The organism is Nostocoides sp., from assembly GCF_037045025.1.
In the GTDB taxonomy this organism is placed as follows: Bacteria; Actinomycetota; Actinomycetes; order Actinomycetales; family Dermatophilaceae; genus Nostocoides_A.
Genome location: NZ_JBAOHM010000018.1, coordinates 169878 through 284335, shown reverse-complemented (window position 1 = coordinate 284335; position 114458 = coordinate 169878). Strand labels below are relative to the sequence as shown.

Here is a 114458-nt window from a genome sequence, read left to right as displayed (position 1 = left end):
CGGCGTGTCACCACGCGCGAAATCTCACCCGCGTGCGCGGCCGCCCAGCCCGCGAGCCGCAGCATGCGCCAACGCCAGGCCGAGCACAGCGAACTTCGCCACGGCCGCGCGCTTGGCGATCCACAGCGCCGGGGCGACCGCCGCATCGGGAACGGCCCGCACGCCCAACCCCCGGTCCATGACCCGAAGCAGCGCGACCCCTTCGACGGCGTCGCACACCGCGGCCACGCCCGGCAGGGCCAGCGCCGCCCGGGCCGGCGGATCGGAGGAACCCGAGCGGCGGTTGACCCAGGCGATGAGCAGCGTGCCGAAAGCGGCATACGAGATCTGGTAGCCGAAGTCGAGCAACAGCGAGCGCCGGGCGGCCGAGCGCCCGGATGGTCCCCACGCCGCCAACAAAGCGGCGCCACGCTCCGGGGTGCCGGCCAGCTCGAGCGCGACGATGCCCTTGCCCCCTGCGGCGCGCAGTTGCCGTTCGCACCGCGCCACCGGCCCGGTCACCGCGGCAAAGGCCGCCACCGAGCCCAGGAGCGCAAGATCGAGGCGATCGCACGGCATACCGAAACGCTACCCGACGCCGCGCGTGGCCAGCCGTTGACACCAATCGCCACCAGGTAGCCTTGACCCCCGGCCCCGCCCCGGGCAGGCAGCCCACAACCCTCACGAGCGCCGGTGACTCAGCAGACCCTCCCCACATCGACCCCGCACACTCCGACATCGGCCCGAAGCTTCCGGCCCGACGTCGAGGGCATGCGCGCAATCGCGGTCGGCACCGTGCTCTGGTATCACGCGGGACTGCCCGTGCTCAGCGGCGGCTTCGCCGGGGTCGACATCTTCTTCGTCATCTCCGGCTTCCTCATCACCGGGCAGCTGGTCCGCGAGGTCGAACGGAGCGGACGGCATCTCACTGCCGCGCTTTTATGCCCGCCGGGCCAAGCGGCTCTTCCCTGCCGCCGCCACCGCGCTCGTCGCGACCGCACTCTTGACCCGGCTAACGCTCTCCCGGATCGACTGGCTCAACTTCGGCGGCGACATCATGGCCGCCGCGGCCTACTTCGTGAACTGGCGCTTCGCCGCCAGGGCGGTCGACTATCTCGCCGAGGACGTCACGCCCTCGCCGGTCCAGCACTTCTGGTCCTTGGCGGTCGAGGAGCAGTACTACATCGTCTGGCCCGTCCTGCTCCTGCTGCTCGCCGTCATCATCCGTCGCCGCCGCCTGCCGGTGCGCCCGACGATGGCCCTCGGGCTGGCCCTGATCGTCCTCCCGTCGCTCGCCTGGTCGGTGCACCTGACCCAGGCCGACCCAGCCCGCGCCTATTTCGTGACCACCACCCGGCTGTGGGAACTCGGCGTCGGCGCGCTCATCGCCGTGGGCGCGACGGCGTGGAGTCGGCTCCGCCCCGTCACGGGGGCCGCGATCGCCTGGGCCGGTATGGCGCTGATCGTCGCGGGCTTGCTGCTGCAGACCACCAAGACGCCCTGGCCCGGGACCGCGGCCCTGGTCCCCGTTCTGGGGGCTGCCGCGGTCATTCTCGGCGGGTTCTCGGCCGGCGGCGCCGGCCCGGTCCGCCTGCTCGGCCTGCGTCCCATGGTGTGGGTCGGGGGGCTGTCCTACTCGCTCTATCTGTGGCATTGGCCGCTCGTTGTCGCAGCGGCCGGCCGCTGGGGCGAGCTGAGCGCGTGGCACGGCGCGGCGGTGGTGACCGCGAGCGTCATACCGGCGTATCTGACCCATCGGTTCGTCGAGAACCCGCTGCGCTATCACCCGACCGTCTCGCGGAGCACCCGGGTCGCCCTGGCTCTCGGTGCGGCCTGCTCGCTGATCGGGGTCGGTGCCGGCGCCGCGCTCGCCGCCTCCGGAGCCAACAGCGGCTTCACCAGCCCGAGCCCTCGAGGCAGCGTTGGCGGCGCCGGCCTCGGCGGTGGCGAGGAGCCCAATCCGACGCCGAGCATCGACATGCACCCCCGCGACGATGACACCGGATCCGCTCAAGGCGACCGCCGACGTCCCGCAGTTGTATGCCGATGGCTGCCAGGTCGAGGCCACCTCCGCCGAGGTCATCAGCTGCGACTACGGCGACAAGAACAGCGCCACGATCGTCGCGATGGTCGGCGATTCCAAGATGGGCCAATGGCTGCCGGCCGTCGATGCGATGGGCAAGGCCAACGGCTGGCGGATCCGGACCTACACCAAGTCCGCCTGCCCGTGGAACGCCACCACCGTCGAGCAGTCCGAGCAGCCCTACACCACCTGCCTCACCTGGGGCCAGGAGGTGCTGCGGCGCCTGACTGGCCCGGAGAAGCCGCACGCCGTGCTGACCAGCGCCGTGCGCTCGACGGCCTACCCCGGGCGCGGTTCCACTCCGGACCGGGCGGCGATGATCGCCGGGTATGAGCAGTATTGGTCCGCCCTCGGCAAGGCCGGCATTCCGGTGATCGCGATCGCCGACACCCCCCAACCGGGCAAGGTCGTCTATGAGTGCGTCCTCGACCACCCCGATGACCTGATGACCGCCTGCAAGGGCGACTGGAACCGCGGCGCCGGGACCTCCGCCCTGGAACCGGCCGCGAAGGCGGTCGCCACCGCCCGCTTCGTCGACCTCAACCCGTGGATCTGCCCGCGCGAGCAGTGCTGGCCGGTCATCGGTGGCGTCCTGGTCTATCGGCAGGGATCGCACATCACGGCCACGTATGCCGCCTCGCTCAGCGAGCCGTTCGCCCGGCTCGTGGTGCCGCTGATCAAGGAACTCGCCCGTTCGTGAGGCGGGCCGGGCCGTAGGGTGCCAGCGTGAGCATCGAAACGGTGCCGGACGCGCACACCGCCGACCAGGCCGTCCGGGCGCGCCGGCTGCGGCGTATCGGGTTGGCGCTCTTCGCGGTTCCGGTCATCGCCGCCGCATTCGGCCTCTTCGGCCCGCGGACCGACCGGGTCCAGGACAGTGTCGGCGGATATGTCCTGGCGCTCGACTACCCGCGCGCGAGCCGCTCCAGCATCGTCACCCCTTTCGTGCTGACCGTGACCAAGAGCGGTGGTTTCGGGGATGATCCGGTCGTCGTCCGGATCGACCGCGCGTTCTTGGATCACCTCGACTTCCAGAACTGGTATCCAAACCCCTCGGCGGAATCCAGCGATGGCGAGCAGACCGTCTACGAGTTCGACCCGCCGGCCGGAGATACTCTCCGGGTCAGCCTCGATGCCCGCACGGGACCCAACCAGGGCTTCTCGTCGCGGACGTATGCCGTGGCCCTGCGAGGCGACGACACTCCGGTCGCCGAGGTGACCTTCCGCACCACCTTCTGGCCGTGAGGAGTCGCGATGGAGCTGATCGTGCGCACCGTGGTGATCTTTGTCGCCCTCTGGTTGGTCATGCGAGTCGCCGGCAAACGCGAAGTCGCTCAGATGGACGCCTTCGACTTGGTCACGATCATCGTCCTGGGCGGACTGGTGACCCAGGGAATTCTGCAGGAGGACTACAGCGCCGTGAGCGCCCTCGTCTCCTTGGGCCTGGTGACGCTGTTGTCGGTTGGCCTGTCCTGGCTGGGCTGGCGTTCGCCCCGGATCGGCGCGCTGATCGAGGGGACACCGACGATCCTGCTGCGCGACGGGCAGCCCGATATCGAGGCGATGAAGGCGGAGCGCGTGTCCATGGCCAACCTTCTCGCCGCCGCGCGAGAGCACGGCGTGCGCAGCCTGGACGAGATCGACTTGGTCGTTCTTGAGGCCGACGGCGCGTTCAGCTTTTTCACCCGGGACGACGACGCGGACGACGACGAGCCTGACCCGCCCAAGGCGCAGGCGGTCTGACCACCGCGTGCCGGCCGGACCGAACCCACGGATGAGGGGTGTGCGCCCGCGGGAGGGTGCACTGCAACAAGTGAGAGATACGGCACCTTCTGCAGGACAGCGACCCGCGCCAGCGGGAGGGTGCCCTGCAACAAGTGAGGTATACGGCACCTTCTGCAGGACAGCGACCCGCGCCAGCGGGAGGGTGCCCTGCAACAAGTGAGGTATACGGCACCTTCTGCAGGACAGCGACCCGCGCCAGCGGGAGGGTGCCCTGCACCAGGGGAAGTATGCGGCACCTGCTGCAGGACGGCGATGCGCGGGGGTTGTCGGCGGCCCGTGGCACGCTGGTCTCGATCATGACAACGGACGTGCTGGACACCTTCTCCCCGGCCACGGCAGCCTGGTTCCGGGGCAGCTTCGCCGCGCCCACGCCGGCCCAAGCCGGGGCGTGGACGGCGATTGGGGCCGGTCGCGACGCCCTCGTGGTCGCGCCCACAGGATCGGGCAAGACGTTGGCGGCCTTCTTGTGGTCGATCGACCGGTTGCTCACCGAGGCGCCGCCCGCCGATCCGCTGCAGCGCTGTCGCGTCCTGTATGTCTCGCCGCTCAAGGCGCTCGCGGTCGATGTCGAGCGCAACCTGCGGGCCCCCCTCGTCGGCATCGGCCACGCCGCCGCGCGCCTCGGACTTGCCCAGCCCGAGATCAACGTCTCGGTGCGCTCGGGCGACACGGCTGCGGCGGAGCGGCGCGGCTTCGCCAAACGGCCGAGCGACATCTTGATCACCACCCCCGAGTCCCTGTTTCTGTTGCTCACCTCGGCGGCACGGGCGGCCCTCACCGGGGTCGAAACGGTGATTCTCGACGAGGTGCACGCGATCGCGGGAACCAAACGCGGCGCGCACCTGGCGGTCAGCCTGGCCCGGCTCGACGCGCTGCTGCCTCGGCCGGCGAGGCGAGTCGGGCTCTCGGCGACGGTCCGCCCGCTGGAGGAAGTGGCCCGCTTCTTGGGCGGCGGGCGCCCGGTGGAGATCGTCGCGCCGCCGGCCGCCAAGGAGTGGGATCTCGAGGTCGTCGTGCCGATCCCCGACATGAGCGGCCTGGGCGAGATCAGTGGCGACCTGACTGGCGCGGCGGCCGCACCGGAGCGGCGCGCCTCGATCTGGCCGCACGTCGAGGAGCGGATCGTCGATCTGGCCGCCCAACAACGCTCGACGCTCATCTTTGCCAACTCCCGCCGCCTCGCCGAGCGCCTCACCGCACGCCTGAACGAGATCTGGGATGAACGTCAGCTGCAGGTGGCGAGCGCCGACACGCTGGTCGACGCCAAGGCGTTGGTTGACAGCGAGACGCTGGTCGACGGCAAGGCGCTGGTCAACGGCGAGGCGCTGGTCGACGGCGAGTCGGTGGTCGACGCCGAGGCGATGGTCGGCGGCGCCGGGCCGGCCACCTCGCCGGTGCTACCCGCGCGGACTCCGGCGCAGGTCATGGCTCAAGCCGGTGGTTCTGCCGGGGCGCCGGCGGTCTTTGCCCGGGCACACCACGGCTCGGTGAGCAAGGAGGCGCGCGCCGAGATTGAGGAGGCGCTCAAGGCCGGAAGGCTGCCCGCGGTGGTCGCCACGAGCAGCCTCGAGCTCGGCATCGACATGGGCGCGGTGGACCTCGTCATCCAGGTCGAGTCGCCGCCCTCGGTGGCCAGTGGGCTGCAACGGGTGGGCCGGGCCGGCCACCAGGTCGGTGCCCGCTCCCGCGGGGTCTTCTTCCCCAAATACCGCGGCGATCTCGTCCAGACCGCCGTCGTCGTCCAGCGGATGGCAGCCGGCGGGATCGAGGCGCTGCGGGTGCCGGCCGCACCCTTGGACGTGCTCGCCCAGCAGGTCGTCGCCATGGCCAGCCTCGATACCGTGGACGTGCCCGAGCTGCTCGCGCTGCTGCAGCGCACGGCTCCGTATGCCGCGCTCAGCCGCACGGTGCTGGACGCCGTCCTCGACATGCTCGCCGGCCGCTATCCCAGCGAGGAGTTTGCCGAGTTGCGGCCGCGCATCGTGTGGGACCGACTGACCGACACGATCACTTCCCGGCGGGGCGCCCAGCACTTGGCGGTCACCAGCGGTGGGACGATCCCCGACCGTGGCCTCTTCGGCGTCTTTCTCGCCGGCGACGGGCCCGGTCGCCGGGTCGGCGAGCTGGACGAGGAGATGGTCTACGAATCGCGCGTCGGCGATGTGTTCACGCTCGGGACCTCCAGCTGGCGAATCGAGCAAATCACCCACGACCAGGTCCTCGTCACCCCGGCACCGGGTGAGCCGGGCAAGCTGCCCTTCTGGAAGGGCGAGACCCCGGGCCGGCCCGCCGAGCTGGGCCGCGCCCTCGGCGCCTATATGCGTGAGCTGGCGGCCGCACCCGCAGCCGAGGCCACTGCGGCGGCGCTGGCCGGCGGCCTCGATCCCTGGGCCGCCGACAACCTGGTCACCTATCTGCGCGAGCAGCAAGAGGCGACCGGACAGGTCCCCTGCGACCGGACGCTGGTGATCGAGCGGTTCCGCGACGAGATCGGCGACTGGCGCGTCGCCGTTCATTCGCCGTTCGGTATGCCCGTGCATGCTCCCTGGGCATTGTGCGTGAGCGCCCGCATGCAGGAGCGGTTCGGGGTCGACGTGCAGGCGATGGCGGCCGACGACGGCATCGTTTTCCGGTTGCCGGATGTCGACTATGACGAAGCCGACACCGGCGCGCTCCTGAGCGGCTTGCTGGTGCTCGATCCCGACGACGTGGAGGACCTCGTCACCGCCCAGCTGCCCGGCTCGGCGCTGTTCGCGGCCCGGTTCCGGGAGTGCGCGGCCCGGGCCTTGCTGCTGCCACGGCGCCGCCCGGGCAAGCGGCAACCGCTGTGGCAGCAGCGACAGCGGGCAGCGCAGCTACTCCAGGTGGCCAGCAACTATCCCGACTTCCCGATCGTGCTCGAAGCGGTCCGCGAGTGCGTCCAGGACGTCTACGACGTCCCCGGGCTGGTGACCCTGATGCGCGAGATCGCGGCGCGGCAGGTCACGGTGGTCGACATCCGCAGCGAGCAGCCGTCCCCCTTCGCCAAGTCGCTGTTGTTCGGCTACGTCGGGCAGTTCCTCTATGAGGGCGATTCCCCTCTGGCCGAACGTCGAGCCGCCGCGCTGGCCCTCGATCCGGCGCTGCTCGCCGAGGTGCTCGGTCGCGGCGAGGGCCTGGCCCTGCGCGACCTGCTCGACCCGGGGGCCATCGCCCGCACGGTGTCCGACCTCCAACGCCTGGCGCCCGAGCGCGCCGCGCGTGACGCCGACGAAATCACCGACCTGCTTCGGGTGTTGGGCCCGCTGACAGCCGAGCAGGTCCGGGAGCGGGTCGTCCCCGAGATCGCCGATCAGCTCGAGACCCTGATCGCCCTGCTTGCCGCCGACCGGCGCGTGATCCTGGTGCGGATTGGCGGCATCGAGCACGCCGCCCTCGCCGAAGACGCCGCCCGGCTGCGGGATGCCCTCGGCGTCGCGCTGCCGCTCGGGCTGCCCGCGGTCTTCCTCGAGCCGGTCGCCGACCCGCTGGCCGACCTGCTTGCCCGGTTCGCGCGCACCCGCGGTCCCTTTGTCGTCGCCGACGCCGCCCGCCACTTCGGGATCGGGCCCGCGGTCGCCGCCGACGGTTTGCGCCGCCTCGTGGCTGTGGGCCGGATCGTTGAGGGGGAGTTCCTTCCCGCCGGCGCGGCGCGGGAGTTCTGCGACGCCGAGGTGCTGCGGCTGCTGCGCCGCCGATCGCTCGCGGCGCTGCGTGCCGAGGTCGATCCGGTCGCCACAGCGGACTACGCCCGCTTCTTGCCGGGATGGCAGGGGGTGGGCGGACGTCAGCGTGGCCCGGAGGGCGTGCTCCGAGTTGTCGAGCAGCTCAGCGGCCTGCTGCTGCCGGCCAGCGCCGTGGAGTCGCTCGTGCTGCCGACCCGGGTGATCAACTATGCCCCGGCGATGCTCGATGAGGTGGCAGCCGCGGGTGACGTCGTCTGGCAGGGTCACGGCGGCTTGCCCGGCGGCGACGGCTGGGTCTCGGTGCACCTGCGCGAGAGTGCCTCGCTCACCCTGCATCCCGCGGGCGCCCTGCCCGAGGGAGAGGTGGCTCAGGCCATCGTGACGATCCTGGATCAGGGCGGGGCGTACTTTGCCCAGGCGCTGGCCGAGCGGATTCCTGCGGCGACGGCGGAGCAGCTGAGCCAGGCGTTGTGGAGCCTGGTGTGGGCGGGGCGGGTCACCGGTGACACATTCGCGCCTGTGCGCGGGCTGCTGCGCTCCGGTGCCGGCGGCGCCCACAAGGCCCGATCCCGTCCAGCCCGGGGTGCCCGTTACGGCCGCCGCGGTTCCCTTGGCGCGTTGAGTCGGGCCTCGCTTGGCCGACCAGCTGGCGGTGCGGCCGGTGGGCTCGGTGCTGCCGGCTCCGGCGGTCTCGATCCGGTCCTCTCGCCCGCCACCGCTGGGCGCTGGTCGGTGCTGCCATCCCTCGATCTCGACCCGACGGCGCGGGCGCTGATGACCGCCGAAGTGTTGCTCGACCGCTATGGCGTCGTCACCCGTGGAGTTGCCGACGCCGAGGACACCCCCGGCGGCTTCCATGCGCTCTACCGGGTCCTCGCTGCAGCGGAGGAGTCCGGGCGGGTGCGGCGAGGCTACTTCGTCGAATCCCTGGGCGCCGCGCAGTTCGCCACCAACGGGGCAATCGACCGGTTGCGCACCGAGGCCGCGGCCCGGCCGGTGATCACCCCCGAAGAGCCGGCCACGACGGGATCGGGCGCGCTCGCGCCCGGCCGGACCACAGCCACCCGGCTCGGGCCGACCCCAGCGTCCGCCGAGCCACGGGCGTCCCCGGCGCGGACCCTGGTCCTCGCCGCCTGCGACCCCGCCAACCCCTATGGAGGCGCAATCCCGTGGCCGAGTCGCCCCGAGCGGGAGGAGGACACCGGCCACCTGCCCGGGCGCAAGGCCGGCGCCCTGGTGGTTCTCGTCGACGGCGAACTCACCTTCTATGTCGAGCGCGGCGGCAAGACGCTGCTGTCGTGGGATCGGGCTCCCGGGGCCCTGCGCGCCGCCGCCGATGCGCTCGCCCTCGCAGTCCGCGACGGTGCGCTCGGCCGACTAACAGTCGAGCGCGCCGACGGGGCCGCGGTTCTCGGCTCCGCGCATCCGGTCGCCGCGGCGCTCGCCGACGCCGGCTTCCGGATGACGCCCCGCGGCTTGCGCCTGCGAGGCTGAATGCGTGCCTCACATGCTGGCCTGCGCGGGCGAGGGCGTGCCTCACATTCTGGCCTGCGCGGGCGAAGGCGTGCCTCACATGCTGGCGGCCAGGCTTGGAGGAGGACGTGGTGCCCGAGGGTGACACCGTATGGCGCACGGCCCACCGCCTCGATCAGGCCCTGGGCGGCAAGCCACTGCTGACGTTGGAATTGCGGTGGGGCGAGTTGGGTGGCCGCGAGCTATTACCGGCCGCAACGCTCTCGGTCGCCAGCCGCGGCAAGCACCTGCTGCACCGGCTCGACACCGGCCTGACCGTGCACAGCCACCTAAAGTTGGAAGGCAGCTGGCGGATCGAGCGAACGGCGACGCTTCCACCGGCACTGCTGCACCATCCCGACCTTCGAGCCCTCGCCCGCTGCGCGACATGGAGCGCGCTGGGGTTACGCCTGGGCCTGCTCGAGATCTGGCCGACCCGCCAGGAGGAGGCTCGCCTCGGCTACCTCGGCCCCGACCTGCTCGGCGAGGACTGGTCCACCGAGCGTGCGGTCTCCCGCCTGCAGGCTGACCGACCCCGCCCGATCGGCGCCGCGCTGCTCGACCAACGCAACCTGGCCGGCATCGGCACATTTTGGGCCAGCGAGGGGCTGCACCTTGCCCGTCTGTCACCGTGGGCCCCAGTCGCGGAGTTCGACCGGGCGACGCTGGAGCACCTGCTGACCTCGATCCGACAGGTGATGCAACAGGCCGCCCAGACGGGCATCCAGAACTCCACCGGTTTCACCGCCCGGGGACGCACGAGCTATGTGCACGGCCGCTCGGGGCGCCCGTGCCGGCGCTGCGGCCAGCCGGTGCGGGTCGCCGCGATCGGGGAGGGGACCCGGCGCCGCACGATGTTCTATTGCCCGGCGTGTCAGGGTGGTCGAGCGCCCACTGACGACGGCCGCCCGCAGCAACCGCTCGGCGCCGCGCGGCCCTCGGCTACGCGGCGGCGGCGTTGACCGCGGCGACGGGCATCTCCAGCGCCTCGGCGAGTGCCACCCGAGTCGAGACGTCGTCAAGCAGCTCGGACAGCGGCATCTCCAGCGCCTGGCACACCGAAGCAAGCAACTCGGAGGAGGCTTCCTTTTCGCCGCGCTCGATCTCGCTGAGATAGCCGAGTGAAACCGAGGCCACGGCGGACACCTGTCGCAGAGTGCGCCCTTGAGACCGGCGCCGCTCGCGCAGTGCCTCGCCCAACTCCCTACGGAGCAAGATCATCGAACGCCTCCTGTCTCAAGACGGTGTCTTCCCAGTTCACGGCTAACGCTACCCCGCCCGGCCGACAACCGACACCGGGGTGTCATCCGGCGTCTATGGTTGCGCTCAACAGCGGCCACGCAGAGATGATTCCCCGGCCCGCCCGATCCGGGCATCGCGCCCGCGATTACCGCGCCAGCGCGTCCCGGAGTATCTCCAGGGCCGCCAGCGTCGCGGCGACTCGGACCTGCGCCCGATCTCCGAGAACGTTCAGCTCACGCACAGCAGGTGCCAGATCACGCACGGTGCCAGCGCGATTCACCGCGACATAGACCAGCCCAACCGGCTTGCCATCGGCCGGCTCGGGGCCGGCGACACCGGTCGTCGCCACGGTGAGCTGCGCGCCGAGCACCCGCGCCGCACCGCCCGCCATCGCCGCAGCCACGTCGGGATCGACCGCACCTCGCTCGGCGAGCAGACCGGCCGGCACCCCGAGCACTGCCGCCTTGACCGCGCTGGCATAGCTGACCACCCCTCCCCGGAAAACGACAGACGCCCCCGGCACGTCGGTGAGCGCCGCTGCCACCAGTCCGCCGGTCAACGACTCCGCGCACCCGAGCGTGATCTCCGCCGCCCGTGCCGCCGCGATCACCGCCGTTGCCAGGTCGTATGCCGCTCGCGCCTCCCCGCTCATCGCTCGCGCCTCCCCGCCACCGCCCGCGCCGCCCCGCTCATCGCTCGCGCCTCCCCGCCACCGCCCGCGCCTCCCCGCTCATCGCTCGCGCTCCCCGCCACCGCCCCGCGGCAACCCCGGCGGGCTCACTCACGTCGTGTCTTCCCGCCGGGTGGCATCACGCGCTCGCTGGGCGGCCTCGCGGGCGCGCCGGGCGGCCTCGGTCGCTCGCCGGGTGCGTTTCAGCTCGGCGCGCGGGCTGGTCTGGCGCAGGGTCAGCGCCTTGATGACGTAGTCGATCCCCGTCACTACGGTGACCAGGACCGCCACCCACAGCACGGCCCACGCCGCGAACCGCCACGCGGACTCGAACGGCATCGTCCACAACGGGGCGGAGAACATGCCCAGCGCGAGCGCCTGCAGGGTCGTCTTGAGCTTGCCGCCGCGCCCGGCTGGCATCACCCCGTGCCTAATCACCACGAAGCGCAGCACGGTGATCCCCCACTCCCGCACCAGGATCAGCGTGGTGATCCACCATGGCATCTCGCCGATCAGCGACAGCCCGACGAGCGCCATACCGGTCAATGCCTTGTCGGCGATGGGATCGGCGACCTTGCCGAAGTTGGTGATCTGGCCATAACGGCGGGCCAGGTCGCCGTCGATCCGGTCGGTCAGGATCGCCGCGACAAAGACTGCCGTTGCCCACCAGCGCTGGGCGGGCACCTGACCGTCGTGCCGCACCAACAGCCATCCGAAAACGGGCACGGCGAGGATTCGAGCGACTGTCAGGGCATTCGGCAGGTTCCAGTTGGACACCGGCCGCAGGGGCGCGGCCGTCATCCGACAACGGCCTCCAAATCCACGCCCGCCGTGCCGATCACGCGGCAGGGAATGATGTCCCCGGGCCCGATCGCCCGACCGGCACCATGTCCGCCGCCCTCGATCCGAGTGATCCCGTCGATCTCAGGCCCCTGGATCGCGGCCCGGCCGAGGATTCCCTCCTCGTCGTCGATCTCTTCGACGAGCACCTCCACCGACTCCCCCGCTCTGCGCGCGGCCCGGGCCGCGGTGAGGTGCTCGGCCAGCTCACCGAACCGCGCGACCCGGTCGGCGATGTCGGCCTCGTCGATCTTCCCGTCCAGTCCGGCACCCTCTGTCCCGTCCTCGTCGCTGTATCCGAAGACCCCGACGACATCCAGCTCCGCGGCGACGAGGAAGTCCTCGAGCGCGTCCAGGTCGGCGGCGCTTTCCCCCGGAAACCCGACGATGACATTGGAGCGGATCGCCGCTTGTGGCGCCAATGCCCGGATGCGCTCGATCAGCGCCTCAAAGTCGTCGCCGCCGCCAAAGCGCCGCATCCGGCGCAGCAGTGGCGCGCTGGCGTGCTGGAAGGAAATGTCGAACCACGGCACGACCTTGGGCGTCGCGAGCATCGCCTCGATCAGGCCGGGGCGGATCTCGGCCGGCTGCAGATAGGAGACCCGGATCCAGTCCAGTTCGTCGATCTGCGCCAACTGGGGCAGCAATCTCTCCAACGCCGTGAGGTCGCCGAGGTCCTTGCCATAGGACGTCGAGTTCTCGCTGACGAGAAACGCCTCACGCACCCCCTGTTCGGCCAGCCACCGCGTCTCGGTGACGATGGCGTCCGCCGGCCGGGAAACAAAGGCCCCCCGGAACATCGGGATCGCGCAGAAGGCGCACCGCCGGTCGCAGCCGCTGGCGATCTTCACCGGCGCCCACGGACGATCATCGAGCCGGGCGCGCACCACCGGCGGCCCGCTCGCCGGCCCCACGCCGCCAACCCCACGTCCGTCCACGCCGCCACCCCCCGCCACCCCGTGCCCGGGCAGCGCCACCGCACCCGCGTGCGCGGGCCTGGCCAGCGGAGCGAGCGGCAGCAGCCGGCGCCGGTCGTTCGGGGTGTGGCTGGCGGGCCGGGCACCGGCGAGGATGGCCTGCAGGTGGCCGGAGAGATCGGCATACGAGTCAAAGCCGAGGACGGCGTCGGCCTCGGGCAGGGCGTTGGCAAGCTCTTGCCCATAGCGCTCGGCGAGGCAGCCGACGGCCACCACGGCCCGGGTGCGGCCGGCGCCCTTGAGTTCGCTCGCCTCGAGAATGGTGTCGATCGAGTCCTTCTTGGCCGACTCGATGAAGCCGCAGGTGTTGACCAGCGCCACGTCGGCCCGTGCCGGATCGGCCACCAACTCCCAGCCTTGCGCCGCCAACCGACCGGCGAGTTCCTCGGAGTCGACCTCGTTGCGAGTGCACCCCAACGTCACCAGAGCGACGCGGCGGGAGGGACTCGCTGCCATGCCGCCACAATAGTTGGGTGCGACTGCCCTAACCTCACCGACATGACGACGCCCACCCGGCCGACCCATCCGGTGATCGACGGGCACAACGACCTGCCCTGGGAACTGCGCGAGATCGCCGGCGGTGACCTCGCGGCATACGACATCGGGCGACCTCAGCAGCGCACGCACACCGACCTCCCGCGGCTGCGCGCGGGCGGGGTCGGCGGACAGTTCTGGTCGGTCTTTGTGCCAGCGGCCCTGCCTGGGGCCGAGGCCGCCCGGGCAACCCTCGAGCAGATCGATTGCGTGCACCGCATGATCACCACGTATGCCGATCGGCTCGCCCTGGCGACCACCGCCGCCGAGGTGCGGTCCGCCTGGGACAGCGGCCGGATCGCGTCGCTGCTCGGCGCCGAGGGCGGGCACAGCATCGACTCCTCGCTGGGTGTGCTGCGCTGTTTCCACCGGCTCGGGGTCCGCTACCTCACGCTGACCCACAACGCCAACGTCGGCTGGGCCGACTCGGCCACCGACGAGCCGGGCGCCGGCGGCCTCAGCGCCTTCGGGAGGGAGGTGGTCGCCGAGATGAACCGGCTCGGGATGCTCGTCGACCTCAGCCATGTCGCGACGAGCACGATGCACGCCGCCCTGGACGTCTCCCGCGCGCCGGTGATCTTCTCCCACTCCAGCGCCCGCGCGGTCACCGACCATCCGCGCAATGTCCCGGACGACGTGCTGGCCCGCCTGGCCAACCAGGGCGGGGTCTGCATGGTCACCTTCGTGCCTGCCTTCGTCTCCCCCGCCGTCGCCGCCTGGGACGCCGTGGCCCGGACGGCCGCGTCGGCCGCCGGGATCGCCCCAGGCGACTACCCGGCGCTGACCCGCTTCGGCCAAGCGTATGCCGAGGAGCACCCGCCGCCGCGGGCCACCCTCGATGACGTGGTTGCCCACATCGAGCACATCCGCACGGTGGCCGGGGTCGGGCACGTCGGCCTGGGCGGCGACTACGACGGAGTGGCCGGGCTCCCGGACGGCCTGGAGGATGTCGCCGGCTACCCGCGCCTGCTCGACGCCCTGGGCGAGCGCGGGTGGTCGGGCGCGGAGCTCGACGCCCTGACCCACGGCAACATCCTGCGAGTCCTCGACGCGGCCGAGCAGTGCGCCGTCGAGCGGTGAGCGTTCCGGCCCTGCTTACCAGCAACGGGTCACAACCGCCGCATCGCGGTCAGCGCCACCAGCCGCGAGATGACCATCGCCACATAGAGGACGCCGCCGAGCTGCTCGACCATGACGACGGATCGGGCGTGCGGCAGCACCGGGGCGACATCGGAGAGCCCGACGCTGGTGAAGCAGGCGACAGACATATAGAGCAGTTCGTGGAAGGTGAGGATCTCATCGGGGCTTTGACTCTGGAAGGAGCCGGGCCAGACCTGCTGGACGAGCAGGTACACATAGGCGAACGCCCACGCGAAGACGGTGAAAGCCGCCCCCACGGCGAACAACTCGTCCTTGGTCACCCAATGGTCGGCAAAGACGTAGGCGATCAGCGCATACCCGACGTAGAAGTAAAAGCCGGCAAGCAGGCCGTCGGCAGAGATGCGCGCCGCCTCGGCGCTGCTGTCGAGCAGCCCCCACACCTCCAGGCACAGCGCCGGCAGCGCGATCAGCCCCGAGATCCACGGCAGTCCAGGGGTGTTGCGGACGGTGGCGATGGCCAGCACAAGCAGGATCAACCCCATCACGGAGAACACCGGGCGGCGCTCGGAGCCGAAGAACGGGATGAGGATCATGGCGAGCACCTGGCCGCCGAGCAAGAACGCGCTGGGGCGGTTGCGCCATACCCGAAGCCAAGTGGGAACGTGGGGCTTATGAGGCGTGATTCCCGGCCACAAGATCGACATGGCGACCAAGAGTAGGCCGCGGCGCGGTTGCCCCGGCGAAGGATTCTTATAATCCTGCGGTGCCCAGCGCTCCCTTCGTCCTGCCCGCGATCATCCTCGCGGGAGTGCTGATCCTCAGCGGGATCGCCAAGCTACGGGCGCCCCGCGAAAGCGCCGACGCCTTCGTGGCCCTGCGCCTGCCACCGGCGCTCGCTCGCCTCGGTGCGCCCCGCCTGCTTCCGTATGCCGAACTCGTGCTCGCCGCGGCCCTCCTCCTCGCGCCGGGCTCGGCATACCTGCCAGCGGCGGTGCTCGCGCTCGCGCTTTTCCTCGCCTATCTGGCAATCATCGCCCGAGCGGTGCGCTTCCCCGAACCGGTGACGTGTGCGTGCTTCGGGCGGCTTGGTCTCGGCACCGTCTCCGGGGTGACGGTGGTGCGCAATGCCGTGTTGGTGGCGGTCGCGGTCCTCGCGCTGGTCGATGCCGCCGTTCACGACCACGGCGTCGGCCAGCGGCTCGCGGAATTCACCGGTGCCCAGTGGACCTGGGTTGCGCTGGCTGGGCTGGCCGCGCTCGTGGCGGGCCTGATCGTGCACCGCCCGGGCACCAAGACCGGATCCGCAGGCCGGGAGGCGCTCGACGGTGATGAGTTGGAATATTTGCGCCAGCCGATCCCCTATGGCCTCGTGGAGCGGCCGGACAAGTCCTCCGTGGCGCTGCGCGCACTGGCCGCCGACCGGGCGCGGTTGCTCGTCTTCCTCAGCCTCGGCTGTGGACCGTGCCTGCGTGTGATCGAGTTCCTGCCCGACTTCGTCGCGGCCAACCCCGAGGTTGGCGTGCATGCGGTGCTGCATTCCGCCACCGCCGTCGAGTCGATACCCGAGTGGATGGACTATCTGCTCGATCCCGACGGCACGCTCGCCGCCACCTTCGCGGTCCCCACCCCGGCAGCCGTACTGCTCGGCGCCGACGGCCTCCTGGCCGGCGGCCCGGTCATCGGCGAGCCCGCGGTGCGCGAGTTCCTGGACGACATCGCCGCCGAACTCAGCGGTGCCCGCGAGGCGACCCCGGAGCTGCTCAGCGGCCGGTGAGTTGCCAGGCGTCCTCGGATTCGTCGCCGTCCGCGTCGCCTTGGCCGAAGCTGTCGTAGTCATCGCCGGCAGTGCTCGCGCCAGACGATGGCGGCGGCTCCTCCCCGCGCATCACCGCCAAGGTGGCGGCGAGGTCATCGGGGCGGATGAGGACCTCCCGAGCCTTGGAGCCCTCGGAGGGGCCGACGATCGCCGCGGGATTCGAGCAGGTCCATCAGCCGGCCGGCCTTGGCGAAGCCGACCCGCAGCTTGCGCTGCAGCATCGACGTCGACCCGAACTGGGTGGTCACGACCAGCTCGGCGGCCTGCAAGCAGCAGGTCGAGGTCGTCGCCGATGTCGTCGTCGACCTGCCGCTTGGCAGTCTCGACGGCGACGTCCTCGCGGTAGCTCGACCGCGCAGCTGGGTTTTGACGTGCGCGACGACCGTGTGGATCTCGGTCTCGGTGACCCAGGCGCCCTGGACACGCATCGGTTTGCTGGCGCCCATCGGCAGGAACAGCGCGTCGCCCTGACCGAGCAGCTTCTCCGCGCCCGGCTGGTCGAGCACGACCCGGCTGTCGGCGAGCGAGGAGGTGGCGAACGCCATCCGGGAGGGGACGTTGGCCTTGATCAGGCCGGTGACGACGTCGACCGAGGGCCGCTGGGTCGCTAGGACGAGGTGGATGCCGGCGGCCCGCGCGAGCTGGGTGATCCGCACGATCGAGTCCTCGACGTCGCGCGGGGCGACCATCATCAGGTCGGCGAGCTCGTCGACGATCACGAGCAGATACGGGATACGGCTCCAGCGTGCGTTCCGAGCCGGTCAGCGCCGTCGTGGCGCCGGAGCGGACCGCCTTGTTGAAGTCGTCGACATGCTTAAACCCAAAGGCCGCCAGGTCGTCATAGCGGGCGTCCATCTCCTTGACCACCCACTGGAGGGCCTCGGCGGCCTTCTTGGGGTTGGTGATGATCGGAGTGATCAGGTGTGGGATCCCGTCGTAGGCCGTCAGCTCCACCCGCTTGGGATCAACGAGCACCATCCGCACCTCGTCGGGCGTGGCCCGCATGAGGATCGAGACGATCATCGAGTTGACGAAGCTCGACTTGCCCGCCCCGGTCGCGCCGGCGACGAGCAGGTGCGGCATCTTGGCGAGGTTCGCCACGACATAGCCGCCCTCGACGTCCTTGCCGACGCCCATCGTCATCGGGTGGGCGGTATTGCGGGCGGCGTTGCTGCGCAGCACGTCTCCCAGAGAGACGATCTCCTTGTCGGCGTTGGGGATTTCGATCCCGATCGCGGATTTACCCGGGATCGGGCTGAGGATACGCACGTCGGCGGAAGCGACGGCATACGCGATGTTCTTGGACATCGAGGTGACTCGCTCGACCTTGACGCCCGGTCCGAGTTCGACCTCGTAACGGGTCACCGTAGGGCCGCGCGTGAAGCCGGTCACCTGCGCATCGATCCCGAACTCGTCCAGGACCATCGTCAGCCGGGCAACCACCTGGTCGTTGGCGGCCGAGCGTGCCTTGGGCCGGGTGCCCTCCTTCAAGACCGCGGGCGTCGGCAGCGTGTAGGCGACGTCACCGGCCAGCGCGAGTTGCTCGGAGCGGCCGATGATCGGTGTCGGCAGCGGGGCCGGAAGGTCGCGATGGCCCGGTTCGACCGGCTCGCCGCGGTGGCCGGCCAGGGCAGGTGCCTGAGGCGTCTCGGCGGGAAGGACCCGCGTGCCGGGGCCGGTTGTGGCATCCGGGGTCGGCGCCGGTTCGGGGACGGCGCTCGCCCCGCGCCGCCGGCGGCGGCCGGCCGGCTCGACAAGCGCCGCTTGGTCGTACGCCGAGTCGCCGCCCAGTTCACCGGGCTCAGGCCGGCCGGCGCGGGGCCCGCCACGGGCGCTCGCAGTGCCCGCGTCCGCGGCGGTCGCCCGGCTTGCGCCGGCCCCGGCGGCACCCGACGGGCCCTGGGTGGCGGCTGGGCCACGGCGGGTGATCCAGTCCTGGACCTGTGCGATGCGTTCGGGGATCTTGTGGATCGGAGTGGCGGACAGCACCAGTAGCGCGAAGAAGCCGGCCAGCAGGAGCACGGCGACCGCGCCGTAGACCCCGATGCCCGCGGTCAACGGGCTGGCGGCCAGGAAGCCGATGATGCCGCCCGAGCCCCGCATTCCCTCGGCCCCTTGCTGCGGCTCGGGGATGCCCTTGGAGATGTGCACCAACCCGCAACTGGCGACGCCCAGGAAGCTGAGGCCGACGGCGAGCCGGGTGGACCCGGCCGGCGTGCCCTGAGCACGCAACAGCCGGATGCCGAGCCCGAGCAGCACGAGCGGAACCGCGAGCCCGGCGAGCCCGACGGTGCCGGCGACGGCCGCGTGGACCACGTTGCCGAGCATTCCGCGCAGTCCCCACCACTCGCGAGCGGCCACGACGACCGCGAGCGCGATGAGCAGCAGGCCGACACCGTCGCGGCGGTGCTCTGGCTCGAGGTCGACACCGCTGACCTTGCGCACGCCCCGCCCTACGATCCGCGCCAGCCCGCTCGCGCCATGGCCGGCCGCGGCCCAGAATCGCGCCAGCGCGGACGTGCTGCGCTGCCGGGGGGGCTTCTTGCGGCCCGCAGCTCTTGCGGGCCGGGCACCGGCACCGGAACTGCCGGTTCCGCTGCGAGTTGTCGCAGGGGGTCGAGTCGCCATACCCACGACTCTAGTTGTCGAGGCCGACCGCCCCACGGACAACACGCGCGGACGAGCGAGGGGGCCGAGCGGGAGTTCTCCTTTCGAGTTCAGCACACCCTGGTAGACGGCTGCCGCGCTTGCTACTGTCGGTAACGCAACGGTAGTCCGTGGGGGCTACCGGTAGGTGGTGGAAGGCAGGACCCGGGAGATGGCAAGAACATGGTCGACCGTGCTGGCGGCTGCGGCGAGCGTCGGCGTGTTGGGTGTGATGGCGCCGGCCGCGTGCGCGGAGGATTCCGTAACCACGGTCACCGTCATCCCGGCACTGGGCGAGTCGCACTTCTGCAAAAGCGTCGACATGACGGCGCTGTCCGGGGAATACACGCTCACCAAAACCGTGACGCCGCTGCCCACGGGCGGCTACCGAGTCACCGGGACGATCACCGTGTCCACGCCGATCCAACTGCTCGGTGCCGACGGCGTGACCTACGTGATGAGCGATCAGGGTCGGGGCAGTTGGTTCGACCTGATCGCGACGAACGGACACCCGACCGGTACGTTCGCGAACAGCCAGCGCTACGAGGCGCCGAACCGGGCGGGCTTCGACAAGGGCGTCCTGAAGACCACGACGACTCTGCGGGCCGACGGCAGCCAAACCAACAGCTACGGCGGGAACTGCGGCCAAGAGCCCACCCTCAACGTCACACGCCTGGCCAAACGCATCGCCCGCTAGCTGCTTGAGCGGGCTCGCTAGGCTGCGGACCCATGACTGAACCGGGTTGGGTCGTGCTGCCGCTCACCTGGGCTGTGGTGCTGACGCTGAGTGCGGCCGCGAAGTTGCGGGCCGTGGGCACGACACAAGAGGCCTTGCGAGCCCTTCCGCTGCCGATGTGGTTGCAGTCGCGGCGCGCTGTGATCGGCCTGCCCCTTGCTGAACTTGCCCTCGTCTTGGCCGTGCTCGTGAGCCGGGGCGCCGGATTCGTGACCGCATCGGTCGTGCTCCTCGCCGTGGCGCTCGCGTATCTCGCCGTGGTCGCGGTCGTCCTGCGCCGGGGTGAGGCGACGTCGTGCGCCTGCTTCGGGGCCCTCAGTGGCGGTGAGGTCACCGGATCGACGCTTGCCCGAAATGTCGTCCTCCTCGTCGGCGCTGCTCTCACGCTCGCCTGGGCCGCGGCAGGGCAATCCGTTGGCGCGACGTTACTGCGCCTGGACGTCGGTGGCTGGATCTGGGTCGCGGCTACCGCTTGGGTGGCGGCTCTCGCCGCGCTGCTCGGACTGCGTCACGTTGTCGAGGGTAGCTATCTTCGGACTCCGATTCCCGACGCAGCCCTCGTCGGGCCGGACGGCCGCGTCAGTTTGCGCCAGTTGGCATCTACCCAAGCTCGCCTGCTGGTCTTCCTCTCGCCCAATTGTGGGCCGTGCATCGAGATCGCTGGCCACCTGCCGCAGTGGACGCAGCAGTTGTGGCCGCTCTCCGTGCACGCCGTGGTATCGAACCCGGCGCTCGCGCCGGAATTCACCTATCTCGAGCCGATCCTGCTGTGGGCTGACGAGAGCGACTCGGCCGCACGGGCGTTCGGGATCACCGGGACGCCGGCAGCCGTCGTGCTCGGGTCTGACGGCTTGGTGGCCGGCGGACCGGTCACCGGGTCAACCGAGGTGGCCGACCTGGTCACGACGATGACCAATCAGGTGCAGGCGTAAACCCATGAGGCCCAGGCGTCGAGGAGGCTGACGGAGCGGGGTTCGCTCGGGGCCTGACGGGGCGGGGTTCGCTCGGGCCGGGGTGTCAACAGAGCTGCGGCTGGGTGTACTGCCCGCCCTGGACGCCGCCTTCGCGAGGCGCGCACAATCCGGTGGTCCCGACGCAGCCGAGGCCGTCCCAGTTGCACGGGTTGGCCACCGTGGTTCCCGAGGGATAACACGTCACGTTGTCGTAGCCGGTGTTGCTGAGCAATACGCTGTACTGGACTGCCGGATAACAGTTCTGGGTCCCACTGCGGGTGAGGTAGTAGTGCGGTGTCCGGCCGGAGGAGTTGATCGACGTCGGGTGTCGCCTGGCCGCGGTGTACGTGAGGGTGCCACTGCCACCACTGGTCACCGGACCGGTGGGCGCGTTCGACGTGGCCGAGACGCTGGCCCCCGGGCGTATCGAGTAGATGTCGGTCCACAGCAGCGCGGCCGCACACCACGTGCCGCCCGGCCCGGCCCCGGTGGTGTAGTTCTGATTGAAGGTGATTGTCGCCGTGAAGCACCCGCCGGTGATGGCGTTTCCCGACGTCTGCGACAGGCTCAGTGTCCACGCCGCGGTGGCCGAGTAGTTCGTCGTGGGCACCTCGTTGGTTCCGCCGGTCCCGGACCCGCCTCCGGACACGCAGATATTCCACGAGAGAACCGTCCCCGCCGGGATGATCCCGGTCGAGCTCTTGACGCCGAGGTACATCGAGTGGGTCTGGTAGTTGATCGTCCCGCCGCCGTAGAACAGCTGACAGATCGACCCCGAGACGACCGGCGGTTGGGAAGCGGCGAACGCCGGCGCCGTCGCGGCAACAGCCACAACCGGGGCCGCCCAGGCGGCCCCCTTGGCGAGTGTCCTGCGCGAAGGCAAGCTTAAGGACTCGGGTGACATCGGCGTTGAACCACAGCTCTCTCCGGCCCGGCGACCGGTTCACAGGATCAGATCCAGGACCGGCACCCGGCCGACCCGCCTCTCCTACTGCCCAGTAGGGTACCGCAGTCCTGCCGTCCATCGGCACGCCGGACCGAACAGGCCGTCAGGCCTCGATCACCGTGGGGATGATCATCGGGCGGCGGCGGATCTTGCCGCCTACCCAGCGCCCGACGGTCCGGCGAATCAGCTGCTGCAGCTCATAGCTATCGCGAGCACCCGATGCGGTGGCCTCGTCGAGGGCCTGCTCGAGTTTCGGGCGGATGTCCTCGAAGATCTCCTCGCCCTCGACAAACCCGCGTGCGGTGATGTCCGGCCCCGCGACGACCTTGCCGCTGACCGAGTCGATCACCACCACGATCGAGATGAAGCCTTCGTCGCGCAGGATCCGCCGGTCACGCAGCAACTCCTCGTCGGCCCCGCCGATCGAGCTGCCGTCCACATAGATGTAGCCGCACGGGACGGCCCCGGAAACCGAGACCCGCCCCTTGACCAGATCGACGGCGACACCGTCCTCGACGACCACGACGTGGGAGCGGGGCACGCCGGTGGCGATCGCCAGCTCGCCATTGGCCACCAGGTGGCGCCACTCCCCGTGCACCGGCATCACATTGCGCGGCCGCACGATGTTGTAGGTGTAGAGCAATTCGCCCGCGGCCGCGTGGCCGGAGACGTGCACCTTGGCGTTGCCCTTGTGGACCACGTTCGCGCCCAGCCGCATCAACCCGTTGATCACCCGGTAGACAGCGTTCTCGTTGCCCGGGATCAACGAGGAGGCGAGCAGGACCGTGTCGCCGGCGCCGACGTCGATCTGGTGGTCGCGGTTGGCCATCCGCGACAGCGCAGCCATCGGCTCGCCCTGCGAGCCGGTGCAGATCAGCACGACCTTGTCGTCGGCGAGGTCGCCGAGCCTCTTGGCGTCGACCAGCACGCCGTCGGGGACGTGCAGATAGCCCAGGTCGGCGGCGATCCCCATGTTGCGCACCATCGAGCGGCCGACCATGGCCACCTTGCGGCCGGCCTTCTCGGCGGCGTCGAAGCACCTGCTGGACGCGGTGGACATGGCGAGGCGAAGCAGGCGACGATGATCCGCCGCTCGGCGTGCCGGAACACCTTGTCGATCGCCGAGGAGATCTCCCGCTCCGGGGTGACGAAGCCGGGCACCTCGGCGTTGGTCGAGTCGCTGAGCAGCAGGTCGACGCCCTCCTCGCCGAGCCGGGCGAACGCGCGCAGGTCGGTCAGCCGCCCGTCGAGCGGCAGCTGGTCCATCTTGAAGTCGCCGGTATGCAGCACGGTCCCGCCGGGCGTGCGGATCGCCACCGCGAGCGCGTCGGGGATCGAGTGGTTGACCGCGACGAACTCGCAGTCGAACGACGCCGAGCCGCTCGCGCTGCCCTCTCGGACCGCCAAGCTGTATGGCGTGATCCGGTGTTCCTTGAGCTTGGCCTCGACGAGGGCGAGCGTCAGCTGGCGAGCCGATCACCGGGATGTCGGGCTTGAGCCGCAGCAGGTAGGGCACGCCGCCGATGTGATCCTCGTGGCCGTGGGTCAGCACGATCGCCTGGATGTCGTCCAGCCGGTCCGGTGATCGACGTCGAAGTCCGGCAGGATCAGGTCGATGCCGGGGTGGTGCTCGTCGGGGAAGAGCACGCCGCAGTCGACGACGAGCAGCTGGCCGCCGTGCTCGATGACCGTCATGTTGCGGCCGATCTCGCCCAGCCCACCGAGGGGCAGGACGCGCACGGCACCGTCGGCGCAGCGGAGCGGGCAGGGGCAGGTCGGGGTGTGGATGGATCATGAGATATCGGTTGCCGCCAGCGCGGCGCGCAGCTTCTCCAGGTGCTCGGGTGCGGACTCGACATACGGCAGCCGCACGGTTGACGTGCGCGATGATCCCCAGCTCGCGCATCGCGGCCTTGGCCATGATCGCGCCCTGGCTGGTGTTCATGATCGCCTCGACGAGCTGGATCAGGTCCCGGTGGACCCCGCGAGCGGCGGCGAGGTCGCCGGCATCGACGGCCTGGACCATCGCGGCATACCGCTTGCCGGCGACGTGCCCGACGACGCTGACGACGCCGGTGGCGCCGAGGGCCAGCAGCGGCAGGTTCATCTCGTCGGCCCCGGAGAACCACAGCAGGTCGGTGGCCGCCATGACCTGGGTGGCCGCCCAGAGGTCGCCCTTGGCGTCCTTGACCGCGACGATGTTGGGATGCTCGGCCAAGCGCGATGAGCGTCTCGGTCGGCGAACGGGATGCCGGTCCGGCCCGGGATGTCATAGAGCATGACCGGCAGGTCGGTGCTGTCGGCGACCGCCCGGCAGTGCGCGATCAGGCCGGGCTGGGTGGGCTTGTTGTAGTAGGGCGAAACGAGCAGCAGCCCGCTCGCGCCGGCGCTCCTTGGCCGCGCGCGGTCATCTCCACGACTATGGGCGGTGGAGTTGGACCCGACGCCCGGCGACGACGGCGACCTGGTCGCCGACGGCCGCGGCGACCGTGGCGACCAGGTCGATCGACTCGTCGGCGCTCAGCGTCGGGGACTCGCCCGTGGTGCCGTTGACGACGATGCCGTCGTGGCCGCCGCCGGCCAGGTGCTTGGCCAGCGCGATGGCGCTCTCCTTGTCGAGGGAGCCGTCGGGCAGCATCGGCGAGACCATCGCCGTCAGGACGCGTCCGAAGGGTGAGCTGTGCGGCATGCGTTTCAGGGTAGCCCGCGCGAGCGATTCCACTCGGCAGCGTCCACGGCTCCGGGCGCGCCGCCGGACGTTGCGGGTGCTGGCTGCTACCTTCGCGGCATGCGCCAGTACCTCGACCTGATGACCCGGGTTCTCGCCGAGGGCGAGCGGCGCGAGGACCGCACCGGCACCGGCACGCTCGGGGTCTTCGGCCACCAGATGCGCTTCGACCTGAGCCGCCGGGCTTCCCGGCGTTGACGACCAAGAAGCTGCACCTGCGCTCGATCATCGGCGAGCTGTTGTGGTTCCTGCGCGGTGACACCAACATCGCGCTGGCTGCACGAGCGCGGCATCACGATCTGGGACGAGTGGGCCGACGCCGACGGCGACCTCGGCCCGGTCTATGGCCACCAGTGGCGCAGCTGGCCCACACCCGACGGGCGCAGCGTCGACCAGATCGCCCACGTCATCGACGCGATCCGCCGCGATCCCTATCAGCCGGCGGCACATCGTCTCGGCGTGGAATGTCGCCGACGTCGAGCAGATGGCGCTGCCGCCGTGCCACACGATGTTCCAGTTCCACGTCGCCGGCAGGCGCCTCTCGTGCCAGCTCTATCAGCGCAGCGCCGACGTCTTCCTCGGCGTCCCGTTCAACATCGCCTCGTATGCGCTGCTCACCCACCTCGATCGCGCAGCAGACCGACCTGGAGGTGGGCGACTTCGTTCACGCCCTCGGCGATGCGCACCTCTATCTCAACCATCTCGCCGCAGGCCCGCGAGCAGCTCACCCGCGAACCCATGCCGCTGCCCACCCTGCGGCTGCGCGCCGCGCGAGTCGATCGATGCCTACGAGTTGGACGACATCGCGCTGGTCGGACTACGTGGCGCACCCGAGCATCAAGGCCCCGATCGCCGTATGACCGTGATCAGCCTGATTGCCGCGGTCGCGCGCAACGGCGTCATCGGTCGCGCCGGAAGCATCCCGTGGCGGCTCCCGGGCGAGCAAGCCGACTTCAAGGCCACGACGACTGGGCCACACCCTGGTGATGGGCCGGGCCACCTACGACTCGATCGGGCGGCCGCTTCCCGGCCGTCGCACGATCGTCGTCACCCGCGACCGGGAATGGCGGCGACCCGGCGTGGAGGTCGCGCACAGCCTGCCCGAGGCACTCGCCCTCGCCGGCCCCGCCGACATGGTGTTCATCGCCGGTGGCGCCCAGCTTTACGCCGAGGCACTTCCGTTCGCGCAGCGGATGATCCTCACCGAGGTCGACGCCGAACCGGACGGCGACACCTGGTTCCCGGAGTTCGCCGACACCGACTGGCAGCAGGTCGCCCGCGAGGAGCGGGCGGCATACGAGATCGTCACCTACGAGCGGCGCGGTTAGCCGGCTTTCGACGCCGGGTCTGAGCGCGGCGAGGGCGCAGGTAGTGTGACCGGGTGCCGATCACCAGCGAGTTGGCCGACTCCGTCGCCACTATCACCATCGACCGCACCGAGCGCCGCAACGCGCTCAACCACGCCACCCTCGACCAGCTGGACGCCGCGGTTCGCCGCGGGGTCGGGGACGGCGCCCGGGCGATCATCCTGACCGGCGCGGGCGGGCACTTTTGCGCCGGCGCCGACCTGACCGAGCTGGAGGACATCGCCTTCACGCGGCACCTGGCCGCGGTGCTCGGCCACCTGGCGGCCGCGCCGATCACGGCGGTCGCGGCGATCGAGGGCTCGTGCATGGGGCTGGGTATGCAACTCGCCCTGGCCTGCGACGTCCGCGTCGTCGCCGACTCGGCCCGGTTCGCCGTGCCGGTGGCCAAGCTCGGGCTGATGGTCGATCACTGGACGGTCCGGCGACTGGTCCGGTTCTGGGGTGAGGGCGCCGCGCGCCAGATGATCCTGACCGCCGCCGTCCTGGACGCCGACGACGCCTGGCGGCTCGGGTTCGCCCAGGCCAGGGGGCACCTGGCCACCGCGCGCGAAATCGCGAACTCGGCCGTGCCGCTGGCACCGATCACCCAGGCCGCCGCCAAGGTCGGTTTCGAAGCCGAGGGCAAGGACCAGTTGGCCAGCTTCGACGACCTCTTCCGGGCCGCGTGGGCGAGTGAGGATCTGCGCGAGGGCCGGGCCGCCTTCCGCGCTCGCCGCACCCCGCAGTTCCACGGCCGCTGAGCCGGTGACGAACCCCGAGCACGCCCCCACCAGACGGCCGGCGGACGTCAGCGTTCGCCCGGGCCGTCCGAGCGATGCCCCAGCGATCGGCCAGGTCCAGGCCCAGGTCTTCATCGACACGTATGCCGATCTTCTGCCCCCCGAGGTCGCCGCCGCCTTCGAGCCCGGCCCAGTTCGCCCGCTCCTGGCGGGCCTCGCTGGAGAATCCGCCCGAGGGCGTGCACCGGGCGCTGGTCGCGCTGGCCGGGGCGCAGGTGCTCGGCATTGCGGCATACGGGCCCTCGCAGGATCCCGACACCGGCCAGGCAACCGGTGAGCTGACCTTGCTCGCAGTGCACCCGCTCGCCCGGCGGCAGGGGCACGGCTCGAGGCTGCTCAACGCGGTCGTCGACCAGCTGGGCGAGCTGGGCGCCGAGGAGGTGACCGCGTGGCTCCCGGCTGCCGCGGAGTCGACCCGCGCCTTCCTGCTGGGCGCCGGGTTGGTCCCCGACGGCGCCTACCGCGACCGCGTCGTCTCGCCCGACGGCGCGACGCTGCGCGAAGTGCGCGTGCGTGCCACCCTCGGGGACGACACGGACGGGGACGACACGGACGGGAACGACCCCGACGGGAACGATCCCGACCAGAACGACCCGCAGACTGGCCTCGCGGGGATCGGCGACGCGCAGGCAAACGATCAGGAGAGCACCGGTTGAGCGAGGCGACGGCGCCGCTGAACGCGCAACGCCGCGCCGAGGTCATCCGCCAAGGCGTGTCCGTCGGCGTCGCGACCGGGCTGTATGGCGTCAGCTTCGGCGCGTTGTCGGTCGCCTCGGGGCTGTCCATCCTGCAGACCCAGGCGCTCTCGCTGCTGCTGTTCTCGGGCGGCTCCCAGTTCGCCGTTGTCGGGATCCTCGGCGCGGGCGGATCCGGGATCTCCGCGATCGCTACCTCCACGCTGCTCGGCATTCGCAACGGGCTCTATGGCCTTCAGGTGGCCCGCTTCATCCAGGCGCGAGGATGGCGCCGGCTGCTCGCCGCACACGTGACGATCGACGAGTCCACCGCGGTCGGCATCGCCCAGGAGGAGCCGCCGGCCAGCCGGCTCGGCTTCTGGGTAACTGGGCTGGCCGTGCTCGTCGGCTGGAACCTGATGACGCTCGTCGGCGCGCTTGTGGGCAACGCGCTGGGCAAGCCGCAAACCTGGGGCCTCGACGCGGCGGCAGCGGCGGCCTTTTGCGCACTGCTGTGGCCGCGGCTGAAGGCGCGCGACGGCCGGGCGACGGCGGTGCTCGCCGCGTTTATCGCGCTGATCACCATTCCGCTCGTCCCGACGGGCGTTCCGGTCATCCTGGCGGCGAGCGCCGCGGTGATCGTCGGCTGGGTGTCCCCGGGCCGGCACGAAACCCCCCAGGCCGACGCCTCCCTCCCCGGTGCGGACCCGACGCCGTGAACCCCACCTACCCCAATCCGCACCAGGAACACGGCGTCATCGAGGGCACGCCATGAACACCTGGGTCACCGTCCTCGCGGCCTGCCTGCTGGCCTATCTGCTGAAGCTGTCCGGTTTTGTCGTCCCGGAGAGCTGGATGCAGGGGCCGCGCCGCTCCCGGATCACGACCTTGTTGCCCGCGGCCCTGCTCTCCGGGCTGATCGTCACCCAGACGTTCGCCGGCAGCGCGGGCGCGATTGCGCTCGACGCCCGTCTGGTGGCGGTGCTCGTCGCCGGGGTGTTGCTGTGGTTCCGGGCCAACTTCCTCGTCGTCGTCTTTGGCGCGGCCGCCGTCGCCGCCCTGTTGCGTGCCGCCGGCTGGTCCTAACCTAACCAAGCCGCGGAAGCCGCACGGACATGCGGGCGGGTGGGCCTGGCGCAGCGGACGCAAAAGACACGCGGACGTTGACCTGCGCGTGGCTAGCCAAGCGCGGTGATCGCCTCGAAGAGTGCCGGCAGTGCCCGGGCGGCGCTCTCGCGCCAATTCACATGCACCACATCGGAGTGCCCGGTCTCGCGCGGGTTGATCTCGGCGACGACCGCGCCGCAGGATCGGGCCAGCGCGGGGAGGCCGGCGGCGGGATAGACGATCCCCGAGGTGCCGACGCTCAACACCAGGTCGGCCTCCTCGCAGGCGATGACCGCCGCCTCCCACGGGTCGACCGGCAGCGGCTCGCCAAAGAAGACCACCCCCGGACGGACCAGGCCGAAGCAGGCGGCGCAGGTCGGCGGGGACAACCGCTCGACCGGCTCTTCGGGAAGTTGGAGCGGATCGGTGAACGGGAAACCGCACTCCCCGCACCGGAAGGCGCCGATCGAGCCGTGCAGGTGGTGGATGGTGCTGCTGCCCGCGCGCTCGTGCAGGTCGTCGACGTTCTGCGTGACGATCGTGACCGTGGCCAGGTCGAGGTGCTCCCAGTCGGCCAATGCGACGTGACCGGCGTTGGGCGAGACGGTGTGCACCCGCTCGAACCGCCAGGTATACCAACCCCACACCAGGGCGGGGTCGGCGCGCCAGGCCGCCTCGGTGGCCAGGTCTTCGGGCCGGAAGCGCTCCCACAGCCCGGTATGCGGATCGCGGAAGGTCGACAGCCCGCTCTCGGCCGACATGCCGGCGCCGGTCAGGACGACGACGCGCGCCGCCTCGGCCGCGACCTCGACGAGCGTCTCCGGGACGACGACGCCGCTCACGATCGCTCCAATTCGAGGTAGTGCTCCAGGCCGACGGTCAACCCCGGATGCGCTGTTACCGAACGGATCCCGGTCAACACCCCGGCCATGAACGAGACCCGATCGAGGGAGTCGTGCCGGATGGTCAGCAGCTCCCCTTCGGCGCCAAAGAGCACCTCCTGATGCGCGACCAGCCCGCGCAGCCGCACCGAATGCACCGGTATGCCGCCCTGCCGCGCCCCTCGCGCCCCGCCGGGATCGTGCGTGGTCGCGTCGGGCACCGGGCCGAGACCCGCCGCCTCCCGTGCCGCACCGACCAGGTCGGCCGTGCGCGCAGCCGTTCCCGACGGCGCGTCCACCTTGCCCGGATGATGCAACTCGACGATCTCGACCGACTCATAGAAGCGGGCGGCCTGCTGCGCGAACTGCATCATCAAGATGGCGCCGATCGCGAAGTTCGGGGCGATCAGCACCCCAACCCCGGGATGCTCCTGCAAAGTGGCGCGCAGCGCTGCCAGCTTCCGCTCGTTCCAGCCGGTCGTGCCGACGACCGCGTGCACACCCTGCTCGACGCAGTGGGTCACATTGTCCAGCGAAACATCGGGCACGGCGAACTCGACCGCCACCTGCGTTCCGGCGAGGTCCCCGAGGTCGTCCCCGAGATCGAAGCCGCCGACCAGCTCCAGGTCGGCGGCCGCCTCGACCGCGTCACGCACGGTGCGGCCCATCCGGCCGGCGGCGCCGATGACGGCAACCCGCACCGGGTCGGTCGTGTTCTGCGATCTCGCGGTCATGGGCTGCAGGATACGGGCGCGTGGGGGCAGGCGCTCTTCGCCAACCCCGTCGTGTCTCCCGGGGCCGAAGGTGCGCGCGCGTTAGCGTGAACGCGACCGACTGCCCAGGAGACCACTATGAGCACGCAGCCGCCGTCGGGGCCCCACGCGGACCCGCCACCTTATCCGGAGCCACCGACTACTCAGCCCGGCCCCATCTCGCCACCGGCGGGCTACGGCGCCTCGGGCGCGCCACCCCCAAGCACCGCTGCGGCCCCGCCCTCGGGTGCCGGCCCGCGCGCGGGCAGCATCGGCTCCCCGGCGGGCTTCTTCGCGGCGCTCTTCGACTTCTCGTTCTCGCGGTTCATCACGCCGATGATCATCCGGTTCGTCTATGTGCTGGCTACTGCCCTGATCGGGCTCATCTGGTTCGTGTTGCTGATCAGAGGGTTTGCCAATGGGGCGGCTGAGGGGTTAGTGGTCTTGCTGCTCGGTCCGGTCTTCGCGATTATCTATCTCGCGTTCATCCGGATGACACTGGAGATCTACCTCGCCGTTGTAAGGATGAGCGAGGACATTCACCAGCGCCTCCCGCATTCCTGATCCTCCTCGGAGGTGCGTTCCAACGAGGAGATCGCCGTGACCAGCCGCCCCGCCACCCTGCCCCGACGACTGTCTGCCCTGCCAATCGTCTCGGTTGGCCTGGCTCTCCTCCTGGGGCTGCTGGCGACCGGACCCGCGAGTGCCCGCATCGGCGCCCCCGGGGTGACAGCCACAACAGTGACACAACCGGTGACCCCTAACTCGCTGGGCCGGGTCCTCGATGACACCTTCCGCATCCGGCTCACCGCGCTCACGCTGCGCCTCGACTACCACCCGGACGCGAGGCGGGTCAGCGGCGTCGCCGAGCTGCGCTTCCGGATGCGGCTGGGCCAAGACCGTGCGCTCTTCCACTTCAACCCGTTGCGGCAGGTCGCTCCGGGCACCGAGCAACGAATGATTTCCTCGGTGCGTCTCGATGGACGCGCCGTCGATCCGCGCGCCCTGCGCCTGATCCGGCCGCATCCCACGGCCGAGGTCGCCTTCGACGTCCCGCAAAAGCTTTCTGCGGGAAGCGAACACGCAATGCGCATCGGCTGGGACTGCCCGATCCCGGCCGCTCCCCGCGGTTGGCTGTATCCCGACTTCGACGACACCGAGGGCCCGAACAACGAGACCGAGACGCTGTGGCCGACGGTGAGTTCGCCCGAGGAACTCGTCCGGCACCGGATCGACTTACGCGTCCACACGCGCGAGCGCTACCACGTCATCGGCTCGGGGATCGTGACCCGGCGGGCGCACGCGGCATACCAAAGGTGGACGGTCGACACCGGCAAAGCGATCTCCTCCAGCAATGTCTTCTTCGCCGCCGTCCCGGCGCGCTCGGCTCGCACGTCCACCTTCCGGGCATCCGGGGTGCCGGTGACGATCCTGACCGATCGCTCGGCGCACGTGGTCGCCACGGCGCGCGCCATCACGACCCGAACGGTCCGGCAGTTGATCGACGAGCTCGGCCCGTCCCCGATGCCGCGCATGCAGATCCTGCTGCCCGGGTGGAACTCGGGGATGGAGTATTACGGCGCCACCCGCACCGGGGTCGGCTCGCTGCGGCACGAACTCGCGCACATGTACTTCGCGACCACGGCCGTGGGCCGCACCTGGCGCGACACCTGGATCGATGAGGCCGTGACGACCTGGTGGGCCGAGGGCCGGCGGGCAAAGCCGGTCCCGTTGGACTTCCGATCTCATCTGGCCAACGACCGGTCGGTCGTCGCCCCTGGGTTCAACGAAGCGGCCTACGGCACGGGCGTGCGGGTGATGTCCCGAGTGGCGCGCGCCCTCGGTGGTGAGCAGCGCATGCTGGCCTTCCTGAGCGACGTCTACCAGCGGCGTGCCTACCACCCGTTCACCACCGACCAGTTCGTCGGTGACATCGTGGCTGCCCAAGACACGATCCCGCGGGCCACCCTCCGGCGCTGGCTGTATGGCTGATCGCGGCGCCCCGGTCAAGGTCCTGCCACCCCTGCTGTATGCCGTTCCCTTCGCCCTCGCGTGGCTCGCCGAGTGGCGCTGGCCGACATCCCTGGGTCTCGGCGCTTCCGGGCGCGTGGCCGGCGGCTTGCTCGTCCTCAGTGGAATGGCGTTGATGCTGTGGGCGTTCTGGGAGTTCCGCAGGCGGGGTACAACGATCCTGCCCTGGGGTGCGGCGACCTCGCTGGCGACGACTGGGCCCTACCGGCTGACCCGCAATCCGATCTACCTCGGCGACGCGCTCGCCTACCTCGGCGCCAGCCTGCTGCTCGACAGCATCTGGCCGCTACCGCTGTTGCCACTGATCATGGTCGCCAACTATCGGTGGGTCATCCGCCACGAGGAGGCCTATCTCGCCACCCGCTTCGGCCGCGCGTATGCCGAGTACCGCCTCCGCGTGCGCCGCTGGCTCTAGGGAAGCTGCCCCACCCAGAGGGGCCGGTGCTGGCCAGCGGCCGGGCGGTCGCGAGGTCGGCGAACCACACCCGTAGAGCCGCCGGGTCACGCGGGGCCGGCTCGCTCCTCCCCCGGCCGTGACCGCCGACTATCGCGGTGAGGCGATGTCGGCCGCTGCGCTGCGCATCTCGGCCGCGAAATTGAGCGTCATGGACCCAAAGCGTAGGCAGCCGGCCGAAAACGGGTCGAACCGAGTCGCGCCGGCCCTACCGTTCTGGGATGAACTCGCTCCAGCTGACGACCGACCCGGTCGAGTTCCGCCGCCTGGCCGCGGACTTCCTCGCGGCGAATCCGCTGGAGGCCACGATCATTGCCGTCGCCCTCGACCGGCTGGCCGCCGGAGAGCAGCTAGACCATGCTCCCGGAGTGCCGATGGCCTGGTTCGCCGCGGCCCGCGACGGCGATCGCGTCACCGGCCTTGCGATGCGCACCGGGCGCTTCCCCGCCTACCTTCTCGGGTTGAGCCCTGCGCAGGGCCGCGACCTGGCGAAATCAGTCCTCGCGAGCGGCGAGATCCCCAGCGGGGCCAACGGGGATCTCGATCCGACCGGGGCCTTCTGCGAGGCAGTCATCCTGCCCACGGCGGCGCCCTGGTCAGCAAACGCGCGACCCGACTGCACCGGCTCGGGAGGCTTGATCCGCCGACAGGCGTCGCCGGAACACCACGGGCCGCAAGGGAATCCGACGTCGACGTGCTCGCCGGCGGGCGCAGATCGTCTGCCTGTTCACCGACCTGGCTAACCCGACAAGCAACGGGATCTATCGACGGATCGGCTACGAGCCGGTCAAGGACACCATCGAGCGCCAGATCGTGGCCGCCTGCTGAGCGACGTCGCCTGCTGGGAGCACGCCGGTCGCGTAGGTTCGTCACTGGTAAAGCACTCCCGGGAGGCAATGTGACCAAGGGCGAGCAGGATTTCGAGGACGACGGCCAGGCCGGCGACGGGGCTTCGGACCGGGCGGCGTGGCGTCACCGCAGCTACCAGCACCCGGCGGCCGGCTGGGGAGCGGCGCGCTCGGTGGGGGAAGTCCTGTGGAAGGACCGGGAGTGGGTCGTGGGGCCCGGCGCCATGCTGAAAATGAACCACCAGGACGGCGGCTTCGACTGCCCCGGATGCGCTTGGCCCGACGACACCCGTGGCCTCGCCCTCGACATTTGCGAGAACGGCATCAAGCACGTCACCTGGGAGATGACCCATCACCGCGTCGATCGCGAGTTCTTCGCCGCGCACACCGTCACCGAACTCGAGTCCTGGAGCGACAACCAGTTGGAAAGCCGCGGGCGGCTGACCGAGCCGATGCGGTATGACGCCGCGACCGATCGCTACGTCCCGGTCACCTGGGACGACGCGTTCGCGCTGGTCGGGTCCGCGCTCCGGTCGCTGGAGAGCGCCGACCAGGCCGCCTTCTATACCTCCGGCCGGCTCGGCAACGAGGCGACCTTCCTTTACCAGCTGTGGGCGCGTGAGTTCGGCACCAACAACCTGCCCGACTGCTCCAATATGTGTCACGAAGCCTCGGGGAGAGCCCTGCAGGCCGCGTTGGGGACCGGCAAGGGCACCGCGGACCTGATCGACTGGGAGAGGACCGACGCGCTCTTCCTGCTCGGAGTCAACGCCGCCTCGAATGCGCCCCGGATGCTGACCGCATTGAGCGCGGCCTATCGCCGTGGTGCCCAGATCGTGCACATCAATCCGCTTATCGAGGCCGGCGCCACGCGCACCATCGTCCCGCACGACTTCCTCGACATGGCGCGGCTGAAGTCGACGCGCACGAGCACGCTCAACCTGCAGGTCCGACCCGGCGGTGACATGGCGTTGCTGCGCGGCATCGCCAAGTGTGTGTTGGAGCGTGCCCCGGCAGATCCGCGCGTCCTCGACCCCGAGTTCATCGAGCGCTTCACCGCCGGATTCGAGGAGTATCGCGCGCTGGTTCTCGCCACGCCCTGGCAGACGATCGAGGACCAGTCGGGGCTAACGTTCGACCAGGTGCGGGCGGCCGCGGACGTCTACATGCGCGCCGACCGCACGCTCGTGAGCTGGTGCCTGGGTGTCACCCAGCACGAGCACGGCGTCGACACGGTCCGCGAGATCGTCAACCTGCTGCTGCTGCGCGGCAATCTGGGGCGTGAGGGTGCCGGGCCGTCGCCAGTGCGCGGGCATAGCAACGTCCAAGGCAACCGCACCTGCGGAATCGACCACCGCCCGCCCGCGGACTTCCTCGACCGTCTCGCCGCCGTATGCCGAATCGACCCCCCGCGCCGGCGCGGCCTGGACACGGTCGGGACTCTGCAAGCGATGCACGAGGGAGCCGTGAAGGTCTTCGTGGGGATGGGCGGCAACTTCGCGCTGGCGGCGCCGGACACGGCATACACCTGGGCGGGGTTGCGGTCTTGTGACCTGACCGTCCACGTGAGCACCAAACTCAATCGCAGCCACCTCGTCCACGGCGCGCAGGCGCTGATCCTGCCGTGCCTGGGGCGCACCGAGAAGGACCACCAGGCGGGCGGCCTGCAGGTCATCTCGGTGGAGGATTCGATGAGTATGGTGCACCGTTCGGTCGGGATGAAGCGGCCGGCCTCGCCGCAGCTGCGCTCCGAGCCGGCAATCATCGCCGGCCTGGCGAAGGCGACGCTGCCCGACAGCGCCACGCCGTGGGACTGGTATGTCGAGGACTACGACCGGATCCGCGACACCATGGCCAAGGTGCTGCTGGGCTGCGAAGACTTCAACCGTCGGGTCCGGCTGCCGGCGGGGTTCCGGATCAAGCAGCCGGCGCGCGAACTCGTCTTCGACACCCCGTCGGGGCGCGCTGAGTTCTCCAGCGCACCCCTGCCCGACGTCATCCCGGGCGACAGCGATGTCCTGGTGTTGCAGACGATGCGCTCCCACGATCAATGGAACACCACGATCTACTCCGACAACGACCGCTATCGCGGCGTGCGAAACCTGCGCACGCTGGTGCTGATGAATGCCGAAGACCTGGCCGAACGGGGCCTCGCCGAGGGCGATCTGGTCGACATTCTCGCCACCTCAACGGACGGCTCGCGACGGCGGCTGAATGGCTATCGCGCGTTGAGCTATGACCTCCCGCGCGGTAGTTGCGCCGGCTATATGCCCGAGATGAATGTCCTGATCGGCCACGCCGACTACAGCAGCCAGAGCGACCAGCCGTTGATGAAGAACATCCGTGTCCGCATCTCCCGGCACGGATCGGGCGCGCCGCCGGAGTGACCACGACCAATTCCCTTGCCGTGCCCGAATGCAGGTGCCGGCAAGGGAATTGCGTCAACTCAGGCGAGCCAACGGCTCACTCCTGATCGCGGCGGTCCTCGTCGTCGTCGTCATCCGTCGCGGCGCTGCCGGCGGTGTTCTTGCTGTTCGGCCAGCAGCGCCCGCAGCGTGGGCAACACGCGTTGGTCCTTGGGGCGGTTGGCTGCCTGTTTGCTGCGGACGACATCCGCCACGGAAGCAATCGGAATGGCCACCCCGAAGGCGTCGACGCTCTCCGCGTCGCGCACCAAGTCCGGATAGCCCTGCGTGCCAGCGGGTTGCATGCAGATGTCCAGGTCTCCATGACGTCGGGAAGGGCGAACCGTGCGCGAGCGCGGCAAAGCCGCCGATGACGACGAACCGGACGCGATGCGCGAGAAGTTCGGCGATGATGGCGCCCGGATCGAACTCAGCGGGCACGGCTGCGCCCCTGGACGTCCGTCATCGTCCGCGCGGTGCGCACGGCTCGTTCGAGCCGCTCTCCTGGCGTGAGGGCCAGGAGCCGGCGATCTTGCGCCAAGTCGCTCTCGTCCCGAGTTGAGTCCGTAACGTTGGTGTACGAGGCCGGTGGTTGTTCGTGTCCTTCCCGGGAGACACGACGGCCACCGGGCATCCTTCGAGTGAACCCATCACAGCACTCTCGAAAGGATGGTCCCGATGACCGTCGCATTGCCCAGTATCGACCCTGCCCGTTTCTTGGACGAACAGCTCGCGCAGGCGAGCCCGGACTTGATGCGGGAGATGTTGTCCTCGTTCATTCACTCGATCTTGTCCGCGCAGGCCGACGCGGTGTGCGGTGCGGAGTACCGCTCCCGGGTCCCGGAACGGTCGAATCGTCGTAACGGCTACCGCCACCGTGATCTCGACACCCGGGTCGGCACCATCGATGTGGCGATCCCGAAACTGCGGGAAGGCACCTTCTTCCCGGACTGGTTGTTGACCCGGCATTCGCGGGCGGAGAAGGCGCTGACCAGCGTGGTCGCGACCTGCTACCTGCTGGGGGTCTCGACCCGGCGGATGGACCGGCTGGTCCAAGCGCTCGGGATCACCGGCCTGAGCAAGTCCACGGTCAGTGAGATGGCCAAAGACCTCGACGGTCAGGTCGAGGCGTTCCGGACCCGCCCGTTGGACGCTGGCCCGTACACCTTTGTCGCCGCGGACGCGTTGACGATCAAGGTGCGTGAGGGCGGGCGGGTGGTCAAGATCGCGACCATGCTCGCCACCGGCGTCAACGCCGAGGGGTACCGGGAGATCCTTGGTGTCCAGGCGTCCACGGCCGAGACCGGTGGCGGCTGGCTCACCTTCTTCCGGGATCTGGTCGCCCGCGGCCTGACCAGCGCTGGCCCGGTCGGTCTGGTGACCTCCGATGCCCACGCCGGGCTGGTCGAGGCCATCGGCGCGACGCTGCCCGGGACGGCGTGGCAGCGTTGTCGTACTCACTACGCGGCGAACTTGATGGCGGTGACTCCGAAGAACAGTTGGCCGTGGGTGAAAGCGTTGCTGCACAGCGTGTATGACCAGCCCGACGCTGCAAGCGTGCACGCCCAGTTCGACCGGATCGTCGAGACCTTGACCGAGAAACTGCCCGCGGTCGCCGCGCACCTCGACGACGCCCGCGCCGACATCCTGGCCTTCACCGTCTTCCCCAAAGGCGCCTGGAAGCAGATCTGGTCGAACAACCCCCAGGAGCGGCTTAACCGGGAAATCCGCAGGAGGACCGATGTGGTCGGGATCTTCCCCAACCGCGACGCCCTGATCCGGCTGGTCGGCGCGGTCCTAGCCGAACAACACGACGAGTGGACCGAACAACGCCGCTACCTCGGCCTCGAACTCCTCGCCCAATGCCGCAAAGCCCTCACCCCCAAGGAGGAAACCCCCGCCCAGAACCCACTCACCGCGATCACCGCGTAACCCCGACACGCCCGAAGGATGAAAAACCTTCAAACACCACGCATCAGGACTTGACCCTCGTCCCGATCGTGCAACGCCACCTCGAGGTCGAAACCACACAGGCGCGCCAACCTCGCGACCGTATCCAGGTCAGGCGAGGACCGCCGCCCTCCCACCGCGCGATCGAGCTTTGCGTCGTCGAGGCCGGCTCGGCGAGCTGGGACTGGTCAACCCTGCTCGGCGGCGCGCCTCGCGAATGAGTTGCGCGCCCAGCATCGGTTGAGTAAGGGCCTGTGAGGAATTAAGCTAGTTTGGGTCGGGCGTGTCGGGGTAGAGGGTGTAGTTCCATTCCCCGTGGAAGGTGTGGCGGTGGAGTATTCCGCGGCGTTCGAGGTCGGGGATGACGGTGTCGGCGATTCTGATGCCGGCGGGGTAGGGGTTGGTGTCGAGGTCGGCGGCGACGTGCAGGCCGGTGGTCGTGGTGGTCGCGGCGATGGTGTTGACGACGACTTCGTGGCTGGTCAGTGGGCGGCTGCGCCAGTTCATGGAGATGTGCGCGAAGAGGCGGTGTTCGATTTTGTTCCATTTGCTGGTGCCGGGGGGTAGGTGGGTGACGGTGATGGTCAGCCCAGTCCGGGTGGCGAGGTCGGCGAGTTCCTTCTTCCACAGCCGGTTTTGGTAGCCGTTGGAGCCGCCGCCGTCGGGCACAGATCAGCAGCCGGGTGGCCCCGGGATGGGCCGCGGATCCCACCCGCTGCCACCAGGTCTCGATGGTGTGCACGGCGAACGCGGCGGTGTCGTGGTCGACCCCGACCGATACCCAGCCGGCGTCGTGGGCGACGTCGTAGACGCCGTAGGGGTTGACCTTGCCGAGGTCTTTGTCGGCGAAGTCGTGGACGTTGACCCGTTCCGGCTGGCCGGCCCGGTGCCATTCCCGACCGGGGTTCTTGAACGGTCCGATGAGTTCTTTCTTCTTCGTGTCGACGCTCATCACCGGGTCCCCGCTGACCTGATGGGCCGCTGCCGCGTCGGCCAGGTAGTGGAACTGGGCATCCCGGTCCGGGTGCTGGCTCCCGTCGAGGACCTTGGCGTTGGCCTGTAGCGAGTAGCCGCCCTCGGCCAGCAACCTGCGGGTCACATGATCACTGACCCGGTGACCCTTCGCGCGTAACTCCCGGGTCAAGGTCCGGATCGACTTACTCGTCCACCGCAACGTCGACATCGGATCCCCCAGCGTGGCCGGTTCGATCAACGCATCGAAATCCGTTGCCAGCGAAGGATCATGGGCCTCAACCCGCTTGCGCCCACCGCCCGGGCGGCGCGAGCGGCCGGGCGCCAATTCCACCCCACCACTGGCCTCGGCCCGACCCCGGCGCACCGTGTCCGCCGCCACTCCGGTCGCCGCGGCGACCACCGCCACGCCCTCGGCGCCGAACTCGGCCGCCTCCGCCCCAAGCCACAACCGACGCTGGAACTCCGACAAATGCGGCGCCACCACCGCATACCGGCGCGCCAACGACTCCGACACCGACACCGCGGACGTGGACATACCACAACCGTAGCCGTCCCAACCCCCTAAAACGAAGTTATTTCGTCACAAGCCCTAAGCGGATCCGCGATATGGCTACCGGACGGCCGTGCAGACGGAAACGACTGGGCACCCTCGGATGGGGTGCCCAGTCGTCGACTGCTCAGCTTGGCCGCCTGCGGGTCACGCCTCCTCGGAGCCGCCCCGCTCGCCGCCGTTGCGGTCGCCGTGATGGGTGCGGCGACGGCGGCCACGGCCACCCTCGCGACGCTCGCGGGGACGGTCCTCGCCGCTGGCCTCACGCCCGCCGCCACTCTCGGCCCCGCTGCCATCGGACTCACGAGACCGGTCGGACGTCACCGCCGCCGCCTCGCCCGACTCGCCGCCACCGGCGGGGGCGCCGGCGCCCTCCGGGAGCACCGCGGCGAGGGAGAGCTTGCCGCGCGGGTCGATCTCCTTCAACTCGACCTGAACCTTCTGGCCGATCGAAAGCACGTCCTCGACGGCGTCGATCCGCTTTCCGCCGACCAGCTTACGAACTTCGGAGATGTGCAGCAGGCCGTCCTTGCCGGGCAGCAACGAAACGAAGGCCCCGAAGGTCGTCGTCTTGACGACGGTGCCCAGGAAGCGCTCGCCGACCTCGGGCATCTGCGGGTTGGCGATCGCGTTGATCGCGGCCCGCGCCGCCTCGGCCGAGGGGCCGTCGGTAGCGCCGATGTAGACGGTGCCGTCGTCCTCGATGGAGATGTCGGCGCCGGTGTCCTCCTGGATCTGGTTGATCATCTTGCCCTTCGGGCCGATGACCTCGCCGATCTTGTCGACCGGGACCTTGACCGAGATGACGCGCGGCGCGAACTCGGACATCTCGTCCGGTCCGTCGATGGCCTCGTTCATCACATCGAGGATGTAGAGGCGGGCGTCGCGGGCCTGGGTCAGCGCGCCGGCAAGCACGTCGGCGGGGATGCCATCGAGCTTGGTGTCGAGCTGAATGGCCGTGACGAACTCGCGGGTGCCGGCGACCTTGAAGTCCATGTCACCGAAGGCGTCCTCGGCACCGAGGATGTCGGTCAGAGCGGCATACGACACCTGCCCGTCGAGCTCCGCCGACACCAGGCCCATCGCGATGCCGGCGACCGGGGCGCGCAGTGGCACACCGGCGTTGAGCAGCGACAGGGTCGAGGCGCAGACCGAGCCCATCGACGTGGAACCGTTGGAGCCCAACGCTTCCGAGACCTGACGGATCGCGTAGGGGAACTCCTCGCGCGTCGGCAGCACCGGCATCAGGGCGCGCTCGGCGAGCGCGCCGTGGCCGATCTCGCGGCGCTTCGGGCTAGCCGACGCGGCCGGTCTCACCGGTCGAGTAGGGCGGGAAGTTGTAGTTGTGCATGTAGCGCTTGCGGGTCACCGGCGAGAGGGTGTCGAGCTGCTGCTCCATCCGGAGCATGTTCAGCGTCGTCACGCCCATGATCTGGGTCTCGCCACGCTCGAAGAGCGCGGAACCGTGCACCCGCGGCAGCACCTCGACCTCGGCCGAGAGGGCGCGGATGTCGGCCAGGCCGCGGCCGTCGATGCGGACCTTGTCGCGCAGGATGCGCTCGCGCACGAGCTTCTTCTGCACCGAACGGTATGCCGCGCTGATCTCCTTCTGCCGGCCGGTGAACGGCCCGGCCTCGCCCTCACCCGTGAAGACGTCGGCGGTGCCGACGAGCTGCAGGTGCAGCGCGGACTTCAGCTCATCGAGCGCGTCCTCGCGCTCCTGCTTGCCGGCGATCGTCAGGATCTGGGCGAGCTTGCCGTCGCGGGAGACGAACTCCTCAGTCGGCGGCATACGCATCGTCTTCGTAGTCGAGGAAGCGCGGGAACTCCTCCACCGGCTTCGCCGCGGCGGCGGCGAGCTGGCTCTGCGCCTCGCACAGGACCTTGATGAAGCCCTTGGCGGCCTCGAGACCCTGGGCGACGACCTCTTCGGTCGGCGCCTGCTTGCCCTCGTTCTTGACGAGGTTCCAGGTGGCGTCGGTGGCCTCGGCCTCGACCATCATGATCGCGACATCGCTGTCACCATTGTCCTTGGCGACGATCCGGCCGGCGACGACCATGTCGAAGGTCGAACGCTCGGCGTCGGAGAAGTTCGGGAAGGCGACCCACTGGCCCTCGATGAGCGCGACGCGCACGCCACCAATGGGACCGGAGAACGGCAGCCCGGAAATCTGCGTGGACGCGGACGCCGCGTTGATGGCCAGCACGTCGTACTGGTGGTCGGGGTTGAGCGCCAGGACCGTCTCGACGATCTGAACCTCGTTGCGCAGACCCTTGGCGAAGGACGGGCGCAGCGGCCGGTCGATCAGGCGGCAGGTCAGGATCGCCTCGGTGCTGGGGCGGCCTTCGCGGCGGAAGAAGCTGCCGGGGATCTTGCCGAGGGCGTACATGCGCTCCTCCACATCGACGGTCAGCGGGAAGAAGTCGAACTGGTCTTTCGGGGTTTTGCCGGCCGTCGTGGTCGACAAGACGGTGGTCTCGCCGTCGAGGTAGGCGGTCACCGACCCGCCCGCCTGGCGGGCGAGGCGTCCGGTCTCGAACCGGACGGTGCGGGTGCCGAAGCTGCCGTTGTCGATGACGGCTTCGGCGAAGGTGATTTCTGGACCCTCCATGGGCCCTCCATTTCTGCGGTGTTCACTCCGGGCGCATCGTCGTTGTGGCCCGGGCGGTTGTTCGTTATTCAGTTGTCGGACATGCGAAGAAGCGGCCCTGACGATCAGGACCGCTTCGTGTCACCGGGTCAACGGCGCAGACCGAGCCGCTTGATCAGGGAACGGTAGCGCTCGATGTCGATGGTCTCCAGGTAGCGCAGCAGGCGCCGGCGCCGGCCGACGAGCAGCAGCAGGCCACGACGGCTGTGGTGGTCGTGCTTGTGCTCGCGGGCGTGCTCGGTCAGATCCTTGATTCGCTGGGTGAGCAGCGCGATCTGCACCTCGGGGGAACCGGTGTCGCCCTCGGTCGTGGCGTACTCGGCGATGATGGTCTTCTTGGTCTCGACGTCCAATGGCATGGGCGGGCCGGGTCCTTTCCTTTGGTGTGCGCGGCGCTCCCGGGCAGGTCCACCGGGGCTCTCTGAATCCGCGGCCGGTTCAACGGCAACCGCTCAAGGCTACCAGCGCCCGTATGCCGCACCTAATCGAGAGCAGCGACAACCGGCGGCACCCCGGCTCGGCCCTGGGGCGAGGCGCGCCGAGGGTCTACGGTCATTGATCGCCTTGCTGGCGTAGCCAGCGGCCCATGCCAGGGGTGATGAAGTGGAGGGTGCCGTCGGCCGCGGCGTAGATGGTGCCCTTCTTGATCAACCGGTCACGTAGGTAGGCCACCTGCGGCGTCGACCTCGACATGCGTTCGGCGACATCACGCCCCGTGGGTGGCTTCTCCTGCTCGGCTGCCGCCATGGCGAGTAGGTATTCCCGTTCCTGGAGGCTGGCTCCGTCCCACCGGCCACGAAAGAGGTGCTCCAGGTCCTCGGTGATCCGCGGTTCTGCCCGGTGGGCAGCTTCGAGGGTGATCTGGGTGGCGCCGGCCGAGGCGCGCCACGCGAAATGGCCAGCGACCTGAATCGCGTACGGGTAGCCGCCCGTCAGGGCGATCAGGGCTTCGGCGGCCGCAGTGGTCATCGGCCGCCCGGCCCCTGCCGCCGGTTCAGTGAGGGCGGTGCGGGTCTCGCCGGGCGTCAATGGTCCCAGCTCGTGCCATTCGGCCCGCTCAAGATAGGTGGGCAACGCCCGCTTTCCGCGGGTGGCGCGTAGGGACGGGAGTGCCGCGATGGCCACCACCAGGGGCCAGTTATCGGGGACATGTTCTTGCAGGACAGCGGCCACGACGCGTAACTCATCGGGGTCGGCGCTATGTATTTCGTCGAGGGTCACCACCAGTCCCGCGCCGCGGTCGATCGCCGCGGTCGCGCATCGACAAAGGATGTCGTGGAAGTGGTCAGCAGGGGATCTCGCGCCGTCGGGATCGGTAACGATCTCGACGCCGGCGCCGAGCCCGAACACGTTAGCGCTGACCTTTTGGCTAAGCCACCCGCGCCTGGGTTCGCCCGCTCTGCGGTGTGTTGCCGGTGAGCAGGTCGGTAGCCGAGCGGAGACGGGCTGCCAACTCGCCCAGAAGGCCTGCCGGTTTAGCTTCCAGATGCACCGTCGGCCATGACAAGCGGCGGCCGGCCGTCGCAGCGAACTCGCCCAGGGTCCCACTCTTGCCCACCCCACGCGGTCCCACCAGTACTTTAGCGCAATTGAGCAATTGTGGTTTGCCCGGGCAGGCCCGCCCGCAGCGACCATGCCGATGACCGGCCTCAGCGAATCCGCACGCCCTGACGGGTCAGTTCGGCCTGGACGGCGACGATGTCGATGTCGTCGAGGTCGCGCCCGGCGCGGACCGAGAGCGCCGCGGCGACGCCGGCGCCTTGGCCGAGGACGGCGCAGCAAGACATATTGCGCGTGGCCGCGTGCGCGATCCGGTCACCGCCGGTGGATCGGCCGGCGACGAGCAGCCCGCGGCTGCCGCCGCGCGGTAGCAGGTTGCGATAGGGCAGCTGGAAGTAGCGGCCGGTCAGCGGGAGGACGAGGACACCATAGCCGTCGATGAACTGCGGATAGATCCCGATCGTGTCCTCGAAACGCGCCTGCCCGCGGACATCCTGCTCGGTCAGGTCATAGCGGCAGGCAACTTTGCGCGTGTCGCGGATGCCGATCGTCATCCCGAAGTTGCGCAGCCGGGCCCGCTCGCAGCCGGGGGTGAAGCGGCGCAGCGCCTCGATGGCGTGCAGCGCCTGGCGCCGCCCGGCGATCTCGCCGCGGGTCAGCGAGTCCGGATCGGTCCCGTCGATGTGCTCCAGGTGGATGAGGTTGAGGTAGGTCAGCTCGCCGGTGTCGTGGATCGCGCCCCACGTGCCGCCGATCGTCGTCAGGTCGGCCGGGATCACCCCGGCCTCGATCGCGCGCGCGAACGGCTTGCCCAAGAACGGCGAGAACAGGCCGTCCTCGGCACCCGTCGTCTCGATCTGCCAGCCCGACTCCTGTCCCGCCCAGTCGGCATACGTCTGCGGGTCTGCTTGTATGCCGTCGAGAAAGGCCCGTTTGGCCACCCCGGACAGGTGGAACATCACCGAGGCGGCGAGCATCTCCTCGGGCGGGGTGAGCCGGGTCGGGACGCCCGCGCGGTGGGCAATGTCGGCATCGCCGCTGGCGTCGATGATCCGCCTGGCGAGGATCGCCTCCCGGCCGGCCTTGGACTCGGTGATCACGCCGGTGAGCGCGTCGCCGTCCAGGACCGGCGCGACGACCAGCCGGTGCAACATCGGGTGAACCCCGGCCTCCTCGACCAGCACGTCGGCGACGACCTTGAACCCCTCGGAATCGATCTCCTGGGACAGTGACTGCGACTCCGGGACGGCGGCCCCCATCGCGGCCGCCCGGTCCTCGAACTCGCGGGCGATCCCGCCGGCATCGACGGTCTGCTCCCGCCGATACCAGGCCATCCCCTCGACCCCGACTGCCGTGAGGTTTCCTCCGAGGCAGCCGAACCGCTCGACCAAGGTCACCTCGACCCCGGCCCTCGCCGCCGCCAGCGCCGCGGCGAGACCCGCCGGTCCGGAGCCGACGACGAGGACGTCGGTGCGCCGAATGACGTCGACGCTGCGGGCGGGCTCGCGGATCTGGCCGAGCGGCGCGGACGGCATCTCAGGCTCCAGGGTCAGGGCGCAACCGCGAGCGCGGCATCACCGCGCGGGATCAGCCGCACGCGCTCGCCGGGGGCATATTCGGTGACCTCGGCGTTGCCGACCTGGACGACCGCCTTTTCCCCGGCGTCGGTCTCGGTGACGACGCGGCCGTGGCCCCCGAGAAAGCTGGCGCTGACCACGGTGGCGTTGGCGCCTTCGGCGCCGCCGGCCATGTCCGCTGCACCGCTGGCGGCCCGCTCGATGCGGATCCCCTCGGGCCGGATGAGCACCACGGCCGGCCCGGTCGCCGATCCGGGCAGCAGCGGGACGCGCACGCCCAGCACGTCGGCAGCCTCGCCATCGCTCGTGGCGCGCACCCGGTTGGCGAGCCCGACGAAGTCGGCGACGAAGGGGGTGGCCGGCCGGGAATACAACTCTGCGGGAGGGGCGATCTGCTCCAACCGGCCGACGCTCATCACCCCGACTCGGTCGGCAACGGCGAGGGCCTCCTCCTGGTCGTGGGTGACGAACAGGGTGGTCGTCCCGACGCTTTGCTGGATCCGTCGGATCTCGTCGCGCAGTTGGGTGCGCACCTTAGCATCGAGCGCCGAGAGCGGCTCGTCGAGCAGCAGCACCTGCGGCTCGATCGCCAACGCCCGGGCGAGCGCGACCCGCTGCTGCTGCCCGCCGGACATCTGATGAGCGAACTTGTCGGCATGCTGCTCCAGTCCGACCAGCTCGAGCATCTCCCCGGCCCGGGCGCGCCGGCGACTCTTGTCCTGGCCGCGCAGCTCGAGCCCGAACTCGACGTTTTGCCGGGCGGTCATGTGCGGGAAGAGACTATAGGCCTGGAACACCATGCCCATGTCGCGCTTGTTGGTCGGTATGCCGGTCACATCGCGCCCGGCGACCGTGATCGTGCCGCTGTCGGGATCCTCCAGCCCCGCCAGGCAGCGCAAGGCGGTTGTCTTGCCGCAGCCCGACGGGCCGAGCAGGGCGACAAACTCGCCGGGCTCGATGTGCAGGGTCAGGTTGTCGAGGGCGTTCACGCCGGCATAGGTGCGGCGTAGCTCGGTGAGTTGGACGGCGACGCCGGCGTTGGCTGGGGCGAGCGTGGTCACGGGGTGGTCTCCTTGCGAGGGCGGCGCAGGCGGGCGAAGGGCGAGGTGCCGGCGCGGCCGCTGCCGACGAAGGACATGGCAAAGAGCACCGCGAATGCGAAAACCAGCGCGGCGAGCCCGACGGCCACGCTGATCTGGGCGTCGGACTTGCCGAGTTCGAACATCGCGACCTGGAGGTTCTTGCGGTTGAACAGATTCGCGATCGTGAACTCCCCCAACACCAAAGCGACCGACAAGAAGGACGCCGAGAGGACGGCGCTGCGCAGGTTGGGCAGCACGATCCGCCACATCACGGTCGGCCAGCCCGCGCCCAGTGACCGCGCGGCCTCGGAGAGCGTCCGCACGTCGATCGCGCGCAATCCCGCGTCAAGGGCCCGGTAGGCATAGGGCAGGACGAGCACGACATAAGCCAGCGCCAGCCAGAGGGTGGACTCCCCGAGCAGGTAGGACACCCACGCATAGACCGGCGTCAACCCGACGACCAGGACGATCGCCGGAACGGTCAGCGGCAGCAGGCAGATGAACTCGACGGTCCGGGTCAGCCCGGGCAGCCGCAGCCGCACCCAGGTCATCGTCGGGACGAGCAACGCGAGCATGACGACCACCGTGACGATCGCCAGCCCGATCGAGGCGACAAAACCCTCCTTCAGCGCGGGGTACTCCTGGGAAATCGTCTCGAAGTCGACGAGCGTGCGCCACGTCGCGGCGGTGCGTTCACCGGTCGCGAGGTCGCGGGTGGTGAACTCGAGCATCCCCAGCAGCGGAGTGAGGAAGAAGACCAGCACGACGCTCAGCACGGCCCGCCGCAACCACGCCTGCTTGCGCCGCACAGCCGCGCGCCGGCCCGTCATGGCCGCCACCTCATCATCCCACCGCCTGGCCATCCCCACGCCTGGTCATCGCTGCAACCACCGGCTGGCGCGTTTGTCGATCCACGCGTATGCCGCCATCACCAGCGCGACGACGACCACCATTTCCAGGGCCATCGCCTTGCCGATGTTCTCCTGTCCGAGAACGGTTTCGGAGGTGAATGTCCCGCCGATCTGCAGCGGCAGCAGCGGCGAGCCCTGCGAGATCAAGGCGGCGGCGGTGGCATAGGCGGAGAAGGCGTTCGTGAACAGCAGCAGCGTCGCGCCGACAAAGGACGGCAACAGAATCGGCCCGGCCACGCGACGCCAGTAGGTCCACGTGGTCCCCCCGAGCGTCTCGGCGGCCTCGCGCCACTGCGGGCGCAGACCATCCACGGCGGGCAGGAAGACGATGAGCATCAGCGGGATCTGGAAATAGAGATAGACGGCGAGCAGGCCCCGGTCCCAGGCATAAAGCCACAGGCCACTGCTCTCGACCCCGCGGGCGGCCAGGGCCTTGGTCAAGAACCCGGTCAAGCCAAAGGTGGCGAGGAACGCGAACGCGAGCGCCACTCCACCGAACTGCGCGAGGACCCCGCACAACGAGGTGACGAAACGGCGGAGCACCCCGGCCGGCGCGGCGGTGCTCACGGCATACGCGAGGATGCCGCCGACGACCGCGCCGATCAGCGCGGTCACGACCGACAGCACCACGGACTGGACCAACGCCCGCACGACGTCGGGCGAGGTCAGCCCGTGCAGGTTGCCGACGGTCGGGCGGTTGTCGCCGTCGAGGAAAGCGCCGATGACGACGACCAGGGTCGGGATCAGCAGGAAGATCGCCGTGTAGGCGAAGAACGGGAGAACCCCGAGCAGGGCTCCGCCCGGCATACGGCCGCGCGAAGCCCTGCGAACGGCGTTGTCAGCCAACGGCCTTGGCCCAATTGGCGGTGAGGTAGGCCTTGGCCTTGTCGGTCTGCTCGGTGGTCGAGACCATCGGCTCGCCAACCGCCTTGGGCAGCTTGTCGGCTGCCGAGGTGTCGATCGTGCCGGCCTTGGTCATCGCGTCCATCAGGACCGGCCGGGCGCCGCCGTTGAGCCAAAGGTTCTGCCCCTCGTCGGAATAGAGGAACTCCTGCCACAGGCGCGCTGCCGCCGGGTGCGGGGCGTCCTTGTTGATCGCCTGGAAGTAGTAGCCGGCGACGATGGCGTTGTCGGGAACCCAGACCTTCCACGACGGGACCTTGGCGGTGTGGGCGGCGTTGAGGTAGTCCCAGTTGATGACGACCGGGGTAGCACCGGATTCGACGGTCGCGGACGTGGGGTCGACCGGGATCAGGTTGCCGGCCTTCTTCAGCTCGCCGAAGAAATCGACAGCCTTGGTGATGTCGTCGAGCGTGCCGCCCTTGGCGAGCGAGACCATCTGCACCCCGGCGAAGCCGGCCGCGGCTTTGAGCGGGTCGCCGTTCAGCGCGACCTTGCCCTTGAACTCGGGCTTCAACAGATCGTCCACGCTGGTGATCGCGGGGACCTTTGCCGAGTCGTAGCCGATCGCCATGTAGCCGCCATAGTCGTTGACCCACAACCCGTTCGGGTCCTTGTATTGCGCGGGGATCTCGTCGAAGCGCTCGACCTGGTAGGCCGCGTATTTGTCGGTGTTGGCGAGGGCGACGACCCCGCCGAGGTCAAAGACATCGGGCGCCTTGGACTGGCCCTTGAGCCGCTCGGCGGTCGCGATCTCGGTGGCGCTGTCGGCGTCGGGCTGGTCGGAGACGACCTTCACGCCATACTTCGCCTCGAATGCCTTGATGATCGCGCCGTAGTTGGCCCAGTCGGGTGGGAGCGCGATGACGTTGAGCGTCCCTTCCTTCTTGGCGGCCTCGACGAGCTTGTCCAGGCCGCCGAGTGCGGCGGCCGAGGTCGCGCTCGCGGCGTCGCCGCCACCGGACCCGCCGGATGTGGACGAGCCTGACGATTCCTTGCTCGGTGGCGAGCACGCGACCAGCGTCGCGGCGGTGAGGCCGGCGAGCAGCAGAGTGCTCGCGCGACGCGAGGGGCGCAGGGTCATGACTACCTCCGTGAAGCAGCTGCGGCCGCGTGGCCGCAGGCGGGCGAGAACCCACCTGCGGCGCACCCTAGACCCGGCATCCGACAACCCGGCCGCGACACGGCGATTCGACTGCTGCTTGCCGCCGAATCGTCACCAGCCGGCTCGCTGCCGAACCGAACCGTTTCGCGCCAGATCCGCGGTCAGTTCGTCGCGCGCCAGTCGTAGGTGTCGACGAAGGCGTCCCAGTTCTGGAAGATCCGACGTTTGCTGCTGCCGTCGGGGTTCATGACGTCGGTGTCGGTGTCGTGTTTGTACTGCCACGCGATCGACGCCCCGTCCGGCGACCAGATCGGCATCCACGACCACTGGGTACTCCGCGTCAGAGTGGCGATCTTGGCGGTGGCGAGGTCGAGAACCTTGACGACCGGGGTGCCCTCCGCCAGGAAGACCACCTTCGTGCCGGTCGGGTCGACGTCAAGCTGCCAGGTGGACGCCGGCACGGCCTGGATTGGCCGCCCGCTGGTGGAGTAGACGGCGATCCGGGTCTTGCTTTCGCCGGAGGATTGGAAGCAGAACCGGTTCGTCACGATCTGGTTGCGAGAGGTCCACCGCGGCGAGACGTAGGCCTGACCGAGCGGACACTCGTCGTCGTGATCGCTCGACCGATCACGGTCGCCGCCGCGCCGGGCACGACGGCCAGGCTGAAGTTGCTGTTCCTGCTTATGAGGCGCTCGAAGACCAGCCGAGTGCTGTCCGGCGACCAGCTGGGCGCGCGCTCGCGAACCTTAGGGGTGTTGGTCAAACGCGCGCCTGGCCGGGTCCGTTGGCGTTCATGACCCACAGGTCCGGCTTGGCGCCATCCAACCAGCGTATGTAGGCGATGCGCGTGCCGTCCGGGCGAGCAGCTGGCCTGGCCGACGTCGCCCGTCGTCGTGATCCGGCGCCGGGCGCCCCTCGCGGCGTTGACGCCATACAAGTCCTGGTCCACGCCAACGAGCACCTCCCCGATGGTCTGAGCCCGATCGAGGCGCGGAAGCCCTCCTTGAGAGCCGGATATTGGGCTCATCCCAAACGGGGCGACGGTCGATCTGGCCCCTGGTGAAACCGGTGGTAGAATACATTCGTGACGGCCCGATCTGGAGGTTTGAGTGTGGAAACCCAATCTTCTCTTGGAGCGGGCTGTCGCTTTGTTAGGCGCTCCGGTCAGAATGTCGCGATTGTATTACATTCCCTCACCGTGAATAAGCCTCATCGATCGGATCGATCTGGGGTCACCAGCAAACCTTCGACCAGAACTGTAATCCCTCCGGGACCGTCGACGGCACGGTGAGGCTTATTCACGAGGCTAGTTTCAGGAATTGTAGCCCGAGGACAGCGGTGATGGTTTGAGCGAATGTGTGGTAGGGCCGCCGGTAGTCGGTGTGGAGGATCCGCCAGGTTTTCAAATGCGCGATGGTTCGTTCGATGGTGGCGCGGATCGCGTTGAGTTCTTTGTTGAATTGCTTCCGGTCGTCGGTGAGTTCTCCACCGGGTGGTTTCTTGATCGGGGTGATCAGGCCGGCGCCGATATAGCCTTTGTCGGCGACGATGGTGAGGAGGTCCTCGGTGTCGAGGACTCCGTGGGTGCGCAGGGCGGTCAGGTCGTGGGTGGACCCGGGAAGGGGATCGGAGACCCACAGCAGCCGGCCGGAGAGGGTGGCGGCGATTTGGACGTTGACACCGGTGGTGTGGTGTTTGCCGGAGTACAGGTCGGGGATGTCGGCCCAGGACCAGCACGGGAGCAGGGTTTCGTCGATGATCAGGGGGACGTCGGGGTCGAGGTCGTCCGCGACCGGGATCCAGTCGGCGGTGGCGTCGGCGAGGGCGGGGGTCATCGCGGCGATCGTCCGCGAGATCGTGGGCTGGGAGGTGGCGTACCGGTCGGCCAGGTCTTCTTGGGTGCTGTTTCGCCGCAAATAGGTCATGGTGATGATGATCGACTTTCGCAGCCCCAGCGACGGTGGGTAAGCCACTGGATATCCTGCGTTCTGCAGGTCGCGGATCATGATGACGAGACGGTCGATCTGGCCCCTGGTGAAACCGGTGGTAGAATACATTCGCGACAGTCCGTTCTGGAGTGTTTGAGTGTGCTAACCCAATTCTCTCTAAGGGCGGGCTGTCGCTTTGTTAGGCGCTCCGGTCAGAATGTCGCGTTTGTATTACGTTCCTCCCCCTGAATAAGCCTCGGTGTATATCCCCTTGGCGTCTACCAGCAACTCCACCTATTGCATCTTACGGGATGATTTTGCCGGCCTTTTTCGGGTGGAAATCGTCGTGCACGAATGCCTGAGCCTGGCTGTGCGCCGGATGGCTATGCTGGCGTTTCTGCTGGCCATTCTGGGGAGTTGTAGCTCGGAAGCCGATCCAGTAGCCACCGTGCAACCAATTCCCAGCTCGTCCTCTACGACGCCGAGGACGTCTTGCACGTCTCTAACGAATCGGAGTTCGATAGCGACGAGGCTTATTCACGAGGCTAGTTTCAGGAATTGTAGCCCGAGGACAGCGGTGATGGTTTGAGCGAATGTGTGGTAGGGCCGCCGGTAGTCGGTGTGGAGGATCCGCCAGGTTTTCAGGTGGGCGATGGTTCGTTCGATGGTGGCGCGGATCGCGTTGAGTTCTTTGTTGAATTGTTTCCGGTCGTCGGTGAGTTCTCCCTTGGGTGGCTTTTTGATGGGGGTAATCAGGCCGGCGCCGATGTAGCCTTTGTCAGCGATGATCGTGGCGGCACGGCCGCCGTCCAGGAGGCCGCTGGCGCGCAGGGCGGTCAGGTCGTGGGTGGACCCGGGAAGGGGATCGGAGACCCACAGCAGGCGGCCGGAGAGGGTGGCGGCGACCTGGACGTTGACACCGGTGGTGTGGTGTTTGCCGGAGTAGAGGTCGGGGGCATCGGCCCAGGACCAGCACGGGAGCAGAGTTCCGTCGATGATCAGCACGACCTCGGGGTCGAGGTCGTCCGCGACCGGGATCCAGTCGGCGGTGGCGTCGGCCAGCACCGGGGTCATCGCGGCGATCGTCCGCGAGATCGTGGGCTGGGAGGTGGCGTACCGGTCGGCCAGGTCGTCTTGGGTGTGGTTTCGCCGCAGATAGGTCAGGGTGATGATGATCGACTTCCGCAGCCCCAGCGACGGCGGGTAGGCCAGCGAATATCCCGCGTTCTGCAGGTCGCGGATCAGGACGACCAGACGGTCGATCTGGGTCGTGGTGAAACCGGTGGTAAAATACATTCGCGACAGTCCGATCTGGAGGTTTGAGTGTGGTAACCCAATCTTCTCTTGGAGCGGGCTGTGGCTTTGTCAGGCGCTCCGATCAGAATGTCGCGATTGTATTACATTCCCACGCCGTGAATAAGCCTCGACCTATCGTCAACTGCAAGCGCCTGACGCCGCCCGATGGCTCGTGACCCTCGGCGTTGTGGAGAATAGATGTATGCACGACATCGAATTGATAGCACTCCAGGAGCAGGCGCAAACGGTAGGCTTTGATCTCGTGGGTGTGCACGTCCGGATCCCACCGTCCGAAAGAATCCTAGCTGCCCAGCAGATTGGCGAGCCCGTAACGGCTTCACGTTCGGCCTTCTCGAAAAGGAAACTGCCGCCCGAAAACTCGGCCCAGCTGGTCGGCGAGTTCATCGTTCACGCCAGCAGTCAGGGTGTCTCGTCACCACCTTTCAGCCTCGAATACCAAATTGAAGGGCATACCTCAACACTCCTTCTCAACCCGCGAGTCGTCATTTGCACGTGCAGCAAGTAGCAAACGACGTGACGTGAAGTAACGCCGCGCCTTTTGGTGCCGCTCAGCACTCGAAAACGTTGACAGCGAGGCCGCCGCGGGCTGTCTCCCAGGGTCATGGCAAAGTCCAGTTTGTGCTGGTCAGCAGGGTGATGACCTTGTCTGGTCGCCTGTTGTGGTGGCGTAGCGCGGCGGTGTTGTTGGTGGTGCCAGCCAGCCGTAGCAGGCCGATCGCGATGTTGCGGAGGGTGGCCATGGTGTGGGGTGCCTGGCCCGTCCTGATCCGGGAGGCGTCCTCGCCGAAGGCGACGTCGCGGACGTAGTGGGGCTTGTTTTCGATCGCCCAGTGTCCTTGGACCCAGGCGGCGAGAACGGGAGGGTTCGCGTCGGCGGAGGTGATCAGGTAGACGACCTCGACGGTTCGCTTCCCGTTGACGGTGACGCTGCGGCGTAGCTGGGCGACCTGGGCGGCACCGGGGAAGGAGATCCACGCCGGGACCAGAACCGTCTTGATCGTGCGCCGGACCCGGCGGCCTTTCGTCTTCTCCACCGTGGAGTGTCCCGGGACCTGCGCCCAGGGCAGCGCTTTGAGCGCGGCGCGCAGCGTCGGGCGGTTCGCCTTGACGGTGAAGACGCAGTCCGCGCCGGCGGTGGTGATGGTGGTCGCGGTCTCGTCCTGGCAGTGCATGGCATCGATCGTCACGACCGGTCCGGCCAGGTCGACCACGTTCGCTAGCTGCCGCAACAGTGTTCGGACGGTGGGGATCTCGTTCGTCTTCTCCCCCACGGCCACCTAGCCCACCACGACACCACGCAGGTGGTCGAACGCCGCCACCAGGTGCGGCGTCGCGGCACCGGCCCGGCGGGCACCCTGAACAGTCTTGCCGTCCAGGGCAATGACCCGGCGACCCGTCACGACGGTGGTGGTCCACATCCACAGACCGATGACCGTATCGAGCACCACGGGGTCCAACCGGGCGAACAGCCGCCGGAACACCGACGCCTCCGGCGTGCGACGCTGGTCAGGGAACCCCAACGCCGCGGCCGTTGCCGCGTCCTGGTCGGACAGCCAGGCCGCGACCGCGACGTCGGAGGTCGCCCCGGCCAGCGTGGCCGCGATCCCCGCCGCGACCAACGGAACAAGGCCGTAGCGTCGACCCCGACGAGAGCGAGGATCCGAGAGTCCGGACAGGACCGACAACAACGACCGTGTCGAGACACGCCCGGCGGCAGGAATACGCGAGGATGGCATGAGCGGATGTGGCCTCTCGGTTCGACAGCAGTGTGGTAACCGCCATCCAACCCACACAGGCCACATCCGCCCCACACGCCACGCCGTTCACACCCCCGCAAAACCCCAGGTCAGCGCCCTATCGTCCGACTTTGTCGCGACCCTGGGCTGTCTCCCTGTACATGGATTTCATGTCCGCGCCGGTCTCGCGCATCGTCTTGGTCACGTTGTCGAGCGAGACGATGAGAGCCGTCGCCGCGCGGTGCGGGTGGCGGGATGCTCGCACGGCGCGAGGGGCGCAGGGTCATGACTACCTCCGTGGAGCGATGCGGCCGGCTGGCCGCAGGCGGGTGAGAACCCGCCTGCGGCGCACCCTGGACCCGCCGTCCGACAACCCTGCGGCGACTCGGCGCGGTGTCGCTTGACAGCTGCCGAATCGACACGAGGGATGACCGTCGTGGTAGTCCCGTTATCCGACGGCGCGCCAGTCGTAGGTGTCGACGAAAACGGCCCAGTTCTGGAAGAGCCGGCGCTTGTTGCTGCCATCGGCATTCATCACGTAGGTGTCGGTGTCGTCTTTGTACTGCCAGGCGATCGAGACACCGTCCGGAGACCAGATCGGCAGCCATGACCACTGGGTGCTGTTCGTCAGGGTCGTGATCCGGGAGGTGTCGAGGTCGAGGACCTTGACGACGGGGCGGGCGTCCCCGGCAAGGAAGACCACCTTGGTGCCCGTCGGGTCGACGTCGAGCTGCCAGGTCGACGCGGGCACGGCCTTGATCGGCCGACCGGTCGGCGAGTAGACGGCGATCCGGGTCTTGCTCGCCCCCGAGGGCTGGAAGCAGAAGCGATTCGCCACGATCTGGTTGCGGCTGGTCCACCGGGGCGTGACGTAGGCCTGCCCGAGCGGACATTCGTCGTTGTGGTCGCTCGACCGGATCACGGTCACCGCGGCGCCCGGCACTGCGGGCATGACCGCCAGGCTGGGATTGCTGTTCTTGCCGATGAGGCGCTCGAAGACCAGCCGGGTGCCGTCCGGCGACCAACTCGGCGCGCGCTCACGCACCACCGGGGTGTTCGTCAGGCGCACCTGGCCCGATCCATCGGCGTTCATCACCCACAGGTCAGGCTTGGCACCATCGAGCCAGCGCATATAGGCGATGCGCGTGCCGTCCGGCGAGAAGCTGGCCTGGCCGACATCGCCGGTCGTGGTGATCCGGCGTCGCGCGCCGGTCGCGGCATTGACGCCATAGAGGTCCTGGTCCACCCCAACGAGCACCTCCCCCGTGACCGTCCCCGTGCCGGTGTCTGCCGATGCCGTTGCCGCAGAACCCGTTGCGGACAAGGTGGCCGTGAGGCCCGCGGCCCCCAGCGCAGCGATCAGCTTCCGTCTTCCGTTCACATTCCCCTCCATTCGCCAGGTCTCATCGACCCGCGTCATCCCCCGCGTCGCCGCGGGGCCACCAGGCGGTGGCGGGAGTTCCTGACGGACGACCGACCGTCATCCATCGCAAAGGGCGCAACATCTCCGGCGCCAACGGCGGAAACCCGCCATCCCTGCGCCGGTGACAACCACCGGTAACCCTCGCTACGGTCACTGCCCAAGGCACGGGAAGGACGGTGAAGGTTCGTGGCGAGCTACGACTTCGACTGCCCCTCGCATGGCATCACAACGGTCAGCATGCCGATGGCCCAGGTGACATCGACGCTCCCCTGTCCCGCGTGCGGACAGCCCGCACGCCGCGTCTTTTCCGCTCCCCAACTTCGTTTCGGGGATGCCTCCGCTCGGCGGCTGCTCTTGGCCACCGAGCAATCGGCCCACGAGCCGGCCGTCGTCTCCGCTCCCATCGGCGCGCCACTGACGCGCCGGGGACGCCCGGTGGCCAACCCGCGGACCGCCCGTCTTCCCAAGCCGTAGCCCGGGATCGCTTGCCCCTCAGGGGTTTTGGCAACCCCGGGAACACGGCAGATCGGAGGTTCCTTGGGCAACGTCGGCCTGCTCTATGTCGGCGCGATTCTCTTCCTCAACGGCTGCGCCCTCCTCGGCTGGGTCCGAGGCAATGGCGCCGTCCCGCTCAACATTTTCGTCGGGCTGTTGCAGGTCATCACGCCGACGTGGCTGATCTTCACCTCCGGTGGCGACCCCGACGTCATCTTCGGCGCCTCCGGGCTCTACCTCTTCGGCTTCACCTATCTCTATGTCGCGATGAACACGATCTGGGGTTTCGACGGGACCGGCCTGGGCTGGTTCTCGCTCTTCGTCGCCATCGCGGCAGTCGCGTATGCCGTCGTCTCCGCCGTCCGCGAGGACTACGCCTTCGCCGTCATCTGGCTGCTGTGGGCCTACCTGTGGTGGCTGTTCTTCCAGCTGCTCGGTCAAGACCGCGCCGAGTTGACGGCATACACCGGAGCAGTCGCCGCGATCGAGGGCTGGACCACGGCCGCGATCCCGGCCTTCCTGCTCCTCATCGGCCACTGGGACGTCGTCGCGAACGCCGTCATGGCCGTCATCGTCGCCGTCGTCAGTGTCGGCGGCTTCCTCTTCGCGCGCACCCGGCTGGGCAGCCGGACCGCGCTCCCCACTCCCGCCTGAACGGAGCCTGATCCATGCCCGAGGTCATCTTCCCGCTCGACTCCTCCAAGAAGTTCACCGATCAGAAGTATGTCGGCCACAACCGGTGGCACCCCGACATCCCGGCCAATGTCCGAGTCAAGTCCGGTGACGTCTTCCGGGTCGACTGCCGCGAGTGGTTCGACGGGGCGATCGTCAACGACGACTCCGCCGACGACATCCTGAACGCGCCGCTCAAGGGCGTGCACGTGCTTTCCGGGCCGATCGCCGTGGAGGGCGCCGCGCCGGGGGACCTGCTGATGGTCGACATCCTCGACGTCGGGCCGATCCCGCAGGAGGACAGCGGGCCACTCGCCGGCCAGGGCTGGGGCTACACCGGGATCTTCGCCAAGGAGAACGGCGGCGGCTTCTTGACCGACCAGTTCCCCGACGCCTACAAGGTGATCTGGGACTTCCGCGGCGGCGTCGCGACCTCGCGGCACGTGCCCGGTGTGTCGTTCGTCGGCATCGTCCACCCGGGCCTGATGGGCACCGCCCCGAGCAAGGACCTGCTGGCGAAGTGGAACACCCGCGAGGCCGCACTCATCGCGACCGACCCCGACCGGGTGCCGCCGCTCGCCCTCCCACCCGAGCCGGAGTTCGCGATCCTCGGCACGCTCAGTGGCGACGACTTCGAGCGCGCCCGCAAGGAGGCCGCCCGCACCGCTCCCCCGCGCGAGAACGGCGGCAACCAGGACATCAAGAACTTCACCAAGGGAACGCGGGTCTTCTATCCGGTTTTCGTCGATGGCGCGAACCTGTCGATGGGTGACCTGCACTTCAGCCAGGGCGATGGCGAGATCACCTTCTGCGGCGCGATCGAGATGGGCGGGTTCATCGACCTGCACGTCGACGTCATCAAGGGCGGAATGGAGACTTATGGCGTGTCGGAGAACGCCATCTTCATGCCCGGCACGACCGACCCGCAGTTCAGCCAGTGGCTGGCCTTCTCGGGCACGTCGGTGACCCTGGATGGCGAGCAGAAGTATCTCGACAGCCACCTGTCCTACCAGCGGGCCTGCCTGCACGCCATCGACTACCTCACCAAGTTCGGCTACTCCCCCGAGCAGGCGTACATGATCCTCGGTGCCGCCCCGATCGAGGGCCGCCTCTCCGGCGTCGTCGACATCCCGAACTCGTGCTCGACGGTCTACCTCCCAACGGCGATCTTCGACTTCGACGTCCGCCCCGGCAAGAACGGCCCGCACCAGATCGATCCGGGTATGGGCGTTCCCAAGTCGTCGTTCTGAGTCGTCCTTCTGAGCTGCCGCCCGGACCGCCGACGCCAACAAAACCGCTGAGGTCTGTACTTTTCGCTGAGGTCTGCTGTTTTGTAGTACGACCTCAGCCAAGAGTGCAGACCTCAGCAGGCCTTGTCCGCAATGCTCGGCACTCAACGCTCCGTCAGCACTCGATGACGTTGACCGCGAGGCCCCCGCGGGCGGTCTCCTTGTACTTGGATTTCATGTCCGCGCCGGTCTCGCGCATTGTCTTGATCACCTTATCCAGCGAGACGATGTGCGAGCCGTCGCCGCGCAGAGCAGTTCGGGCGGCAGCGATCGCCTTGACCGCGGCAACCGCATTGCGCTCGATGCACGGGATCTGGACCAAGCCGCCGACGGGGTCACAGGTCAGGCCGAGGTTGTGTTCCATGGCGATCTCGGCGGCATTCTCCACCTGCTTCGGTGTGCCGCCGAGCACCGCCGCGAACCCCGCCGCCGCCATCGAGCATGCCGAGCCGACCTCGCCCTGACAGCCGACCTCGGCGCCGGAGATCGACGCGGTCTCCTTATAGATCGTGCCGATCGCGCCCGCGGTCAGCAGGAAGCGGCATACGCCCCGGTCGTCAGCTCCAGGAACGAAATTGACGTAGTAGTGGAGCACTGCCGGGATGATCCCGGCAGCGCCATTGGTCGGCGCCGTCACGATCCGGCCGCCGGCGGCGTTTTCCTCGTTGACCGCCAACGCATAGAGCGAGATCCAGTCCATGCCGCGCAGCGGGTCACCGCCGGCGTTCTCGCTCGCGAGTTGCAGGGCGAGGGCGGGTGCCCGGCGCTTGACCCGCAATCCCCCGGGCAGCACGCCCTCGTTGTGCGTCCCGTTAGTCACGCACTCCTGCATGACCGCCCAGATGTGCCGCAGTCCCTCGCGGATCTCGGTCTCGGTGCGCCAGGATTTCTCGTTCTCCATCATCACCTGCGAGATCGACAGTCCGGACTCCTCGCAGCGGGCGAGCAGTTCCTCGCCGGTGCGGAAGGGATAGCGCACGGGCGTCGTGTCCGCGACGATCGCCGTGGATCCGTCGGCATCCTCGCCGACGACGAAGCCGCCACCGACGGAGTAGTAGGTCTTCTCCAAAATTGTCGAACCGTCGGCCGCGAACGCGGCGAACGTCATCCCGTTGGGGTGCAGCGGCAGGGTCTTGCGTCGGTGCATGATCAGGTCGCCGGCTTCGTCGAAGTCGATCTCGTGCTCACCGAGCAGGCTGACCCGACCGCTGGAGCGGATCGTCTCCAGGCGATCGGCGACCGCGCTGGGGTCACAGGTCTCGGGATGCTCGCCACAAAGTCCGAGCAGCACGGCCTTGTCGGAGCCGTGCCCATGCCCGGTGGCCCCGAGCGAGCCGAAGAGCTCGGCCAGCACGCGCGACACCCGCGGCAGGTCGCCGACCTCGCGCAGGGTCTCGGCAAACAAGACGCTCGCCCGCATCGGCCCGACGGTGTGCGAACTGGAGGGACCGATGCCGATAGAAAACAGGTCAAATACGCTCAGCGCCATGTCCACCGCCCTTGCTGTTGTCCGGTGCCGTTCTCCAGAGGATACGGCCACTCCAGCGATCCTGCAGGGCTTGGCGGACCCGTCCTAGCCGATGCCGTCGACGCGGTCGCCGTCCTCCAGGTAGACAGCGGCCGCGGTGTCGATCACGGCGCTCACTCGACGCCGAATCGCCTTGCGCAGCAAGGGCAGCGCCTCGGTGGCAGGCAGGAGGCGGATCTCGGCGATCTCGCTCTCTTGCGGTCGGGCCGCGGCGAGCACATCATCGGGAAGCGCTCCGGCGTCGAAGAGAAACCGGATGCCGAGCGGACGGTCCGGCCGTGCGGGCCGGGTGTCGACCGCCGCGAGGCGTCCAGCCCGCAACTCCAGTCCAGTCTCCTCACGCACCTCGCGTTGACACGCCTCCCACGGGGTCTCGCCGTTGGCTTCCATGATTCCCCCGGGGAGCGTCCAGCCCTTCTTGTAGGTCGGTTTGACGATCAGCAACCGCCCCTGCCGGTCCCGCACGATCGCCCCGCAGGATACCGGCAGGCGGGGTGGTCCAGGGTCGGGGGTAGCGGTGCCCCCGGTGTGGTCGTCCGGATTCGTCACACGGGCCAGGATAGTTAGCGCGGATTTCCAGGTGGCCGGTTGACCTCAATACCTGAGCGAGGCGGATTGATCAGGTGCGGATGGAAACCACGCTGCAGGCCAGGCCCATCGCGGGATCCCGCTACGCCCACGTGGGAGTCGATAGTTGTGTCGGTCATGCTGTCATGCACCGTCCCGGTATGTGAACTGCTGATCAAGAAGTGACGCGCTCAGCGATACCAGACAGCCGAACTATCACCAGTACAGACGAATCCAGCTCCAGCGCGTCGCCCTCGTCGACAACAGATGATCTGACATCATCGGCATATAGCAGCGGAATCACCTCAACGACCTGGAGCGGAAGCGTTCACCGCGCCCGACCAGATCAACCAACGCCGCTACGAAGCGATCCGCGCCTACTACGTCGAGGGCCTGACCTACCAGCAGGCCGGCGACCGCTACGGCTACACCCGCTGGGCGATGATCGACCTGGTCCGCCAATACAAGGCCGGAAAGCTAACCCTGTTCGCCCCACCCCGCAAACCCGGCCCGGCGGCGGGCACCGCGCCGGCCAAGGACCGCGCCCGCGCCCGGGTCATCGAACTGCGCCGCCAGGGCCTGTCCACCTACGAGATCTCCGCCCGGCTGGCCACCGAAGCCACCCCGCTCAACCGCACCGGGGTCGCCGAGATCCTCGCCGAAGAAGGGTTCGGCCGACTCCTGCGACGACCCGAACCCGAGGCCAGCATCAACCCGGCCACCCCAGGCCGCGACACCCACCTGCCCCCCGCCCGAGTCATCGACCTGTCGGCCTGGCCCGAACGCCTCGAGTCCACCCGCGCCGGGCTGCTGCTGGTGCTGCCCGACCTAGCCACCTTGGACCTTCCCGACCTAGTCAAGCAGGCCGGCTACCCCGGCACCCGGATCATTCCCGCCATCTCCTGGGTGCTGACCCTGCTGGCCCTCAAACTGACCCGCACCCGACGGGTCTCCCACGTCGACGACCTGATCGCCGACCCGGCCGCCGCCCTACTGACCGGGATGGCCGCACTGCCCAAGAAGTCCGCGCTGACCAGCTACTCCTACCGGCTAGCCCACGACCACCAGCAACGGTTCCTAGCCGCCTTGGACACCACCATGATCGCCCACGGGCTGGCCACCAGTGACCAGGCCATCTTCGACTTGGACTTCCACGCCGTCATGCATTGGGGCCACGACCCCGTCCTGGAAAAGCACTACGTGCCCAAGCGTTCCCAACGAGCCCGGTCCGTGCTGACGTTCTTCGCCCAGGACACCGACACCCACAACCTGGTCTACGCCAACGCCGACACCTCCAAAGCCACCCAAGCCCGCGAAGTCATCGCGTTCTGCGACCACTGGGCCAGCGCCAGCGGCCACGACCCGGCCATGCTGATCATGGACCAGAAAGTCACCACCCACCGCGTCCTCGGCGAACTCGACGCCCGCGGCGTGAAATTCCTGACCCTGCGGATGCGCTCACCCGCGCTGCTGCGGCACATCAACGCCCTACCCACAGCCGCCTACAAGGCCATCACCTTGGACCGGCCCGGCCCGCACAACAAACCCCGCGTCCACGAAGACCCCCACACCACCTTGACCGACTACCCCGCCACCGTCCGGCAACTCATCGTCACCGGCCTCGGCCGGGAAGCACCCACCGTCATCATCACCAACGACACCACCTCAACCACCCGCGAACTGGTCAGCCGATACGCCCGCCGGATGACCATCGACCAACGTCTCGCCGAGATCATCCGCGCATTCTGCGCCGACGCCCTATCCTCAACCGTCAACCTCAACGTGGACCTAGACATCATGCTCACCGTGCTCGCCCAAGCCCTGCTCGCCGCGCTCCGCGCCCGCCTACCCGGCTACGCCACCATCACCCCGGACGTCATCCAACGACGCTTCCTCGAAACCCCCGGCACCATCACCACCACCAGCCAGACCATCACCGTCCGACTCGAACGCCGCGCCTACACCCCAGTCCTCCGCGCCGCCCAGCTACCCACCAACACCCCCATCCCCTGGCTCGACAACCGAACCATCAGCTACCAACTCGACTAACCCCTTGCGCCGAACCCCCTGCATGGAAATCCGCGTTAGTGGTCCGACAAGCGGCCGCCACGGCGCGTTGCGCCGTTCGCAACACAGCTCTCAACCCGCAACATAAAGACGGTGAGGTATGCCGCTGGCACCCCCGATCAGCGTAGAGTTGCGATCGAGTCACAACCCTCGTCGAGGAGGTCACTGACGTGCCGCGAGACGTGCAAACCCGCCGCGGACCGGGCGGGATCCCCGTCTGGACCCCCACTGACGCCGATCGCGCGGCTGCGGTGCGTGAGATCGCCGCCCACCATGCCAACCAGAGGGGCCCGCTGCTGCCGATCCTGCATGCGCTGCTTGAGGAACACGGCCACATCGCCGATGACGACATCCCGGTCATCGCCGACGTGCTCAACCTCTCCCGCGCCGACGTGCACGGCGTGGTGAGCTTTTATCACGACTTCCGGCGAACGCCGCCAGCCGCGCACCGCGTGGCGCTGTGCCGCGGGGAGGCCTGCCAGGCGGTCGGAGCGGAGGCGCTCTATGATGCCACCGCCGTCGGTTTCGAGGGCCGCGAGGACGTCGAGGTCGCCGAGGTCTTCTGCCTGGGCAATTGCGCGCTCGGCCCGTCGGGGCAACTCGATGGGCGCCTGCACGGCCGGCTGTCCGCCGACCGGGTGCGGGAACTCACCGCGGGGTGGTCGTCATGACCACGGTGTGGGTGCCCTGCGACGCGGCTGCCGTCGCGGTGGGCGCCGATGAGGTTGCCGCTGCACTGGCCGACGCCGGGGTCGTCGTGCGACGCAACGGATCCCGGGGGATGCTGTGGCTCGAACCGCTCGTCGAGGTCGAGACGCCCCAAGGGCGGGTGGGCTATGCCAATGTCGCCCCCGCCGACGTGCCGAGCCTCATCGCCGACGGCCTCGACGGCGGCACGGCACCCGATCTCGACCCCATCGGCCTGATCGAGGAGCACCCGTGGCTGGCCCACCAGCACCGGGTGAGCTTCGCCCGGGTGGGGCTGATCGAGCCGACCGACATCGCGGCATACCAGAGCCTCGGCGGGTATGCCGGCCTCCACCGGGCGCTGTCGCTCCACCCGGCCGAGGTGGTCGCCGAAGTCACCACCTCGGGACTGCGCGGTCGCGGCGGCGCCGGCTTCCCGGCAGGCATCAAGTGGGAGACCGTCCGCACGGCCGAGGCCGACCAGAAGTTCATCTGCTGCAACGCCGACGAGGGCGACAGCGGCACGTTCGCCGACCGCATGCTGATCGAGGGCGACCCGTTCACGCTCATCGAGGGGATGACGATTGCCGCTCACGCCGTCGGGGCCACCGAAGGCTTCGTCTATCTCCGCAGCGAATACCCCCACGCGGTCGCGGCCCTGCGGCGGGCGATCGACATCGCCTATGCCCACGGCTTCCTTGGCGAGCGCATCCAGGGCAGCGAGACGACCTTCCACCTCGAGGTGCGGGTCGGTGCGGGCGCGTACATCTGCGGCGAGGAGACCTCGATGCTCGATAGCCTCGAGGGCAAACGCGGTGAAGTGCGCGCCAAACCACCGGTCCCGGCGTTGCGCGGACTCTTCGGCAAGCCGACCGTCATCAACAACGTCCTGACCCTGTGTGCCGTCCCGATGATCCTCGCCCACGGCGGCGATGCGTATGCCGCTCGCGGCGTCGGGAAATCGCGTGGCACTCAGGTCTTCCAACTCGCCGGGAACACCCGCCGGGGCGGGATCGTCGAGTCCGACTTCGGCATCACGCTGCGCGAACTCGTCGAGGGTTACGGCGCCGGGACGCTCAGCGGCCGGCCGGTCAAGGCGGTCCAGGTCGGTGGTCCGCTGGGGGCCTATTTGGCTCCGGAGCAGTTCGATCTGCCGATGGACTACGAGGCGTTCGCCGACGTGGGCGCCATGATCGGCCACGGCGGGATCGTCGTCTTCGACGACACGATGAACGCGGCTGCGATGGCGCGCTTCGCAATGGAGTTCTGCGCCAAAGAATCATGCGGCAAGTGCACGCCCTGCCGGATCGGCTCGGTCCGCGGCGTCGAAGTCATCGACCGGATCCGTTCGGGTGTCGACCGCGACGCTAATCTCGTTCTGCTGCAAGATCTGTGCACGACGATGACCAAGGGGTCGTTGTGCGCCATGGGCGGATTGACCCCGATGCCAGTGCAGAGCGCGCTGGCGCACTTCCCCGAGGACTTCGGGGCCAGCCCGGCACGAGCCGAGGCGACCGAGTCCGCCATACCCGACGAGGCGACCGTGGCAACCGAAGGGACCCGGCCATGACAATCATCATCGAGCCCGATTTCGGCACTCCTGCAGTCGAATCTGCCACCGACATCACGGTGACGATCGACGATCGCGAGGTCACCGTCCCGGCGGGGACGTCGGTGATCCGGGCGGCCAAGCAGGCCGGGATCGACATCCCGAAGCTGTGCGCGACCGACAACCTCGCCGCCTTCGGCAGCTGCCGGATGTGCCTGGTAGAGGTCGAGGGCGCCAAGGGCACACCCGCCTCGTGCACCACGCCGTGCGCCGACGGCATGGTCGTGCGGACCGACACCGAGCAGGTGCGCGAATTGCGCCGCGGCGTCATGGAGCTCTATCTTTCCGACCACCCGCAGGACTGCCCGGGGTGCGCGCGGGGCAACTGCGAGATGCAGGCACTGGCCGTCACGATCGGAATGGCCGAGGTGCGCTACGGCCGCGAGGGTCGCAATCATCTTGCCGAGCAGGCCGATTCGTCGAACCCCTACTTCGCCTACGACCCGACGGCGTGCATAGTCTGCTCGCGCTGCGTCCGCGCGTGCGGCGAAGTCCAAGGAACGTTCGCGCTCACCGTCTCCGGCCGCGGCTTCGATTCGCGGATCACGCCCGGCGGGACCGACTTCGTTGGCTCCGAGTGCGTCTCGTGCGGGGCGTGCGTCCAAGCGTGCCCCACCGACTCGCTCACCGAGAAGTCGCTGATCGATCTCGGTGTGCCGAGCCGCACGGTGATCACCACGTGCGCCTACTGCGGCGTCGGGTGCTCGTTCAAGGCCGAGGTCACCGGCGAGGGCGACGGCACCCGGGTGGTGCGGATGCTGCCATGGAAGGACGGCGGCGCCAACGCAGGCCATTCGTGCGTCAAGGGCCGCTTTGCCTATGGCTATGCCGCGCACGCCGACCGGCAACTGCGGCCGATGATCCGAGAGTCGATCGACGAGGAGTGGGTGCCGTGCTCGTGGGATGAGGCGATTGCCCGTGTGGCCCAAGGGTTCCGAGCGATCCAGGAGGCGCACGGCGTCGGCTCGATCGGGGGGATCTCATCTTCGCGGTGCACCAACGAGGAAGTCTTCGTCGTCCAAAAGATGGTCCGGGCCGCGTTCGGCAACAACAACGTCGACACCTGTGCGCGGGTGTGCCACTCCCCCACCGGATATGGCCTGAACCAAACGTTCGGGACGTCCGCCGGGACCCAGGACTTCGCATCCGTTGAAGCGGCCGACGTCATGCTGCTCATCGGCGCCAACCCGACCGACGCCCACCCTGTTTTTGCCTCCCGGATGAAGAAGCGGCTGCGGGCCGGCGCGCAGATCATCGTGGCCGATCCCCGGCGAATCGACCTGGTGCGCAGCCCGCACATCGAAGCCGCCTACCACCTGCCGGTCCACCCCGGGACCAATGTCGCGTTCGTCAACGCGATGGCGCATGTCATCGTCACTGAGGGGTTGCACGACACCGCATTCCTGCAGGAGCGCTGCGAGGACGTCGACAGCTACCTGGAATTCATCGCCCAGCCCGAGCACTCGCCCGAGGCCACCGAATCGGAGACCGGCATACCGGCCGATCAGCTGCGCGCCGCGGCCCGGCTCTATGCCGGCGCGCCGAATGGGGCAATTTACTACGGCCTGGGCGTCACCGAGCACAGCCAGGGCTCGACGATGGTCATGGGCATGGCCAACCTGGCGATGATCACCGGGAATATCGGCCGGGTGGGCGTGGGCGTCAACCCGTTGCGCGGGCAGAACAACGTGCAGGGTTCATGCGACATGGGCTCCTTCCCGCACGAGCTGCCCGGCTACCGGCACGTCTCGCGCCCCGAGGTGCGGGAGATCTTCGAGGCCAGGTGGGGTGTCCCGATCCAGCCGACGCCCGGGCTGCGCATCCCCAACATGTTCGACAGCGCAATCGGCGGCAGCTTCCGCGGGCTCTATGTGCAGGGCGAGGACATCGCCCAGTCCGACCCCAACACCCAGCACGTCGAAGCCGCGTTGCGAGCGATGGATCTCGTTGTCGTGCAAGATCTCTTCCTCAACGAGACGGCCCGGTTCGCGCACGTCTTCCTGCCCGGCACGAGCTTCCTGGAGAAGGACGGGACGTTCACCAACGCCGAGCGGCGCCTCAACCGGGTGCGCCCGGTCATGCCCTCACTGGTCGGCAGGGAGGAGTGGGAGGTCGTCTGCGATATCGCCACGGCGATGGGCTATCCGATGGCCTACGACAGCCCGGCCCAGATCATGGACGAAATCGCCGCCACCACACCGACCTTCGCCGGCGTCTCGTTCGCGCGGTTGGACGACGAGGGCTCGATGCAGTGGCCGGTCACCGACGCCGCCCCGCACGGGACGCCGACGATGCATATCGGGCAGTTCGTCCGCGGCAAGGGCAAGCTCGTCACCACCGTGTATGTCCCGACAACCGAGCAGGCCAACCGACGTTTCCCGCTGATCTTGACGACCGGTCGCATCCTCTCGCAGTACAACGTCGGCGCCCAGACCCGCCGCACCCCGAACTCGACGTGGCATCCCGAGGACATCCTCGAGGTGCACCCGGCCGACGCCCAGGTGCGCGGGATCGAGACCGGCGACGTCGTCGAACTGTCCAGCCGGGTCGGGACCACCTCGCTCACCGCGCTCGTCTCCGACCGGATGCCGCCAGGTGTCGTCTATACGACCTTCCACCACCCGGTCACCGGCGCCAACGTCGTCACCACCGAGAACTCGGACTGGGCAACGAACTGCCCCGAATACAAGGTGACCGCCGTGCAGGTGACGGTCGCGACCGAGGCGACCCGAGCGGCATACGAGAGCGAGCCGGAGGCGAGCGACGCCTCGGCCGCGAGCGAGGCGCGGGAATCGGAGAGGGTGGGCGCGGCAACATGACCACCCCGCAGAACCTGGACGCCCAGCACAGCCCGCACGCGCCACATGAGAGCCCGGTCGTCCGGCTCGGGCACGATCTCGTTCGCGCTTTCGAGCATCTGCCGCGCGACAAGGCCGCCGAAGAGATCGCCACCCACATCGCGAAGTTCTGGGAGCCACGGATGCGCCACGACCTGATGGCCCACATCCGCTTCTACGACACCGACCTCAACCCGCTGCTGGTCCGGGCCGCCGAGCACTTCGTCGACGGCGACATCGATCGCGGCGAACTCCGGGAGCCGTCCGGCGGCTGAACCGCGGTCAGACCAATGCACCCGGCAGTCGCCGTCACCGACACGAGGCGGCGGTTGCGCGAAGCAGCTCCCACAGTGCTTGGACGTCGGCGCGTTCGGTGGCCTCGGCGCCGATCGAGACGCGCACCATCCAGCGACCGTCGAGCAGGCTCGGTGAGACGAACGCTTTCCCGCCCGCGTTGATCGCGTCCGCCCAGGCGAGCGTATGCCGATCCAGCGCCTCCCCGTGCAGGCCCGGCGGCTCGTGGCGCAGGCAGACGGTCTGCAGGTCGACTGGGGCCAGGACGCGCCAATCGGGTTCCGCGGCAACGGCGTCGGCGAGCCACTGGGCGTTGGCCAGGTCGCGGCGCAGCCGGGCGCGGATTGCCTCGACGCCGTCCAGGCGCAGCTGGAACCACAGTTTGAGGGCGCGGAAGCGGCGACCGAGCGGGATTCCCCAGTCCTTGTACTGCACCACGTCGTCATCGACGGCCGAGCGCAGATAGGACGGCGTGGTCGACATGCACCGCACCAGGTGGTCGACATCGCGGACATACAGCAGCGAGCAATCGAGGATCGTGCCCATCCACTTGTGCGGGTTCCAGCCGATGGAGTCGGCGCCGTCGATGCCGGCGAAGAGGTGGCGGCACTCGGGCAGCAGCATCGCCGACCCGGCCATCGCCGCGTCGACGTGGACCCACGCGCCATACTCACTTGCGATCTCGACGATCTCGGCCACCGGGTCGAAAGCCGTTGTGCCCGTGGTCCCCAGCGCCGCGACGACGATGGCCGGCCGCTTGCCCGCGGCGACATCGGCGGCCATGGCCGCGGCAAGTGCGTCCGGCAGCATCGCATACGCCACCGGGTCGACGTCGACGAAGCGCAAGTTCTCGCTGCCGAAGCCGGCGAGCAGGACCGCCTTGGGCACCGAGGAGTGCGCCTGCGGGGAGGTGTAGGCGACCAGCGGTTGCGCCACCGCCTGCAGGCCGGCGCCATGCTCGGACAGCTCCGAGGCCCGCTCCCGGCCGGCGATCATCGCGACGAGGGTGCCGGTCGAGGCGGTGTCCTGGATCGCGCCCTTCCATTCGGGCGCCAGGCCACACAACTCGCGCAACCATTCGGTCACGACCTGCTCGACCTCGGTCAAGGCGGGCGCCGACTGCCAGGTGATGCCGAGGCCGGCGACGCCGCCGCTCGCGATATCCCCCAGCAGCGACGCGAGCCCGGCGTTGCTCGGAAACCAGCCATAGAAGCCCGGGTGCTGGGTTTGGGTGATCCCCGGAACGATGATGCGGTCCAGGTCGGCTAGCACATCGGCCAGCGGCTCCGGCTGTTCCGGCGCGTGCGTCGGCAACGCGTCCCGGATCTCCCCCGGCTTGACCTGGGAGGCCACTGGCAGCGACGGGATCCGCGACCGGTGGTCGGCCACCCAGTCAACGAGCGTGTGTGCGGCGGCGCGGAACTCTTCGGGCGTCATACGACCATTCTGACCCCGCGACAGCGCGAGACCACGATGGCGCCCGGCCCTTGCCACCTTGCGAAAACCCAGACCATGTAGCTCCCTGGCTGCCCTGACGACCAAAGACCCACACGATGATGCGATCAGCTAGCCGAGGCCGCGAGCGCATCGCGAAAAGCGGTCAGCAGGAAGCCGATATCCGCCTCGGTGGCGACCAGCGGCGGCGCCAGCCGGATCGTCGAGCCGTGGGTGTCCTTGGCTAAGACGCCGCGATCAAGCAGGGCATAGGACAGGTCGCGGCCGGTGCCGATCGCCGGGTCGAGGTCGACGCCGGCCCACAGACCCCGGCAGCGGACGGCCGTGACGCCGTGCCCGGTCAATGCCTCCAGGCCGGCGGCCAACTGGGCCCCACGCTCGCGCGCGGCCGCCTGGAACTCCCCGGTGCTCAACATGGCGATCACTTCGTGGCCGATGGCGCAGGCGAGCGGGTTGCCGCCGAAGGTCGAGCCGTGCGAACCCGGGGTGATGACGCCGAGCACGCGCTCGTCGGCCGCGATCGCGGACAGCGCGACCAGGCCGCCCCCGAGCGCCTTGCCGAGCACATAGATGTCGGGAACGACGCCCTCGTGGTCGCAGGCGAATGTCTCACCGGTGCGCGCGAGGCCCGACTGGACCTCGTCGGCGATCATGAGAACCCCAGCGGCGGAGCAGGATTCGCGCACCTGCTGCAGATAGCCCGCGGGTGGCAGCACCACGCCGCGCTCCCCCTGGATTGGCTCGAGGAGGACCGCGACAACCCCGCTCTCCCGCTCCAGAACAGCGCGCAGCGAGTCGATGTCACCGAACGGCACGGAGACGAACCCCGGTGTGAACGGGCCGTAGTCGTCGCGGGCGACCTTGTCGTCGGAGAAGCTGACGATCGTCGTGGTCCGGCCGTGGAAGTTGCCTTCCATGACGACGATCGTCGCCTGGTTCTCGGGCACGCCCTTGACCCGGTATCCCCACTTGCGCGCCACCTTCAGCGCGGTCTCGACCGCCTCGGCGCCGGTATTCATCGGCAGAGTCAGCGCCTTGCCGGTCAGCGCGCACAGCTCCTCGGCAAAGGGGCCGAGCTGGTCGTTGTAGAACGCCCGGCTGGTCAACGTGAGTGCGTCGAGCTGGGCGTGCGCCCGGGCGAGCAGCCGCGGATGACCGTGCCCGAAGTTCAGCGCCGAATAGCCCGCCAGCGCATCGAGATGGCGCCGCCCCTCGACGTCGGTGACCCAGGCCCCCTCGCCGCGGGCAATGACGACCGGCAGCGGATGGTAGTTGCGGGCGGCCCACCGCTCGGTTTGCTCGATCGCTGCGCGCGTGGACGCGCCTGCCGGACGCGACTGCTCAGCCACTGCGCCACTCCTTCGCCATCAGGAACAGGCTCACGCTACCCCTGCGCCCGCAGCCTGCCCCGTCGAAGCCGCAGGACTCGCCGCGATGGACGGACCCGGTGGTGCACGCCTCCTCGTTGGCCGCCTCGTGGTCCCGCGAATTCGTCTCCGGTCGGTTCGCCCTTCTGACCGGTTGGACCTTTAGGCCGAAGTTGCGAGTGGTTTGAGGGCGGATCCCCGTTTTGACCTGCAGTGATGCGGCTTCTAACCCCTCGGTGTGTCGTCACTAAAGTGGATCGATCGATCCGGCACGGTGTGATATTTTGGCGGTATGGCGAAACGTGGTGGAGCGGTTCATGTGACCACGCACCGTCGTCACTATGTTGGTAAGGACGGGGTGGCCCGGGACTACGAGACCCACCTGTTGCGGCGTTCCTGGCGGGAGAACGGCAAGGTGCGCAACGAGACGGTCGCGAACCTCTCCCACCTGCCGGCCGAGCTGATCGAGGTGATCCGGGCCTGCCTGGCCGGGCAGGCGTTCATCCCGGCCGACCAGGCCGCCACCATCACCCGCTCCCTGCCGCACGGGCATGTGGCCGCGGTGTGGGCCCAAGCCCGGGCCCTGGGCCTACCCGGGCTACTCGGGCCGCCCGGGCGGGCCCGGGACCTGGCGATGGGGCTGATCATCGCCCGAGTGCTGGCACCCGGCTCGAAGCTGGCGACCATCTCCTGGTGGGCCGACACCACCCTGGGCGTCGACCTCGACCTGGCCGGTGCCTCCACCGACGAGGTCTACGCGGCGATGGACTGGCTACTCGGGCGCCAGGACGCGATCGAGAAGCAGCTGGCCCGGCGCCACCTGGCCGCCGACGCCAACCCCGCCCGGATGGCGCTGTTCGACCTATCGTCCTCGTGGATGGAAGGCAGCCACTGCCCACTGGCCCGGCGCGGCTACTCCCGCGACGGGAAGAAGAACCGCACCCAGATCGAGTACGGGCTGCTGACCGACCCGGCCGGTCGCCCGGTCGCGATCCGGGTCTTCCCCGGCAACACCGCCGACCCCACCGCGTTCATCGAGGCCGTCACCCTGGTGCGGGACACCTTCAAACTCACCGAGATGGTCATGGTCGGCGACCGCGGCATGATCACCACCGCCCGGATCACCGCGATCCGCCACACCAACACCGACCCGGCCACCCGAGCCGACCTCGGCTGGATCACCGCGCTGCGCGCCCCCGCGATCAAAACCCTTGCCGCCGAGGGCGGCCCGCTTCAACCAACCCTGTTCGATGAACACAACCTGGCCGAAATCAGCCACCCCGACTACCCCGGGGAACGGCTGATCGCCTGCCGCAACCCGTTCCTGGCCACCGAACGCGCCCGCAAACGCGAGGACCTGCTCACCGCCACCGAAACCGCCCTGGCCCCCACCCAGCGAGCAGTGGCCGAGGGCCGGCTAGCCGGCGCCGACACGATCGGCCTGCGGGTCGGCAAACTCCTCAACAAATACCGGATGGCCAAACACTTCGACCTGACCATCACCGACACCACCGTGGTGATCACCCGCAAAACCAGCCAGATCGCCGCCGAAGCCGCCCTCGACGGCATCTACGTGCTACGCACCCCAACGCCCGCCGAGACCCTCACCCCCGCCAGCATCGTCCAGGCCTACAAAAACCTCGCCCACGTCGAACGCGACTTCCGCAGCATCAAAGCCACCGACCTCGACCTGCGCCCGATCTACCACCGCCTCGAAGACCGCGTCCGCGCCCACGTCCTGATTGTGATGCTCGCCGCCTACCTGACCTGGCACCTACGCGCCACCCTAGCCCCCCTGACCTACACCGACGAACACCCGCCAACACCCGCCGACCCGGTCGCCCCCGCCCACCGCTCCCCAGCCGCGGACCGCAAAGCCTCCCGACACACCGACGACCACGACCAGCCCGTGCGGTCCTTCCCGGCCCTGCTCAAACACCTCGCCACCCTGACCCGCAACGACCTGCGCTACGGCACCGACCACACCACACCCCTCGTGCCCACCCTGGCCGAACCCACCCCCACCCAACGCCACACCTTCGCCCTCCTAAACGCCCCCATCCCCCTAACCATCAACGGCAAGTAGACAGAACCACCAACACCCAAACCAGCGAACCCCCTGCCCAGCAGGGGGTTCGCCACGTCAACCAGCCGTAACTTCGGTTTAGGCAACCTCGCCGCCAACGGGCGCGCCAGCAGTCACAATTTGTTATGAGCCGCAGCCCGGGACTGATGTGACGTCTCGCCTCGGTCAGTTCAGCGGGACGATCGCGAATACCTCGGCAAGGCGCCCCTCCGGGAGCCCGAAACTCTCCGCCATTCGACCGGAGACCCGCCGCAGGAACTCGTCCAACTCCTCGCCGCGATGTCCGGTCTGGGAGACATGGCGGCGCAGCGCCGCAAGCTTGCGGTCGAAGGTGTCGGTGATGTCGATCGCGTGGTCCGGCTTCGGGTGCGCCATCAACCAGATCTCGCCGACGTGGTGGAACGGCAGGCCGAGTTCTGGCCACGCAATCGGGTTTTCGGCAGCCGGATAGGCCGCGCGCAGGCTGGCCTCCCCGGCCGCGAGGTGGTCGGGGTGGGAGGCCTGCATCCGGGTGTAGATCCGTTCCGGGGACTGGCAGACCAGCCGTTGCGGTCGCACATCGCGGATGACGGCAACGATGTCGCGCTGCAGCTCGAAGGTCGGCTCGAGCCAGCCGTCTCGGTAGCCGTCGAGGAAACGGACATCGGTGATGCCCACCTCGGCGCTCGCCGCCCGCTGCTCCTGCTCCCGCAGCGCCGGTATGCCGCTGATGTCGGCCCCGGGCCTGGCCCCCTGCTCGCCGCGGGTCACGCAGAGCAAGGTGACGGCGATGCCCGCGTCCGTCCACTTGGCCACGGTCCCGCCGAGCCCGAAGTCGGCGTCGTCGGGATGGGCCGCCACAATCAGGATGCGCTCGATCATCGCGTCTGACTTGGGCTTGTGCACAGTGACACCGTAGGCCAGGCGGACAAAGCTGGGAGAGGTGTTCGACCGGCGGAGGAGGGCGCGACGACAGCGACCCTGGCCGAGCACCATCGCCGGCTGGTTCGACCCCTAACCTAACGGCGCACCTGCACCAGACCCACCAGCCCGTGCCTTTCGGTTTGCACCGCTCCAGTGGTCCGGGTGACGGTGCAGGGCCGGGTCGAGCTCAAGTGCACGTCGCCGTCCAGGCTGGGTATGGTGATCGCGGAGTTCACCATCCCGTTAACGCAGGACACGGTATAGGGCGTGCCCTCGAAGTCCCCGTCGGCGTCGGCCGTGGCTGTCGCTTGGATGGGCACGGGATAGTAGGACTCGGTGACCGTCGATGCGGGCTTCGCGCCCATCCCACCCCAGCTGGGGATGAATTGCGTGTCGGGCGACGCGCCATTGCGGTAGTAGAGGCAGCGGTAGACGACGATGGGCACCACTTGGGTGATCTTGTCCCGCCCGGCCGACGCCACCAGTTGCCACTTCCCGCCGGGCATCGCGGGGATATCGAAGTACCGATCCTCCACGGACCCGTCGGCGTCCGTGGTCAACGAGCCCAAGGGGATGGGGTCATGGTCGTCCTGGGTGCGCACCAGGGACACGGTGTATGCGGTGTTCGCGGACCAGCCGCGCCCGGATACTCGCACGCGGTCGGAGCCGTCGAGGTAGCCCTGGTCGTCGAAGTCGGCGCAGGTGCCGAAGGGCTGCGGTCGCACGAAGTCGTCACCGGCAGGTTCGACCGTGATCTCGGGTTTGGCGACCTCCACACTGCAGCTCTTGTACGGCCCGGTCACGGGCGAGGAGAGGTTACTGCCCTTGATCACGATACGCATGCGAGTCGGGACCGTGCCCGCGGCGTCGGCGGCCCAGTAGATCTGGGTCCATTCGGCGTCGCTCGGCGTCCAGGCGGTCGCGGACACGGGGCCGGACTCGAAGAGTTTGGTGTCGAAGTTGGCCGACCAGAACTGCACGCTGAAGCGATTCAGTCGGTAGTTCACGCCGCCACCGGCGGCCCGCCATTTCAGGGTCGGCGGGCTGTCCTCGCCGAGGAAAGCTCCCGCCTCGGGCGTGAGCAGCTTCGGACTGATGGAGTTGGCCTCGAGGCCGCAGGCTGCCGTGTCGCTCACGCCCAGCGCGTAGGGATCATCGTTGGTGTCGTCGAATCTGGCCGCGGAGACGGCGTCGAGCAGTCCGGGCAGGGCCCTGTAGAAGATGTTCTGCCGATCCTTCTTCAGCGCGTTCACGACGACGTCCATGCTCCCCCCAAGCCCTTCGAACCGGGCCAGCGTGCGGGCGATGGCCAGTTCGTTTGCCTCGCCAAGGCTGCTCAGGCCGGCGTTGGAGTAGAGCTGGACGGGCCCACCTCGGTCGAAGGCTGTGTCACCCGCTCCCGGGATGCCTAGCGCCCCGACCCCCAGGGCTCGCTGGCCGGCCACCGCGAGATAGCTCGCCAGCCCTTCCTGCCACGCGATCGCGCCTGCCTTGCCCTTGGCGAAGAGGTCGTCCATGGACGTGGTCCAGCTGTGCTGGTCACCATACAGCTCGGGCCAGATCAGCTGGATGTCTTCGAGGTGATGACCGTACTCGTGCAGGATCACGTCCCAGCGGTAGACGTCCGACTCCTGGAGCAGGATATCCGGAGCGCGGTACGCGGTCTTCGCCACGGGATAGCGGATCGGGATGGTTGCGGGTCCGCCGCTGATGCCGAGCACCTTCTTGAGTTGGACGCCCGTCACCATGGCGTCGGCGGCGGCGAAGGCACCATTGACGGTTTTCGCACCGCTTGCTGGGCGCAATGCGACGGATTGGGTGGCACCTGTGGCACGCCGTGCCGGCGTACGCATCAGGTAGGGGACGTGCTGATTGGTCTGCGCGGTGACGGTGAAGCCCGTGCCCTTGGAGCCCGCCTCGACGTAGAGCATTCTCGCCGTGGAGCCGGCCCGCTTCGTGGTTGCGCGCATACTGAAGCGTCCGCTGTCGTCGGTGCTCATTTGCGCCTGCATCGTGCCCCCACTGGACCCGTCCTCATCGCGCAGTGTGACGATGACTCTCCGGGCGGGATGAGGCGTGCCGTTGACGTCTCGATAGAGGACGCGGCCGGTGACCGTGGTATAGCCGGCTGCTCCCCGCTCGGTGGCGCCGGCCGCGGCACCCAGCAGTATCGGTGCTGTGCCTGCCAGCAGGCAGGCGGACAGAAATCTACTCATCTTTCCCCCTTCGGGTCCCCGACCCGACTTGTGACGCCGCGCCCCCCGGCACGGCCGCCAAGAGGGTAGCCCCCCTGCGCCCGAGAGCGCAAGGCCAGGGGACTCCGTTTCGCGGGCATCTTGACGTGAAGCATCACGGGACGAGAAGCGACATCCCGCCCGCGCCCAAGGGACCGCGCGCTGGATGCACCGACGCGATGCCGGCCCGCGGCCGTCGTTAATGCCCTCAGAGATCAGAGAGTCACAGGTTGACCATGTGGCCGGCGATGCCCTCGACGGCCTCCTTAACCGCCTCGGAGAGGGTCGGGTGGGCGAAGACGTTGCGGGCGACTTCGTCGGCGGACAGGTCCCACTTCTGGGCGAGGGTGAGGACGGGGAGCAGTTCGGTGACGTCGGGGCCGATCATGTGGGCGCCGAGGATCTCGTTGCGCGTGCCGTCGGCGACGACCTTGACGAAGCCGACGGGGTCGCCGAGGCCCATCGCTTTTCCGTTGGCGGAGAAGGGGAAAGCGGCGGTCTTTACGTCATATCCGGCGTCCTTGGCCTGCTGCTCGGACAGGCCGAAGGAGCCGATCTGGGGGTGGCAGTAGGTGGCGCGCGGGATCATCGCGTAGTCGACCGGCATGGTCTCGGCGCCGGCGATGGTTTCGGCGGCGACGATGCCCTGGGCCTCGGCGACGTGGGCGAGCATCATTTTGGCGGTGCAGTCGCCGATCGCATAGACGCCGTCGACGTTTGTGCGGCAGTAGTCGTCGATCTCGATCGCGCCCCGATCCGTCAGCTTGACGCCGGCGGCGTCGAGCCCATAGCCCTCGATCCGGGGAGCAAAGCCGATGGCGGACAACAGTTTGTCCGCTTCGAGCACCTGCTGGTCCCCGCCGGCCGCTGGCGAAACGGTCACGCGCACACCGGATCCGGTGTCTTCGACGCCCTCGACCTTGGTGCCGAGCAGCACCTTGACGCCGAGCTTCTTGTAGTGCCTGGCGAGTTCCTTGGAGATGTCGGCGTCTTCGGTCGGCACCATCCGGTCGAGGAACTCCACGATCGTCACGTCGACGCCGAAGTTCTTCATCACATAGGCGAACTCGACCCCGATGGCTCCCGACCCGGCGATGATGATCGAGCCCGGGAGGTTCTCGTCAAGGATCTGCTCCTCATACGTGACGACGTTTGTGCTGACCTCGACGCCGGGCAGCATCCGGGTGATCGCACCGGCGGCGATGATGAGGTTGTCGAAGCTGATCTCACGGGTCGAGCCGTCGTTGAGGGCGACCGACATCGACTTCGGGCCGGTGAGCGTCCCCCAGCCGTCGATCTCCTCGATCTTGTTCTTCTTCATCAGGAAGTGGACGCCCTTGACGATGCCGGCTGACACTTGCCGGGAGCGCTTGTGCGTGGGCCCGTAGGACATGGTCGCGTCGCCCTCGATGCCGTACTTGCGCTTGTCGTGCTGCAGGGTGTGCGCCAACTCGGCGTTCTTGATCAGTGCCTTGCTCGGGATGCAGCCGACGTTGAGGCAGACCCCACCCCAATACTTCTTCTCGACGACGGCGACCTTCTTGCCCAGCTGCGAGGCGCGGATTGCCGCGACATACCCACCAGGACCAGCACCGAGGACCACGACGTCGTAATCAGCCATGCCGGTCAGCCTACTCGTGGCCACGTGCCTCGGCGGGGGTGGGAAAGCTCCCCGGGCCGCGCGTGCAACCCTTGAGGCGGGAAGCCGCGTCCTTCTCAGTGACACGGCGTGAGGAGGGCGATGGATCGGGGATTCGGAGTTCACCGGCTTCGTTCGTGCGCGTTCGGCCGTGCTGATGCGCACGGCATACCTGCTGACGGGGAACCAAGCCGATGCCGAGGACCTCCTCCAGACCGCGCTGGCGAAGGTCTACCTGTCCTGGGATCGGGTCCGCGACCAGGGCGCGCTGGAGGCGTATGCCCGAACGGTCCTCGCCCGCACGCACGTCTCGGTGTGGCGTCGTGCCGCCACGCGGCGAGAACGCCCCACCGCCGATGTCCCCGATCGATTCGTCGCCGGCCCCGATGAGGGCGTCCTCGAGGACCGAGATCTCGTATTTCGCGGCCTGGCCACCCTCGGTCCGCGTCAGCGGGCGGTGGTCGTGTTGCGGTATTACGAGGGCCTGACCGAACCCGAGATTGCCGCCGTGCTTGGCTGCTCCGTGGGCACGGTCAAGAGCCAGTTGCATCGGGGTCTGGCTCGCCTTCGTGAGCGAATTCCCCTGCCTAAGAACGTGACTCCCAATCCTGGCCAACCCAACGAGGTGACGCAATGAGCACCGACCTGGACCGATCCCTGGAGGCGAGCCTGGCGCAGCACGCCGGCGATGCTGCTGCGCCCGACGACCTGGCGGCGCGGGCAATCGCGGCCGGCCACCGTCGCCGGTCACGCCGGCGGGCCGCGACCGTCGTGGTCGTGACCGCGGCAGTCGCCGGCGGCACGCTCGGGGCCGCCGCCCTGTTCCATCACCGCGCCAGCGACCCCGCCACCGCGCCGCACGCGGCCACGTCGTCCTCGACGGTCACCACGCACCTGCCCATGGCGCAGCGGACGCCGCTGGACGATCTCGGGGCGGACTGGAATGACGAGCTCCCCGTCGGCGCCTCCGTCGACATCACCCCCCGCTTGGAAGTCGGCCTCGACGGGCAGGTCGCCGTGGTGACCCGGAGCCAGCGGACCGCGCTGGGCGCAGACGCCGGTGCGCGCTATGCGATCCTCGACCCGGAACAGGCCAACCTGCTGGTGACGCGTCGGCGGATGACTTCACCTCCCACCCCGAGCGACTGGACCCTGCTCGATATCGCCGGCGACGGATCGGTCACGGAGGTGGCGGTGGGCGCGGCACGGGGCACGGCCTTCGAAGGGGGGCTTATCACCGGCGCCGCACGGGACCCCGGCGGCAGTGGTGCCTACGCGATCAGCACCTTGATCGACCCCAATATCACTCCGGATGGCCCCGATTTCCTCTATCTCGTCCAGCCCGGAGAGCCGCCCACGGCGCGGCACTCGATGGGCTTACAAAGCGGTCAGGTGCTCGGCTGGACCAGTCGCGGCGTCCTGGTGAACACCGACGCGGGCGTGCAGCTCTGGGCCCCCCAGCAGGATCGGCTCACGCTCATCTACGGCCACGACGACCCCCTCGCCCGCGTCCTCGCCACCAACCCGAGTCTCGTTCTCGTGCACCGGGAAATGGACTACGGACCGGAGGAGGACACGATCGAACCGGGCTCGTGCCTCGAGCTGCTCGACGTGAGAACCGGCACCGTCCGCGAGATCACCTGTGGCGACGACCCGCCCGGCGCCACCCGGACACCGCACCCCAACGCCGTCAATCCCGAGGCGACGATCGTGATGGCGAGCAACCCGATGACCTTGGCCGGCGCCAGGGTCCGGCAGCGGGTAGGCGAGCAGTCGGTGGCCAGCTGGGGCGTCTTCCCCCAGCAGCGGTTCCTCGACACCTACCGAGTCGTCAAACCGGTCGCCCAGGCTGGAACCGGCTGGTGGCAGTGGTGGGTTCGCTGCGATGTGCGGACTGCATCGTGCGAGCAGGCGCCGCTGCCCCGCGGCATACGGGCAATCTCCCTTTATGAGAGCACTCCCCGAGAACGCTGACCTGCGAACTCGTCGCCGGACTGTTATCCAACTGCCTGCGCCGGATGGGTGACGGGAGAGCCCAGTGGGGCCTACGGTGACAGAGTCACGAACTCTTCAGCAAGGGAGCGGGAGTATGAGCGCGCACCTAGGCAGCGACGTCGAGGTCCTTCGCACCGACCCCGATCGACCACCGGTCGCCGTGGTGGAGCCGGACATCATCACCGGCCGGACCAAGGCCGTCTTCGGCGCCATCGGCCTGCTCGGCGCCATCGCCTGGGCGATGATCGCCGTCGTCCGGGGCGAGAATGTCAACGCCGTCTGGTTCGTCGTGGCGGCGTTGTGCACCTACATCATCGCCTTCCGGTTCTATGCCCGGCTGATCGAATACCGCGTGCTCAAACCACGCGACACGCGCGCGACCCCGGCGGAGCAGTTCGAGAACGGCAAGGACTTCATGCCGACCGACCGCCGGATCCTCTATGGCCACCACTTCGCGGCCATCGCCGGCGCCGGACCGCTCGTCGGCCCCGTGCTCGCCTCACAGATGGGCTACCTGCCCGGCACGATCTGGATCATTGTCGGCGTCGTCTTTGCCGGCGCGGTGCAGGACTACATGGTCATGCATATGTCGATCCGCCGCCATGGCCGCAGCCTGGCGCAGATGGCCAAGGACGAGCTCGGCACCGTGGGCGGGATCGCGGCGATCCTCGGGATCCTCTCGATCATGCTCATCCTCATCGCCGTGCTCGGCATCGTTGTCATCAACGCGCTCGCCGAGAGCCCCTGGGGCGTCTTCTCGATTGCTTGCACGATCCCGATCGCGCTGTTCATGGGCGTCTATCTGCGCTACCTGCGCCCGGGCGCGGTTAATGAAGTCTCGGTCATCGGGGTCTTCCTGCTCGTCTTCGCGATCATCGCCGGGCGCTGGGTCGCCGAGAGTTCCTGGGCCGAGACCTTCACGCTGACCCCGAGCCAGTTGGCCTGGGCGCTGATTATCTATGGCTTCAGCGCCGCCGTCTTGCCCGTATGGCTGCTCCTGGCCCCCCGCGACTATCTCTCGACGTTCATGAAGGTCGGCACGATCGCGTTGCTCGCCCTCGGCATCCTCATCTCGATGCCGGTCATCAAGATGCCGGCGGTGACCACCTTCGCCCACACCGGCACCGGGCCCTCCTTCGCCGGCTCGCTGTTCCCGTTCCTGTTCATCACGATCGCCTGCGGAGCGCTCTCCGGCTTCCACGCGCTGATCTCCTCCGGGACGACGCCCAAGCTGATCGAAAAGGAGGGGCAGGCGCGGATGATCGGCTACGGCTCGATGCTCACCGAGTCGTTCGTGGCGATCATGGCCCTGGTTGCGGCCTGCAGCATCGACCAGCACATCTACTTCGCGATGAACGCGGCCAAGACGCTGACCGGCGGCACGCCGCAGACGGCGGCCGAGTTCGTCAACGGACTGGCGTTGACGACCCCGGGTGGCAGCCCGGTCCCGCCGATCGACGCCGCCACGTTGACCGCCGCCGCGCAGAGCGTCGGCGAGCAGTCGATCGTCTCCCGCTCCGGCGGCGCGCCCACGCTGGCGTTCGGCATGTCCGAGGTGATGAAGGTCTTCGGCGGTGAGTCGCTGAAGTCGTTCTGGTATCACTTCGCGGTCATGTTCGAGGCGCTGTTCATCCTGACGACCGTCGATGCCGGCACCCGGGTGGCGCGCTTCATGTTTTCCGATGCGATCGGGAACATCCCCGGGCTGCAGCGGTTTAAGGACCCGAGCTGGCGCGTCGGCGCCTGGCTGTGCTCGCTGCTTGTCGTCGCCGGGTGGGGTTCAATCCTCGTCATGGGCGTGGGCGACCCGCTCGGCGGGATCTACACGCTCTTCCCGCTGTTCGGCATCGCCAACCAGCTGCTCGCGGCGATCGCGTTGACCGTCGTGACGACGATCCTGATCAAACAGGGCAAGGCCAAGTGGGCCTGGGTGCCCGGCATCCCGCTGGTCTGGGACCTGATCGTCACCCTCTCGGCGTCGTATCAAAAGATCTTCAGCGACGACCCCAAGATCGGGTATTTCGCGCTCAACAACGCCGCCGAGAAGGCCCGCGACGCCGGCAAGCTGCTCGCCACGACCAAGACGCCCGCGGACTTGGACAAGGTCATCCGCAACACGAACATCCAGGGGCTGATGTCGATCCTGTATGCCGCTCTGGTGATCATCGTCGTCCTCGCCGCCATCGCCGTGTGCATCAAGGCGCTGCGGCTCGGCAGCCTGCCCACGACCGAGGAGGAGGATGTGCCCTCGCGGATCTTCGCCCCGCGCAGCTTCCTGCCAACACCCGCGGAAAAGGCCGTGCTCGCCGAGTGGAAGCAGGCCGGGCTCGACCCGAGCCCGCAAGGGGCGCATCATTAGCTCCATGCCCGAGACCATCCTCACCCAGCACTGGCGCGACCTGCGCCGGTTCTGGCGTGGGGTGATCGGTGCGGACGCCTATGAGCGGTATGTCGACTACCTGCGCCGGGCCCATCCCGACGCGCCGGTCCCTAGCGAGCGGGACTTTTGGCGGCAGAAGTATGCCGAGCAGGAGCGCAACCCGAAGTCGCGCTGCTGCTGACTCCTGGCTACCCGCGAGTAGGTCCGGCACAACGTGCGGACCAGCGCACCTTGTGCTGGATCTACTTCGCAGTAACCGCTGGGCAGGTCAGCCGCTGAGTTCGGGGAACCACAAGCCGATCTCGCGGGCGGCGGACTCGGGCGAGTCGGAGCCGTGGACGACGTTCTGAGTCGAGCCCTGTCCCCAGTCGCGGCCGAGGTCGCCGCGGATGCTGCCGGGCGCGGCCTTGGTCGGGTCGGTGGCACCGGCGAGCGAGCGGAAACCGGCGATGCACTGCTCGCCCTCGATGACGATCGCGGTCACCGGGCCGGAGGACATGAACGCCATCAGCGACTCAAAGAACGGCTTGCCCTCGTGCTCGGCATAGTGCCGTCCGAGCAGTTCACGCGGCGGGGTCAGGATGGACAGCGCCACCAGCCGATAGCCCTTGGCCTCGATGCGGCGCAGCACCTCTCCGGTCAGCCCGCGGGCGAACGCTTCGGGCTTGACGAGGACCAGCGATCGTTCCATTCCCTCACCCTAGCGATGCCTGCTGGGCAATCACAGCGTCGATCTGCTGGCCCTTGCGCAGGCAGAGCACCCACAGGGCACCGAAGATCAGTCCGACCCCGAGCATCATCGGCACCACGATCGCGCTGAGCAGCACGAGCACCTGGACCACCCAGCCGAGCGGCAATCCCCAGCCGCGGCGCATCCCGCCGGCGGCGACGAAGCAGAGCAGCCCGAGCATGAGCCCGCCGGCCAGTTGCCAATCGCTGGTGGCGGAGTCATTCGTCGCGGCAACCGAGCGGGCCAAGAAGGCACCCAGCACCACGCAGATCCCCTCACCGCCCAAGACCGTGGCCAGCATCCGCCAGGTGAACGTTCCGAGCGGCCCACGCAACCAGGACGGTGGCGAGGTCGTCGTCTGCTGCATGACAGCTAGGGTATGCCGCGTCCGTGGGTTCGCCCCCGCCGACCGGCCGGGCGCACCGGTCACGTGGGTTGGGGCGCGAACAGGGCGTCGATCGCGGCGATCGTCTCGCCGGTCAGCTCCAACCGTCCGGCGGCGGCATTGTCGGCGATCTGCTCCGGGCGGGTGGCGCCGGCGATCACGCTGCTCAACCCCGGCCGGGTCAACAACCAGGCGATGCTCACCTGGCTCATCGGAGCCCCGATTTCGTCGCACACCCGCTGGTATGCCGCCAACTGGTCCCAGTCGGCCGCATCCAGCAGCTGAGGCCGCTCGTCGGTCAACCGGGTGCCGCCGGGCCGGGCGGCCCGGCTGAACTTCCCGGTCAACAGCCCGCTGAACAGGGGGAAGAACGGCAAGAACCCGACGCCGAGTCGCTCCAACTCGGGCAAGAGTTCCGCCTCGGCCTCGCGGCGCAGCAGGCTGAATTCGTTCTGCGCGGATACGAACCGGGCCAGCCCGTGCTCCCGGGCGGCGGCATCGGCGTTGGCGGCCTGCTCGGCGGTGAAGTTCGAATGCCCGATGAAGCGCACCTTGCCCGCGGTCACGAGTTCGGTGAGCGCGCCGAGCGTCTCCTCGATCGGCACCGCCGGGTCGGGGGTGTGCTGCTGATAGAGGTCGATCCAGTCGGTCTGGAGGCGCTGCAGCGAGGCGTCACAGGCGCGCTTGACATAGGTCGCGCCACCAAGGGGACCCCACTTCTCGGCGCCCGGAATGACGGCCGCCTCGTGGCCGAACTTCGTGGCCAGGAAGACCCGGTCGCGGCGACCGGCCAGCGCCTGGCCCATCAGCGACTCGCTGCCCGTGGGCGGATTGCCATACATCTCTGCGGTGTCCAGCAAGGTGATGCCGGCATCGATGGCCGCGTCCAGGACCGCCTTGGTCCCGGCGAGGGTTTCGGTGGCGCGGCCAGGCCGGCTGAAGTTGTTGCACCCCAGCCCGATCACGCTGACCATCGGACCATCGGCGCCAAGCTGTCGCTGCTGCATACCCTCGACCCTATGCCGTAGCACGCCGTCGGCACCTGGATCCCGACCTCTGGCCGGCCGCCCTGGGCGAGGTCGTGCGGGTTCAGGCGTCGTCAGCGCCGAGCAGCAGCCGCACGTCGGCGGCGGTGGTGACCGACCCCGTCGCCACGACGCCACCGCCGACGCCGCCCTCGTCGGCGAGTTCGGCGGCCCGGTCGAGGGCCGTCGGCAGATCGGGCTCGACGACCACGCGATGCTCCCCGAAGACCTCGACCGCGATCGCGCCCAGTTTGTCGGGATCCATGGCCCGCGGCGACGTCGAGCGGCTGATCACGACCTCCTCCAGCACCGGCTCGAGGATCTCCAGCATCGCGACGGCGTCCTTGTCGGCCAGGATGGCGATGACGCCGACGAGCTTGGTGAACGTGAACTCCTCCCGCAGGGCGGTGGCCAGCGCCTGGGTCCCCGCGGGATTGTGCGCCGCATCGACAAGCACCGTCGGCGAACGACGCACGATCTCCAGCCGCCCGGGCGATCGGGCCTCGGCGAAGGCCTGGCGCACGATATCGATGTCCAGCGGCTGCTCGCCCCCGCCGAGGAAGGCCTCGGTCGCCGCCAGCGCCATCGCCGCGTTGTGCGCCTGATGCGCTCCGTGCAGCGCGAGGAAGAGGTCACGATAATCGCCGGCAAGACCGCGCACGGTCAGCTGCTGCCCACCGACCGCGACATCGCGCGCCAACACCCCGAAGTCGTTGCCCTCGAACGCGACCCGCGCGCCGACCTCGCCCGCACGTGCCACCAGGATCTCGGCGACCTCCGGCTCTTGCACGCCGCTCACGGCGAGCGCGTCGGCCTTGATGATCCCCGCCTTCTCGGTGGCGATCTGCTCGATCGTGTCGCCGAGGAAGTGCGCGTGATCCATGGCCACCGGAGTCACGACGGCCACCTGCCCGTCGATGACATTGGTGGCATCCCACGATCCGCCCATGCCCACCTCGATGACCGCGACGTCGACCGGGGCGTCGGCAAAGGCGGCATACGCGAGGGCGACCAACACCTCGAAGTAGGTCATCCGCGGCCCGCCCCTGGCCAGGCTCCGGGCATCGACAATCTCGATGAACGGAAGGACATCGTCGTATGCCGCGAGGAAGCGCTCCTCGCTGACCGGCTCGCCGCCGATCGCAATCCGCTCCCGGATGTGGTGCAGGTGCGGCGAGGTGAACCTGCCGACCGTCAGCCCGAACCCCTGCAGCAACCCGGCGATCAGGCGCGCGGTCGTCGTCTTGCCGTTGGTGCCGGTGATGTGGATCGCGGGGAAGCTGCGTTGCGGGTCGCCGAGCAGTTCCATGACGGCCGTGATCCGGGCGAGGTCCGGCTGCAGGTCGTGCTCCGGTGCGCGTGCGAGGATGTCCCGGTCCACCGCGCGCATCCGCTTGGTCAGCTGGAGGCGACGGTTGGCTTCGCGCTGGGCGGCATCGGGGGCAGGACTCACCGCCCCAGTCTCTCAGCCCAGCCGCTCAGCCAGTCCCCTCACGTCAGTGGCCCGGTCTTCCCGGCAGAGCCCGCGACCGACTCAGTTGGCCGGCGTGAGGAAGGTCAGCACCGACTCGGGCTCGTTGATCAATGGGACGAGCTTGCCGTTGAACTCCTTACCCGCCGGGTCGCCGATGTGCGCCTCGAAAGCGGCCTGGTCGGCATAGATCTCGTGCACCCAGAACTTCGTCGGCTCGGCGACGTGGTTGTAGACCTGGAAGGCTCGGTTGCCCGGCTCGGCGCGAACGGTCTCGCCGTAGGCGACGATCAGTCCCCGCACGGTCTCGAGGTTCTCCTCGCTCGTGGTGAATTCGGCGATCAGGGCGATGGGTCCGGTGGTTTCGCTCACGGAGTCACCGTATGCCGTTGGGCCCCCGCGCGCGACCCCTCACCCTGGGGCGGTCCCAGCGACCCCTCCCGCGCGCCCCACGCGGCCTGCCGGTGAACTTTGGATTCCACCGCGCGGCGATCGGGTGAACTCTCCTTCGAAAACCCGCGGGATCGTCGGAAGCACCTTCGGCGCCAACCATTCTGGTGTCATGGCCTATGCCACCCACAGCGGACCGATCGCCATCGCGCACCGCGGCGGCGCCGCCTTGGCACCGGAGAACACGCTCGCCGCGTTCGGCCGTGCCGTGGCCCTTGGCCTGCGCTATCTCGAAACCGACGTGCGGCTGACGCGGGACGAGCAGCTGGTCTGCTTTCACGATGCCACCATCGACCGGGTGAGCGACGGCCGGGGACCGGTGGGACGGCATACGGCCGAGGAATTGCGGGCGGTTCGCGTGGGGGGCGAGCCGATATGCACGCTTGCCGAGGCTCTGGCCGCCTTCCCGCGGACGCGGTTCACGATCGACGTCAAGGAACCGGCAGCGGTCGACGCGCTCGCGGCAGTGATCCGCGATCCCGCCGTTGCCCGCCGCGTGTGCGCGGCCGGCGCCTGGGACGGGCAGCTGGCCCGGCTTCGCGAGCTCGCCCCGGACGTCCACACGGCCCTCGGCTGGCGGACGCTGACCACCCTGGTCGGGTGCTCTCGAGCCCGGGTGCGGGTGCCGCAGTGGGTGCGGCGCGCGGCCTACGCCCATGTGCCGGTGCGGCTGGGACGGCTGCCGGTCTTTGCCGATCGGCTCGTCCCAGGAGCGCACGCGCACGGGATCAAGGTGATCGTCTGGACCGTGGACGATCCGCCGACGATGCACCGGCTGCTCGACGCCGGCGTGGATGGGATCATCAGCGACCGACCCGACCTGTTGCGCGAGGTCTTCCTGTCGCGAGGTCTCTGGCATCCGATGGGTGAGGGCGCCCGGGCCTGAACGCATCGCGGACCCGGGGAGACAATGGTGCCTGGATGGGCCACGATGCCCGCAGGACCTGCGCACGCCTGGCCGGCGAAGGAGAAGGCATGGGAACCGTCAGCGGACTGGCCCGCATCGGCATGCGGGGCGTGCCGGCGCTCGTGCGCTCGGGCGTTGCCGGCGTCGCCAAACCGCTGGGGACCGCCTTGCAGGGGCTGCCGGTGGCGCCGGTTCGGGTGTGGCAGGAGCGCATCGGCCCGGACATTCCGCTCGGGTCGCTGCTCGGCGTCGAGAGCACGGTCGAGACCGTCGACGGCCTCCACCTCTATGTGTCCACGGACCCGCCCGAGGGCCCGGTCGAGCAGGATCTCACGTTGGTCTTCCTGCACGGCTATCTGGAGAACCTCCACTACTGGCACTACCAGCGGATCGCCTTCCGGGGCCGGGTCCGGGCGCTCTACTACGACGCCCGCGGGCACGGCAAGAGCCCGGTCGGTGAGCAGCCGATCACCATCGATCTGCTCGTCGAGGACCTGCGCCGGGTCATCGAGTCGATCGAGACGCCCGGGCCGCTGGTGTTGATCGGCCATTCGCTCGGCGGGATGACGCTGCTCGGCCTGGCCCGCAGGCATCCGGAGCTGGTCAAGGAGCGGGTCGCCGGCGTCGGGCTGATCGCGACGAGCGCCAATATGGTCGACTACGACATCGGGCTGCGCCGCTTCGGCGGCGCGTTGTGGAAGGTCGCGCCCTCGCGGATCGACCGCGGCCTGAAGAACCCGGGGCTGCGCGCGGGTGTCACCCGCTTCCGCGGCCTGATCGGCGCCCTGGAGTCCGAGGCGGTGCGCGAGATCGCCTTCGCCAGCGCGGTCTCCCCCGAGCTGTTGCAGTTCACCGCCGAGATGATCGGTGAAGCCAAGATCGAGACGTCGATCGGTGACCTGCTGCGGCTGTTCGGCAGCCACGATGTCACCGAGGCGTTGGCGAACCTGCAGCACGCGGAGGCGGCGGTCGTCACTGGCGATCGCGATGTCATTTTGCAGGTCGAGCACAGCGAGGCGATCGCCCGGGGCTTGCCCAAGGCGCTGTTCTCGGTCGTGCCCCGCGGCGGCCATCTGGTCTCGTTGGAGCATCCCGAGGTCGTCAACCCGCACCTTTTCGGCCTGGTGCAGCGGGTGCGCTACCGGCTGATCATCAACTGGTATCGCTCCGGCGGACGGCCAGCGGACGAGCCCCGAGAAGGCCGCCGATGAGGCGCCTCAACCCGATTCAGCGGGTCTTCTTGCGGATCGAGCAGCAGGACTATCCGATGGACACGATGGGCATCTATATCCTCGAGCCCACCGCGGACGGACCGCTGCCGTTCGAGACGGTTCAGGCGGCGATCGCCCAGCGAGTGGCGCAGACCCCGCTGTTGCGCCGCCAACTCGCCCAGACCTCTTATGGGTGGGGTATGGAACAGTGGATGCAGGTCGAGGACGTCGACCTCGACCATCACCTGACCCGGGCGATCGTGCCCCCGCCGGGCGACCTGCGCTCGTTGCTCGATCTGTCCGTGCGGCTCAGCGCCACCCCCCTTGACCGGCGCCGGCCGCTTTGGCGGGCCTGGTATGCCGAATCCGCCGCCCAATCGCGCACCGTGCTGCTGATCCGCGCCCACCAGGCACTTGTCGACGGGCTCGGCGGGCTGTCCGTCTACGACGCGTTCTTCGACACCCGGCCGGTCGCGGTCGACCCGGCGCGACAGCCGGAGCAGTTGCCGGGCGAGACGCCGCCGACGATGAGCGAAATGCTGGCCCAGGCCGTCCCCGAGATGATTTCGGCGGTCAAGGGGATGACCGGACAGACGGCCCGGCTGATCCGCGGCGCTCATCCCCGGCCACAGGTCAGCGAACGGCCAGCCGACTCGCGCCCGCGGACGCCCCCACGCACACCCTTCGAGCAGCGCGCGGGCAAACCCGCCAAGACGCTCGCGGCGATCTCGTTGCCGCGGGCCGACGTCGAGGCGGTGCGGCAGGTCAGGCCCGACCTGAGCACCGGCGATGTCCTGCTCACCCTGCTCACCGGGGCGCTGCGCAGCTATCTCGAGCGCAACCACGCCCTGCCCGACCGTCCGCTGCGCGTCGCCACCCCCACCCTGGTGCCCGGGCGTTCGGAAGGGGACAACGCGTTCTCGGTCATGCTCATCGACCTGCCCGTCGAGGTCGCCGACCGAGCCGAGCGCCTGGAGATGGTGCACCGGCTCAACAACAAGCGCCGGGCGGCATATCAGGAAGCCAAGACGAGCACGGACGCGGTGAGCGCGTTCAGCCAGCTGGTCCACCCCGGGCTCGTGGCGCCGGTGACGATCGCCCTCGGCAACCCGGCGATGAGCTTCTTGCCGCCGCTGGTCAACCTGACCTTCGCGAGCTTGACGATCCCCGGTGACGGGCCCCGCTATTTCGCCGGGACCAAGCTGGCGCACATCTATGGCCGCACCTTCGTCCTGCCCCCGCAGCAAGTCTTCGTCCACGCGGTCGTCTATGACCAGCTCGTCGAGTTCGGCGTCACCAGCCTGCGCCAGCCGCTGCCCAACCCGGAGGTGCTGATGACACTGGTGCGCGCGGAACTGGACGCCCTGGTCGCCCACGTGGGCGCCGGGGGAGGATAGCTCTCGGGTGATGGCGCGCGGCCGGCGCTTATTTGTCCTAGCGCTCGGGGCGTGAAACCCACCGGCGCGCAGTGGCGGCGACTGTCGCCCGCGATCGCAACCGTGCTGGTCGCTCTCGCCTTGGGCGGCGCAGCGCGGTCCGGTCCGGACCGCTCCGAGAGCATCCGAAGCGAACTGGCCGCGCACCCTGACGTCGCCGCGGTCACCGGGACGCGGCTGCGCGACCCGAACGCCTACACGATGAGCCGCAACTCCTGGCGTGAGTCTAATGCTGGAGCGGGTCGATCTCGACGGTAAAGACATCGTTGGCCCGGATGGGAAGCCACTCGCCAACCGGGGCGTCGCCCTTGACCAGATTGTTCGCGTAGGTCCCGATCAAGACGGTGCGCTGGTCGGCGCTGCCGCGGATCCGGTCGATCGAGGAGTTCAAGGGCACCCCCTTGCTGGTGACCGTGATCCGGGTCTGTCCCCGGGTCAGCCGGTTGTAGCGATAGAGGTCGGCCGGGATGAAATACGGCGCGGGCGGGCGGCGCATACAACCCAGCAGCAGGACTGAGCCGTCATAGTTCACCCCAACCGCCCCGGCCAGCGCGGTCAACCCGGTGTTGCGCTGGGTCAGGATCTGCTCCACCTTCAGATCCGAGACCCGCGAGAGCTGCACCACTCGGTCGATATCCTCATCGTTGATCTTCCACGACGTCACCACATGCCGGCCGTCCCCGGACAGGTACACCTGATCATTGCCGATACCGATGGTCGGGTCCACCCCCGGCGGCTTGGGGATGAACCGCCGTTTCCCGGTGGCCACGTCCAGCACGAACGGGACCTGACCAGCCGAGCCCGTGGACTCCGAGCCGGTCACCACGGAACCGTCCGCGCTGATCTCGTTCACATCGATCACGTCCCCGTGGATCGGCAGCTTGTGGAACCGCCCCGAGGGCCACTCCACCCGCCAGAACGACGGGTCATACCCCGGCCCCGGCCACCCCCCAGAAACCAGCAGCCATTTCCCGTCCGCACTCCAGTCCCACGCGCCGCCCTCGAACGGGCGGGTCGCCCCCGGCGGGGACTGCTGCGGCGTCGGCTCCAGCCGGCGCACCGCACCGCTGGTCAGATCCTTGACGACCAGACTCGCACGGGCATTCTTCGCCATCAGAACCGGGGAATGAGACGTGAACGCCACCCATCGCCCCGAGGGGGAGACCATCGGTAGAGAATTCTCCCCACCCCGGGCGGAGATGCCGTCCTGGTTCGCCGACGCTAGCGATAGCCGCTTAGACCCTTAGCTAAGAACCGGCCCTGGCCACCTTGATCCGGACCGGGAAGCGCTCGCCGACGGTTGCGGCGATCACGCCGTCGCCCGGCGCGAGGGCATCGAGGTCGGGCGAGAGCTCCAGGTGGGTGGCGAGCGTCTCGCCGGTGAGCAGGTCGCGATGGCCGGCCACCGCCCGGTGGACTTGCTCGGCGCCCGCAAGAGAAAGCGAGATCCGGTCCGAGACATCGAGACCCGCGTCGCGGCGGGCGCCCTGGACGGCTCGGATGAGATCGCGCGCCACCCCCTCCAGCTCCAGCTCGGGCGTCACGGTGGTGTCGAGCACGACGAACCCACCCCCGGGCAGCAGCCCGGTGGCGATCGAGCCGTCACCGGACTGGTCGACGACGGTCTCGAGGGTGTATTCCCCCTCGACGAGGACGAGCCCGCCGGCCGTCACGGTGCCGTCCTCGGCGACCGACCAGTCGCCGGACTTGGAGCCCTTGATCGCGGTCTGCACCTCTCGCCCCAGCCGCGGGCCGGCGGCGCGGGCGTTGACGGTCAGCTTCTGGGAGATCCCGAAGTCGGACTCATGCGCCTCGGTCACGTCGCGCAGGACCACCGACTTGACGTTGAGCTCGTCGGCGACCGTCGCCGAGAACGGCTGCAGCGCAGCCGAATCCGGCGAGACGACGGTCAACACCGACAACGGCAACCGGGTCCGCAGCCCCTCGGCCTTGCGCAGCGACGAGCCGATCGAGCAGATCGTCTGCAGCTGATCCATCGCGGCGACGAGCGCGTGGTCGGCCGGCAGGCACTCGGCATCCGGCCAGTCGGTCAGGTGCACCGAGCGGCCGCCGGTGAGCCCACGCCAAACCTCCTCGGTGACGAGCGGGAGCAGCGGGGCGGCGACGCGGCATACGGTCTCGAGCACGGTGTAGAGGGTGTCGAACGCATCCCGGCTGGCGTCCGAGACCTGCCCGTCAGCCGCCCAGAAGCGGTCGCGCGAGCGGCGGATGTACCAGTTGCTGAGGACGTCGAGGAAGGATCGGGTCAGCTCGCAGGCGCGCGGGATGTCGTAGGCGTCCTGCGCGGCCTGGGACTCCACCACGTACTCGCGCAGCTTGGCGAGAATGTAGCGGTCGAGGCCGTCGCGGGAGTCGGTGCGCCACGTCGCGTCATAGCCTGCGGCGTTCGCGTAGAGCGCGAAGAAGTACCACGAATTCCACAGCGGGATCATCGCCTGGCGCACCGCGGCCCGGATGCCACCCTCGGTGACGATCAGGTTGGCGCCGCGCAAGATTGGGCTGGCCATCAGGAACCAGCGCATCGCGTCGGCGCCGTCGCGGTCGAAGACCTCGGTGACGTCGGGATAGTTCTTCAGCGACTTGCTCATCTTCTGGCCGTCGTCGCCGAGCACGATGCCGTGGCTGATGCACGACTGGAACGCCGGCCGGTCGAAGAGCGCGGTCGCGAGGATGTGCAGGGTGTAGAACCAGCCGCGCGTCTGGCCGATGTATTCGACGATGAAGTCGCCCGGGAAGTGGTGCTCGAACCCCTCGCGGTGCTCAAAGGGATAGTGCACTTGCGCGAAACTCATTGAGCCGGAGTCGAACCAGACGTCGAGGACATCCTCGACCCGGCGCATCGTCGCATTGCCGCTCGGGTCGTCGGGGTTGGGCCGGGTGAGCCGGTCGATGAACGGGCGGTGCAGGTCAGGCTCGCCCTTCTCATTGTGCGGCAGCTGCCCGAAGTCGCGCTCCAGCTCCGCGAACGAGCCGTAGACGTCGATCCGCGGGAACTTCGGATCGTCCGAGCGCCACACAGGGATCGGGCTGCCCCAGAAGCGATTCCGCGAGATCGACCAATCTCGGGCGTTCTCCAGCCACTTGCCGAACTGGCCGTCCTTGACGTTGTCGGGAGTCCAGGCGATCTCCTGGTTGAGCTCGATCATCCGCTGCTTGAACTTTGTCACCTCGACGAACCACGACGACACCGCCATATAGAGCAGCGGCTGCTTGCAGCGCCAGCAGTGCGGATAGGAGTGCTCATAGGTCTCGCGGCGCAACAGCACGGTGCCGGCGGTGACGCCGCCGGAGTCGGCGTGCTCGCCGGTGGCGTCGGCCCACGTCCGGTTCTTCAGGTGATCGGCGATCAGCGGGTTGCCGTCGAAGACATGCAGGCCCTCATAATCGATCACCGGGAACGTGAACCGCCCGTCCGGCCCCACGGGGACAACGGTTTCCACCCCCGCCGCGTCCAAAGTGGCCTTGTCGTCCTCGCCGAAGCCCGGCGACATGTGGACGATCCCGGTGCCGTCCTCGGTCGTCACGAAGTGCGCCGGGAGCACCTGATGGGCGCGCGGATGCCCCTGGTAGTAGCCGAACGGCGGGGTGTAGGTCGAGCCGACCAGCTCGGCTCCCTTCAGCCGCGCCACGATCCGCGCTGACGGGTCCTTCCGCGTCGCCTTTGCGTCGTCGTCCTTGCCCGGCCAGAGGTCATTGGCGTATGCCGCCACACGCGACTGCGCGAGCAGGTAGCGCTCGGTCCGACCGGTCGCGGACGACTCCACCACGACGTACTCGATGTCCGGGCCGACAGCGACGCCCATGTTCGAGGGGAGGGTCCACGGCGTCGTGGTCCAGATCAGGGCGAGGGCACCGGCATACGGGCCGGTCGTGAGGCGGAAGCCGACGGTGACCGCCGGGTCCTTGCGGATCTTGTAGACCTCGTCGTCCATCCGCAGCTCGTGGTTGGACAGCGGGGTCTGGTCGTTCCAGCAATAGGGCAGGATCCGGAAACCCTCATAGACCAATCCCTTGTCGTAGAGCGACTTAAAGGCCCATAGCACCGACTCCATGAACGTCGCGTTGAGCGTCTTGTAGTCGTTGTCGAAGTCGACCCAGCGAGCCTGGCGGGTGACATAGTCGCGCCACTCGCGGGTGTACTTCATCACCGACTCGCGGCACTTGGCGTTGAACGCCTCGATGCCGAGCTCGAGGATCTCCTCCTTGGTCTTGATCCCGAGCTGGCTCATTGCCTCCAGCTCGGCGGGCAGACCGTGGGTGTCCCAGCCGAAGCGCCGCTCGACGCGCCGGCCACGCATCGTCTGATAGCGCGGGACGATGTCCTTGACATATCCGGTCAACAGGTGCCCATAGTGCGGCAGCCCGTTGGCGAACGGGGGCCCGTCGTAGAAGACGAACTCGTTGGCGCCGTTCTCTCCGGCCGGGCGGTTGTCGATGCTCGCCTTGAAGGTGGCGTCGGAGTCCCAATAGGTGAGGACGGCTTCCTCGATCGCCGGGAAGCGCGGGCTGGACGGGACGGCGCCGGCGCCGGTGGTGCTCGCCTTCGGATAAGCCATCGGTATGCGGTGCTCCATGCTCGGCCGGCCCTCGTGAGGCCGGTTGTGGTCCGGTCACGAGGACGACACCGGCCCGGGTGCGGGCCGCTACCGCGGTACCACCTCGCTTGCCGCAGGCTGCCCGCCCGGGTGGGCGCGCGGCATACGACCGCTCTGCGTGGGCTGTGACGGACCCCTCCCGTCCGGGTCTAGTGAGCGGGTCTCCCCGCCGTTCTTCCGGAGGCTCGCCGCTGATGACGGCTCGAACGCCAGTGGTCGGCAGTTTAGCCGCTGCCCGAGCCCGCCTGCCTGCCATTTGCGGCCGGCCACTCGGCAGTATGCCGCCGAGCCCGGGTCGCCCGCTGCGTGGCTCTGTGGCGCGCATCACGTTCAGCAGGCGCGAATTGCACCCCTCTCGCTAGAGTGAACAGGAGTCGATGTCCAGTCGACGGTTTCGGCGAACGGTGGCGGGCGGTCCGATGAAGGTTGCAGTGCTGGGTGGCGGTTCGTGGGGAACGGCGTTGGGCCGGACCTTGGCGACCAAGGGCTACGAAGTCCGGATGTGGGACATCGACGTCCCCACCCTGGAGGCCATGACAAATCTCCACGAGAACACCCGCTATTTGCCTGGGGTGCAGCTGCCGGACACGCTGCGCGGCGAACCCGATCTCGCGGTCGCCCTCGACGGGGTCGACCTGGTCGTCTTCGCCGTCCCGTCACACGCGATGCGTGGCGTCGGCACCCAGGCGGCCGAGCACATCCCTCCAGGTGCGCTGCTGTGCTCGGTGACCAAGGGCATCGAGGTCGACAACCTGATGACGATGAGCGAAGTGCTGCAGGACGTCCTCCCCCAGCACCTGCATAGCAAGCTCACCTTCCTCTCCGGCCCCTCCTTCGCCGTCGAGGTCGCCCGCGAGTTCCCGACGGCGGTCACCGTTGCCGGCACCGACGCCGAGGTCACCGCGGCCGTGCAGCACGCCTTCCACGCCCCCTTCCTGCGGCCCTATATCTCCGATGACGTCGTCGGCGTCGAGATCGGCGGCTGCGTCAAGAACGTCATCGCCATCGCCACCGGTGCGGCTGACGGCCTCGGCTACGACGCCAACACCCGGGCCGCGACGATCACCCGCGGACTGGCTGAGATGACCCGGCTGGCCGTTGCTCGAGGCGCCAACCCGCTGACGCTATCCGGGCTGGCCGGGGTCGGCGACCTCGTGCTGACCTGTTCCTCGGTCAAGTCGCGCAACTACCGCGTCGGCTATGCCCTCGGCCAAGGGCGCCGGCTCGATGACATCCAGACCGAACTCGGGCAGGTCGCCGAGGGCGTCCTCAACACCAAGAGCGTCAAGCAGCTCGCCGACCAGTCCGGGGTCTACATGCCCCTGACCAACACGGTCCACAAGTTGCTCTATGAAGGCGCGACCCTCGCCGCCATCGGCACGACGTTCGCCCCCGACCTGCCGTTGAAGTCCGAGCAGGAGGCGCACTTCAACTCCTTCCAGCCCACCGCGGAGTTGACCGGCGAGGGTCGCCCGCCGACGCCGGCCGGGTGACCCGCCCCGCACGCTGACCAGTCCCGCACGCACCCCATCATGGAGGCTCGGCCGGGCGCAGCGGGGCGCTAGGATGGTCGGGTGCCCGCGCCCGCGGGCGCACCGCGCGAGCGAGGGGAAGCCGGTCGAAGTCCGGCGCTGACCCGCAGCCGTAGGCCGTCCTTGAGGACGGTGAGCCGGAATGCCTCGACCGCGACGGGTTGACCTGTCGACCGCCGAGGAATGCGGGGCGCGGGCCCGGGCACCGGGACCTCGCCACGCCAGCGAGGAGCAGCTATCGTGTCCGCCCGCATCACCGCGCTTGCCGGGCTCGTCGGCGCGTTCATGCTCGCCCTGGGCGGCGCAGCCGGGACACCGTCCGCCGTGGCGAGCGAAAGTTCCGACGCCGCCGCCCACGCCGGAGCCTTCCTCGAGCGTGAGCTCGCCGCCGGTGGACACGTCTTTGACTACCCGGGCACCGACCAGGCCGACTTCGGGGTCACCATCGACGCTGTGCTGGCGCTCGCCGCGACGGGCACCGGCCCGGCGGAGGCGAGCGCGGCCACCCGGCAGCTCGAGACACACCTGGACGACTACCTCGGGCCGGCCTTTGGCACCACCGAGCTGTATGCCGGTCCGGTCGCCAAAACCGCCCTGCTCGCGATGACCATGGGTCAGGATCCGCGCGGCTTCGCCGGGCGCGACCTGCTTTCCGATCTCGCCGACCTGCAGACGAGCGGCGGCCGGTATGCCGACCGCACGGCATACACCGACACCTCCAACACCTTCACGCAGGGCCTTGCCCTGGCCGCGCTCGTCCGGGCCGGCGAGCAGGTGCCCTCGGTGGGCGTGGAGTTCCTGCTCGACCAGCGGTGCACCGACGGCGGCTTCAAGCTGTTCGTCGAATCGGACGAGTGCACCAGCGATCCCGACGCGACGGCCTTGGCGGTCGTCGCGCTGCTTGCCGTCGACGACGCCGCCGCCGAGTCGGCAGCGCAGGCCGGCCTTGACTTCCTCGTTGACCGGCTCGATGCCGACGGCGGCATCGGCGGGGGCGTCGGCGCCGAGAGCGCCAACACCAACTCGACCGGGCTCGCGGCGATGGCGTTCACCGCCGGGGGGCGCGCGGCCGAGCGTGAGCGCGCCGACGGCTTCCTCACCTCGATGCAGCTGGACTGCACGGCACCCGCCGCCGCTCGCGGGGCGATCGCCTACGACGCCGACGCCCATGCCGCGCTGGTCGCCGCCGGAGCCGGCGCGCAGGTCTCCGACCAGGAGCGCCGGGCGACCTCCCAGGCGGCGTTCGGCCTCGCCGGCGCCGACCTGTTGACCGTCTCGATCGAGGGAGCCACGCCGGGCTCCGACGGCTGCTCGGGGGGCCCGGGCACGTCCCCGCCCCCTACCTCGACGCCGCCGAACACGTCGTCGCCACCGAGCACCAGCGCCCCGCCGGCGTCGACGACGACCGTCACGACGACGGTCACCGCGCCGCCTGCGCGAGCGGTCACGGTCACCGTGACCGAGAACGCGGCGGTTGAGGGTTCCGGCGGCGACAACGCCAGGAGCGACGACGCAGGTGACGAGGCCTCGTCCGACGACCTAAGCGCCGCCGGGGGCGCAGCGAGCGTGTCGGCAACCGCGTCGACTTCGGCGACGAGCGCCGCCCCGGCTAGCGGGGCGATGTCGACCATTGCACCGACCGGGGCCGCTGCCCCCGCAGCGACCGCATCCACCGGGGGAGCCGGCCAACCGAATCCCCTATCTCCTCGCGGGCGGCATGGTGCTGCTCGGAGCCGCGGCAGCGGCATACATCCTCACCCGGGGAAGGACCTGACATGCGCTCGACCACACTCAGCCGGCTAGTCCCGCTCGTCGTCAGCGGGCTCTCCGCGACCGCCCTCGCCGGCCCGGTTGCTGCCTCGCCCAGTCCGACGGACGCACCGAGTTCGGTTGCGGCGCAATCGCTTCCAGTCTCCTGCCCGCGCGGTAAGGGCGTCACGGTCGTCGTCGACTTCGGCCCGAGCACGACCGTCAAATGCGCGACCGGTGACCCCAGCAGCGGGTTGGCGGCCCTGAGCGGCGCCGGCTTCAAGGTCGTCCAGGTGCAACGCTTCCCGGGCGCCGTATGCCGCATCAACGGCGTGCCGTCGCGCACCCAGGAGGCCTGCGTCGTCATGCCGCCCTCGACCCGGTACTGGTCCTACTGGCATGCCGTCCGGGGTGGCCGCTGGGTCTATTCCACGTCAGGCGCGGGCACCAACAACCCCAAGCCGGGCACCGTCGAGGGCTGGGCCTTCGGCGCCGGCAAGCCGCCGAGCACGCCGGTTCCGAGGTGAGCCGGCTGCTGCTTCGCCTGGCCGCCGGGGTCGCCGTGGCCACGCCAGGATTCGCCCTCGCCACGATCGGGGCCGGTCCCGCGGCCGCGGCGACGTGCTCGACGAGTAATGGCGTGAACGTGATCGTCGACTTCGGCGCGAGCATCCGGACCGGTTGCGCCGCAGGTGATCCTGCGTCGGCGTGGGCAGCGCTCCAATCGGCAGGGTTCTCGGTCGAAGGCACCCAACGCTTCCCCACGACGTTCATCTGCCGGGTCAACGGCTTCCCCTCACCGGCAGAGGAGGCCTGCATCCAAACTCCGCCGGCGAGCGCCTATTGGGCGCTCTGGTCGGCTCCTGCGGGGGGCAGCTGGAGCTATTCCAGTCAGGGCGGGGCCACACTGAACCCCGCGCCCGGGAGCGCGATCGGGCTGGCGTTCGGCGCCGGCGCGACCCCCGGGATGTCCCCGCCCGCGCCCCCGGCAGCCACCACGACGACCCGGCCGCCGTCATCGACCACCACGAGGCCGTCCACAACCACCCGGCCGCCCACCTCGCCGCCGGCGACGAACTCAACCCCGCCCCCGAGCCGGCCGGCCTCGACCCGCCCTCCGGCGGGTGGCGCGTCGAGCAAGTCGAGCGACTCGGCATCCGCCAGCGACTCGACCGAGACGGCCGTCGCTCTCCCGACCGTCACTGCGACTTCCACGACCGGTGTGGGCGCCGCCGGCGGGCGACCGGATGCGGCCGGGCCGGCGCCAGCCGCAACGGCCGCGGGCACCAACCCCGCGGTCGTCGTCGGTGGTGGGGCGGCGATCGCCCTGCTACTCGTCGGTGGCGCAGTTGTCGTTCGCCGGCAACGGGATCGGGCAATGCAGGAGTGACGCGCCATCTGCATCCGGTGGCGTGGTGGTGCTGGGCGATCGGGCTCGCCGCTGCGGTGAGCATGACCACCAATCCGCTGCTGCTCGCCCTCGCCCTCGCCGTGATCACACTCGTGGTTCTCGCCCGCCGAGACGCCTCTCCCTGGGCCCGCGCCTTCCGCCTATATGCCGTGCTCGGCGCGATCATCGTGGCCGTCCGGATGGTGTTGCACCTGGCCGTGGGGCTGAAGTTCGGGACGATCCGGCTGCTGCCGCTGCCCCAGGCGCAACTCCCCTCGTGGGCCGCGGGCATCCAGCTGGGCGGAACCGTCTATCTCGAGGGGCTGCTCGGCGCCGCCCTGGAAGGCGCCCGCCTCGGCACGATGATCATCGCCGTCGGCGCGGCCAATGCGCTGGCCAGCCCCAAACGCCTCCTTAAGGCCTTCCCCGCCGCGCTGCATGAGATCGGCGCGGCCCTGGTCGTCGCCGTGACCGTCGCGCCGCAACTGGCTGCGAGCGTGCAGCGCGTCTCCCGGGCCCGGCAACTGCGCGGGGACGGTGGCAGCGGCATCCGAGCCGTGCGTCGGATCGCGATGCCCGTGCTGCAGGACACCTTGGACCGGTCGTTGCTGTTGGCGGCGGCAATGGACGGGCGCGGGTATGGCCGCCGCAGCCCCGGCAGCGGCAGCCGGTTGACGGCCGGGGTCATGGTGCTCGGGTTGATAGGAGCGTGCGTGGGCAGTTATGGCCTGCTCGACACCACGACGCCGGCGGCGATGGGCCTGCCGGTGCTGTTGCTTGGTGCGGTGTTGTGTCTCGCCGGCCTGTATCTCGGCGGCCGGTCGCTGCCGCGGAGCATCTATCGCCGCGACCCCTGGGCGGCGCCGGAGTGGCTCACAATCGCGTGCGGCGCGCTCCCACTCGCGGCGATGATCGTCACCGCCCGGCGCGACCCCGCTGCTCTCGGTATGCCGCTCGTCCCCCGCCTCGGTATCCCCGCGCTGCCGCTGCTGCCGGCCGCAGGACTGCTGATGGCTGCCCTGCCCGCGGTCGTGACGCCGGTGCCGCCGCTAGCCAGCGTCCGCGGGACACGGGAGGGCGAGTGATGTTGGGAGAGAACGCGGTCAAGATGCAGGCGGTGTCGGTCACCTATGCCGATGCCGCTCAGCCGGCGGTGCGTGACGTCTCGCTGACGATCGAGGAGGGCGAGCTGGTCCTCGTGGCTGGGCGCACCGGGTCGGGCAAGTCGACGCTGCTGGGGACGCTCAACGGGCATGTGCCGCACTTCACCGGTGGGCTGTTGCGCGGCAGCGTGCGCGTCTTTGGCCGGGACACGGCGACCCACCGCCCGCGCGATCTCGCCGATATCGTCGGCGTCGTCGGCCAGGACCCCGTGGCCGGGTTCGTCACCGACACCGTCGAGGAGGAGCTCGCCTATGGCATGGAGCAACTGGGCCTGCCCCCAGCGACGATGCGCAAGCGGGTCGAGGAGACACTCGACGTCCTCGGCATCGCCGAACTGCGCCACTCCCCCCTGACCGATCTGTCCGGTGGCCAGCAGCAGCGGGTGGCCATCGGGTCGGTGTTGACCGCCCACCCGCGGCTGCTGGTGCTCGACGAGCCGACGTCGGCGCTCGACCCGACGGGTGCCGAGGAGGTCGTGGCGACGATCACCCGGCTGGTGCACGACCTCGGGGTCACCGTCGTCATCGCCGAGCACCGCCTGGAGCGGGTGTTGCAGTATGCCGATCGCGTCGTCCACGTCGCCGCTACCCGGGTCACCGACGGCCTACCCGCGCAGCTGATGGCGACGTCGACGGTCGCTCCCCCGGTGATCGAACTCGGCCGCCTGGCCGGGTGGTCGCCCCTGCCGGTCAGCGTCCGCGACGCCCGCCGCGCCGCCGCGCCCCTGCGAGCCCGCCTCGCCGGCCAGGTCGGTGGCGGTGGCGGTGGCGGTGGCGGTGCCCCGGTCCCCCGTGCAACTTCTGCTAGCCGTGCACCTTCTGCTAGCCGTGCAACTTCTGCTAGCCGTGCACCTTCTGCTAGCAGAGGTTCCTCGCTGCCAACTAGCTTGCACGGTAGTGCTCATCTTGCAAACCCTGCTAGCAGAAGTTCCTCGGCGGGCCCGTCGAGCTCCCGTCACGTCGAGCCGGGCATCGCGGCGAGCGTGCTGCGGGTCGAGCACGGGCGGGTGGTGGCGGTGGCCGGAGTCGACGTGAGCTTCACGTCCGGACGGGTGACCGCGCTGATGGGTCGCAACGGCGCGGGCAAGTCCTCGCTGTTGTGGGCCCTGCAAGGCACCGGGACCCGGACTCGGGGGCGGGTCGCGCTCGCCGACGGCACCGACCCGAGCGCGCTGAGTCCGCACGCTCGGCGACGTCGCGTCGGCTTGGTGCCGCAGTGCGCCAGCGACCTGATCTACCTCGACTCCGTCGGGGCCGAGTGCGCCCAGGCCGACCGCGAGAGCACGACGTCCCCGGGCACGTGTGCCGCCCTACTGGAGCGGCTCGCCCCCGGCATACCTGCCGAGAGGCACCCTCGGGACCTGTCCGAGGGCGGCAAGCTCGCGCTCGTCCTGGCCGTGCAGATCACCGCCAGCCCCGAGGTGATCCTGCTTGACGAGCCGACCCGGGGACTGGACTATGCCGCCAAGGCCGCGCTCGGCGCCACCCTGCGGCAGCTCGCCCACGAAGGGCACACGGTCGTCATCTCGACCCACGACGTCGAGTTCGTCGCCGACAGCGCCGACGAGGTCGTGCTCATGGCCGAGGGCGAGGTCATCGCCCAGGGGCCGACCGAGGAGGTTGTCGCCGCCTCGCCCGCGTTTGCGCCGCAGGTTGCCAAAATCCTTGCCCCGCATCCGATTCTGACCGTCGCCCAGGCGGCCACGGCACTCGATCTCCACCGGTCAGCAGCGGGATCGGGCGGCGACCACCACCTTCCCCGCGGGTCGCAACCTGCCACCGGCCAGCCAGTCCCTGGCGGGACACAGCCGGCTGCCGAGGACGATCCCCCGCAACCCTCCCGAGGGTTCCCGTGAGCCGGTCACCATCACCTCGCGTCCTGCGGCTTCGGCCTCGCTCGCTGATCGCGATCCTGATCACCAGCCTGTCCGGACTGATCGCGTTCGGCTGGCCGTTGATCGTCGATCCCGGTGCCGGACTCGCCCACGGCGGCGACGCGCCGCTCGTATTCGCGTTGCTGCTCCCCCTCCTGCTCGCGGTCGTCGTCGCCGAGATCGGCGAAGGCGGTCTGGACGTCAAGGCCGTGGCCCTGCTCGGCGTTCTCGCGGCGGTCGGCGCGGTGCTGCGGCCGATCGGCGCGGGCAGCGCCGGCGTCGAGATGGTTTTCTTCCTCCTCGTGCTGGCCGGCCGAGTCTTCGGCGCGGGGTTCGGCTTCGTCCTCGGCGCCGTCACGCTCTTTGCTTCGGCCCTGCTCACCGGCGGCGTCGGCCCCTGGCTGCCCTACCAGATGCTCGGCGCCGCCTGGGTCGGGCTCGGCGCCGGCCTACTCCCCCAAGCAAGAGGCCGGGCCGAGATTGCGCTGCTTGCGGCATACGGGGCACTGGCGGGGCTGCTGTATGGCTGGTTGTTGAATTTTTCATTCTGGCCGTTTGCGGTCGGTGCCGGCACCGGCCTGTCCTTCGAGCCCGGCGCGCCGGTTTGGGACAACCTGCACCGGTTCGCGCTGTTCTCGCTCGCGACCAGCCTCGGCTGGGACTTGGGTCGCGCGATCACCAATATCGTGCTGATCGTGCTCACCGGCCCCGCCGTGCTGGGGGCGCTGCGTCGGGCATCTCGGCGAGCGGCGTTCGAGACGCCGGGACACTTCGCGTCCGGGCCCGTCTCGGTGATAGAAACGGCCCCATGACCACGGCCGCCCTGACCTGGACCAATTCCGCCCCCGTGACCTGGATGGCAGCATGACCTGGACCGACGTCGAGCGACAGCTCGGTTGGCTCAGCCAGGAGGAGTTGGACACCGCGCGCGGTCGGCTGCCCATCCTCTATGTCGAGGCCGTCCCCGTCCGGGTCGACGCGGCCGGCGCCGTCACCGCGGTCGGTCTGCTGCTGCGCGCCAGCGATGACGGCGCAATCCAGCGCGAACTCGTCTCCGGCCGCGTCCTGTATCACGAGAAGGTCCGGGATGCGTTGATGCGGCATCTGGAGAAGGATCTCGGCCCCATGGCGCTGCCCCGGATCCCCGCCAGTCCGGTTCCGTTCACGGTCGCCGAGTACTTCCCGACTCCGGGCGCCACCGCCTTCCACGACCCGCGTCAGCACGCGGTCGCCCTCGCCTTCATCGTCCCGGTCGCCGGGGATTGCGCGCCGCAGCAGGATGCGCTCGACCTCGCTTGGCTCTCACCGGAAGAGGCCGCGCACGCGCGCATCCAAGCCGAGATGTTCGGCGGCCATGGCGTGCTGCTGCGCCAGGCCCTCGCCCACCTCGGCCACCCGATCTGAGAACGCATAGTCCACGGTCACCGGCGCGTGATCGCTCATAAGGACGCCGGCAACCTCCCGGGCCACCCAGGTCCGCACGGCCGTGCGCGCCAATCCCGGTGTGGCAAAGTGATAATCGATCCGCCAGCCCGAATCGACCTCGAAGCTCCGTCCCATCCAACTCCACCACGAGTACGGCCCTGGCGCATCGGGATGCAACCGCCGCACCACGTCAACAAGCGTTCGCGGCGACAGCATGCCGTGCAGCCAGGCGCGCTCCTCCGGCAGGAACCCGACGGCATTCCTTGCGCGCCGCCACGCCGCCACATCCAGGTGCGTGTGTGCCGCGTTGAAGTCGCCCATCACAACGAACTCCCGCCCGCGCACGCGCGCCGCACGCCGTGCCCGCGCCACATGCCGAGCGAGCCCCGCGGCAAAGCGCATCTTCCGCCGGTATGCCGCTCCCCCGTCCGGCTTCTCCCGCATCCGCCCCGGCAGCTGCAGATGCGCCGGCAACCCGCCTTTGGGCACATACACGGACGCAACCGTGAGCGGTGCGTCGGCGAGATCGACCTCGAGATAGCGGCCCTCGGCGGCATACGCCGGCAGCTCGCGGGCGAGCGTGAAGCCGAACCCGCCGGGCTCGCTCCAGGTGCGCACCGCCTTCGGCGGCAGGCGGGTGAGGATCGCCACGCCATTGCGCCCGGCCCGGTTCCCTTCATCGTATGCCGCGTGCAGCCCGCCCCACACCCCCGCCGGCAGCGCTCCCTCCGGGCAGCGAACCTCTTGCAGCGCAACTACATCGGGTGATGTGGCCGTGAGCCAGTCGCCGAAGCCGCGCCGCTGGGCCGCCCGGATCCCGTTGACGTTGACCGTCGAGATTCGCAGCACGCCGCCGATCCTACGACCGCTGGTAGCGTCGCCGGCATGCCCACCTGCTCCCGGACCGCTCTCGCACTGGTCCTGCTGGGCTCCCTGCTCGGTTCCCATGCCACCGCCTCGACCACCGCCAGCCCCCTGGCCGCGTCCCCGGGAGAGCGAACCGCGCGAGCTGATCGGATCACCCTGGCGGACAACACCATCCGAGGAGTCACCGCCGAGAACATGCACAACCTCGACGCGCTGGTGACCGCCTTGCGCGCCCACCGCGTCCGCCCGACCGTGCGGATCGTCTTCCAACAGGGCGAGCCACCGGGCAGCTATCGCGCCGCCGTCCGCCGGATCAGCCCGTATGCCGACATCCTCGGCCTCCTGCTCGACTCCACCGCCGTGCGCACCACCAGCGTCGCTCAGGTGCGGGCCCGCGCCCGGGCCTACGTCCACGAGTTCGCCCGCGACGTCGACATCTGGGAAATCGGCAACGAACTCAACGGCGAATGGCTCGGGTCGCCGGCGTCGATCAACGCGAAGGTGGCTGCGGCATACGACGTGATCGAGGTCGAGAACGCGGCGCTCGGTCTGCGCTCGGCGATCACGCTGAACTATTGGCCGAGCCACGACTGCTATGCCCACGACTGGGAGGCGACGCTGCCCTTCGCCCGGCAGCTGCCCGAGCGGGTGCGCCGCGGCAGCGACTATGTCCTGCTCAGCTTCTATGAGACGGCCTGTGCGCCGCCCGCCCACCCGAGTGCGGCCGACTTCGCGCGCGTCCTGCGCGCCGTGGGATCCATTGCCCCGCAAGCCAAACTCGGCATCGGCGAGATCGGCGCCCAGGGCAAAGACGACGGGCTGCCCCGTGACCCGAGCCTCGCCGAGAAGCAGCGGGTCGCCCGCACCTACTACGGGATGCACCGGCAGCTGCGCTCGAGCCTCGGCCCGCGCTTCGTCGGCGGCTACTTTTGGTGGTATTACGCCACCGACGCCGTCCCCAGGGACCGGCCCGGGTCCTTGTGGCCCACCCTGGACGCCCTGCTGACGTCCTTGGGCGGGGGCTCCCTCCACGCCCGCAACTCAACGGACGCAATAGCCCCCCAGCGGACGCACCGCGGCGGGAGGGACGAGTCAGGAGTTGAACTCGTCTCTGACTCGGGACATATCGCGCAGATCGAGGGCGGCGGCCTCCTCGGGCGTCGGCGCGGTGCCGCCGAGTCGAGCGGGCAAATAGCGCCGGTCCTCCCCGGTCAGCGGCGGGTAGGCCAGCTGCTGCCGGTCGAGCTGGGCCTGCATCGCCGCCTTCAGCCGCCGGGTCGCCTCCTCGACATCGCCACCGCGCTCGACCCAGATCGGTTCGCCCACTTCGATGAAGATCGGTATGCGGCTGCGCCCCCGGTGCCGCGGCGCCTCCTTGGTCCACACCCGCTGCGCACCCCATAGTGTGGTCGGCAACAACGGAACTCGCGCATCCCTGGCCATCCGTGCCGCACCCGACTTGAATTCCTTGAGCTCGAACGACCTTGACATCGTGGCCTCCGGGAAAACCCCGACGGTCTCCCCCGCCTTGAGCGCCGTGAGCGCCGCCCGGTAGGAGCCACCACCGGACTGCCGGTCGACGGGGATATGCTTCATCCCCCGCATCACGGGCCCGGCCAGCTTGTGCTGGAAGATCGACTGCTTGGCCATGAAGCGGACATACCGCCGGCTCTTGCGCGCGCCGAGCCCGGCGTAGGTGAAGTCGAGGTAACTCGTATGGTTGATCGCCATCACGGCGCCACCCGTCCGCGGGACGTGGTCGTCGCCGACGATCGTGAACCGCAACCCCTGCGCCCGGAAGACGGCCAGGGCGAGACCGATGACGGGACCATAGACACGCTCCATGGCAGGCAAGGCTAGTTCGCTCGCCTCCTCGCGGCCGCACGCGCCCATCCGTGGTGTTGGCTGGGTGGATGGCGAACGAACTCGCGAGCGCCCTCAGCCCCTATCTGCGCCAGCACGCGGACAACCCGGTCGACTGGCGGGAATGGGGGCCGGGAGCCTTCACCGAGGCCAGCGAGCGCGATGTGCCGGTGTTGCTCTCGATCGGGTATGCCGCCTGCCACTGGTGTCACGTCATGGCGCACGAATCGTTCGAGGACGCGCAGGTAGCTGACGTCCTCAACGCCGCGTTCGTCAGCGTCAAGGTCGACCGCGAGGAGCGACCCGACGTCGACGCGGCCTATATGGCGGCGACGACCGCGCTGACCGGTCACGGCGGCTGGCCGATGACCTGCCTGCTCACGCCCGCGGGTGAGCCGTTCTTCGCCGGCACCTACCTCCCCAAGGCTGCCTTCCTCGAGTTGCTCGATCAGGTGAGCGCCCTCTGGCGGGAACGGCGGGGGGACGTCCTGGCCAGTTCGGCTCACATCACCGCGCAACTGCGGGCCTACGAGCGAACCCGGCCGCCGGTGGCGCTCGGCTTGGCCGAACTCGACGTCGCCGCCGCGGAACTGGCCCAGGGCTTCGACGCCGTTCGCGGCGGCTTCGGGGGCGCGCCGAAGTTCCCGCCCGGGATGGCCCTGCACTTCCTGCTCCGACAACACACCCGCACCGGCGATCCCGCTTCGCTGGACATGGTCGCCCGCACCTGCGATGCGATGGCCCGCGGCGGCCTGTATGACCAGCTCGGCGGCGGCTTTGCCCGCTACAGCACCGACGCCGATTGGGTCGTGCCGCACTTTGAAAAGATGCTCTACGACAATGCGATTCTCCTTCGCACGTATGCCGCATGGTCCCGCCGCGACCCCACTCCCCTCGCCCGGCGGGTCACCGTCGAAACTGCGCAGTTCCTGCTGCGTGATCTGCTCACCGAGCAAGGCGCCTTCGCCGCGGCACTCGACGCCGACACCGACGGCGTCGAGGGCCTGACCTATGTGTGGACTCCCGAACAACTCCGCGAGGTGCTCGGCGACGAGGCTCCGGCCACTGCCGCATTGCTCGGCGTGACCGATGCGGGGACCTTCGAGCAGGGGGCCTCGACGCTGCAGCTGCGCGACGACCCGGCCGACCCCGGCTGGTGGGAGGGCATCCGCGACCGGCTTCTAGCCTCCCGGGCTGAGCGTCCGCAGCCGGCCCGTGACGACAAGGTCGTCACCTCCTGGAACGGGCTGGCGATTGCCGCACTGGCCGTCGCCGGCCGGGTGCTCGACGACGGCCGGTTGGTGGCGGCGGCGGCGAGGGCAGCGGCATACGTCCTGCAGGCGCATTGGGTCGACGGGCGCCTGCGGCGCACCTCGCTCGGTGGCCGCGTATCGGCGGCCCCCGGACTAGCCGACGACTACGGCAACCTGATCGAGGGCCTGACCCAGCTCTACCAGGCCGACAGCGACAGCCGATGGCTCGCACACGCGCTCGAGTTGGCCGACGTTGCCACGGCGCTCTTCCGCGGCACAGCGAACGACGACACGGTCGTCTGGCGGGAGACGCCGGCCGACGGCGAACGCCTCTACCTGCGGCCCGCCACCGGCGGCGACAACGCCGAACCCGGCGGGCTGTCCGCACTGGCCGGCGGCCTGCTGACACTCGGCGCCCTGACCGGACGAACTGTCCTGCGAAACCACGCGAACGAGTTGATCGTAGCCAATGGCGCACTGGCGCAGGCCAGTCCCCGCTTCGCGGGCTGGACGCTGGCCGTGGCTGAGGCGGCGTTGGCCGGGCCGGTCCAGGTCGCCGTCATCGGCGGCGACAGCGAGGCGCAGGCGCTGCGTGCCGCGGTCGCTCGGCATCCCGCGCCCGGTGCGGTCCTGGCCTGGAGCCCTGGAGCGGTCCCCGACGACTGCCCGGCGGCGCTGCTGCACGGGCGCGGGCTCATCGAGGGGCGCAGCGCGGCATACGTCTGCCGGGACTTCACCTGCCGGCTCCCGGTCGGTGAGGTCACCGCTCTCCAAGAGCAGTTGACGGGCGGCTGAGGCGAGCGCGAGTCGCCAGCGCGCCGGATTGCTCACCCGCCGGGCAGCGTCCAGGTCCGGATCGCGGTCGGTCAGGCAGTAGTAATGCCCCGCGGGATCGGCGAGGACCGTCCAGTACGGGAACTCCCGCACCACCTGTGCCCCGAGGGCGAGGTGCCGCTCGACCGCGCCGCGACGATCGACGCACGAAAAGTCGACATGCCCCGTGACCGGCCCGTCGCCGCCCTGGAGCCGCTGGAGCAACACGCGAACGGGCAGGGCATCGGGACGCGGGAGCACGGCATACTCCGGCCGGCTGCCCTCGGCGCGCGGAATGCCCAGGAGGGAGGACCAGAACGACGCCTCGGCCGCAAATGCGTCCGGTGGGATGTCGAGACAGATCTGGTCGGCCAGCTCCGGCACACCGGTGCGGACCTGCCGCGCCTCACCGTGCCACCGGGTCAAGCAGAAGACAAACCCACCCGGCGAGCGCATGACGATGACCGTGCCCTCCGGGTAGCGATGGATCTCGCTGGCGCCCAACGCGGTTGCGCGACCGGCAGCGGCATCGACATCCTCGACATCGATGTCGAGATGCACGCCGCCTCCGGTGTTCACGGCTTGCAGCTTGACCCATGGCTCCCCCTGCGGCGCAAGAATTGTCGCGAATTGATCGCGCTCGCCTCGCGTCGGCGACAACTCCCCCCAGCAGACCCGACGCCAGAACTCCCAGACCGGCCGCGCGGGCTCGACCGCATCGATGAACAGCCAGATCCACTTGACATCCATGGAACCATCCTCGCTCAGGTCAGCTGAGACGCGAGGTCCGCAACTGACTTGCCTGCCAGAATCGCTTTGCGGCACATCAGCATCAGCCGAGGGTTGTCCACGATGACCGCGGCGACCAGCTTCCCGGCAACATCGCCGTATGCCGCGAACAGGTTCCCCGCGCTCGCCTCGCCACGCAAGATCGCGGGCTTCCCGAGCAACGGGCGGCCGAGGACCTGGATCCGGTGACCGTATTGATCGGCCCACACCTAGGGGACGGTCACGCCGTGCGTCCGCGATCCGGTGACGTCCGCGGCGATCGCCCGGGCGTGGTCGCCGGTGTTGGTCCAGTGCTCGATCCGGATCGGCTCGGCGTATAGCGGATGCGGCCAGCGGGCGATATCGCCGGCGGCATAGATCCCCGGGAATCCGTTGACCCGCAAGGCGATATCACAGGCTACGCCGTCCGAGCCCGGGGTGTCGACGATTGGGAGGCCGGAGCCGGCCAGCCAGTCGGTCGCCGGTCGGGCGCCGATGCCGATGACCACGGCATCGCATTCCAGTCGGGTGCCGTCAGCGAGGACAACCGCGTCCACCCGGGCACTGGCATCGAACCGGTCACTGGCGTCGACCCGGTCACTGGCGTCGACCCGGTCGCCGCCCTCGAGGCGGTCGACGCGGGCACCGGTCAGCACGTGCACCCCGTGGGCTTCGTGCAGTCGCCGGATGGCCGCGCCGACGTCCTCGCCCAGGGCGAGGGCCATCGGCTCCGACGCGGCCTCGACCACCGTGACCTCCATGCCGTGTCCGATCGCGGCGGCTGCGACCTCCGCCCCGACGAACCCGCCGCCGACGACCACGAGGCGGCGCCCGGGCGCGAACTCTCGACGCAACTCGTGCGCGTCTTCGACTGTGCGGATGGTGACGACACCGGCGAGAGCGTCGCTGCCCGGCAGCGCGCGGGGGATCGAGCCGGTCGCGACGACGAGAGCGTCATACGAGATCTCCTGGCCGTCGGTCGTCGTGACGACGCGGCGGGCCGGGTCGAGCCCGGAAGCGCGCACCCCGAGCCGCAGGTCGAGGTCGAGCGCATCGAGCTGGTCGGGCGGCAGCAGCGGCACGGGTGCGCCGTCGCTGCCGGCGGCGAGCATCTCCTTGGACAGGGGCGGTTTGTCATAGGGCGTATGCCGCTCCTCCCCCACGAGGGCGATCGCACCCGGGTAGCCGGCCTGGCGCAACTCCTGCGCCACCCGGACGCCGGCGACCGAGGCGCCGATGATGACGACGCGCTCCGGCACGGTCATTGTTCGCTCGTGCACCGTCATTTCCGGCTCCGGCACAGCATTCGCCGAGCCTACCCAGGCCAGCGGACACTCAAACGATCAATAGCTCCCCGACACGCCGGTTGAACGGTCAAAACCGCCCTCCCGCCGGGCATTGATCGTTTGAGTGTCCGCTCCTTGGTGCCGTGGCGCCTTGGTGCCGCCGCTCGGTGACTCAGGCCACTGGCTGCTGCAGCTCGGTGACCCAGTCGTCCGGCCGGTCCAGCGGGGTCTGGTGATAGACCTCGCGGCAGCGCCCGGCCGGGGATAGACCCTGGGCGCCGAGGTAGCGGTGCAGCGCCTGCCAGGTGTCGGCGATCGTCTCCATGTCGCCATGGTGGACGGTCACCACCGCCCGGTCAGCCGCCTCCAGCTCGGCCGGCTCGGTCCCGGGGATGGGAGGGAGCCCGTCGATGGCGGGGACGCCGGCGCCGATCTCCATCGGCTCGCCGCCGTCGCCATACCAGGCGACCTGCCCGTGGTCGGGATAGCCGAGCGTGGCACCGGCGGTCATCAGCTCCTCGAAGATCGGGCCGATGGTGGCGGCGATCTCGGCCTGGCCGGCAACGGTGGCGGTGCGCTGATGGATCCGTATGCTGGGCAAGGGCTTTTCGGTGAACTGCAGGTCGGACATGGTGTCCTCCTTCGCGATTGTTCGAAGCCGTCGTTCGATGGCGCGCAGCCGGGCGCGGTCCGCCTCGATCGCCTCCTCGACCTGGGTCCGGCGCAGCAGCAGCATCCCCCGCAACTCCTCCGCCGAGATCGACGCATCCAGGATCGGGCCGATCTCCGCGAGGGAGAACCCGAGATCCTTCAGCGCAACCAGGCGATTGAGCCGGGAAAGCTGCTCCGCGTCATACAGGCGATAGCCGGTCCACTGGTCGACGCGGGCAGGAACGAGGAGGCCGAGAGCGTCGTAGTGGCGCAGCATACGCACCGACACCTGGCCCCATCTGGCGAAGTCTCCGATGGTCAACATGGCTCTTACACCGTGGTGTCTGACACGGCGTCAGGGTCAACCCCCACCGGCTCAATGTGAAAGGCCGTGTCCTCGGCAAAGCGGCCGGACACACCGGCGAGTGCCCCCGGTCCGAGTTCCCGCGCCATGAACGCGGCGAAGTTGGTGCCGTCGGCGGTGGTGATCGCAAACCGGCTCGCGTCCTCGAAGCCGAACCGCGGATAATAGTCGGGGCTGCCGAACAACACGACGCCGGCGAAACCCAGGGATGTGGCCCGGTCGATGCCCGCGGTCATCAGCTGCGCGCCGATCCCGTTGCGCTGCAACGCGGGCGACACGGCGAGCGGACCGGCGCAGAGGATCTCGCGGACGCTTCCGTCGTCAGCTGTCACGGTGGCCCTGGTCAGGATGAGGTGCCCGACGACCTCCTCGCCATGCACGGCGACCAGGTCGAGCTCGGGGAGGTATGCCGCCGACTCGGTCAGCTGCCGATAGATGACGTCCTCGATGCAGCCGGGGCGATAGACGTCCCAGAACGCCGCGCGGATCAGCGCCTCGACCGCCTCGTACTCGATCGGGCGGGTGGGACGCACCTCCACCGGGTGCCCGGCGATCGCCCCAGGCGCGTCCTCGCGGGCCGCGTCCAGGTCGGCCTTGGAGAAAACGGCCCGGGTCTCGATCCCATCGCCGGTCAACGGCCCGCCCGGCACGCCGCTGCGGTCGATCGCGCAGATCACGACGTCCACGGCGGCGCCGAGAGCGCGCAGCGCCCGCGCGGCGTCACGCACCGCGCCACCCGTCGTGATCACGTCCTCGATCAGCGTCACCTGCCGCCCGCCGACCTCGGCCCCCTCGGCGAGCCGCCGCGTGCCGTACTCCTTGGCCGCCTTCCGCACGAACACCACCGGCAGCCCGGTGAGCGAACTGACCATGGTGGCCAACGGAATTCCCCAGAGTTCAAGCCCACCGACGAGGTCGGTTGACTCCGGCAGGAGCGGCACCATCGCCTCGGCCACAGCGCGCAGCAGGGCGGGTTGGGACTCGAAGAGGTACTTGTCGAAGTATTCGCTCGCCTGCCGCCCGGAGCGCAACGTGAAGCTGCCGGTCACCCGGCAGGCGGCGTCGATGTCTCGGGCAAGTGCGGCGCGGTCCACCCGCTCAGCATCGCAGGCAATGTTGACGACCCCACCGGAGATCCCACCAAAGCCGACGGACGATGTGGGTCAGCACTCTCTAGGACGAGAAACCTGGTCGAGAGCACGGCATCCGGAATGAAAGAATCGCGAACCATGACCACCGAACCCGCCTCGCCTCGCGCCATCCCCGAGCGGCCCACGCTCGACGGCCTCGAGGAGAAGTGGGGGGCGGTATGGCAGCAGCAGGGCACCTATCGCTTCGACCGGGAGCGCGCGCTCGCCCTCCCCCGCGAGCAGATCTTCGCGATCGACACTCCCCCGCCGACGGCGAGCGGCAGCCTGCACATGGGGCACGTGTTCAGCTTCACGCACACCGACTGCATGGCCCGTTACCAGCGGATGCGCGGGATGGAGGTGTTCTATCCGATCGGCTGGGACGACAACGGCCTGCCCACCGAGAAGCGCGTACAGAACTTCTACGGCGTGCGCGGCGACGCCACCTTGCCCTATGTCGAGGGGTTCGAGCCGCCCCACCGGGGGACCGCGAAGTCCACCAAAGCCGCCGACGAGGTGCCGATCAGCCGGCAGAACTTCCTCGAACTCTGCGAGGAGCGGACCGTCGAGGACGAGAAGAGCTTCGAGTCGCTGTTCATGCGCCTCGGGCTGTCCTTCGACTGGACCCAGACCTATCGCACCATCGACGACTTCTCCCGGGCGACCTGTCAGTGGGCGTTCATCCGCAACGTCCAGCGCGGCGAGGCCTATCAGTCCGAGGCACCCGGCCTGTGGGATGTCACCTTCCAGACGGCGGTCGCCCAGGCTGAATTGGAGGCGCGCGACTATCCCGGGCACTACCACCGGGTGGCCTTCCATCGCCCCGACGGCGAGCGCGTGCACGTGGAAACCACACGCCCCGAGCTGATTCCGAGTTGCGCGGCGCTGATCGCCCACCCCGACGACGAGCGCTACAAGCCGTTGTTCGGGACCACGGTGACCACGCCGCTCTTCGGGGTCGAGGTGCCGGTGCTCGCCCACGCTGCCGCCGAGATAGATAAGGGCGCCGGCATCGCGATGTGCTGCACCTTCGGCGACCTGACCGACGTGCTGTGGTGGCGCGAGCTGCGCCTGCCGACCCGCTCGCTGATCACCCGCACCGGCCGGATGCATCACGAGCACCCCGAGTGGCTCGCCGGCACTCCCGGGGAGAGCCTGTATGCCGATCAGCTCGCCGGCAAGACCGCCTTCGCCGCCCGCACGGCGATCGTCGATGCGCTGCGCGAGTCCGGCGACCTCGACGGCGAGCCGACGCCCACGCAGCGCAAGGCGAACTTCTACGAGCGCGGCGAGAAGCCGCTCGAGATCGTCACGACCCGGCAGTGGTACATCCGCAACGGCGGGCGCGACCCCGAACTCAACGCCGAACTCGTCGCCCGCGGCAGCGAGATCGCCTTCCACCCCGCCTTCATGCGCAGCCGCTACGCCAACTGGGTGGCCGGCCTGAACGGCGACTGGCTGGTCTCGCGGCAACGCTTCTTCGGCCCGTCCATCCCGGTCTGGTATCCCCTGGACGAGGATGCGGAACCGTTGTGGGACAACTACATTCTGCCCACCGAGGAGATGCTTCCGGTCGACCCGATGGCGCAGCCGGCGCCGGGTTTCACCGAGGACCAGCGCGGCAAGCCGGGCGGCTTCGTGGGCGACCCGGATGTCTTCGACACCTGGGCGACCTCCTCGCTGACCCCGCAGATCGCGCTCGGCTGGCGCCGCGACGACGAGCTATTTGCGCACCTCTTCCCGATGGACCTGCGCCCGCAAGCCCACGACATCATCCGCACCTGGCTGTTCGCGACCGTGGTCCGAGCGCACTGGGAGGAGGGCACGATCCCGTGGACGAACGCGGCAATCAGCGGCTTCATCCTCGACCCCGAGCGCAAAAAGATGTCCAAATCCAAGGGCAATGTCGTCACCCCCGAGGACACCCTCAAGGAGCACAGTTCCGACGCGGTGCGCTACTGGGCGGCGAGCGGCCGGCTGGGGACGGACGCGGCATACGACATCGGGCAGATGAAGGTCGGCCGGCGCCTGGCGATCAAGCTGCTCAACGCGACCAAGTTCGCGCTCGGTTTTGGTGAGGTCAACGGCGATCTAGCCGCCGCCGTGACCGAGCCGCTCGACCTGGCCATGCTCGCCGGCCTGCGCGAGGTCGTCGTGAAGGCGAGCGCCGGTTTCGAGGGCTGGGACTACACCCGCAGCCTGGAGATCACCGAGAGCTTCTTTTGGACCTTCTGCGACGACTACCTCGAGTTGGTCAAAGACCGGGCGTATGGCGCTCGCGGCGACGCCCCGGCGGCCAGCGCCCGGGCCGCGCTGCGCCTCGGACTCGACGTGCTGCTCCGGCTGCTCGCCCCGATCCAGCCCTACACGACCGAGGAGGTGTGGTCGTGGTGGCACGACGGCTCGATCCATCGCGCCGCCTGGCCGACCACCGCCGAGCTGCCCTCGAGCGGTGACGCCACCATGCTCGCCAGCGTCGGCGCAGCCCTCGCTGCAGTCCGAAAAGCCAAGTCGGAAGCCAAGATCGGGATGCGCTCGGAGGTCACCGCGGTCACCTTCACCGGTCCCGAGGCCGCGCTCACGCACATCCGCGCGGCTGAGGCTGACCTGCGCGCCGCCGGCCGGATCACCGCAACTCCGTCGTATGCCACCGCCGACGCCATCGCTGCCAGCGACTTCGCGCTCGTCCCCGCCGAGAAGCGCTCCTGATCCCGTTGTCCCGCAAGCATGCCCGACGCCGGTTGTCCCTGACCGGCGGCGCCGCGCTGCTTGTCACGCTCGTCCTGACGGCGTGCACCTCGCCCGCCTCCGCCCCGTCGACATCCACCGCCGGCACCACC

99 protein-coding genes, 12 pseudogenes and 1 riboswitch (1 of these 112 only partly in view) are annotated in these 114458 nt (G+C 69.2%); of the genes and pseudogenes, 56 read left to right on the top strand and 55 right to left on the bottom strand.

The annotated features are described in order from the left end of the window. Positions 1-24: 24 nt before the first annotated feature. Complete coding sequence (locus V9G19_RS26575) at positions 25-558, bottom strand: hypothetical protein (RefSeq protein ID WP_462288382.1); 534 nt, start codon at positions 556-558, stop codon at positions 25-27. A gap of 226 nt (positions 559-784) precedes the next feature. On the opposite strand from V9G19_RS26575, the pseudogene V9G19_RS26570 reads away from it, so the two are divergent. The 6 genes and pseudogenes from V9G19_RS26570 to V9G19_RS26545 all read left to right on the top strand — a co-directional run. Beyond that, positions 785-1672 (top strand): annotated as a pseudogene (locus V9G19_RS26570) (acyltransferase family protein); the annotation flags it as partial. A gap of 301 nt (positions 1673-1973) precedes the next feature. After that, positions 1974-2762: an SGNH hydrolase domain-containing protein gene (locus tag V9G19_RS26565; protein WP_462288381.1), complete on the top strand. Its 789-nt coding sequence runs from the start codon at positions 1974-1976 to the stop codon at positions 2760-2762. A gap of 26 nt (positions 2763-2788) precedes the next feature. Next, positions 2789-3307 (top strand): hypothetical protein, encoded by a 519-nt coding sequence (locus tag V9G19_RS26560; RefSeq protein WP_462288380.1) that lies wholly within the window; start codon positions 2789-2791, stop codon positions 3305-3307. A gap of 9 nt (positions 3308-3316) precedes the next feature. Further along, a complete protein-coding gene (locus tag V9G19_RS26555; protein ID WP_462288379.1) occupies positions 3317-3805 on the top strand; it encodes a DUF421 domain-containing protein in 489 nt (162 codons plus the stop codon). A gap of 338 nt (positions 3806-4143) precedes the next feature. Then, entirely contained in the window at positions 4144-9045 is a 4902-nt protein-coding gene (locus V9G19_RS26550) for an Lhr family helicase (RefSeq protein ID WP_462288495.1), read from the top strand. A gap of 110 nt (positions 9046-9155) precedes the next feature. Continuing rightward, positions 9156-10025 carry a DNA-formamidopyrimidine glycosylase family protein gene (locus V9G19_RS26545; RefSeq protein WP_462288378.1) on the top strand — a complete coding sequence of 290 codons (870 nt, stop codon included), beginning with the start codon at positions 9156-9158 and terminating at the stop codon, positions 10023-10025. Here the strand turns inward: V9G19_RS26545 and V9G19_RS26540 are convergent. The 4 genes from V9G19_RS26540 to rimO all read right to left on the bottom strand — a co-directional run bounded on the left by V9G19_RS26540 (position 10006) and on the right by rimO (position 13248). Next, positions 10006-10284 (bottom strand): helix-turn-helix domain-containing protein, encoded by a 279-nt coding sequence (locus V9G19_RS26540; RefSeq protein ID WP_462288377.1) that lies wholly within the window; start codon positions 10282-10284, stop codon positions 10006-10008. The two genes, V9G19_RS26545 and V9G19_RS26540, sit on opposite strands and share 20 nt — an antisense overlap. Before the next feature lie 166 nt (positions 10285-10450). Beyond that, positions 10451-10957, bottom strand: coding sequence for a CinA family protein (locus V9G19_RS26535; protein ID WP_462288376.1), 507 nt, complete (start codon positions 10955-10957; stop codon positions 10451-10453). 129 nt (positions 10958-11086) lie between these two features. Further along, positions 11087-11776: a CDP-diacylglycerol--glycerol-3-phosphate 3-phosphatidyltransferase gene (pgsA, locus tag V9G19_RS26530; RefSeq protein WP_462288375.1), complete on the bottom strand. Its 690-nt coding sequence runs from the start codon at positions 11774-11776 to the stop codon at positions 11087-11089. Beyond that, on the bottom strand, positions 11773-13248 hold the full coding sequence (gene rimO, locus V9G19_RS26525; RefSeq protein WP_462288374.1) for a 30S ribosomal protein S12 methylthiotransferase RimO: 1476 nt from the start codon (positions 13246-13248) through the stop codon (positions 11773-11775). The genes pgsA and rimO overlap by 4 nt, the downstream gene beginning before the upstream one ends. Positions 13249-13290: 42 nt before the next feature. On the opposite strand from rimO, the gene V9G19_RS26520 reads away from it, so the two are divergent. Further along, positions 13291-14406, top strand: coding sequence for a dipeptidase (locus tag V9G19_RS26520; protein ID WP_462288373.1), 1116 nt, complete (start codon positions 13291-13293; stop codon positions 14404-14406). A 29-nt stretch (positions 14407-14435) separates the two neighbouring features. On the opposite strand, the gene V9G19_RS26515 is transcribed toward V9G19_RS26520, so the two are convergent. Beyond that, positions 14436-15020: an ion channel gene (locus V9G19_RS26515; protein WP_462288372.1), complete on the bottom strand. Its 585-nt coding sequence runs from the start codon at positions 15018-15020 to the stop codon at positions 14436-14438. A 170-nt stretch (positions 15021-15190) separates the two neighbouring features. On the opposite strand from V9G19_RS26515, the gene V9G19_RS26510 reads away from it, so the two are divergent. Further along, positions 15191-16201, top strand: coding sequence for a peroxiredoxin family protein (locus tag V9G19_RS26510; protein WP_462288371.1), 1011 nt, complete (start codon positions 15191-15193; stop codon positions 16199-16201). Here V9G19_RS26510 and V9G19_RS26505 read toward each other — a convergent pair. Then, positions 16188-18871, bottom strand: a pseudogene (locus V9G19_RS26505) (DNA translocase FtsK). The gene V9G19_RS26510 and the pseudogene V9G19_RS26505 overlap by 14 nt on opposite strands. Positions 18872-19082: 211 nt before the next feature. Here V9G19_RS26505 and V9G19_RS26500 point away from each other — a divergent pair. Both V9G19_RS26500 and V9G19_RS26495 read left to right on the top strand, forming a co-directional pair. Further along, positions 19083-19586: a hypothetical protein gene (locus V9G19_RS26500; RefSeq protein WP_462288370.1), complete on the top strand. Its 504-nt coding sequence runs from the start codon at positions 19083-19085 to the stop codon at positions 19584-19586. 32 nt (positions 19587-19618) lie between these two features. Next, complete coding sequence (locus V9G19_RS26495; protein WP_462288369.1) at positions 19619-20557, top strand: TlpA family protein disulfide reductase; 939 nt, start codon at positions 19619-19621, stop codon at positions 20555-20557. A gap of 85 nt (positions 20558-20642) precedes the next feature. Here V9G19_RS26495 and V9G19_RS26490 read toward each other — a convergent pair whose 3' ends face one another. The 7 genes and pseudogenes from V9G19_RS26490 to V9G19_RS26460 form a co-directional block, all read right to left on the bottom strand. Beyond that, complete coding sequence (locus V9G19_RS26490) at positions 20643-21482, bottom strand: hypothetical protein (protein WP_462288368.1); 840 nt, start codon at positions 21480-21482, stop codon at positions 20643-20645. Positions 21483-21627: 145 nt separating this feature from the next. Next, the gene (locus tag V9G19_RS26485) at positions 21628-22584 is read right to left on the bottom strand and encodes a ribonuclease J (protein WP_462288494.1); all 957 of its coding nucleotides are present in this window, start codon (positions 22582-22584) and stop codon (positions 21628-21630) included. Between the two features lie 399 nt (positions 22585-22983). Then, positions 22984-23076, bottom strand: a pseudogene (locus V9G19_RS26480) (MBL fold metallo-hydrolase); the annotation flags it as partial. Next, complete coding sequence (locus tag V9G19_RS26475; RefSeq protein WP_462288501.1) at positions 23070-23264, bottom strand: hypothetical protein; 195 nt, start codon at positions 23262-23264, stop codon at positions 23070-23072. The gene V9G19_RS26475 and the pseudogene V9G19_RS26480, both read right to left, overlap by 7 nt. 196 nt (positions 23265-23460) lie before the next feature. Then, positions 23461-23742 (bottom strand): annotated as a pseudogene (locus V9G19_RS26470) (dihydrodipicolinate synthase family protein); the annotation flags it as partial. Then, positions 23628-23912: pseudogene (locus V9G19_RS26465) on the bottom strand (dihydrodipicolinate synthase family protein); the annotation flags it as partial. The pseudogenes V9G19_RS26465 and V9G19_RS26470, both read right to left, overlap by 115 nt. A gap of 31 nt (positions 23913-23943) precedes the next feature. Beyond that, the gene (locus tag V9G19_RS26460) at positions 23944-24213 is read right to left on the bottom strand and encodes a dihydrodipicolinate synthase family protein (protein ID WP_462288367.1); all 270 of its coding nucleotides are present in this window, start codon (positions 24211-24213) and stop codon (positions 23944-23946) included. Between the two features lie 99 nt (positions 24214-24312). Between V9G19_RS26460 and V9G19_RS26455 the strand changes: the two genes are divergently transcribed. The 10 genes and pseudogenes from V9G19_RS26455 to V9G19_RS26410 all read left to right on the top strand — a co-directional run bounded on the left by V9G19_RS26455 (position 24313) and on the right by V9G19_RS26410 (position 28158). Continuing rightward, positions 24313-24450, top strand: a complete 138-nt coding sequence (locus V9G19_RS26455) for a thymidylate synthase (RefSeq protein ID WP_462288366.1) — start codon at positions 24313-24315, stop codon at positions 24448-24450. Between the two features lie 57 nt (positions 24451-24507). Next, positions 24508-24630: pseudogene (locus V9G19_RS26450) on the top strand (thymidylate synthase); the annotation flags it as partial. Beyond that, positions 24596-24817 (top strand): annotated as a pseudogene (locus tag V9G19_RS26445) (thymidylate synthase); the annotation flags it as partial. The pseudogenes V9G19_RS26450 and V9G19_RS26445, both read left to right, overlap by 35 nt. A gap of 40 nt (positions 24818-24857) precedes the next feature. Further along, positions 24858-25112, top strand: a complete 255-nt coding sequence (locus V9G19_RS26440; RefSeq protein ID WP_462288493.1) for a thymidylate synthase — start codon at positions 24858-24860, stop codon at positions 25110-25112. Next, a pseudogene (locus V9G19_RS26435) lies at positions 25109-25174 on the top strand (hypothetical protein); the annotation flags it as partial. The gene V9G19_RS26440 and the pseudogene V9G19_RS26435, both read left to right, overlap by 4 nt. Positions 25175-25238: 64 nt before the next feature. Beyond that, positions 25239-25580, top strand: a complete 342-nt coding sequence (locus tag V9G19_RS26430; protein ID WP_462288365.1) for a dihydrofolate reductase — start codon at positions 25239-25241, stop codon at positions 25578-25580. A 53-nt stretch (positions 25581-25633) separates the two neighbouring features. Beyond that, on the top strand, positions 25634-26359 hold the full coding sequence (locus V9G19_RS26425) for an enoyl-CoA hydratase-related protein (RefSeq protein ID WP_462288364.1): 726 nt from the start codon (positions 25634-25636) through the stop codon (positions 26357-26359). 122 nt (positions 26360-26481) lie between these two features. Continuing rightward, the gene (locus V9G19_RS26420) at positions 26482-27054 is read left to right on the top strand and encodes an N-acetyltransferase family protein (RefSeq protein ID WP_462288363.1); all 573 of its coding nucleotides are present in this window, start codon (positions 26482-26484) and stop codon (positions 27052-27054) included. Further along, on the top strand, positions 27051-27791 hold the full coding sequence (locus V9G19_RS26415) for an AzlC family ABC transporter permease (protein WP_462288362.1): 741 nt from the start codon (positions 27051-27053) through the stop codon (positions 27789-27791). Before V9G19_RS26420 ends, V9G19_RS26415 begins: the two co-directional genes overlap by 4 nt. Positions 27792-27843: 52 nt before the next feature. Beyond that, positions 27844-28158 (top strand): AzlD domain-containing protein, encoded by a 315-nt coding sequence (locus V9G19_RS26410; RefSeq protein WP_462288361.1) that lies wholly within the window; start codon positions 27844-27846, stop codon positions 28156-28158. A 92-nt stretch (positions 28159-28250) separates the two neighbouring features. On the opposite strand, the gene V9G19_RS26405 is transcribed toward V9G19_RS26410, so the two are convergent. After that, the gene (locus tag V9G19_RS26405; protein WP_462288360.1) at positions 28251-29021 is read right to left on the bottom strand and encodes an SIR2 family NAD-dependent protein deacylase; all 771 of its coding nucleotides are present in this window, start codon (positions 29019-29021) and stop codon (positions 28251-28253) included. Then, positions 29018-29794: a 4-hydroxy-tetrahydrodipicolinate reductase gene (dapB, locus tag V9G19_RS26400; RefSeq protein WP_462288359.1), complete on the bottom strand. Its 777-nt coding sequence runs from the start codon at positions 29792-29794 to the stop codon at positions 29018-29020. Before dapB ends, V9G19_RS26405 begins: the two co-directional genes overlap by 4 nt. Before the next feature lie 117 nt (positions 29795-29911). Between dapB and V9G19_RS26395 the strand changes: the two genes are divergently transcribed. From V9G19_RS26395 to V9G19_RS26375, 5 genes are all read left to right on the top strand, one after another. Beyond that, complete coding sequence (locus tag V9G19_RS26395; RefSeq protein ID WP_462288358.1) at positions 29912-30376, top strand: DUF4282 domain-containing protein; 465 nt, start codon at positions 29912-29914, stop codon at positions 30374-30376. Positions 30377-30412: 36 nt separating this feature from the next. Continuing rightward, positions 30413-31804, top strand: coding sequence for a M1 aminopeptidase family protein (locus V9G19_RS26390; RefSeq protein WP_462288357.1), 1392 nt, complete (start codon positions 30413-30415; stop codon positions 31802-31804). Continuing rightward, positions 31797-32258, top strand: a complete 462-nt coding sequence (locus V9G19_RS26385; RefSeq protein ID WP_462288356.1) for a methyltransferase family protein — start codon at positions 31797-31799, stop codon at positions 32256-32258. The genes V9G19_RS26390 and V9G19_RS26385 overlap by 8 nt, the downstream gene beginning before the upstream one ends. A gap of 260 nt (positions 32259-32518) precedes the next feature. Then, the gene (locus V9G19_RS26380) at positions 32519-33040 is read left to right on the top strand and encodes a hypothetical protein (RefSeq protein ID WP_462288355.1); all 522 of its coding nucleotides are present in this window, start codon (positions 32519-32521) and stop codon (positions 33038-33040) included. Between the two features lie 155 nt (positions 33041-33195). Next, entirely contained in the window at positions 33196-35532 is a 2337-nt protein-coding gene (locus V9G19_RS26375) for an FdhF/YdeP family oxidoreductase (RefSeq protein WP_462288354.1), read from the top strand. Between the two features lie 110 nt (positions 35533-35642). Here V9G19_RS26375 and V9G19_RS26370 read toward each other — a convergent pair whose 3' ends face one another. Then, positions 35643-35855 (bottom strand): hypothetical protein, encoded by a 213-nt coding sequence (locus V9G19_RS26370; RefSeq protein ID WP_462288353.1) that lies wholly within the window; start codon positions 35853-35855, stop codon positions 35643-35645. A 40-nt stretch (positions 35856-35895) separates the two neighbouring features. Here V9G19_RS26370 and V9G19_RS26365 point away from each other — a divergent pair, with 40 nt between their 5' ends. Both V9G19_RS26365 and V9G19_RS26360 read left to right on the top strand, forming a co-directional pair. Then, positions 35896-36063 carry a hypothetical protein gene (locus V9G19_RS26365; protein WP_462288352.1) on the top strand — a complete coding sequence of 56 codons (168 nt, stop codon included), beginning with the start codon at positions 35896-35898 and terminating at the stop codon, positions 36061-36063. A 165-nt stretch (positions 36064-36228) separates the two neighbouring features. After that, positions 36229-37482, top strand: a complete 1254-nt coding sequence (locus V9G19_RS26360; RefSeq protein ID WP_462288351.1) for an IS256 family transposase — start codon at positions 36229-36231, stop codon at positions 37480-37482. Between the two features lie 29 nt (positions 37483-37511). Here V9G19_RS26360 and V9G19_RS26355 read toward each other — a convergent pair. From V9G19_RS26355 to V9G19_RS26295, 13 genes and pseudogenes are all read right to left on the bottom strand, one after another. Continuing rightward, positions 37512-37667, bottom strand: a pseudogene (locus V9G19_RS26355) (hypothetical protein); the annotation flags it as partial. Between the two features lie 100 nt (positions 37668-37767). Then, positions 37768-39010, bottom strand: a protein-coding gene (locus V9G19_RS26350; protein ID WP_462288350.1) for an ISAzo13 family transposase whose coding sequence is annotated in 2 segments (ribosomal slippage) — positions 37768-38163 and positions 38165-39010 — 1242 coding nt in all. Because the reading frame shifts where the segments join, the coding sequence is not laid out codon by codon here. Between the two features lie 162 nt (positions 39011-39172). Continuing rightward, positions 39173-41637: pseudogene (locus tag V9G19_RS26345) on the bottom strand (polyribonucleotide nucleotidyltransferase). A gap of 128 nt (positions 41638-41765) precedes the next feature. After that, a complete protein-coding gene (gene rpsO / locus V9G19_RS26340) occupies positions 41766-42035 on the bottom strand; it encodes a 30S ribosomal protein S15 (RefSeq protein WP_462288349.1) in 270 nt (89 codons plus the stop codon). Between the two features lie 193 nt (positions 42036-42228). Next, on the bottom strand, positions 42229-43026 hold the full coding sequence (locus V9G19_RS26335) for a hypothetical protein (protein WP_462288348.1): 798 nt from the start codon (positions 43024-43026) through the stop codon (positions 42229-42231). A gap of 299 nt (positions 43027-43325) precedes the next feature. After that, positions 43326-44711 carry an FAD-dependent oxidoreductase gene (locus tag V9G19_RS26330; RefSeq protein ID WP_462288347.1) on the bottom strand — a complete coding sequence of 462 codons (1386 nt, stop codon included), beginning with the start codon at positions 44709-44711 and terminating at the stop codon, positions 43326-43328. A gap of 14 nt (positions 44712-44725) precedes the next feature. Then, a complete protein-coding gene (locus V9G19_RS26325; RefSeq protein ID WP_462288346.1) occupies positions 44726-45814 on the bottom strand; it encodes an ABC transporter ATP-binding protein in 1089 nt (362 codons plus the stop codon). Continuing rightward, positions 45811-46665 (bottom strand): ABC transporter permease, encoded by an 855-nt coding sequence (locus V9G19_RS26320; protein WP_462288345.1) that lies wholly within the window; start codon positions 46663-46665, stop codon positions 45811-45813. The genes V9G19_RS26325 and V9G19_RS26320 overlap by 4 nt, the downstream gene beginning before the upstream one ends. Before the next feature lie 45 nt (positions 46666-46710). Next, the gene (locus tag V9G19_RS26315; RefSeq protein ID WP_462288344.1) at positions 46711-47553 is read right to left on the bottom strand and encodes an ABC transporter permease; all 843 of its coding nucleotides are present in this window, start codon (positions 47551-47553) and stop codon (positions 46711-46713) included. A 31-nt stretch (positions 47554-47584) separates the two neighbouring features. Next, a complete protein-coding gene (locus V9G19_RS26310) occupies positions 47585-48730 on the bottom strand; it encodes an ABC transporter substrate-binding protein (protein WP_462288343.1) in 1146 nt (381 codons plus the stop codon). 182 nt (positions 48731-48912) lie between these two features. Continuing rightward, positions 48913-49299 (bottom strand): TolB family protein, encoded by a 387-nt coding sequence (locus tag V9G19_RS26305; protein WP_462288342.1) that lies wholly within the window; start codon positions 49297-49299, stop codon positions 48913-48915. A 750-nt stretch (positions 49300-50049) separates the two neighbouring features. Further along, complete coding sequence (locus V9G19_RS26300; protein ID WP_462288341.1) at positions 50050-50808, bottom strand: transposase; 759 nt, start codon at positions 50806-50808, stop codon at positions 50050-50052. Positions 50809-51216: 408 nt separating this feature from the next. Next, positions 51217-51975 carry a transposase gene (locus V9G19_RS26295; protein WP_462288340.1) on the bottom strand — a complete coding sequence of 253 codons (759 nt, stop codon included), beginning with the start codon at positions 51973-51975 and terminating at the stop codon, positions 51217-51219. Between the two features lie 202 nt (positions 51976-52177). Here V9G19_RS26295 and V9G19_RS26290 point away from each other — a divergent pair, with 202 nt between their 5' ends. Then, positions 52178-52501 carry a hypothetical protein gene (locus V9G19_RS26290; protein WP_462288339.1) on the top strand — a complete coding sequence of 108 codons (324 nt, stop codon included), beginning with the start codon at positions 52178-52180 and terminating at the stop codon, positions 52499-52501. A gap of 94 nt (positions 52502-52595) precedes the next feature. Here V9G19_RS26290 and V9G19_RS26285 read toward each other — a convergent pair whose 3' ends face one another. From V9G19_RS26285 to V9G19_RS26275, 3 genes are all read right to left on the bottom strand, one after another. After that, positions 52596-53267 carry an ISAs1 family transposase gene (locus tag V9G19_RS26285; protein WP_462288338.1) on the bottom strand — a complete coding sequence of 224 codons (672 nt, stop codon included), beginning with the start codon at positions 53265-53267 and terminating at the stop codon, positions 52596-52598. A 6-nt stretch (positions 53268-53273) separates the two neighbouring features. Beyond that, positions 53274-53732: a transposase family protein gene (locus V9G19_RS26280; RefSeq protein ID WP_462288337.1), complete on the bottom strand. Its 459-nt coding sequence runs from the start codon at positions 53730-53732 to the stop codon at positions 53274-53276. A gap of 448 nt (positions 53733-54180) precedes the next feature. Further along, positions 54181-55113, bottom strand: a complete 933-nt coding sequence (locus V9G19_RS26275) for a TolB family protein (protein ID WP_462288336.1) — start codon at positions 55111-55113, stop codon at positions 54181-54183. A 228-nt stretch (positions 55114-55341) separates the two neighbouring features. Here V9G19_RS26275 and V9G19_RS26270 point away from each other — a divergent pair, with 228 nt between their 5' ends. The 3 genes from V9G19_RS26270 (at position 55342) to fmdA (ending at position 57572) form a co-directional block, all read left to right on the top strand. Further along, positions 55342-55629, top strand: a complete 288-nt coding sequence (locus tag V9G19_RS26270) for an FmdB family zinc ribbon protein (protein WP_462288335.1) — start codon at positions 55342-55344, stop codon at positions 55627-55629. Between the two features lie 63 nt (positions 55630-55692). Further along, a complete protein-coding gene (locus V9G19_RS26265; protein ID WP_462288334.1) occupies positions 55693-56304 on the top strand; it encodes an AmiS/UreI family transporter in 612 nt (203 codons plus the stop codon). Positions 56305-56318: 14 nt separating this feature from the next. Next, positions 56319-57572: a formamidase gene (gene fmdA / locus V9G19_RS26260; RefSeq protein ID WP_462288333.1), complete on the top strand. Its 1254-nt coding sequence runs from the start codon at positions 56319-56321 to the stop codon at positions 57570-57572. Positions 57573-57726: 154 nt separating this feature from the next. On the opposite strand, the gene V9G19_RS26255 is transcribed toward fmdA, so the two are convergent. Together V9G19_RS26255 and V9G19_RS26250 are read right to left on the bottom strand one after the other, a co-directional pair. After that, on the bottom strand, positions 57727-59100 hold the full coding sequence (locus tag V9G19_RS26255) for an L-serine ammonia-lyase (RefSeq protein ID WP_462288332.1): 1374 nt from the start codon (positions 59098-59100) through the stop codon (positions 57727-57729). Positions 59101-59184: 84 nt separating this feature from the next. Continuing rightward, the gene (locus tag V9G19_RS26250) at positions 59185-59688 is read right to left on the bottom strand and encodes an NUDIX domain-containing protein (RefSeq protein WP_462288331.1); all 504 of its coding nucleotides are present in this window, start codon (positions 59686-59688) and stop codon (positions 59185-59187) included. Between the two features lie 459 nt (positions 59689-60147). On the opposite strand from V9G19_RS26250, the gene V9G19_RS26245 reads away from it, so the two are divergent. The 5 genes from V9G19_RS26245 (at position 60148) to V9G19_RS26225 (ending at position 67181) form a co-directional block, all read left to right on the top strand. Continuing rightward, a complete protein-coding gene (locus V9G19_RS26245; RefSeq protein WP_462288330.1) occupies positions 60148-61755 on the top strand; it encodes a hypothetical protein in 1608 nt (535 codons plus the stop codon). A gap of 188 nt (positions 61756-61943) precedes the next feature. Continuing rightward, complete coding sequence (locus V9G19_RS26240) at positions 61944-62444, top strand: NAD(P)H-dependent oxidoreductase subunit E (RefSeq protein ID WP_462288329.1); 501 nt, start codon at positions 61944-61946, stop codon at positions 62442-62444. Further along, positions 62441-64030: an NADH-ubiquinone oxidoreductase-F iron-sulfur binding region domain-containing protein gene (locus V9G19_RS26235; RefSeq protein WP_462288328.1), complete on the top strand. Its 1590-nt coding sequence runs from the start codon at positions 62441-62443 to the stop codon at positions 64028-64030. The genes V9G19_RS26240 and V9G19_RS26235 overlap by 4 nt, the downstream gene beginning before the upstream one ends. Further along, a complete protein-coding gene (gene fdhF / locus V9G19_RS26230) occupies positions 64027-66888 on the top strand; it encodes a formate dehydrogenase subunit alpha (protein ID WP_462288327.1) in 2862 nt (953 codons plus the stop codon). The genes V9G19_RS26235 and fdhF overlap by 4 nt, the downstream gene beginning before the upstream one ends. After that, positions 66885-67181 (top strand): formate dehydrogenase subunit delta, encoded by a 297-nt coding sequence (locus tag V9G19_RS26225; RefSeq protein WP_462288326.1) that lies wholly within the window; start codon positions 66885-66887, stop codon positions 67179-67181. The genes fdhF and V9G19_RS26225 overlap by 4 nt, the downstream gene beginning before the upstream one ends. Positions 67182-67215: 34 nt before the next feature. Here V9G19_RS26225 and V9G19_RS26220 read toward each other — a convergent pair whose 3' ends face one another. Beyond that, positions 67216-68637: a pyridoxal phosphate-dependent decarboxylase family protein gene (locus V9G19_RS26220; RefSeq protein WP_462288325.1), complete on the bottom strand. Its 1422-nt coding sequence runs from the start codon at positions 68635-68637 to the stop codon at positions 67216-67218. 125 nt (positions 68638-68762) lie between these two features. Further along, positions 68763-70004, bottom strand: coding sequence for an ornithine--oxo-acid transaminase (gene rocD / locus V9G19_RS26215; protein ID WP_462288324.1), 1242 nt, complete (start codon positions 70002-70004; stop codon positions 68763-68765). Positions 70005-70314: 310 nt separating this feature from the next. Between rocD and V9G19_RS26210 the strand changes: the two genes are divergently transcribed. After that, positions 70315-72108 carry an IS1634 family transposase gene (locus tag V9G19_RS26210; RefSeq protein WP_462284342.1) on the top strand — a complete coding sequence of 598 codons (1794 nt, stop codon included), beginning with the start codon at positions 70315-70317 and terminating at the stop codon, positions 72106-72108. 165 nt (positions 72109-72273) lie between these two features. Here the strand turns inward: V9G19_RS26210 and V9G19_RS26205 are convergent, their stop codons facing one another. From V9G19_RS26205 to lpdA, 3 genes are all read right to left on the bottom strand, one after another. Next, on the bottom strand, positions 72274-72993 hold the full coding sequence (locus V9G19_RS26205) for a PIG-L deacetylase family protein (RefSeq protein ID WP_462288323.1): 720 nt from the start codon (positions 72991-72993) through the stop codon (positions 72274-72276). Positions 72994-73106: 113 nt separating this feature from the next. Further along, positions 73107-75011, bottom strand: coding sequence for a hypothetical protein (locus V9G19_RS26200; RefSeq protein WP_462288322.1), 1905 nt, complete (start codon positions 75009-75011; stop codon positions 73107-73109). A gap of 457 nt (positions 75012-75468) precedes the next feature. Beyond that, entirely contained in the window at positions 75469-76866 is a 1398-nt protein-coding gene (gene lpdA / locus V9G19_RS26195; RefSeq protein ID WP_462288321.1) for a dihydrolipoyl dehydrogenase, read from the bottom strand. A gap of 124 nt (positions 76867-76990) precedes the next feature. Here lpdA and V9G19_RS26190 point away from each other — a divergent pair, with 124 nt between their 5' ends. The 4 genes from V9G19_RS26190 (at position 76991) to V9G19_RS26175 (ending at position 81440) form a co-directional block, all read left to right on the top strand. After that, a complete protein-coding gene (locus V9G19_RS26190; RefSeq protein ID WP_462288492.1) occupies positions 76991-77521 on the top strand; it encodes a SigE family RNA polymerase sigma factor in 531 nt (176 codons plus the stop codon). After that, complete coding sequence (locus V9G19_RS26185) at positions 77518-78858, top strand: hypothetical protein (protein WP_462288320.1); 1341 nt, start codon at positions 77518-77520, stop codon at positions 78856-78858. Before V9G19_RS26190 ends, V9G19_RS26185 begins: the two co-directional genes overlap by 4 nt. Before the next feature lie 115 nt (positions 78859-78973). After that, the gene (locus V9G19_RS26180; RefSeq protein ID WP_462288319.1) at positions 78974-81238 is read left to right on the top strand and encodes a carbon starvation CstA family protein; all 2265 of its coding nucleotides are present in this window, start codon (positions 78974-78976) and stop codon (positions 81236-81238) included. Positions 81239-81242: 4 nt separating this feature from the next. Continuing rightward, positions 81243-81440: a YbdD/YjiX family protein gene (locus tag V9G19_RS26175; protein WP_462288318.1), complete on the top strand. Its 198-nt coding sequence runs from the start codon at positions 81243-81245 to the stop codon at positions 81438-81440. An 87-nt stretch (positions 81441-81527) separates the two neighbouring features. Here V9G19_RS26175 and ndk read toward each other — a convergent pair whose 3' ends face one another. From ndk to V9G19_RS26150, 5 genes are all read right to left on the bottom strand, one after another. After that, entirely contained in the window at positions 81528-81950 is a 423-nt protein-coding gene (gene ndk, locus V9G19_RS26170; RefSeq protein ID WP_462288317.1) for a nucleoside-diphosphate kinase, read from the bottom strand. Positions 81951-81954: 4 nt separating this feature from the next. Beyond that, positions 81955-82356, bottom strand: coding sequence for a DUF4233 domain-containing protein (locus V9G19_RS26165; protein ID WP_462288316.1), 402 nt, complete (start codon positions 82354-82356; stop codon positions 81955-81957). 59 nt (positions 82357-82415) lie between these two features. Next, positions 82416-83381: an aldo/keto reductase gene (locus V9G19_RS26160; protein WP_462288315.1), complete on the bottom strand. Its 966-nt coding sequence runs from the start codon at positions 83379-83381 to the stop codon at positions 82416-82418. Between the two features lie 82 nt (positions 83382-83463). Then, complete coding sequence (locus tag V9G19_RS26155; protein ID WP_462288314.1) at positions 83464-84852, bottom strand: bifunctional folylpolyglutamate synthase/dihydrofolate synthase; 1389 nt, start codon at positions 84850-84852, stop codon at positions 83464-83466. A gap of 81 nt (positions 84853-84933) precedes the next feature. After that, positions 84934-85242: a putative quinol monooxygenase gene (locus V9G19_RS26150; RefSeq protein ID WP_462288313.1), complete on the bottom strand. Its 309-nt coding sequence runs from the start codon at positions 85240-85242 to the stop codon at positions 84934-84936. A 190-nt stretch (positions 85243-85432) separates the two neighbouring features. Between V9G19_RS26150 and V9G19_RS26145 the strand changes: the two genes are divergently transcribed. The 3 genes from V9G19_RS26145 (at position 85433) to V9G19_RS26135 (ending at position 88835) form a co-directional block, all read left to right on the top strand. Next, the gene (locus V9G19_RS26145) at positions 85433-86206 is read left to right on the top strand and encodes a glycerophosphodiester phosphodiesterase (RefSeq protein WP_462288312.1); all 774 of its coding nucleotides are present in this window, start codon (positions 85433-85435) and stop codon (positions 86204-86206) included. Between the two features lie 89 nt (positions 86207-86295). Beyond that, positions 86296-87438 carry an alpha/beta fold hydrolase gene (locus V9G19_RS26140; protein WP_462288311.1) on the top strand — a complete coding sequence of 381 codons (1143 nt, stop codon included), beginning with the start codon at positions 86296-86298 and terminating at the stop codon, positions 87436-87438. Beyond that, complete coding sequence (locus V9G19_RS26135) at positions 87435-88835, top strand: wax ester/triacylglycerol synthase domain-containing protein (RefSeq protein ID WP_462288310.1); 1401 nt, start codon at positions 87435-87437, stop codon at positions 88833-88835. Before V9G19_RS26140 ends, V9G19_RS26135 begins: the two co-directional genes overlap by 4 nt. A 265-nt stretch (positions 88836-89100) precedes the next feature. On the opposite strand, the gene V9G19_RS26130 is transcribed toward V9G19_RS26135, so the two are convergent. Together V9G19_RS26130 and ileS are read right to left on the bottom strand one after the other, a co-directional pair. Next, entirely contained in the window at positions 89101-89988 is an 888-nt protein-coding gene (locus tag V9G19_RS26130) for a hypothetical protein (protein WP_462288309.1), read from the bottom strand. Positions 89989-90121: 133 nt separating this feature from the next. Then, positions 90122-93451 (bottom strand): isoleucine--tRNA ligase, encoded by a 3330-nt coding sequence (gene ileS, locus V9G19_RS26125; protein ID WP_462288308.1) that lies wholly within the window; start codon positions 93449-93451, stop codon positions 90122-90124. A 458-nt stretch (positions 93452-93909) separates the two neighbouring features. On the opposite strand from ileS, the gene V9G19_RS26120 reads away from it, so the two are divergent. The 3 genes from V9G19_RS26120 (at position 93910) to V9G19_RS26110 (ending at position 97298) form a co-directional block, all read left to right on the top strand. Next, entirely contained in the window at positions 93910-94983 is a 1074-nt protein-coding gene (locus tag V9G19_RS26120) for an NAD(P)H-dependent glycerol-3-phosphate dehydrogenase (protein ID WP_462288307.1), read from the top strand. 115 nt (positions 94984-95098) lie between these two features. Next, positions 95099-95169, top strand: a riboswitch (cobalamin riboswitch). Positions 95170-95262: 93 nt separating this feature from the next. After that, the gene (locus tag V9G19_RS26115; protein ID WP_462288306.1) at positions 95263-96825 is read left to right on the top strand and encodes a hypothetical protein; all 1563 of its coding nucleotides are present in this window, start codon (positions 95263-95265) and stop codon (positions 96823-96825) included. After that, a complete protein-coding gene (locus V9G19_RS26110) occupies positions 96798-97298 on the top strand; it encodes a hypothetical protein (RefSeq protein WP_462288305.1) in 501 nt (166 codons plus the stop codon). The genes V9G19_RS26115 and V9G19_RS26110 overlap by 28 nt, the downstream gene beginning before the upstream one ends. A 364-nt stretch (positions 97299-97662) precedes the next feature. Here the strand turns inward: V9G19_RS26110 and V9G19_RS26105 are convergent, their stop codons facing one another. Then, a complete protein-coding gene (locus V9G19_RS26105; RefSeq protein ID WP_462288304.1) occupies positions 97663-97974 on the bottom strand; it encodes a hypothetical protein in 312 nt (103 codons plus the stop codon). Between the two features lie 19 nt (positions 97975-97993). Between V9G19_RS26105 and V9G19_RS26100 the strand changes: the two genes are divergently transcribed. Genes V9G19_RS26100 through V9G19_RS26080 form a run of 5 tightly spaced genes read left to right on the top strand, consistent with a single transcriptional unit; the run spans position 97994 to position 102602 of the window. After that, a complete protein-coding gene (locus V9G19_RS26100; protein ID WP_462288303.1) occupies positions 97994-98161 on the top strand; it encodes a hypothetical protein in 168 nt (55 codons plus the stop codon). Then, positions 98158-99246 (top strand): CbiQ family ECF transporter T component, encoded by a 1089-nt coding sequence (locus tag V9G19_RS26095; protein WP_462288302.1) that lies wholly within the window; start codon positions 98158-98160, stop codon positions 99244-99246. Before V9G19_RS26100 ends, V9G19_RS26095 begins: the two co-directional genes overlap by 4 nt. Then, positions 99246-101180 (top strand): ABC transporter ATP-binding protein, encoded by a 1935-nt coding sequence (locus tag V9G19_RS26090; RefSeq protein ID WP_462288301.1) that lies wholly within the window; start codon positions 99246-99248, stop codon positions 101178-101180. Before V9G19_RS26095 ends, V9G19_RS26090 begins: the two co-directional genes overlap by 1 nt. Then, positions 101177-102010, top strand: a complete 834-nt coding sequence (locus tag V9G19_RS26085) for an ECF transporter S component (protein WP_462288300.1) — start codon at positions 101177-101179, stop codon at positions 102008-102010. The genes V9G19_RS26090 and V9G19_RS26085 overlap by 4 nt, the downstream gene beginning before the upstream one ends. A gap of 52 nt (positions 102011-102062) precedes the next feature. Continuing rightward, a complete protein-coding gene (locus V9G19_RS26080) occupies positions 102063-102602 on the top strand; it encodes an NUDIX hydrolase family protein (RefSeq protein WP_462288299.1) in 540 nt (179 codons plus the stop codon). Here V9G19_RS26080 and V9G19_RS26075 read toward each other — a convergent pair. Continuing rightward, positions 102501-103472, bottom strand: coding sequence for an exodeoxyribonuclease III (locus V9G19_RS26075; protein WP_462288298.1), 972 nt, complete (start codon positions 103470-103472; stop codon positions 102501-102503). The genes V9G19_RS26080 and V9G19_RS26075 overlap by 102 nt on opposite strands. 36 nt (positions 103473-103508) lie before the next feature. Between V9G19_RS26075 and V9G19_RS26070 the strand changes: the two genes are divergently transcribed. Beyond that, positions 103509-104894 (top strand): hypothetical protein, encoded by a 1386-nt coding sequence (locus V9G19_RS26070; protein ID WP_462288297.1) that lies wholly within the window; start codon positions 103509-103511, stop codon positions 104892-104894. Positions 104895-104903: 9 nt separating this feature from the next. On the opposite strand, the pseudogene V9G19_RS26065 reads toward V9G19_RS26070, so the two are convergent. Continuing rightward, positions 104904-105335 (bottom strand): annotated as a pseudogene (locus V9G19_RS26065) (lysophospholipid acyltransferase family protein); the annotation flags it as partial. A gap of 68 nt (positions 105336-105403) precedes the next feature. Between V9G19_RS26065 and V9G19_RS26060 the strand changes: the two are divergent. Further along, positions 105404-107401, top strand: a complete 1998-nt coding sequence (locus tag V9G19_RS26060) for a thioredoxin domain-containing protein (RefSeq protein WP_462288296.1) — start codon at positions 105404-105406, stop codon at positions 107399-107401. 129 nt (positions 107402-107530) lie between these two features. Here the strand turns inward: V9G19_RS26060 and V9G19_RS26055 are convergent. The 5 genes and pseudogenes from V9G19_RS26055 to pyrE form a co-directional block, all read right to left on the bottom strand. Continuing rightward, positions 107531-108169: pseudogene (locus tag V9G19_RS26055) on the bottom strand (VOC family protein); the annotation flags it as partial. Positions 108170-108183: 14 nt separating this feature from the next. Continuing rightward, positions 108184-108417, bottom strand: a complete 234-nt coding sequence (locus V9G19_RS26050; RefSeq protein ID WP_462288295.1) for an oxidoreductase C-terminal domain-containing protein — start codon at positions 108415-108417, stop codon at positions 108184-108186. Beyond that, on the bottom strand, positions 108418-109452 hold the full coding sequence (locus V9G19_RS26045; protein WP_462288294.1) for an NAD(P)/FAD-dependent oxidoreductase: 1035 nt from the start codon (positions 109450-109452) through the stop codon (positions 108418-108420). It abuts the gene before it with no gap. 193 nt (positions 109453-109645) lie between these two features. Continuing rightward, the gene (locus V9G19_RS26040) at positions 109646-110449 is read right to left on the bottom strand and encodes a MerR family transcriptional regulator (protein WP_462288293.1); all 804 of its coding nucleotides are present in this window, start codon (positions 110447-110449) and stop codon (positions 109646-109648) included. Between the two features lie 5 nt (positions 110450-110454). After that, entirely contained in the window at positions 110455-111582 is a 1128-nt protein-coding gene (gene pyrE, locus V9G19_RS26035; protein ID WP_462288292.1) for an orotate phosphoribosyltransferase, read from the bottom strand. A gap of 135 nt (positions 111583-111717) precedes the next feature. Here pyrE and valS point away from each other — a divergent pair, with 135 nt between their 5' ends. Beyond that, a complete protein-coding gene (valS, locus tag V9G19_RS26030) occupies positions 111718-114327 on the top strand; it encodes a valine--tRNA ligase (protein WP_462288291.1) in 2610 nt (869 codons plus the stop codon). Positions 114328-114332: 5 nt separating this feature from the next. After that, positions 114333-114458 carry the beginning of a PQQ-binding-like beta-propeller repeat protein gene (locus V9G19_RS26025; protein ID WP_462288290.1) on the top strand. 1188 nt of this gene lie beyond the right edge of the window, so only the first 126 of its 1314 coding nucleotides appear in the window; the start codon lies at positions 114333-114335; its stop codon lies beyond the right edge, outside the window.

Excerpts from the sequence above, each read along its gene's own strand:
- V9G19_RS26430 (WP_462288365.1), top strand. The coding sequence starts at position 25,239 with ATGGGCCGGGCCACCTACGACTCGATCGGGCGGCCGCTTCCCGGCCGT.
- V9G19_RS26180 (WP_462288319.1), top strand. The coding sequence starts at position 78,974 with ATGAGCGCGCACCTAGGCAGCGACGTCGAGGTCCTTCGCACCGACCCC.
- V9G19_RS26220 (WP_462288325.1), bottom strand. The coding sequence starts at position 68,637 with ATGACGCCCGAAGAGTTCCGCGCCGCCGCACACACGCTCGTTGACTGG.
- V9G19_RS26520 (WP_462288373.1), top strand. The coding sequence starts at position 13,291 with ATGACGACGCCCACCCGGCCGACCCATCCGGTGATCGACGGGCACAAC.
- V9G19_RS26575 (WP_462288382.1), bottom strand. The coding sequence starts at position 558 with ATGCCGTGCGATCGCCTCGATCTTGCGCTCCTGGGCTCGGTGGCGGCC.
- V9G19_RS26040 (WP_462288293.1), bottom strand. The coding sequence starts at position 110,449 with ATGTTGACCATCGGAGACTTCGCCAGATGGGGCCAGGTGTCGGTGCGT.
- V9G19_RS26210 (WP_462284342.1), top strand. The coding sequence starts at position 70,315 with ATGGCGAAACGTGGTGGAGCGGTTCATGTGACCACGCACCGTCGTCAC.
- V9G19_RS26315 (WP_462288344.1), bottom strand. The coding sequence starts at position 47,553 with ATGCCGGGCGGAGCCCTGCTCGGGGTTCTCCCGTTCTTCGCCTACACG.
- V9G19_RS26245 (WP_462288330.1), top strand. The coding sequence starts at position 60,148 with ATGATCGACCTGGTCCGCCAATACAAGGCCGGAAAGCTAACCCTGTTC.
- V9G19_RS26330 (WP_462288347.1), bottom strand. The coding sequence starts at position 44,711 with ATGCCGTCCGCGCCGCTCGGCCAGATCCGCGAGCCCGCCCGCAGCGTC.
- V9G19_RS26165 (WP_462288316.1), bottom strand. The coding sequence starts at position 82,356 with ATGCAGCAGACGACGACCTCGCCACCGTCCTGGTTGCGTGGGCCGCTC.
- V9G19_RS26380 (WP_462288355.1), top strand. The coding sequence starts at position 32,519 with ATGAACTCGCTCCAGCTGACGACCGACCCGGTCGAGTTCCGCCGCCTG.
- V9G19_RS26320 (WP_462288345.1), bottom strand. The coding sequence starts at position 46,665 with ATGACGGGCCGGCGCGCGGCTGTGCGGCGCAAGCAGGCGTGGTTGCGG.
- V9G19_RS26140 (WP_462288311.1), top strand. The coding sequence starts at position 86,296 with ATGGGAACCGTCAGCGGACTGGCCCGCATCGGCATGCGGGGCGTGCCG.
- pgsA (WP_462288375.1), bottom strand. The coding sequence starts at position 11,776 with ATGACGGCCGCGCCCCTGCGGCCGGTGTCCAACTGGAACCTGCCGAAT.
- V9G19_RS26290 (WP_462288339.1), top strand. The coding sequence starts at position 52,178 with ATGCACGACATCGAATTGATAGCACTCCAGGAGCAGGCGCAAACGGTA.
- V9G19_RS26310 (WP_462288343.1), bottom strand. The coding sequence starts at position 48,730 with ATGACCCTGCGCCCCTCGCGTCGCGCGAGCACTCTGCTGCTCGCCGGC.
- V9G19_RS26490 (WP_462288368.1), bottom strand. The coding sequence starts at position 21,482 with ATGTCACCCGAGTCCTTAAGCTTGCCTTCGCGCAGGACACTCGCCAAG.
- V9G19_RS26555 (WP_462288379.1), top strand. The coding sequence starts at position 3,317 with ATGGAGCTGATCGTGCGCACCGTGGTGATCTTTGTCGCCCTCTGGTTG.
- V9G19_RS26550 (WP_462288495.1), top strand. The coding sequence starts at position 4,144 with ATGACAACGGACGTGCTGGACACCTTCTCCCCGGCCACGGCAGCCTGG.
- lpdA (WP_462288321.1), bottom strand. The coding sequence starts at position 76,866 with ATGGCTGATTACGACGTCGTGGTCCTCGGTGCTGGTCCTGGTGGGTAT.
- V9G19_RS26455 (WP_462288366.1), top strand. The coding sequence starts at position 24,313 with ATGCGCCAGTACCTCGACCTGATGACCCGGGTTCTCGCCGAGGGCGAG.
- V9G19_RS26200 (WP_462288322.1), bottom strand. The coding sequence starts at position 75,011 with ATGAGCACCGACGACAGCGGACGCTTCAGTATGCGCGCAACCACGAAG.
- fmdA (WP_462288333.1), top strand. The coding sequence starts at position 56,319 with ATGCCCGAGGTCATCTTCCCGCTCGACTCCTCCAAGAAGTTCACCGAT.
- V9G19_RS26070 (WP_462288297.1), top strand. The coding sequence starts at position 103,509 with ATGCCCACCTGCTCCCGGACCGCTCTCGCACTGGTCCTGCTGGGCTCC.
- fdhF (WP_462288327.1), top strand. The coding sequence starts at position 64,027 with ATGACAATCATCATCGAGCCCGATTTCGGCACTCCTGCAGTCGAATCT.
- V9G19_RS26495 (WP_462288369.1), top strand. The coding sequence starts at position 19,619 with ATGACTGAACCGGGTTGGGTCGTGCTGCCGCTCACCTGGGCTGTGGTG.
- V9G19_RS26540 (WP_462288377.1), bottom strand. The coding sequence starts at position 10,284 with ATGATCTTGCTCCGTAGGGAGTTGGGCGAGGCACTGCGCGAGCGGCGC.
- V9G19_RS26130 (WP_462288309.1), bottom strand. The coding sequence starts at position 89,988 with ATGGCGAAGAATGCCCGTGCGAGTCTGGTCGTCAAGGATCTGACCAGC.
- V9G19_RS26300 (WP_462288341.1), bottom strand. The coding sequence starts at position 50,808 with ATGTATTCTACCACCGGTTTCACCAGGGGCCAGATCGACCGTCTCGTC.
- V9G19_RS26395 (WP_462288358.1), top strand. The coding sequence starts at position 29,912 with ATGAGCACGCAGCCGCCGTCGGGGCCCCACGCGGACCCGCCACCTTAT.
- V9G19_RS26420 (WP_462288363.1), top strand. The coding sequence starts at position 26,482 with ATGCCGATCTTCTGCCCCCCGAGGTCGCCGCCGCCTTCGAGCCCGGCC.
- V9G19_RS26410 (WP_462288361.1), top strand. The coding sequence starts at position 27,844 with ATGAACACCTGGGTCACCGTCCTCGCGGCCTGCCTGCTGGCCTATCTG.
- V9G19_RS26385 (WP_462288356.1), top strand. The coding sequence starts at position 31,797 with ATGGCTGATCGCGGCGCCCCGGTCAAGGTCCTGCCACCCCTGCTGTAT.
- rpsO (WP_462288349.1), bottom strand. The coding sequence starts at position 42,035 with ATGCCATTGGACGTCGAGACCAAGAAGACCATCATCGCCGAGTACGCC.
- V9G19_RS26145 (WP_462288312.1), top strand. The coding sequence starts at position 85,433 with ATGGCCTATGCCACCCACAGCGGACCGATCGCCATCGCGCACCGCGGC.
- valS (WP_462288291.1), top strand. The coding sequence starts at position 111,718 with ATGACCACCGAACCCGCCTCGCCTCGCGCCATCCCCGAGCGGCCCACG.
- V9G19_RS26280 (WP_462288337.1), bottom strand. The coding sequence starts at position 53,732 with ATGCCATCCTCGCGTATTCCTGCCGCCGGGCGTGTCTCGACACGGTCG.
- V9G19_RS26360 (WP_462288351.1), top strand. The coding sequence starts at position 36,229 with ATGACCGTCGCATTGCCCAGTATCGACCCTGCCCGTTTCTTGGACGAA.
- V9G19_RS26485 (WP_462288494.1), bottom strand. The coding sequence starts at position 22,584 with ATGTCCACCGCGTCCAGCAGGTGCTTCGACGCCGCCGAGAAGGCCGGC.
- V9G19_RS26175 (WP_462288318.1), top strand. The coding sequence starts at position 81,243 with ATGCCCGAGACCATCCTCACCCAGCACTGGCGCGACCTGCGCCGGTTC.
- V9G19_RS26295 (WP_462288340.1), bottom strand. The coding sequence starts at position 51,975 with ATGTATTTTACCACCGGTTTCACCACGACCCAGATCGACCGTCTGGTC.
- V9G19_RS26160 (WP_462288315.1), bottom strand. The coding sequence starts at position 83,381 with ATGCAGCAGCGACAGCTTGGCGCCGATGGTCCGATGGTCAGCGTGATC.
- V9G19_RS26135 (WP_462288310.1), top strand. The coding sequence starts at position 87,435 with ATGAGGCGCCTCAACCCGATTCAGCGGGTCTTCTTGCGGATCGAGCAG.
- V9G19_RS26565 (WP_462288381.1), top strand. The coding sequence starts at position 1,974 with ATGACACCGGATCCGCTCAAGGCGACCGCCGACGTCCCGCAGTTGTAT.
- ileS (WP_462288308.1), bottom strand. The coding sequence starts at position 93,451 with ATGGCTTATCCGAAGGCGAGCACCACCGGCGCCGGCGCCGTCCCGTCC.
- V9G19_RS26225 (WP_462288326.1), top strand. The coding sequence starts at position 66,885 with ATGACCACCCCGCAGAACCTGGACGCCCAGCACAGCCCGCACGCGCCA.
- V9G19_RS26090 (WP_462288301.1), top strand. The coding sequence starts at position 99,246 with ATGTTGGGAGAGAACGCGGTCAAGATGCAGGCGGTGTCGGTCACCTAT.
- V9G19_RS26370 (WP_462288353.1), bottom strand. The coding sequence starts at position 35,855 with ATGCAACCCGCTGGCACGCAGGGCTATCCGGACTTGGTGCGCGACGCG.
- V9G19_RS26535 (WP_462288376.1), bottom strand. The coding sequence starts at position 10,957 with ATGAGCGGGGAGGCGCGAGCGGCATACGACCTGGCAACGGCGGTGATC.
- V9G19_RS26460 (WP_462288367.1), bottom strand. The coding sequence starts at position 24,213 with ATGCCGCACAGCTCACCCTTCGGACGCGTCCTGACGGCGATGGTCTCG.
- V9G19_RS26185 (WP_462288320.1), top strand. The coding sequence starts at position 77,518 with ATGAGCACCGACCTGGACCGATCCCTGGAGGCGAGCCTGGCGCAGCAC.
- dapB (WP_462288359.1), bottom strand. The coding sequence starts at position 29,794 with ATGACCGCGAGATCGCAGAACACGACCGACCCGGTGCGGGTTGCCGTC.
- rimO (WP_462288374.1), bottom strand. The coding sequence starts at position 13,248 with ATGGCAGCGAGTCCCTCCCGCCGCGTCGCTCTGGTGACGTTGGGGTGC.
- V9G19_RS26440 (WP_462288493.1), top strand. The coding sequence starts at position 24,858 with ATGCGCTGCTCACCCACCTCGATCGCGCAGCAGACCGACCTGGAGGTG.
- V9G19_RS26080 (WP_462288299.1), top strand. The coding sequence starts at position 102,063 with ATGACCTGGACCGACGTCGAGCGACAGCTCGGTTGGCTCAGCCAGGAG.
- ndk (WP_462288317.1), bottom strand. The coding sequence starts at position 81,950 with ATGGAACGATCGCTGGTCCTCGTCAAGCCCGAAGCGTTCGCCCGCGGG.
- V9G19_RS26255 (WP_462288332.1), bottom strand. The coding sequence starts at position 59,100 with ATGGCGCTGAGCGTATTTGACCTGTTTTCTATCGGCATCGGTCCCTCC.
- V9G19_RS26120 (WP_462288307.1), top strand. The coding sequence starts at position 93,910 with ATGAAGGTTGCAGTGCTGGGTGGCGGTTCGTGGGGAACGGCGTTGGGC.
- V9G19_RS26515 (WP_462288372.1), bottom strand. The coding sequence starts at position 15,020 with ATGATCCTCATCCCGTTCTTCGGCTCCGAGCGCCGCCCGGTGTTCTCC.
- V9G19_RS26060 (WP_462288296.1), top strand. The coding sequence starts at position 105,404 with ATGGCGAACGAACTCGCGAGCGCCCTCAGCCCCTATCTGCGCCAGCAC.
- V9G19_RS26110 (WP_462288305.1), top strand. The coding sequence starts at position 96,798 with ATGCGCTCGACCACACTCAGCCGGCTAGTCCCGCTCGTCGTCAGCGGG.
- V9G19_RS26235 (WP_462288328.1), top strand. The coding sequence starts at position 62,441 with ATGACCACGGTGTGGGTGCCCTGCGACGCGGCTGCCGTCGCGGTGGGC.
- V9G19_RS26045 (WP_462288294.1), bottom strand. The coding sequence starts at position 109,452 with ATGACCGTGCCGGAGCGCGTCGTCATCATCGGCGCCTCGGTCGCCGGC.